General features: G+C 66.4%; 115 protein-coding genes, 2 tRNA genes and 1 riboswitch (2 of these 118 cut by a window edge). Of the genes, 25 read left to right on the plus strand and 92 right to left on the minus strand.

The genetic code is table 11. The features are described 5' to 3' along the window. From HFL01S_RS08845 to HFL01S_RS08865, 5 genes are all read right to left on the minus strand, one after another. Positions 1-1,678, minus strand: partial view of a 2-oxoglutarate dehydrogenase E1 component gene (locus HFL01S_RS08845; RefSeq protein ID WP_066257510.1) — the 5' portion only. The gene continues 1,199 nt to the left of window position 1, outside the view; the window shows 1,678 of its 2,877 coding nt (coding positions 1-1,678); its start codon is at positions 1,676-1,678; its stop codon lies beyond the left edge, outside the window. A 242-nt stretch (positions 1,679-1,920) separates the two neighbouring features. Beyond that, positions 1,921-2,295, minus strand: coding sequence for an ArsR/SmtB family transcription factor (locus HFL01S_RS08850; RefSeq protein ID WP_066257512.1), 375 nt, complete (start codon positions 2,293-2,295; stop codon positions 1,921-1,923). A gap of 128 nt (positions 2,296-2,423) precedes the next feature. Further along, entirely contained in the window at positions 2,424-4,325 is a 1,902-nt protein-coding gene (locus tag HFL01S_RS08855; RefSeq protein WP_066257513.1) for a propionate--CoA ligase, read from the minus strand. A 107-nt stretch (positions 4,326-4,432) separates the two neighbouring features. Then, positions 4,433-5,029, minus strand: coding sequence for an isochorismatase family protein (locus HFL01S_RS08860; protein WP_066257516.1), 597 nt, complete (start codon positions 5,027-5,029; stop codon positions 4,433-4,435). Positions 5,030-5,102: 73 nt separating this feature from the next. After that, positions 5,103-5,894: a TetR/AcrR family transcriptional regulator gene (locus HFL01S_RS08865; RefSeq protein ID WP_066257518.1), complete on the minus strand. Its 792-nt coding sequence runs from the start codon at positions 5,892-5,894 to the stop codon at positions 5,103-5,105. A 270-nt stretch (positions 5,895-6,164) separates the two neighbouring features. Between HFL01S_RS08865 and HFL01S_RS08870 the strand changes: the two genes are divergently transcribed. Further along, positions 6,165-6,725, plus strand: coding sequence for a C40 family peptidase (locus HFL01S_RS08870; RefSeq protein WP_084383175.1), 561 nt, complete (start codon positions 6,165-6,167; stop codon positions 6,723-6,725). Positions 6,726-6,818: 93 nt separating this feature from the next. Here HFL01S_RS08870 and HFL01S_RS08875 read toward each other — a convergent pair whose 3' ends face one another. The 8 genes from HFL01S_RS08875 to aceE all read right to left on the minus strand — a co-directional run bounded on the left by HFL01S_RS08875 (position 6,819) and on the right by aceE (position 20,887). Continuing rightward, a complete protein-coding gene (locus HFL01S_RS08875; protein ID WP_066257739.1) occupies positions 6,819-7,667 on the minus strand; it encodes a 2OG-Fe(II) oxygenase in 849 nt (282 codons plus the stop codon). A gap of 121 nt (positions 7,668-7,788) precedes the next feature. After that, positions 7,789-9,930 (minus strand): PAS domain S-box protein, encoded by a 2,142-nt coding sequence (locus HFL01S_RS08880; RefSeq protein ID WP_066257520.1) that lies wholly within the window; start codon positions 9,928-9,930, stop codon positions 7,789-7,791. A gap of 139 nt (positions 9,931-10,069) precedes the next feature. After that, positions 10,070-11,743 (minus strand): glycoside hydrolase family 140 protein, encoded by a 1,674-nt coding sequence (locus HFL01S_RS08885; RefSeq protein WP_066257522.1) that lies wholly within the window; start codon positions 11,741-11,743, stop codon positions 10,070-10,072. Then, the gene (locus HFL01S_RS08890; protein WP_066257523.1) at positions 11,740-12,903 is read right to left on the minus strand and encodes a rhamnan synthesis F family protein; all 1,164 of its coding nucleotides are present in this window, start codon (positions 12,901-12,903) and stop codon (positions 11,740-11,742) included. The genes HFL01S_RS08885 and HFL01S_RS08890 overlap by 4 nt, the downstream gene beginning before the upstream one ends. Positions 12,904-12,918: 15 nt before the next feature. Continuing rightward, on the minus strand, positions 12,919-14,409 hold the full coding sequence (locus HFL01S_RS08895; protein ID WP_157538813.1) for an oligosaccharide flippase family protein: 1,491 nt from the start codon (positions 14,407-14,409) through the stop codon (positions 12,919-12,921). A gap of 268 nt (positions 14,410-14,677) precedes the next feature. Then, positions 14,678-16,501 carry a dihydrolipoyl dehydrogenase gene (gene lpdA / locus HFL01S_RS08900; protein ID WP_066257526.1) on the minus strand — a complete coding sequence of 608 codons (1,824 nt, stop codon included), beginning with the start codon at positions 16,499-16,501 and terminating at the stop codon, positions 14,678-14,680. Positions 16,502-16,513: 12 nt separating this feature from the next. After that, complete coding sequence (aceF, locus tag HFL01S_RS08905) at positions 16,514-18,166, minus strand: dihydrolipoyllysine-residue acetyltransferase (RefSeq protein ID WP_066257528.1); 1,653 nt, start codon at positions 18,164-18,166, stop codon at positions 16,514-16,516. An 18-nt stretch (positions 18,167-18,184) separates the two neighbouring features. Next, the gene (gene aceE / locus HFL01S_RS08910) at positions 18,185-20,887 is read right to left on the minus strand and encodes a pyruvate dehydrogenase (acetyl-transferring), homodimeric type (RefSeq protein WP_066257529.1); all 2,703 of its coding nucleotides are present in this window, start codon (positions 20,885-20,887) and stop codon (positions 18,185-18,187) included. A 206-nt stretch (positions 20,888-21,093) separates the two neighbouring features. Between aceE and HFL01S_RS08915 the strand changes: the two genes are divergently transcribed. From HFL01S_RS08915 to folD, 3 genes are all read left to right on the plus strand, one after another. Next, entirely contained in the window at positions 21,094-23,652 is a 2,559-nt protein-coding gene (locus HFL01S_RS08915) for a PAS domain-containing sensor histidine kinase (RefSeq protein WP_066257530.1), read from the plus strand. Then, on the plus strand, positions 23,649-24,275 hold the full coding sequence (locus HFL01S_RS08920) for a response regulator transcription factor (protein WP_066257532.1): 627 nt from the start codon (positions 23,649-23,651) through the stop codon (positions 24,273-24,275). The genes HFL01S_RS08915 and HFL01S_RS08920 overlap by 4 nt, the downstream gene beginning before the upstream one ends. 72 nt (positions 24,276-24,347) lie before the next feature. Beyond that, positions 24,348-25,199, plus strand: coding sequence for a bifunctional methylenetetrahydrofolate dehydrogenase/methenyltetrahydrofolate cyclohydrolase FolD (gene folD, locus HFL01S_RS08925; RefSeq protein WP_066257535.1), 852 nt, complete (start codon positions 24,348-24,350; stop codon positions 25,197-25,199). A gap of 13 nt (positions 25,200-25,212) precedes the next feature. Here the strand turns inward: folD and HFL01S_RS08930 are convergent, their stop codons facing one another. The 24 genes from HFL01S_RS08930 to rpsB form a co-directional block, all read right to left on the minus strand. Further along, positions 25,213-26,649 carry a hypothetical protein gene (locus HFL01S_RS08930; protein ID WP_157538814.1) on the minus strand — a complete coding sequence of 479 codons (1,437 nt, stop codon included), beginning with the start codon at positions 26,647-26,649 and terminating at the stop codon, positions 25,213-25,215. Continuing rightward, positions 26,646-27,119 (minus strand): DUF4149 domain-containing protein, encoded by a 474-nt coding sequence (locus tag HFL01S_RS08935; protein WP_066257538.1) that lies wholly within the window; start codon positions 27,117-27,119, stop codon positions 26,646-26,648. The genes HFL01S_RS08930 and HFL01S_RS08935 overlap by 4 nt, the downstream gene beginning before the upstream one ends. A gap of 10 nt (positions 27,120-27,129) precedes the next feature. Further along, positions 27,130-27,603: a transcription elongation factor GreA gene (gene greA / locus HFL01S_RS08940; protein WP_066257540.1), complete on the minus strand. Its 474-nt coding sequence runs from the start codon at positions 27,601-27,603 to the stop codon at positions 27,130-27,132. A 114-nt stretch (positions 27,604-27,717) separates the two neighbouring features. Next, complete coding sequence (locus HFL01S_RS08945) at positions 27,718-28,446, minus strand: alpha/beta fold hydrolase (RefSeq protein WP_066257543.1); 729 nt, start codon at positions 28,444-28,446, stop codon at positions 27,718-27,720. Between the two features lie 131 nt (positions 28,447-28,577). Continuing rightward, positions 28,578-29,552: a helix-turn-helix domain-containing protein gene (locus HFL01S_RS08950; RefSeq protein WP_066257544.1), complete on the minus strand. Its 975-nt coding sequence runs from the start codon at positions 29,550-29,552 to the stop codon at positions 28,578-28,580. Positions 29,553-29,602: 50 nt separating this feature from the next. Next, the gene (gene carB / locus HFL01S_RS08955; protein WP_066257545.1) at positions 29,603-32,887 is read right to left on the minus strand and encodes a carbamoyl-phosphate synthase large subunit; all 3,285 of its coding nucleotides are present in this window, start codon (positions 32,885-32,887) and stop codon (positions 29,603-29,605) included. A gap of 34 nt (positions 32,888-32,921) precedes the next feature. Then, complete coding sequence (locus HFL01S_RS08960) at positions 32,922-33,284, minus strand: hypothetical protein (RefSeq protein ID WP_066257547.1); 363 nt, start codon at positions 33,282-33,284, stop codon at positions 32,922-32,924. 23 nt (positions 33,285-33,307) lie between these two features. Beyond that, entirely contained in the window at positions 33,308-34,462 is a 1,155-nt protein-coding gene (gene carA / locus HFL01S_RS08965) for a glutamine-hydrolyzing carbamoyl-phosphate synthase small subunit (protein ID WP_245644765.1), read from the minus strand. A 178-nt stretch (positions 34,463-34,640) separates the two neighbouring features. Further along, positions 34,641-35,420: a TrmH family RNA methyltransferase gene (locus HFL01S_RS08970; protein WP_066257551.1), complete on the minus strand. Its 780-nt coding sequence runs from the start codon at positions 35,418-35,420 to the stop codon at positions 34,641-34,643. Next, a complete protein-coding gene (gene rnhB, locus HFL01S_RS08975) occupies positions 35,417-36,046 on the minus strand; it encodes a ribonuclease HII (protein WP_066257554.1) in 630 nt (209 codons plus the stop codon). The genes HFL01S_RS08970 and rnhB overlap by 4 nt, the downstream gene beginning before the upstream one ends. Next, the gene (gene lpxB / locus HFL01S_RS08980) at positions 36,018-37,157 is read right to left on the minus strand and encodes a lipid-A-disaccharide synthase (RefSeq protein ID WP_174525235.1); all 1,140 of its coding nucleotides are present in this window, start codon (positions 37,155-37,157) and stop codon (positions 36,018-36,020) included. Before lpxB ends, rnhB begins: the two co-directional genes overlap by 29 nt. A 16-nt stretch (positions 37,158-37,173) precedes the next feature. Further along, complete coding sequence (gene lpxA, locus HFL01S_RS08985) at positions 37,174-37,962, minus strand: acyl-ACP--UDP-N-acetylglucosamine O-acyltransferase (protein ID WP_066257556.1); 789 nt, start codon at positions 37,960-37,962, stop codon at positions 37,174-37,176. 19 nt (positions 37,963-37,981) lie between these two features. Continuing rightward, positions 37,982-38,419 carry a 3-hydroxyacyl-ACP dehydratase FabZ gene (fabZ, locus tag HFL01S_RS08990; protein ID WP_066257558.1) on the minus strand — a complete coding sequence of 146 codons (438 nt, stop codon included), beginning with the start codon at positions 38,417-38,419 and terminating at the stop codon, positions 37,982-37,984. A gap of 15 nt (positions 38,420-38,434) precedes the next feature. Next, the gene (gene lpxD / locus HFL01S_RS08995; protein ID WP_066257560.1) at positions 38,435-39,475 is read right to left on the minus strand and encodes a UDP-3-O-(3-hydroxymyristoyl)glucosamine N-acyltransferase; all 1,041 of its coding nucleotides are present in this window, start codon (positions 39,473-39,475) and stop codon (positions 38,435-38,437) included. A gap of 8 nt (positions 39,476-39,483) precedes the next feature. Beyond that, positions 39,484-40,002: an OmpH/Skp family outer membrane protein gene (locus HFL01S_RS09000; protein WP_066257562.1), complete on the minus strand. Its 519-nt coding sequence runs from the start codon at positions 40,000-40,002 to the stop codon at positions 39,484-39,486. After that, positions 40,002-42,302 carry an outer membrane protein assembly factor BamA gene (gene bamA / locus HFL01S_RS09005; protein WP_066257564.1) on the minus strand — a complete coding sequence of 767 codons (2,301 nt, stop codon included), beginning with the start codon at positions 42,300-42,302 and terminating at the stop codon, positions 40,002-40,004. The genes HFL01S_RS09000 and bamA overlap by 1 nt, the downstream gene beginning before the upstream one ends. 14 nt (positions 42,303-42,316) lie before the next feature. Then, complete coding sequence (gene rseP / locus HFL01S_RS09010) at positions 42,317-43,681, minus strand: RIP metalloprotease RseP (RefSeq protein WP_066257566.1); 1,365 nt, start codon at positions 43,679-43,681, stop codon at positions 42,317-42,319. Between the two features lie 67 nt (positions 43,682-43,748). Next, entirely contained in the window at positions 43,749-44,936 is a 1,188-nt protein-coding gene (ispC, locus tag HFL01S_RS09015; protein WP_066257568.1) for a 1-deoxy-D-xylulose-5-phosphate reductoisomerase, read from the minus strand. After that, positions 44,933-45,775, minus strand: coding sequence for a phosphatidate cytidylyltransferase (locus HFL01S_RS09020; protein ID WP_066257570.1), 843 nt, complete (start codon positions 45,773-45,775; stop codon positions 44,933-44,935). The genes ispC and HFL01S_RS09020 overlap by 4 nt, the downstream gene beginning before the upstream one ends. Then, positions 45,768-46,535 carry a polyprenyl diphosphate synthase gene (uppS, locus tag HFL01S_RS09025; RefSeq protein ID WP_066257572.1) on the minus strand — a complete coding sequence of 256 codons (768 nt, stop codon included), beginning with the start codon at positions 46,533-46,535 and terminating at the stop codon, positions 45,768-45,770. The genes HFL01S_RS09020 and uppS overlap by 8 nt, the downstream gene beginning before the upstream one ends. Before the next feature lie 46 nt (positions 46,536-46,581). Next, a complete protein-coding gene (gene frr, locus HFL01S_RS09030) occupies positions 46,582-47,142 on the minus strand; it encodes a ribosome recycling factor (RefSeq protein ID WP_066257574.1) in 561 nt (186 codons plus the stop codon). Between the two features lie 42 nt (positions 47,143-47,184). Then, positions 47,185-47,895 (minus strand): UMP kinase, encoded by a 711-nt coding sequence (gene pyrH, locus HFL01S_RS09035; protein WP_066257576.1) that lies wholly within the window; start codon positions 47,893-47,895, stop codon positions 47,185-47,187. A 168-nt stretch (positions 47,896-48,063) separates the two neighbouring features. Next, positions 48,064-48,957, minus strand: a complete 894-nt coding sequence (tsf, locus tag HFL01S_RS09040) for a translation elongation factor Ts (protein WP_066257577.1) — start codon at positions 48,955-48,957, stop codon at positions 48,064-48,066. A gap of 110 nt (positions 48,958-49,067) precedes the next feature. Further along, on the minus strand, positions 49,068-49,823 hold the full coding sequence (rpsB, locus tag HFL01S_RS09045; RefSeq protein ID WP_066257578.1) for a 30S ribosomal protein S2: 756 nt from the start codon (positions 49,821-49,823) through the stop codon (positions 49,068-49,070). A 293-nt stretch (positions 49,824-50,116) separates the two neighbouring features. Between rpsB and HFL01S_RS09050 the strand changes: the two genes are divergently transcribed. Continuing rightward, positions 50,117-51,337 carry an NAD(P)/FAD-dependent oxidoreductase gene (locus tag HFL01S_RS09050; protein ID WP_169802323.1) on the plus strand — a complete coding sequence of 407 codons (1,221 nt, stop codon included), beginning with the start codon at positions 50,117-50,119 and terminating at the stop codon, positions 51,335-51,337. Between the two features lie 94 nt (positions 51,338-51,431). After that, complete coding sequence (locus HFL01S_RS09055) at positions 51,432-52,982, plus strand: bifunctional ADP-dependent NAD(P)H-hydrate dehydratase/NAD(P)H-hydrate epimerase (RefSeq protein WP_066257582.1); 1,551 nt, start codon at positions 51,432-51,434, stop codon at positions 52,980-52,982. Positions 52,983-52,991: 9 nt separating this feature from the next. On the opposite strand, the gene HFL01S_RS09060 is transcribed toward HFL01S_RS09055, so the two are convergent. Continuing rightward, positions 52,992-53,546, minus strand: coding sequence for a YggT family protein (locus HFL01S_RS09060; protein WP_245644766.1), 555 nt, complete (start codon positions 53,544-53,546; stop codon positions 52,992-52,994). Then, the gene (rnr, locus tag HFL01S_RS09065; protein WP_066257587.1) at positions 53,546-55,819 is read right to left on the minus strand and encodes a ribonuclease R; all 2,274 of its coding nucleotides are present in this window, start codon (positions 55,817-55,819) and stop codon (positions 53,546-53,548) included. The genes HFL01S_RS09060 and rnr overlap by 1 nt, the downstream gene beginning before the upstream one ends. Positions 55,820-55,868: 49 nt before the next feature. On the opposite strand from rnr, the gene HFL01S_RS09070 reads away from it, so the two are divergent. Both HFL01S_RS09070 and HFL01S_RS09075 read left to right on the plus strand, forming a co-directional pair. After that, positions 55,869-55,953 (plus strand) — tRNA-Leu (locus tag HFL01S_RS09070). Between the two features lie 114 nt (positions 55,954-56,067). Then, positions 56,068-56,152, plus strand: a tRNA-Leu gene (locus tag HFL01S_RS09075). Between the two features lie 51 nt (positions 56,153-56,203). Here HFL01S_RS09075 and rimO read toward each other — a convergent pair. After that, positions 56,204-57,589, minus strand: coding sequence for a 30S ribosomal protein S12 methylthiotransferase RimO (gene rimO, locus HFL01S_RS09080; protein WP_066257589.1), 1,386 nt, complete (start codon positions 57,587-57,589; stop codon positions 56,204-56,206). Positions 57,590-57,619: 30 nt separating this feature from the next. After that, entirely contained in the window at positions 57,620-58,162 is a 543-nt protein-coding gene (gene phaR / locus HFL01S_RS09085) for a polyhydroxyalkanoate synthesis repressor PhaR (protein WP_066257591.1), read from the minus strand. A gap of 463 nt (positions 58,163-58,625) precedes the next feature. Between phaR and HFL01S_RS09090 the strand changes: the two genes are divergently transcribed. Continuing rightward, entirely contained in the window at positions 58,626-58,868 is a 243-nt protein-coding gene (locus HFL01S_RS09090; RefSeq protein WP_157538816.1) for a hypothetical protein, read from the plus strand. A gap of 73 nt (positions 58,869-58,941) precedes the next feature. On the opposite strand, the gene HFL01S_RS09095 is transcribed toward HFL01S_RS09090, so the two are convergent. The 15 genes from HFL01S_RS09095 to nifH all read right to left on the minus strand — a co-directional run bounded on the left by HFL01S_RS09095 (position 58,942) and on the right by nifH (position 70,035). Then, on the minus strand, positions 58,942-59,343 hold the full coding sequence (locus tag HFL01S_RS09095) for a nitrogen fixation protein NifQ (protein ID WP_066257595.1): 402 nt from the start codon (positions 59,341-59,343) through the stop codon (positions 58,942-58,944). Positions 59,344-59,353: 10 nt separating this feature from the next. Further along, positions 59,354-59,659, minus strand: coding sequence for a ferredoxin III, nif-specific (gene fdxB / locus HFL01S_RS09100; protein WP_066257601.1), 306 nt, complete (start codon positions 59,657-59,659; stop codon positions 59,354-59,356). Between the two features lie 14 nt (positions 59,660-59,673). Beyond that, on the minus strand, positions 59,674-59,871 hold the full coding sequence (locus tag HFL01S_RS09105) for a CCE_0567 family metalloprotein (protein ID WP_066257602.1): 198 nt from the start codon (positions 59,869-59,871) through the stop codon (positions 59,674-59,676). Positions 59,872-59,883: 12 nt separating this feature from the next. Next, positions 59,884-60,372, minus strand: a complete 489-nt coding sequence (locus tag HFL01S_RS09110; protein ID WP_066257605.1) for a NifX-associated nitrogen fixation protein — start codon at positions 60,370-60,372, stop codon at positions 59,884-59,886. Continuing rightward, positions 60,365-60,778, minus strand: coding sequence for a nitrogen fixation protein NifX (nifX, locus tag HFL01S_RS09115; RefSeq protein WP_066257607.1), 414 nt, complete (start codon positions 60,776-60,778; stop codon positions 60,365-60,367). The genes HFL01S_RS09110 and nifX overlap by 8 nt, the downstream gene beginning before the upstream one ends. 14 nt (positions 60,779-60,792) lie before the next feature. Next, complete coding sequence (nifN, locus tag HFL01S_RS09120) at positions 60,793-62,193, minus strand: nitrogenase iron-molybdenum cofactor biosynthesis protein NifN (protein WP_066257609.1); 1,401 nt, start codon at positions 62,191-62,193, stop codon at positions 60,793-60,795. Positions 62,194-62,209: 16 nt separating this feature from the next. Next, positions 62,210-63,703, minus strand: a complete 1,494-nt coding sequence (gene nifE, locus HFL01S_RS09125) for a nitrogenase iron-molybdenum cofactor biosynthesis protein NifE (RefSeq protein ID WP_066257610.1) — start codon at positions 63,701-63,703, stop codon at positions 62,210-62,212. Between the two features lie 136 nt (positions 63,704-63,839). Then, positions 63,840-64,319: a ferritin-like domain-containing protein gene (locus HFL01S_RS09130; RefSeq protein WP_066257612.1), complete on the minus strand. Its 480-nt coding sequence runs from the start codon at positions 64,317-64,319 to the stop codon at positions 63,840-63,842. Positions 64,320-64,331: 12 nt separating this feature from the next. Beyond that, complete coding sequence (locus HFL01S_RS09135) at positions 64,332-64,688, minus strand: hypothetical protein (RefSeq protein WP_066257615.1); 357 nt, start codon at positions 64,686-64,688, stop codon at positions 64,332-64,334. 11 nt (positions 64,689-64,699) lie between these two features. After that, entirely contained in the window at positions 64,700-65,185 is a 486-nt protein-coding gene (locus HFL01S_RS09140; protein WP_066257618.1) for a hypothetical protein, read from the minus strand. A gap of 10 nt (positions 65,186-65,195) precedes the next feature. Then, positions 65,196-65,513, minus strand: coding sequence for a hypothetical protein (locus HFL01S_RS09145; RefSeq protein ID WP_066257620.1), 318 nt, complete (start codon positions 65,511-65,513; stop codon positions 65,196-65,198). A 2-nt stretch (positions 65,514-65,515) separates the two neighbouring features. After that, a complete protein-coding gene (locus HFL01S_RS09150) occupies positions 65,516-65,833 on the minus strand; it encodes a 2Fe-2S iron-sulfur cluster-binding protein (protein WP_245644767.1) in 318 nt (105 codons plus the stop codon). A gap of 173 nt (positions 65,834-66,006) precedes the next feature. Beyond that, positions 66,007-67,566 carry a nitrogenase molybdenum-iron protein subunit beta gene (nifK, locus tag HFL01S_RS09155; protein WP_066257623.1) on the minus strand — a complete coding sequence of 520 codons (1,560 nt, stop codon included), beginning with the start codon at positions 67,564-67,566 and terminating at the stop codon, positions 66,007-66,009. A 36-nt stretch (positions 67,567-67,602) separates the two neighbouring features. Beyond that, positions 67,603-69,066, minus strand: a complete 1,464-nt coding sequence (nifD, locus tag HFL01S_RS09160; RefSeq protein ID WP_066257625.1) for a nitrogenase molybdenum-iron protein alpha chain — start codon at positions 69,064-69,066, stop codon at positions 67,603-67,605. Between the two features lie 87 nt (positions 69,067-69,153). Beyond that, positions 69,154-70,035 carry a nitrogenase iron protein gene (nifH, locus tag HFL01S_RS09165; protein WP_066257627.1) on the minus strand — a complete coding sequence of 294 codons (882 nt, stop codon included), beginning with the start codon at positions 70,033-70,035 and terminating at the stop codon, positions 69,154-69,156. A gap of 422 nt (positions 70,036-70,457) precedes the next feature. On the opposite strand from nifH, the gene HFL01S_RS09170 reads away from it, so the two are divergent. From HFL01S_RS09170 to HFL01S_RS09240, 15 genes are all read left to right on the plus strand, one after another. Continuing rightward, a complete protein-coding gene (locus HFL01S_RS09170; RefSeq protein WP_066257629.1) occupies positions 70,458-71,066 on the plus strand; it encodes a hypothetical protein in 609 nt (202 codons plus the stop codon). Positions 71,067-71,069: 3 nt separating this feature from the next. After that, positions 71,070-71,915, plus strand: a complete 846-nt coding sequence (locus tag HFL01S_RS09175) for an NAD(+)--dinitrogen-reductase ADP-D-ribosyltransferase (RefSeq protein ID WP_066257631.1) — start codon at positions 71,070-71,072, stop codon at positions 71,913-71,915. Then, positions 71,908-72,864, plus strand: coding sequence for an ADP-ribosyl-[dinitrogen reductase] hydrolase (gene draG, locus HFL01S_RS09180; RefSeq protein ID WP_066257633.1), 957 nt, complete (start codon positions 71,908-71,910; stop codon positions 72,862-72,864). The genes HFL01S_RS09175 and draG overlap by 8 nt, the downstream gene beginning before the upstream one ends. A gap of 12 nt (positions 72,865-72,876) precedes the next feature. Next, a complete protein-coding gene (locus tag HFL01S_RS09185; RefSeq protein ID WP_066257743.1) occupies positions 72,877-73,125 on the plus strand; it encodes an FmdB family zinc ribbon protein in 249 nt (82 codons plus the stop codon). 115 nt (positions 73,126-73,240) lie between these two features. Continuing rightward, positions 73,241-73,481: riboswitch (cobalamin riboswitch) on the plus strand. 232 nt (positions 73,482-73,713) lie between these two features. After that, positions 73,714-74,391, plus strand: coding sequence for an energy-coupling factor ABC transporter permease (locus tag HFL01S_RS09190; protein ID WP_066257636.1), 678 nt, complete (start codon positions 73,714-73,716; stop codon positions 74,389-74,391). Between the two features lie 13 nt (positions 74,392-74,404). Beyond that, positions 74,405-75,187 carry a precorrin-4 C(11)-methyltransferase gene (gene cobM, locus HFL01S_RS09195; RefSeq protein WP_066257638.1) on the plus strand — a complete coding sequence of 261 codons (783 nt, stop codon included), beginning with the start codon at positions 74,405-74,407 and terminating at the stop codon, positions 75,185-75,187. Then, the gene (locus tag HFL01S_RS09200; protein ID WP_066257640.1) at positions 75,184-76,092 is read left to right on the plus strand and encodes a sirohydrochlorin chelatase; all 909 of its coding nucleotides are present in this window, start codon (positions 75,184-75,186) and stop codon (positions 76,090-76,092) included. Before cobM ends, HFL01S_RS09200 begins: the two co-directional genes overlap by 4 nt. Next, the gene (locus HFL01S_RS09205) at positions 76,089-76,769 is read left to right on the plus strand and encodes a precorrin-8X methylmutase (RefSeq protein ID WP_066257642.1); all 681 of its coding nucleotides are present in this window, start codon (positions 76,089-76,091) and stop codon (positions 76,767-76,769) included. Before HFL01S_RS09200 ends, HFL01S_RS09205 begins: the two co-directional genes overlap by 4 nt. Before the next feature lie 2 nt (positions 76,770-76,771). Then, positions 76,772-77,971, plus strand: coding sequence for a cobalt-precorrin-5B (C(1))-methyltransferase (locus HFL01S_RS09210; protein WP_066257644.1), 1,200 nt, complete (start codon positions 76,772-76,774; stop codon positions 77,969-77,971). Continuing rightward, complete coding sequence (locus tag HFL01S_RS09215; RefSeq protein ID WP_066257648.1) at positions 77,968-79,323, plus strand: bifunctional cobalt-precorrin-7 (C(5))-methyltransferase/cobalt-precorrin-6B (C(15))-methyltransferase; 1,356 nt, start codon at positions 77,968-77,970, stop codon at positions 79,321-79,323. Before HFL01S_RS09210 ends, HFL01S_RS09215 begins: the two co-directional genes overlap by 4 nt. After that, positions 79,316-80,122: a precorrin-2 C(20)-methyltransferase gene (gene cobI / locus HFL01S_RS09220; RefSeq protein ID WP_066257650.1), complete on the plus strand. Its 807-nt coding sequence runs from the start codon at positions 79,316-79,318 to the stop codon at positions 80,120-80,122. Before HFL01S_RS09215 ends, cobI begins: the two co-directional genes overlap by 8 nt. Continuing rightward, entirely contained in the window at positions 80,119-80,901 is a 783-nt protein-coding gene (locus tag HFL01S_RS09225) for a cobalamin biosynthesis central domain-containing protein (protein ID WP_066257655.1), read from the plus strand. The genes cobI and HFL01S_RS09225 overlap by 4 nt, the downstream gene beginning before the upstream one ends. Beyond that, positions 80,898-82,022, plus strand: coding sequence for a 5,6-dimethylbenzimidazole synthase (gene bluB / locus HFL01S_RS24625; protein ID WP_084383177.1), 1,125 nt, complete (start codon positions 80,898-80,900; stop codon positions 82,020-82,022). The genes HFL01S_RS09225 and bluB overlap by 4 nt, the downstream gene beginning before the upstream one ends. Positions 82,023-82,064: 42 nt before the next feature. Continuing rightward, positions 82,065-83,084, plus strand: a complete 1,020-nt coding sequence (gene cobJ, locus HFL01S_RS09235; protein ID WP_084383178.1) for a precorrin-3B C(17)-methyltransferase — start codon at positions 82,065-82,067, stop codon at positions 83,082-83,084. After that, the gene (locus HFL01S_RS09240; RefSeq protein WP_066257659.1) at positions 83,081-83,467 is read left to right on the plus strand and encodes a (2Fe-2S) ferredoxin domain-containing protein; all 387 of its coding nucleotides are present in this window, start codon (positions 83,081-83,083) and stop codon (positions 83,465-83,467) included. The genes cobJ and HFL01S_RS09240 overlap by 4 nt, the downstream gene beginning before the upstream one ends. On the opposite strand, the gene HFL01S_RS09245 is transcribed toward HFL01S_RS09240, so the two are convergent. The 18 genes from HFL01S_RS09245 to HFL01S_RS09330 all read right to left on the minus strand — a co-directional run bounded on the left by HFL01S_RS09245 (position 83,421) and on the right by HFL01S_RS09330 (position 99,775). Beyond that, positions 83,421-84,143, minus strand: a complete 723-nt coding sequence (locus tag HFL01S_RS09245; RefSeq protein ID WP_066257661.1) for a GntR family transcriptional regulator — start codon at positions 84,141-84,143, stop codon at positions 83,421-83,423. The two genes, HFL01S_RS09240 and HFL01S_RS09245, sit on opposite strands and share 47 nt — an antisense overlap. Beyond that, the gene (locus HFL01S_RS09250; RefSeq protein WP_066257663.1) at positions 84,140-84,832 is read right to left on the minus strand and encodes a cysteine hydrolase family protein; all 693 of its coding nucleotides are present in this window, start codon (positions 84,830-84,832) and stop codon (positions 84,140-84,142) included. Before HFL01S_RS09250 ends, HFL01S_RS09245 begins: the two co-directional genes overlap by 4 nt. Positions 84,833-84,834: 2 nt before the next feature. Next, a complete protein-coding gene (locus tag HFL01S_RS09255) occupies positions 84,835-86,400 on the minus strand; it encodes an ABC transporter ATP-binding protein (protein ID WP_066257664.1) in 1,566 nt (521 codons plus the stop codon). Further along, positions 86,397-87,086, minus strand: coding sequence for a biuret amidohydrolase (gene biuH / locus HFL01S_RS09260; protein ID WP_066257666.1), 690 nt, complete (start codon positions 87,084-87,086; stop codon positions 86,397-86,399). Before biuH ends, HFL01S_RS09255 begins: the two co-directional genes overlap by 4 nt. A gap of 3 nt (positions 87,087-87,089) precedes the next feature. Then, a complete protein-coding gene (locus HFL01S_RS09265) occupies positions 87,090-88,133 on the minus strand; it encodes a formamidase (RefSeq protein ID WP_066257668.1) in 1,044 nt (347 codons plus the stop codon). A 10-nt stretch (positions 88,134-88,143) separates the two neighbouring features. Then, on the minus strand, positions 88,144-89,064 hold the full coding sequence (locus HFL01S_RS09270) for an ABC transporter permease (protein WP_066257673.1): 921 nt from the start codon (positions 89,062-89,064) through the stop codon (positions 88,144-88,146). Next, positions 89,061-90,131 (minus strand): ABC transporter permease, encoded by a 1,071-nt coding sequence (locus HFL01S_RS09275; protein WP_066257746.1) that lies wholly within the window; start codon positions 90,129-90,131, stop codon positions 89,061-89,063. The genes HFL01S_RS09270 and HFL01S_RS09275 overlap by 4 nt, the downstream gene beginning before the upstream one ends. A 13-nt stretch (positions 90,132-90,144) precedes the next feature. Then, the gene (locus HFL01S_RS09280; RefSeq protein WP_066257675.1) at positions 90,145-91,251 is read right to left on the minus strand and encodes a BMP family ABC transporter substrate-binding protein; all 1,107 of its coding nucleotides are present in this window, start codon (positions 91,249-91,251) and stop codon (positions 90,145-90,147) included. Positions 91,252-91,298: 47 nt separating this feature from the next. Next, entirely contained in the window at positions 91,299-91,673 is a 375-nt protein-coding gene (hpxZ, locus tag HFL01S_RS09285) for an oxalurate catabolism protein HpxZ (protein ID WP_066257677.1), read from the minus strand. Then, positions 91,670-93,073, minus strand: a complete 1,404-nt coding sequence (locus HFL01S_RS09290) for an AtzE family amidohydrolase (RefSeq protein ID WP_066257679.1) — start codon at positions 93,071-93,073, stop codon at positions 91,670-91,672. Before HFL01S_RS09290 ends, hpxZ begins: the two co-directional genes overlap by 4 nt. A gap of 8 nt (positions 93,074-93,081) precedes the next feature. Then, the gene (locus HFL01S_RS09295; protein ID WP_066257681.1) at positions 93,082-93,285 is read right to left on the minus strand and encodes a DUF4089 domain-containing protein; all 204 of its coding nucleotides are present in this window, start codon (positions 93,283-93,285) and stop codon (positions 93,082-93,084) included. Between the two features lie 74 nt (positions 93,286-93,359). Beyond that, positions 93,360-95,060: an allophanate hydrolase gene (gene atzF / locus HFL01S_RS09300; RefSeq protein WP_066257683.1), complete on the minus strand. Its 1,701-nt coding sequence runs from the start codon at positions 95,058-95,060 to the stop codon at positions 93,360-93,362. A 93-nt stretch (positions 95,061-95,153) separates the two neighbouring features. Further along, entirely contained in the window at positions 95,154-96,230 is a 1,077-nt protein-coding gene (modC, locus tag HFL01S_RS09305; RefSeq protein WP_066257685.1) for a molybdenum ABC transporter ATP-binding protein, read from the minus strand. Beyond that, entirely contained in the window at positions 96,227-96,898 is a 672-nt protein-coding gene (gene modB / locus HFL01S_RS09310) for a molybdate ABC transporter permease subunit (protein WP_066257687.1), read from the minus strand. The genes modC and modB overlap by 4 nt, the downstream gene beginning before the upstream one ends. Positions 96,899-96,908: 10 nt before the next feature. Continuing rightward, complete coding sequence (gene modD, locus HFL01S_RS09315; protein WP_066257747.1) at positions 96,909-97,736, minus strand: ModD protein; 828 nt, start codon at positions 97,734-97,736, stop codon at positions 96,909-96,911. Positions 97,737-97,753: 17 nt separating this feature from the next. Beyond that, positions 97,754-98,512: a molybdate ABC transporter substrate-binding protein gene (gene modA / locus HFL01S_RS09320; RefSeq protein ID WP_066257689.1), complete on the minus strand. Its 759-nt coding sequence runs from the start codon at positions 98,510-98,512 to the stop codon at positions 97,754-97,756. 28 nt (positions 98,513-98,540) lie between these two features. Then, positions 98,541-98,927, minus strand: coding sequence for a NifB/NifX family molybdenum-iron cluster-binding protein (locus HFL01S_RS26020; protein ID WP_066257691.1), 387 nt, complete (start codon positions 98,925-98,927; stop codon positions 98,541-98,543). 23 nt (positions 98,928-98,950) lie between these two features. Further along, positions 98,951-99,775 carry a TOBE domain-containing protein gene (locus HFL01S_RS09330; protein WP_066257693.1) on the minus strand — a complete coding sequence of 275 codons (825 nt, stop codon included), beginning with the start codon at positions 99,773-99,775 and terminating at the stop codon, positions 98,951-98,953. Between the two features lie 140 nt (positions 99,776-99,915). On the opposite strand from HFL01S_RS09330, the gene HFL01S_RS09335 reads away from it, so the two are divergent. After that, positions 99,916-100,344: a TOBE domain-containing protein gene (locus tag HFL01S_RS09335; RefSeq protein WP_066257695.1), complete on the plus strand. Its 429-nt coding sequence runs from the start codon at positions 99,916-99,918 to the stop codon at positions 100,342-100,344. Positions 100,345-100,361: 17 nt separating this feature from the next. On the opposite strand, the gene HFL01S_RS09340 is transcribed toward HFL01S_RS09335, so the two are convergent. From HFL01S_RS09340 to nifB, 18 genes are all read right to left on the minus strand, one after another. Beyond that, complete coding sequence (locus HFL01S_RS09340) at positions 100,362-100,604, minus strand: hypothetical protein (protein ID WP_066257697.1); 243 nt, start codon at positions 100,602-100,604, stop codon at positions 100,362-100,364. Beyond that, the gene (locus HFL01S_RS09345; protein ID WP_157538817.1) at positions 100,601-100,993 is read right to left on the minus strand and encodes a hypothetical protein; all 393 of its coding nucleotides are present in this window, start codon (positions 100,991-100,993) and stop codon (positions 100,601-100,603) included. Before HFL01S_RS09345 ends, HFL01S_RS09340 begins: the two co-directional genes overlap by 4 nt. A gap of 144 nt (positions 100,994-101,137) precedes the next feature. Further along, the gene (locus HFL01S_RS09350) at positions 101,138-101,506 is read right to left on the minus strand and encodes a hypothetical protein (RefSeq protein WP_066257699.1); all 369 of its coding nucleotides are present in this window, start codon (positions 101,504-101,506) and stop codon (positions 101,138-101,140) included. Then, the gene (locus HFL01S_RS09355; RefSeq protein WP_066257702.1) at positions 101,503-103,089 is read right to left on the minus strand and encodes a flavin monoamine oxidase family protein; all 1,587 of its coding nucleotides are present in this window, start codon (positions 103,087-103,089) and stop codon (positions 101,503-101,505) included. The genes HFL01S_RS09350 and HFL01S_RS09355 overlap by 4 nt, the downstream gene beginning before the upstream one ends. 7 nt (positions 103,090-103,096) lie before the next feature. Next, entirely contained in the window at positions 103,097-103,393 is a 297-nt protein-coding gene (locus HFL01S_RS09360; protein WP_066257704.1) for a 2Fe-2S iron-sulfur cluster-binding protein, read from the minus strand. A gap of 45 nt (positions 103,394-103,438) precedes the next feature. Next, on the minus strand, positions 103,439-104,293 hold the full coding sequence (locus tag HFL01S_RS09365) for an SIR2 family NAD-dependent protein deacylase (protein WP_066257706.1): 855 nt from the start codon (positions 104,291-104,293) through the stop codon (positions 103,439-103,441). A gap of 12 nt (positions 104,294-104,305) precedes the next feature. Then, positions 104,306-105,469, minus strand: coding sequence for a DegT/DnrJ/EryC1/StrS family aminotransferase (locus HFL01S_RS09370; RefSeq protein ID WP_066257708.1), 1,164 nt, complete (start codon positions 105,467-105,469; stop codon positions 104,306-104,308). Between the two features lie 11 nt (positions 105,470-105,480). Beyond that, a complete protein-coding gene (locus tag HFL01S_RS09375) occupies positions 105,481-105,741 on the minus strand; it encodes a hypothetical protein (protein ID WP_066257710.1) in 261 nt (86 codons plus the stop codon). A gap of 20 nt (positions 105,742-105,761) precedes the next feature. Beyond that, a complete protein-coding gene (gene nifT / locus HFL01S_RS09380) occupies positions 105,762-105,983 on the minus strand; it encodes a putative nitrogen fixation protein NifT (RefSeq protein WP_066257712.1) in 222 nt (73 codons plus the stop codon). 41 nt (positions 105,984-106,024) lie between these two features. Next, the gene (locus HFL01S_RS09385) at positions 106,025-107,170 is read right to left on the minus strand and encodes a cysteine desulfurase family protein (RefSeq protein ID WP_066257715.1); all 1,146 of its coding nucleotides are present in this window, start codon (positions 107,168-107,170) and stop codon (positions 106,025-106,027) included. Beyond that, positions 107,167-107,523, minus strand: coding sequence for a DUF3024 domain-containing protein (locus tag HFL01S_RS09390; RefSeq protein ID WP_066257717.1), 357 nt, complete (start codon positions 107,521-107,523; stop codon positions 107,167-107,169). Before HFL01S_RS09390 ends, HFL01S_RS09385 begins: the two co-directional genes overlap by 4 nt. After that, complete coding sequence (locus HFL01S_RS09395) at positions 107,520-107,828, minus strand: nitrogen fixation protein NifZ (RefSeq protein WP_084383179.1); 309 nt, start codon at positions 107,826-107,828, stop codon at positions 107,520-107,522. The genes HFL01S_RS09390 and HFL01S_RS09395 overlap by 4 nt, the downstream gene beginning before the upstream one ends. After that, on the minus strand, positions 107,825-108,205 hold the full coding sequence (locus tag HFL01S_RS09400) for a nitrogen fixation protein NifZ (RefSeq protein ID WP_066257721.1): 381 nt from the start codon (positions 108,203-108,205) through the stop codon (positions 107,825-107,827). Before HFL01S_RS09400 ends, HFL01S_RS09395 begins: the two co-directional genes overlap by 4 nt. Next, positions 108,198-109,022, minus strand: coding sequence for a 4Fe4S-binding leucine-rich repeat protein (locus HFL01S_RS09405; protein ID WP_066257723.1), 825 nt, complete (start codon positions 109,020-109,022; stop codon positions 108,198-108,200). The genes HFL01S_RS09400 and HFL01S_RS09405 overlap by 8 nt, the downstream gene beginning before the upstream one ends. A 1-nt stretch (position 109,023) precedes the next feature. After that, positions 109,024-109,599, minus strand: coding sequence for a hypothetical protein (locus tag HFL01S_RS09410; protein WP_066257724.1), 576 nt, complete (start codon positions 109,597-109,599; stop codon positions 109,024-109,026). A 25-nt stretch (positions 109,600-109,624) separates the two neighbouring features. Further along, positions 109,625-110,029, minus strand: a complete 405-nt coding sequence (locus HFL01S_RS09415) for a HesB/IscA family protein (protein ID WP_066257725.1) — start codon at positions 110,027-110,029, stop codon at positions 109,625-109,627. 2 nt (positions 110,030-110,031) lie between these two features. After that, positions 110,032-110,226: a 4Fe-4S binding protein gene (locus HFL01S_RS09420; RefSeq protein ID WP_066257726.1), complete on the minus strand. Its 195-nt coding sequence runs from the start codon at positions 110,224-110,226 to the stop codon at positions 110,032-110,034. 63 nt (positions 110,227-110,289) lie between these two features. Further along, positions 110,290-110,536 carry the end of a nitrogenase cofactor biosynthesis protein NifB gene (gene nifB, locus HFL01S_RS09425; RefSeq protein WP_066257728.1) on the minus strand. It continues 1,349 nt past the right edge of the window, so the window shows 247 of its 1,596 coding nt (coding positions 1,350-1,596); its start codon lies beyond the right edge, outside the window; the stop codon is at positions 110,290-110,292.

A 110,536-nucleotide genomic window follows, 5' to 3' on the forward strand; every position in this document is an offset into this window, starting at 1 on the left:
TCGCGGTGTCGGCCTGGTCGGTCCACTTCTTGCCCAGGAACGGCGACCAGTCGACCGAGTACTTGCTCTTGAAGTTGGTCAGCACCGGGTCGACCGTGTGCTTGCCGGCATCCATGGCGGCACGGTAAGCCTTGACCATGTCGTCACCGAGGGACTCACCCAGACCTTGCGCCGCCAGCTTGTCGGCGTACAGCTTGCGGGTGCCTGGGTGCTGGGCGATCTTCTTGTACATCAGCGGCTGGGTCAGGCTCGGGGTGTCCTGCTCGTTGTGGCCCAGCTTGCGGAAGCAGATGATGTCGACGACCACGTCCTTGCGGAAGGTCATGCGGTACTCCAGCGCCAGCTGGGTGGCCAGCACGACCGCTTCCGGATCGTCACCATTGACGTGCAGCACCGGCGACTCGACACCCTTGACGATGCCTGTGCAGTACAGCGTGGAACGCAGATCGCGCGGGTCAGACGTGGTGAAACCGATCTGGTTGTTGATGATCAGGTGCACCGTGCCGCCCGTGGTGTAACCGCGAGTCGCAGCCAGCGCCAGGGTCTCCTGGTTCACGCCCTGACCGGCAAAGGCGGCGTCACCGTGCACCAGCACCGGCAGCACCTGCTTGCCCAGCGGATCGCCTCGGCGGTCCATGCGGGCGCGCACCGAGCCCTCGACCACCGGGTTGACGATTTCCAAGTGCGAGGGGTTGAAGGCCAGCGACAGGTGGACCGGCCCGCCGGGGGTGGTCACATCGGAACTGAAGCCCTGGTGGTACTTCACGTCACCGGCCGGCAATTCTTCGGGCGCGGTGTGATCGAACTCTGCGAACAGATCCTTGGGCATCTTGCCCAGGGTGTTGACCAGCACGTTCAGGCGACCACGGTGGGCCATGCCGATCACGATTTCCTGCACGCCCAGGGCACCAGCCTGCTGGATCAGCTCGTCCATGGCGGCAATGAAGCTCTCGCCACCTTCGAGCGAGAAGCGCTTCTGGCCCACGTACTTGGTGTGGAGGAAGCGCTCCAGACCTTCGGACGCCGTCAGGCGGTCGAGGATGTGTTTTTTCTTTTCAGCGTTGAACGAGGGCTTTGAGCGGATCGACTCCAGTTTTTCCTGCCACCAGCGCTTTTGCGCCTGGTCGCTGATGAACATGTACTCCGCACCGACGCTGCTGCAGTAGGTTTCGCGCAGCGCGTTGATGAGGTCGCGCAAGGACATGACTTCCTTGCCGAAATAGGTGTTGCTCGTGTTGAAGACGGTCTCGAAATCCGCGTCGGTGAAACCGTAGAACGACGGATCGAGCTCGGGAATGTGTTCGCGCTCGGTGCGCTTGAGCGGATCTAGGTCGGCCCAGCGGCAACCACCGTTGCGGTAGGCGGCAATGAGCTGCTGCACCGCCACGCGCTTGCGACCCAGGTCGGAGTCGGCGCCAGCGGCCATGACCACCTTGGTGCCGCCTTGCTTGGCGCGCTCGGCAAATGCGTTGATGACGGGCTGATGGGGAACGTCGCGTGCGTCGGTTCCATCAACGGCAGGAACGTGCTGCAGGGCATCGAAATAGCCACGCCAGTTGTCTGGCACGCTGCCCGGGTTCTCCAGGTATTTTTCGTACATCTCTTCGACGTAAGGGGCGTTGCCCCCGAAGAGATACGAGTTGCCCTTGTAGGCAACGTAGACGTTCGTCTCGCTCATTGATCCGCTGACCTCCGTTTCCCTCTGGGAAACATTAGCTGGTTAAAACAACCTTCCGCGACACGGCTGAACCGGTTGGCGGATGCGACAGTGACTTTGGAAGGACCTGACTGCAGCCTGAGATTGTGCCACCGCGAGCACCTGCCGGCAAATGAAATGCCGGGGATGTTCGCAGCAGTTCAGGAAAACGGCACGCAGTGTTGCTTGCCGGTGAAGAAAGCGCCGTGTTTTAAACGCGGGCTTCAGGAGCCCACACGCGGTGACAGCCGCTCGGACGCCGGCACAGCGCTGGGCTCGTCCATCTCGATGGCGATCTGGGTGCACACCGTGCGGCACAGGGTCACCGCCTTCTCGCTCTGAACCCGGTAGATCACCTGCGTGCCCTCCTTGCGCTTGGCCAGGACGCCGGCGCGGTACAGCAGATTCAGGTGCTGGGACAGGTTGGGCTGAGTGGTCTGGATTTCCTGCAACAACTGCGAAACCGATTTTTCCTTGTCGCAGAGCGCGCTGAGGATGCGCAACCGCATCGGAGTGGCCAGCACACCGAACAATTCGGCCGCCAGTTCGAACACCCGGACTTTCTCGATTTGGGCATCCGCCCCGATCATTTGTTCCATGGCTTTCCGCGAGGTTGTCAATATAAGCATTCATGATACTGACAAGCCCCATCAAACCCAATGCCCGCATACACCAGGGGGTTCAAAAAAACAGCGCCCTGAGGCGCCGTCTATCAGCCGCGCAGCTCTCAGACCTGCATGTCCTTGATCTGCTGCAGGGCAGCCGGGTCGTCCATCGTGGTCAGATCTCCCGGATCACGCCCTTCGCATACCGCCTGAATCGCGCGACGCAGCAGCTTGCCGCTGCGAGTCTTGGGCGGCACGCCTACGAAGCGCACGCGGGCCGGACGCGCTACCGCCCCGAGCTGCTCGTCCACCAGCTTCATGACCTCACCCTCAAGCTTGAGCAGTGCCGTCTCGTCACCCAGCAGCGCGGCGTCCTTAAGAACGGCGAACGCCATTGCCACCTGACCTTTGAGCTGGTCGGCAACACCCACCACCGCCACCTCGGCGATCTTCGGGTGGCTGGAGATGCTCTCTTCGATCTCACGGGTGCCCAGACGGTGGCCGGCGACGTTGATCACATCATCGGTGCGGCCTAGGATGAAGTAGTAGCCATCCTTGTCGCGGATGCCCCAGTCGAAGGTGCTGTAGACCTGCCGCCCCGGTACGCTGGACCAGTAGGTCTTGACGAAGCGCGCGTCGTCGCCCCAAATGGTCTGCATGCAGCCCGGGGGCAGCGGCCCCTCAACCGCAACCACACCCTTGACGTCACCGCCCTGCAGCTCTTCGCCGGTCTGGTCGTCCAGCAGCTTGACGTTGTAGCCATAGACCGCCTTGCCGGGCGAACCGAACTTGCTCGGCGCCGTCTCGACGCCGTTGCAGATCGCCAAGATAGGCCAGCCGGTTTCGGTCTGCCAGTAGTTGTCGACGATGGGCTTGCCCAGCTCGTCGGAAATCCACTTGGCGGTCGGCTCGTCCAGTGGCTCGCCAGCCAGGAACAGTGCCTTGAGCGACGACAAGTCGTACTTCTTGATGAAGGACGAGTCGTACTTCTTGAGCACGCGCACCGCCGTCGGTGCACTGAACATCACCGATACCTTGTACTTTTCGACCAGGCTCCACCAGACGCCAGCGTCCGGGCGGATCGGCAGACCTTCGTACATGATGGTCGCCATGCCGCCGATCAGGGGGCCGTAGATGATGTAACTGTGGCCGACCACCCAGCCGATGTCGCTAGTGGAGAAATAGGTCTCGCCGGGCTCACCCATATAGATATGCTTCATGGACGCGGCCAGGGCCACGGTGTAGCCGCCGGTGTCGCGCTGCACACCCTTGGGCTTGCCGGTGGTGCCACTGGTGTAGAGGGTGTAGCTCGGGTGCGTGGCGTCGACCCATTCGCAGGGCACGATGACATCCATCACCTTGGCGCGCTCGGTCGCATAGTCGACGTCGCGCCCCTCAACTGCCGACAACGCTGCCAGACCCCGGTTGACCATCACGACCTTGCCCGGCTTGTGCGACGACAGCCGGATGGCCTCGTCCAGCAGCGGCTTGTATTCCACCACCTTGCCGCCGCGCGAGCCGGCATCGGCACTCACAATGGCCACCGGCGAGGCGTCCTCGATGCGGCTGGCCAGGGAGTGGCTGGCGAAGCCGCCGAACACGACCGAGTGGATCGCACCAATGCGCACGCAGGCCAGCATGGCAAACGCAGCCTCGGGAATCATGGGCATGTAGATCAGCACCCGGTCACCCTTCTTGACGCCCTGCGCCTGGAGGATCGCGGCCATGCGCTGCACCTCGGTGTGCAGCTCCCGGAAGCTGTAGGTCTTTTCGATGCCAGTCTCGGTCGACACGAAGATCAGCGCGTTCTGGTCCGGCCGGTCCTTGAGGTGGCGATCGACCGCGTTGTGGCAGAGGTTGGTCAGGCCACCCTCGAACCAGCGCGCGAACGGCGGGTTGTCGTAGTTGCAGACCCGATCAAACGGTTTGTGCCAATCCACCAGCTGCGCCTGCTCGGCCCAGAAAGCGTCGCGGTCGGTGATCGAGCGCTGATGAAAGGCCTCAAAGCCCTGCGGGTTGCCCATATGAGTCTCCTGGGTGGTGGATCAAACTGAATTCATAATTATGAATCTGAGACTTTCTGGAGTCTGACAAGACGATGGCAGGCCCCTGCGCCCGCCATCTTTCAACCTTATTTGATCAGCGCCTGAATCTCGCGGAAATCCGGGCGGTCGGCCGAACGCAACCACTCGAACAACACCATCTCGGTGGTCACGAGCTCACACCCCGTGCCCGCCAGCCGGTCGAAGGCCGCATCCCGGTTGCGCTCGGTGCGCGAGGCGCAGGCATCGGTGACCACCCACACATCCACTTCCTCCTCCACCAGATCCAGCGCCGTCTGGAGCAGGCAGACATGAGCCTCACATCCCGCCAGCACCACGGTGTTCCGCGGATGGGCCGCGGCAGCCGGCTTCTGCAGATGCTTGGGAAGGCTGCGGGCGTTACCACCCTTGGCCGCAGGGCGCAGGCATTCCAGCAGACCATCGGGAACGGCGCTGAAGTGCATCTTGGAAATCGTGCGCTGACAGAGGTCGCGCAGGCCCGGATCGTTCGGTCCCAGCTTGGAGGGGTTCTGCTCGGTTCCCCACACGGGCACACGCAGGCGCCGGGCCGCCTGGGCCAGCCGGCGCGCATTGACCAACACCGACTCGCGCTCCGGCAACGCCGCCATCAGGCGCTCCTGGTAGTCGACCAGAACGAGTTGGGAATCGGAAGCTTCGAGCAGCATGAAAAAATCCTGAGACTGTTCGTGCGGACTGCACAAACCGAGTGGGCGATTGTGACAAACAGGCGCAGCGCGGTCACGCAGAGAAGAGATCGCCCTGCCCCGCTTCATCCGCCTCCTGCTGCGTAGCGGCCAAGGCCAGATCCATCCATCGCTGGAGGCTCTGGACAAAACGCGACTCCATCAGCGCCCGCCCCTCTCCCCGCTTGGGGCCTTGCAGCACCAGCAGTCCCAGCCCGTAGGCCAGCACCTCGTCGTGCAACTGCTGGGCAGTATCTGGCGCCAGCCCACAGGCCTGGAGGGTCTCCAGGCAGGGCTGCAGCGCTTCCGCCAGGCGCGCCAACAACACCGAAGCCGATCCACCCGCCTCGCCCGCAGCGTCCTGAAGACCGTGTCCGCCGTGCAAAACCAGCTCCAACCGTTGGGTGTCGCCCGCCAGCCAGGCCCACCAAGCCACCGAGCGCTCGATAAACAAGGTTCGCGCCTGCACCGCCTGCACCGACGACACCGGACCGCCGTCCCTGCGTGGCCGGGCGGTGCGCTCACCGCGCGGTGCCTTGATGCCGGACACCAGATCCGCCAACTCCTGCACGACGCGTTGCTGCAGCGCAGACAGGATTGCCTCCCGTCCCGGGAAGTAGGCGTAAAGCGCCCCGGCGGTGTAGCCAGCACACTGTGCCAACTGCCGCATGTTGAAGCCCTGTCCGCCAGACTCCTGCCACAGCGCCCATGCCACATCCAGCAACTGTTGCCGCCGCTCATCACCAAAACGCTGCTGCCGCGCCTGGCGATCGGCCATGCGCTGCTGCTGCTGGCGAAGCTGTTCGGGCGTCAGGACCGGGGTGATTGCATCAAATTTGACGGACATGGCTGGGCGATATATTTCTCTGCAGATTGTTTGATTATATGAACGCAGTTCATTTTTATAAACACAGATGCATCAACTGCTGATGTTTTAGTAGGGCGAAATCATTCCAGTGGCTTGACGATTGGTTTTTTGGGTGAACACCAAGTGAGTCACCACGCCGGATTACCCAACGTCGCTTGGACCGTAGTTGTCGAAAAATTCAACAGAATCAAAGAGCTTGGTAACAAACCTCGCTTGACTTCGAAGCAAGGCTTCGCGTAAGCTGCGCCGATGCGTGTTATTTTTGTCGCTGCTCTTCTCATGGGATGTGCCTTGTGCCAGGCCGCCCCGAGCGACCAAGAGCCCGACGAGATGGTGCGAATGCTGGAGGAGCGCGGTGTGATGGCCCGACTGGGTTCACAGCTCCAACAGGCCAGAAGCGACATGGGAGAACGCGCATCCGATCTGGTGGTGCGCGCCATGGGGTTCCTGGGTGTGCCCTACCGCTATGGCGGCAACAGCGTGGACACCGGCTTCGACTGCAGCGGTCTCGTCCGGGCGGTCTATGAACAATCCTTCGGCAAGATCCTTCCCCGCCGGGCCGACCAGCAGGCCGCTGCCACGGAGGTCATTGACCGCAGCGACCTCAAGCCCGGCGACCTGGTCTTCTTCAACACCATGAGACGCGCGTTCAGCCATGTCGGCATCTACCTGGGCGAAGGCAAGTTCATCCACGCCCCACGCGCCGGAGGTGCGGTGCGTGTGGAAGACATGCGTGTGGCTTACTGGCAGACCCGGTTCAATGGTGCACGCCGGGTGCCACTGAGCAGTCCGGACGCCGCCAGTCCCTGATCCGGTTGTGGCTGGTGCCACACCACCTGCAGCGGGGACAGATCAGTAGAAAGGGCGCCACGAGGGCGCCCTTTCTACTGGAATTCTGGCCGCTCAGCCCCGCTTCTGGATCGTGCGCTTGAAGTAGCGCTCGCGCACGCGGCGCGCCGTGCGCCAGAGCACCGGAGGCGCGAAATCCTGGCCCAGGCGCCACATCACGCCGGAGAAGCTCTCCTCCGGCCGCGACTTGAAGATCGTGGTGTGGATGCCGTCCGCTTCGCCTTTCGGACGCCCGTTGGTGTAGTAATAGAGCGCCAGGGACTTGCGGGTCATGTCTTCCGGACAGTTCAGGGGATCTGGATGACCGTGGAAGGAGTCGCTGGTGGTGGTGAAGATCGCCAGGCGGTTGAACACCGGCAGGATCTTGTCGCCGCAGAACTTGGTGTCCTTGTCCCACAGCTCGAGGTAGCCACCGTACTCCTCTTTCCAGTCCTTGTTCAGGTACAGCAGGACGTTGATGCGGCGATCCAGGAAGGTGCTGTCGTGCTTGTTGAAGTCGGCGTGCAGCTTCAGCAGGCCTCCGCGACGGATCTGGTGCAGGCCGCCCCCGCGCAACAGCGGGTCGGGAATCAGATTGTCGATGCCGGTGAGTTTCTCGAGGAATTGCAGGAACGGGATCGAGTGGAACTGGTAGAACAGCTGACGGGTCACAGGGCCGAACTGGGTTTCGTCCGCGCACACCAGCTTGATCTCGGTCTGGCGGTTGTAGTTGTGCCAGTCGATATCGGCGGGCTTCGGAAACTCCGCCAGCACGGCCTCGGCCACATCCGGTGGCAGAAAGTTGTCCAGGTGGATGTGGGGGAAAGGATCGCCATTGGCGTACCGATCCGCGTTATCCGCAGCCAGTTGAAGGTACTTGGGATCGTCAAACACAAAACGATCGCTCAGATCCACGGTGGACATGTCCATGCGCTCCTCGGGAAGGGGTCGGGTCAATCCGACAAACCCATCGATGCTAGGTTGCAAGACTTAAGGTGCGTTTAAGTCTTCAGTTGCCTGGACCTGCCGCATCTTTGTTCAGATATCAAACTGGGGATGTGGGCACCTGCGGCAGCGCAATGCAGAACGTGGCGAGCTCACCGCCGTGGCGGTGCACGATGCGCTGCACCGTCGCCAGACCGATGCCGATGCCGGGAAACTGGTCATCCCGGTGCAGCCGCTGGAACGGTTGGAACAGGCGGTTCGCGTGGGCCATGTCGAAGCCCGCACCGTTGTCCGAGACGCAGATGCCATGCAGCCCATTGAGGTCCCCCGCATACACACGGATCTCTGGGTCCGGCGTTGAGCCGGTGTACTTCCAGGCGTTGTCCAGCAGATTGGTCATCACCGAGGCCAGCATGCGTTCGTCACCGGTGACCTCCAACCCGTCCTCGACAAAGGTGCGCACCTGCCGACCGGACTCATCGGCCAGCTGTGTCAGTCGCTGGCGGGCCAGCGCGGAGAGATCCACCCGGTCGTGGCGCAGCTCCCCACGGCTGCTTTTTGACAGCGCCAGGATGCCTTCGATCAGCTGGCCCATGCGCGCGGCTGACTGGTGAATCCGATCCAGATAGACCTTGGCCTGGTCGGGCAGGGTCCCTCCAAAATCCTCCTGCAGTGCCTGCGAGTAGCCGCTGAGCGCCCGCAATGGCGCGCGCAGGTCGTGGGAGACCGCATAGGCGAAGGTCTCCAGTTCCCGGTTGGCGGCGCTGAGTTCGGCGGTGCGCTCGGAGACGCGGACCTCCAGCGTGGTGTTCATCTCCCGCAGCGTGGCTTCGGCCGACTTGAGCGCGTCGATGTCGGTGTGGGTGCCCAGCATGCGCAGCGGCCTGCCGTCCGCGGACCGCTGCTCGATCTGTCCCAGGGACAGAATCCACTTCCAGCGCCCGTCCTGGGTGCGCAGGCGGAACTCGACGCGGAACGCCTCCTGGCGACCCGCGAGGTAGTCCTCCAGCAAGCGGAGAATGCGGGCCTGGTCATCGGGGTGGAGCCGTTCGCGCAACGATGCAAGGGACTCCCGGAAATCCGCGGGGTCGTAGCCGAGCATGGCTGCGTACTCAGGACTTACGGTGGCTTCACCGGTGTCCAGGTTGAGGTCGTACAACCCCTGACTGGCTGCAGCCAGGGCCAGGCGCAGCCGTTCCTCGCTGTCGTGCAGGGCCATCTCCGTGGCCCGCCGGCCACTGATGTCGAGAAAGGTCACCGCGCAGAGGCCCTCGCCCGCCCGAAACGCGGACACCGATAAGAAAGTGCCCAGCCGCTCGGACCCCTGCTCGAACTGCCGCGGTTCGCCCGTCAGGGCCACCCGGCCGTAGGTGCCGATCCAGTCCGCTTCGTCGTCCTCGATACCCGGCAGAACCTGCGTCAGCCGTTGCCCCGTGACCTGTGCCAGGTCCAGACCCGTGACTTCGGCCAGATGCCGGTTGGCGGCGAGAATCACCAGATCAACCGGTCTGCCCTGCCCGTCCTGCACCAGTTCGAACAGCACAAAGCCTGTGTTCATGTTCTCGAACAGCGAGCGGTAGCGGGCCTCGGACTCGATCAGCCGCTGCTTGGCCTGTGTGCGTTCGGTGATGTCGCGTGAGATGCCGAAGGTGCCCCGGATGTGTCCCTGCGCATCGCGCAGCGGTCCCTTGGTGGCCAGAAACACCCTCGATCCCTCTGCCGTGTCGAGGCGCTCCTCGTTGGTCTCCACGCGGCCTGACGCCAGCACCCGCCGGTCGATGGCCCGGATCAGGTCCGCCTGTTCGACCGGGAAAGCAGCCCCGTCATCCTGGCCAAGCAAGGCGCTGGCAGGACGCCCCATGTAGCGGGACGCAGCGTCGTTGACCAGGAGATAGCGGCCCTGCTCGTCCTTGGCGAAGATGGCGTCGCTGGAGCTCTGGGCAATCGCGGTCAGCAGCTCCAGGGCCTGGGCCTTTTCTTCGGCCTGTGCCTTTTCCCGCCGATGGGAAGCGTTCAGCCGCCCGACCAGCCGACGGACCAGCACATACAGCAGCAGGGTGGTGACCAGGACGAAGAGCCAGCCTTTGAGCATGCTGGCCTGCACGAGGGAATCAGGGTCGTGCCACAGCAGGCCCATGGCGCGGTCCGAAAGCAGAATCCAGAGACCCGCAAACGCGGCATACACCAGCGCCACCCGCAGAGCACCCTGCGCCAGGTTGATTCGTTCGTTGGATGTGTTCACTGGAATCCGGGTCGATGAAGCCGCCACGACAAGCTCGGGCGAACTTACCCGTCCGGGCCCCGGCTTACAACCCGGCGGCGCAAAGAACGCGAAAAAAGACCGTTCGCCCGATGTGATCCGAAGGCCCGATGCTGGCGCGTCAGGCCAACGCGTCGCTGACAGGCTGCACCAGCAACAGCCAGTCGCTGTCGCCGGCCGCGTTCCTGGCCGGCGGCGTCACATGCAGCCGGCCACCCCGCAGATCGAGGCGCAAGGGGTGCGCCTCGAAGTTGGTCGGATCGACCCAGCAACCTTTGAGCGGCGCTGTCAGCCGGTGGACGCCGAGCGCGAAGCCTTTGCTATCGACCGTGTAGGCGAGCAAGGTGGAGCGGGCTTCTGCCACTCCCACGGCGATGGGAGCTGGCGACGTGGGCCGCCAGCCGAGCTTCAGAAGCAGCCTCTGCAGGCGCCTGCTGCGCGGCAGGAAGGACTGGCGCCCCTCGGCTGGCGGCAGTGGCACGAAGTCGTGCCATGGCAGGGTAGCGAGAAAAGACCGGGCCAGGCCGATCTGGCGGGCGCCGGGCAACTGCATCGCCTGCGACCACGGCAGGTTCCCCCAGCAGGACCCGGAGGGCGACGGGCCGAACGGCCGCTGCTCCGTGTTGACCTGCCAGATCCCGTTGGCGCCATAGGTGTGCCCGGCCAGGCCGCTGTTGAGCGCGTGCGCCCAGAACGCCTCGCGCACGTCGCGGGCTGTGACGGTGGGGTTGATGTCCAGCGCCTCGTACCGGGACTCTCCGCTGATCACCGGCATGACCGGTCCCGCGCTCCAGCCCTCCTGCGCGCGCCGCGCGTGGTGCAGCGTGGGCTGCCCGTGACCGGTCTGCTGCATCTCGAAGTCGAGCAACCCCGCATCCGCGACCGATTCGCGGGCGCTCGTGATCGGGTGCGTGGAGATCATGCGGCCGAAAGCATTGAGGCGGCGCATCTCGCGGATCACCTCGGTCCATTCGGTGCGCAGCCGGGCCCGGGAGGCGTCCTTCTGCAGGTGTCCCTCCAGATACCACGGCATGGTCTGCTCGCCGGCAGCCACCCACACCACGGGCAGCGCCCCCCAACGCGCGATCAGGTGGCGCCAGTGCCGCTGCATGTTCTCCAAGCCGATCATGGGCAGGTAGTAGCCCCAGGCGCCCAGAATGCACGGCACCAGACCTTGCTCGACCAGGTGAAACACCCGCTGGTCCGCCTCGTCGAAAAAGGCCGGGTTGATCCCGCTCAGGTCGGTCTCCCAGCTGAAGCCACTGGCGCTGCGACCCCGTTCGTCGAACAGCGGCATGTCCGGGTGCAGACCGGCGACGAGCTGGATCAGGTTGAACCCACACTCCTTGCGGTTGCGCGCCAGCGCCTGGAAATCATCCGGCCGGGAGAGGCGTCCGCACAGCCCCATCCACCAGGTGTCGCCCAGCCAGAAGAACGGCGTGCCGTCGGCGTGGCAGAAGTGCCGCCGGTCCTCGGCGACCCGGATGCCACCGTGCCGGTAGAGCGGGTTGTCACCGCGGTAGGCCGTGACCTCCACCGCACCGACCTGGCCATGCAGACCCGCATTGCCCGCGTCGCTGCAGCGGGTGGTGAAGCTGTGGATGCCCGCCTCGGCACTGGCGTAGCGGACACACCAGGTGTCCCCGCCACCCCAGAAAGCTGGCACCTCGACCACACGCTGGCTGGGCGAGACGAACACCACATCCAGCAGCAGATCCCTGAACGGCTCATCGTAGGAGACGCTCGACTGGAAGCGGATCTCGACCGCTTTGTTCTGATGTGTGCGAAGCGTCATGCCTTGCTCCCGCCTGCCAGCTTTCGGGCTTCTTCGAGCATGGACGCATCGCCGTAGCGCTCAATCAGAGACACCGTGATCTGCGCCGTGGGCCTGCTCAGCCACATCGGCGACTTCTTCAGAAAGCCGAAGCCCTGTTCGGGCAATGACCAGTGCGGCAAGGCATAGGCCGGCCCGGTGGCGATGGTGGCCCAGAGAATGAAGCGGCGCAGCGTTGCAGCATCGACCGGTGCAGCCGACGGACCGATCAGGGCCCGCTGTTCTTCGCGCAGCGCGGTGTCCTCGGGGATCACCAGGTTCACAGCCAGTTCGCGCAACTGGTCGGCGTCCATGCGTTCCAAGTGCTGATCGAACCGGGTGAGGTCCAGTGTCTGGGCATGGCGGTAGCCGCGATCAATGACCCAGCGGCTCAGACCGACCTCGCCGCGGCGGATGGTCTCCAGCTTGTCGGCTGTGAGCGTCAGGCCCTGCCAGAATTTGCGAAAGCCCGGGTCCTTCAGGATGCGCGCGCCGAACAGCAGAGCGAACGAGCAGTAGTGCAGATGCGGCGCGCCCTCATCCGGCACCCAGGGCCGGCCGCGGCCGGGGTCTGCCAGATAGTCCAGCCAGCCGTCGTTGGAGACCGCGCCCGCCAAGTCCACATCCAGCCGCTCGGCCTGCGCCAGCCAGTCTGCCGAGGCTGGCACCGGGAACCAGGCGGAATCGTTGACCAGCGACAGCTGATCGAGGTCCGGCAGCTGGTCAAGGGCCATCAGCACGCCCTCGCGGTAGGCGCCAAAGTCGTAGCCATAGTTGGGCCGCTCCACCAGCAGCCAGCACAGGGGCTGCAGACGTTCGCGCTCCTGCAGCGTGAGCGGCAAGTTGCTGACCACCAGCGGCGCAAAGCCCTTGCGCGCCAGGTAGGCCAGCGAGCCCAGGTGGGAGTCCTGCAGTCCGAGGCGCGGGTACATGACATACACCGCGCAGTGCCGGGTGGCCTCCAGGGCCCCTTCGGTGATGAGCACCTGGCGCCTGAGCCAATGGTCGTGCCACAGATTGCCGAACCAGAGGTTGACGAGCAGGCCCGGTATCCGCCGTACACGCCCCCAGCGCCAGACCAGATGGTCCCGCAGGCGGGTGAGCCAGCGGCCGGCGGACTGCGCGCGCAAATCGGTCCCCATGCTGCGTCGGACGGCTCAGGACACCGAGCGCCGGAGCATGGGCAGCACCAAGCGGTGGCCCAGCGGCGCGAACACCGCCACTTCCACCAGCCCCAGCAGCAGCAGACGCACGAACGGGTGCTGGCCCGCCACCCAGGGCAGGTGGTGCACGAACCACCATCCGAGGCCCGAGGCGCCGAGCATCAGCAACAGCAGCAGACCTTCCATCCGCAGGTTGCGCAGACCCAGCTTCCAGCCCAGGTACTGGCTCGTGGCCCCGGTGACCACCTCGGCGCTCAGCACGGCCAGCACGGCTGTCTCGATGGAGTAGTCGAACTGGAGGTAGACCCCGAGGAACGCCAGGAACGAGAGCACCTTGACCGCGCTCACCATGGCGATCCATTGCGGCTTGCCCATGGCCATGAAGGCCGCGCCGTAGATGCCACTGAGACTGCTGAACCAGACCCCCATGGCCAGCAGCGGCAGAAAGTCGCCCCCCTTGACGTAGCGGTCGTCGTAGGCCAGATCGAAAAAGCTGCTGGCCCCGGTCACCAGCAGGACCACCAGAAACGTCACCACCAGCATCAGTGGCACGCGGGTGCGCCGGAAGGCCTCCTGCAAGGGCACCCCGTGCTCCAGCATGCGCGAGTACCAGGGGAACACGATGGAGGACTGCAGCGTCCCCACCAGCACCGCCACCATCAGCGACAGGCTGGTGGCGATGGAATAGACGCCCACCTCCGCCAGCGGGAAGATGGCCGCCAGCAGCACGCGGTCGATCTGAAGCGCCAGGAACGAGATCAGCGTACTCAGGAACACCCACTTGCCGAAACCGAAGATCGCCTTCACCGAGTCCCGATCAAGCCGGAACCGGTCGGTCATGCCCGACAACATCGCGTACGACAGCCAGACCCGCAGGCCACTGCTGACCACCCCGGCGATGGCCAGCGCGTACACCGAACGCAGGTACCAGGCCAGCCCCACCATCAGCACCGCGTTCAGCACCTGCACCAGAATCTCGATCTTGGTCATGCCGGCGATGTCCATCCGCCGCGCTGCGGTGAGCATGCGCGAGGACTGGAAGCCGTCGGCGATGGCGCCGAAGGCCACCAGCGGAATCAGCCAGACCAGCTCGCGGGCCATCGGGTCGTTGGCGCCATAGATGTGCGCCATCGGCCAGGCCAGCGCCACGGCACAGGTGAACAGCACCAGGCCCCGCATGACCTGCAGCGTCCACGCCGTCTGCAGGAACACCGGTTCGTCGCCGCGGGGGTTCTGCACCACGCTGGGCTTGAGCCCGATGTCGGAGAACATCGCCAGGCCCTGCATCACCGCCGACACCAGGGCCATCAGGGCAAAGGCTTCTTCAAACAGCAGCGCGGCCAGGGCGATGTTCGATACGAGCCGCAGAATCTGCCCGCCACCAAACGCAAAAACGATCCAGATCGTCCCGGTCTTCGCGCGGGCGGAGATGTGGGCCATCGAGGGCTGGCCGGTCTCTGCAACAGGTGTCACTGAGTCGGTCACGCAGCACTCCCCGGCGCCACGTCTTGGGCAGCTTGCAATCGCACCATTGGATACATCACGGTTGGTTCTGGTGCTCGGGCAGGCACCCTGTTGCGCAGGCGAATGAAAAAGTTCAAACGCGCGAGGCAAATTATCGCGAAGATTTCCCCCCGGCCCCGACCGCACGAGTCGCCCGCAACAAAACGCCCTCCGGAACACAGGGTCCCGGAGGGCGAATCGATTGGATTTTTCGACCAACCGCCAGGCTTCTGACGGTGGCCGACAAGGCTTACTTCTTCGACGGCGGCAGGTCAGTACACGACCCGTGCGCCACCTCCGCCGCCATGCCGATGCTCTCGCCCAGCGTGGGGTGCGGATGGATGGTCTTGCCGATGTCCACCGCGTCCGCGCCCATCTCGATGGCCAGCGCGATCTCGCCGATCATGTCGCCGGCGTGGGTGCCCACGATGCCGCCGCCCAGGATCTTGCCGTGGCCATGGGCCTCTGGCGAATCGTCGAACAGCAGCTTGGTGAAGCCTTCGTCGCGGCCGTTGGCGATGGCGCGGCCCGAGGCCGTCCAGGGGAACAGGCCCTTCTTGACCTTGATGCCCTGCGCCTTGGCCTGGTCCTCGGTCAGGCCCACCCAGGCCACCTCGGGGTCGGTGTAGGCCACGCTGGGGATCACGCGGGCGTTGAAGGCGGCCGAGGCCAGGTCCTTGTTGCCCTGCAGTTCACCGGCGATGACTTCCGCCGCCACGTGCGCCTCGTGCACCGCCTTGTGCGCCAGCATGGGCTGGCCCACGATGTCTCCGATGGCGAAGATGTGCGGCACGTTGGTGCGCATCTGGATGTCGACGTTGATGAAACCTCGGTCGGTCACGGCCACGCCGGCCTTGTCGGCGGCGATCTTCTTGCCGTTGGGCGTGCGGCCCACGGCCTGCAGCACCAGGTCGTAGGTGCCTTCGCTCTTGGTGCCGTCCAGCCCCTCGAACTGCACCTTGATGCCTTCGGGCGTGGCCGTGGCGCCCACGGTCTTGGTCTTCAACATGATGTTGTCGAAGCGGCCCTTGTTCATCTTCTCCCAGACCTTGACCAGGTCGCGGTCGGCGCCCTGCATCAGGCCGTCCAGCATCTCGACCACGTCCAGGCGGGCGCCCAGCGTGCTGTACACCGTGCCCATCTCCAGGCCGATGATGCCGCCGCCGACGATCAGCATCTTCTTGGGCACGCCCTTGAGCGCCAGTGCGCCGGTCGAGTCCACGATGCGATCGTCCTGCGGGAAGAACGGCAGGCGCACGGCCTGCGAGCCGGCGGCGATGATGCACTTCTTGAAGGCCACGACCTTCTTGGTGCCGGTCTTGTCCTGGCCCGTGCCGGTGGTCTCTTCCACTTCGACGTGGTTGGGGCCGACGAAGGCGCCGTAGCCACGCACGATGGTGACCTTGCGCATCTTGGCCATCGCCGCCAGGCCGCCGGTCAGCTTGCCGATGACCTTTTCCTTGTGGGCGCGCAGCTTGTCCACGCTCACGGTGGGCTTGCCGAACTCCACGCCCAGGTCGCCCAGGTGAGAGACCTCGTCCATGACCGCCGCCACGTGCAGCAAGGCCTTGGAGGGGATGCAGCCCACGTTCAGGCAGACGCCGCCCAGCTGGGCGTAGCGCTCGACGATCACGACCTTCAGGCCCAGATCGGCTGCGCGGAAGGCGGCCGAGTAGCCGCCAGGGCCGGCGCCCAGCACCAGAACGTCGCATTCGATGTCGGCCGAGCCGCCGAAGCTGGCAGCGGTCGGGGCCACCACCGGGGCAGCGGCCGGGGCCGCAGTGGGTGCGGCGGCAGGCGCAGGTCCCGCCACCGGCGCGGGAGCCGCCGCAGCACCCTCCGCTTCCAGCACCAGCACCACCGAGCCTTCCTTGACCTTGTCGCCCAGCTTGACCTTGAGCTCCTTGACCACGCCGGCGTGCGACGAAGGAATCTCCATCGAGGCCTTGTCGGACTCGACGGTGATGAGGCTCTGCTCGGCCTTGACGGTGTCGCCTGGCTTGACCAGCAGTTCGATGACCGCGACCTCGTCGAAGTCGCCGATGTCAGGAACCTTGATGTCCATGAGTGCCATGTTCCGGTTCCTTTACAGCAGCACGCGACGGAAGTCGCCGAGGATCTGGCCGAGGTACGCATTGAAGCGCGCCGCCGCAGCGCCGTCGATCACGCGGTGGTCCCAGGTCAGCGACAGCGGCAGCATCAAGCGCGGCACGAAAGCCTTGCCGTCCCACACCGGTTCCATCTGGCTCTTACAGACGCCCAGGATGGCGACTTCGGGCGCGTTGATGATGGGCGTGAAGTAACGGCCACCGATGCCACCCAGGCTGGAGATGGTGAAGGTGGCACCGGACATGTCGGCCGGGCCGAGCTTGCCGTCGCGGGCCTTCTTGGCCAGCTCACCCATTTCCTGGCTGATCTGCAGCACGCCCTTCTTGTCGGCATCCTTGATGACGGGCACGACCAGGCCGTTGGGTGTGTCGGCTGCAAAACCGATGTGGTAGTACTGCTTGTAGACCAGCGAATCGCCGTCCAGCGAGCTGTTGAACTCGGGGAACTTCTTGAGCGCGGCGACCGACGCCTTGATCAGGAAGGCCAGCATCGTGACCTTGACACCGCTCTTCTCGTTCTCCTTGTTGGTGGACACGCGGAAGGCTTCGAGGTCGGTGATGTCGGCGTCGTCGTGGTTGGTGACGGCCGGGATCATCACGGCGTTGCGCAGCAGGTTGGCGCCGCTGATCTTCTTGATGCGGCCCAGTTCCTTGCGCTCGATGGGGCCGAACTTGGCGAAGTCCACCTTCGGCCAGGGGATCAGGCCCAGCTCGGAACCACCACCGCCGGCGGATGCCGGGGCCTTGGCGGCCTGCGCCTTGGTCTGCACCGCTCCGGCCATGACCGACTTGGTGAACGACTGGATGTCGTCGGCCGTGATGCGGCCTTTCAGGCCCGAGCCCTTGACCTCGTCCAGCGGCACACCCAGTTCGCGGGCGAACTTGCGCACCGAAGGCGACGCGTGCGGCAGACCCAGTGCGGGCGTGCCGGTGGGGTTGTGGGCCGGAGCCGCTGTGGGGGCCGAGGCGACGGCCGCGGCGACCGGAGCCGCCACAGCCGCTGCGGGTGCAGCCACCGGAGCGGCAGCCGGTGCCGATGCAGCGGCGCCCGCAGCGCCTTCGAGGATCGCCAGCAGGTCACCAATGTTGACCTTGTCGCCGACCTTCACCTTGAGTTCCTTGAGCACGCCGGCGTGCGACGAGGGGATCTCCATCGATGCCTTGTCGGACTCGACCGTGATCAGGCTCTGCTCGACCTTGATGGTGTCGCCGGGCTTGACGAACACCTCGATGACCGCGACATCCTTGAAGTCGCCGATGTCGGGGACATGCACCTCCACCGGACCGGCGGCTGCGGGTGCCGCGGCCGGGGCGGCCACAGGAGCAGCCGCAACCGGTGCGGGCGCTGCAGCAGCGGGGGCTGCAGCAGCCGGTGCTGGCGCAGCGGCCTCACCGGCGGCTTCCACCACCAGCACCACAGAACCTTCCTTGACCTTGTCGCCCAGCGCCACGCGCATTTCTTTCACCACGCCAGCGGTGCTGGACGGGATTTCCATAGAGGCCTTGTCGCTCTCGACCGTGATCAGCGACTGCTCGGCCTTGACCGCGTCGCCCACCTTGACCAGCAGTTCGATGACCGCCACTTCGTCGAAGTCGCCGATGTCCGGGACTTTCACTTCTACCAGTGCCATGTTCTTGTCTCCGGATGTTTACGCGTAGAGCGGGTTGACCTTGTCCGTCTTGATACCGTACTTCTTGATCGCCTCGGCCACCTTGGCCAGCGGCAGCTTGCCCTCGTCGGCCAGCGCGCGCAGGGCGGCGACGACGATGTAGTGGCGGTTGATCTCGAAGTGCTCGCGCAGCTTGCTGCGGAAATCGCTGCGACCGAAGCCATCGGTGCCCAGCACCTTGTATTCGCGGCCCTTGGGGATGAAGGGACGGATCTGCTCGGCATAGTTCTTCATGTAGTCGGTCGAGGCGACCACCGGGCCGGCGTGCTTGGCCAGCTGTTGCGCCACAAAGGGCACGCGCTGGGCTTCGGTCGGGTGCAGCAGGTTGAAGCGCTCGCAGTCCTGGCCGTCGCGGGTCAGTTCGTTGAAGCTCGGGCAGCTCCACACATCGGCCTGCACGCCCCAGTCGGTGGCCAGCAGGGCCTGGGCGGCGATGGACTCGCGCAGGATGGTGCCGGAGCCCAGCAGCTGCACGCGCTTGTCGCCTTCGGCGCCCGGCTTGCACAGGTACATGCCCTTGATGATCTGCTCTTCCGTGCCGGCGGTCAGGCCGGGCATGGCGTAGTTCTCGTTGAGCAGCGTCAGGTAATAGAAGACGTTGTCCTGCTTCTCCACCATGCGCTTGAGGCCGTGGTGCAGGATCACGCCGACTTCGTGCGCGAAGGTCGGGTCGTAGCTGACGCAGTTCGGGATGGTGCCGGCCAGGATGTGGCTGTGGCCATCTTCGTGCTGCAGGCCTTCGCCGTTCAGGGTCGTGCGACCCGAGGTGCCGCCCAGCAGGAAGCCGCGCGCCTGCATGTCGCCGGCCGCCCAGGCCAGGTCGCCGATGCGCTGGAAGCCGAACATCGAGTAGTACACGTAGAACGGCACCATGATGCGGTTGGACGTGCTGTACGAGGTAGCCGCCGCGATCCAGCTGCTCATGCCGCCGGCTTCGTTGATGCCTTCCTGCAGGATCTGGCCGGCCTTGTCTTCCTTGTAGTACATGACCTGGTCTTTATCCACCGGGGTGTACTGCTGGCCTGCCGGGTTGTAGATGCCAACCTGGCGGAACAGGCCTTCCATGCCGAAGGTGCGGGCCTCGTCCACCAGGATGGGCACCACGCGCGGGCCCAGAGCCTGGTCGCGCAGCAGCTGCGTCAGGAAGCGCACATAGGCTTGCGTCGTGGAGATTTCACGGCCTTCGGCCGTCGGCTCCAGCACGGCTTTGAAGGTTTCCAGCGCGGGCACGGTGAAACTCTCGTCCGCCTTGGTGCGGCGCTTGGGCAGGTAACCACCCAGGGCCTTGCGGCGCTCGTGCAGGTACTGCATTTCCGGCGTGTCGTCGGCCGGCTTGTAGAACGGGATCTTGGGCAGCTCGCTGTCCGGGATCGGCAGGTTGAAGCGGTCGCGGAAGATCTTGATGTCTTCGTCGGTCAGCTTCTTGGTCTGGTGGACCGTGTTCTTGCCTTCCCCGGCCTTGCCCATGCCAAAGCCCTTGACCGTCTTGATCAGCAGCACGGTCGGCTGGCCCTTGTGGTTCACCGCCTTGTGGTACGCGGCATAGACCTTTTGCGGGTCATGGCCGCCGCGGCGCAGGTTCCAGATGTCGTCGTCGCTCATGTGCGAGACGAGTTCCAGTGCCTTCGGATCGCGACCGAAGAAGTGCTTGCGCACGTAGGCACCGTCGTTGGCTTTGAACGCCTGGTAGTCGCCATCCAGCGTCTCCATCATGATCTTGCGCAGGGCGCCGTCCTTGTCGCGCGCCAGCAGCGGGTCCCAGTTGGAACCCCACAGCAGCTTGATCACGTTCCAGCCGGAACCACGGAACTCGCCTTCGAGTTCCTGGATGATCTTGCCGTTGCCGCGCACCGGACCATCCAGGCGCTGCAGGTTGCAGTTCACCACGAAGATCAGGTTGTCCAGGTTCTCGCGCGCGGCCAGGCTGATGGCGCCCAGCGACTCGACCTCGTCCATTTCGCCGTCGCCGCAGAACACCCAGACCTTGCGGTTCTCGGTGTTGGCGATGCCGCGGGCGTGCAGGTACTTCAGGAAGCGCGCCTGGTAGATCGCCATCAGCGGGCCCAGGCCCATCGACACGGTCGGGAACTGCCAGAACTCGGGCATCAGCTTGGGGTGCGGGTAGCTCGACAGACCTTTGCCATCCACTTCCTGGCGGAAGTGCAGCAGCTGCTCTTCGGTCAGGCGGCCTTCCAGGTAGGCGCGGGCGTAGACGCCGGGCGACACGTGACCCTGGATGTACAGGCAGTCGCCGCCGTGGTTTTCGGACTCGGCGTGCCAGAAGTGGTTGAAGCCGGCGCCGAACATATGGGCCAGCGAAGCGAAGGAGCCGATGTGGCCGCCCAGGTCACCGCCGTCATCGGGGTTGTGGCGGTTGGCCTTGACCACCATGGCCATGGCGTTCCAGCGCATGTAGGCGCGCAGGCGTTCTTCGATCTCTATATTGCCGGGGCAGCGGGCCTCTTCGGTGGCCTCGATGGTGTTCACATAGCCCGTGTTGGCCGAGAACGGCATGTCGATGCTGTTCTGCCGGGCTTCTTCCAGCAGCTGTTCCAGCAGGAAGTGGGCGCGCTCGGGGCCCTCTTTTTCAATGACGGCGGCCAGCGCCTCCATCCATTCGCGGGTTTCCTGGGAATCAATGTCCCCGGCACCACGGTTGTTTTGAGCGTCTGACGCTGCCATGTGCTTGTCTCCTGAAAGGGTGTGAACGGACTGACGGAGTGCGCCCCCGCAGTGTCGCGGATTTTTCCACAGAACTGCGGTCATTTCAATATATGCTTGTTGATTTCTTTATGCGAAATCATGAGATGCGAATTCTGTAGCGTTTTCCGCGCCCACCATCCGGCCCGCCACCTGTACTCCGGGGCCTCACCCGTACACTCGACCGAATGATTCCCGCCCCTGAACAACCGACTGCCACCCCGCCCGGCGGCACCCCGCTGGACTGGTGGCGCCGCTGGTGGCGCCGTCTCCCACCCTCGCGCCAGGACCGCTTCGCCACGCTGGCGCCGCTGCTGTCCGTGCTGCTGTTTCTGTCGGCCATCGCGGTGGCCATCACCTACCTGCGCTACGAGGAACTGGAGCGCGAACAGGAGGCCGTGACGCGCGACGTCGAGTATGCGCAACAGCGCATCCGGCTGCGACTGCTCGAACGCCAGGAACAACTCATGCGTCTGGCCCGAGAGGTCGACAACAAGGAGATCAGCGCCGACGAATTCGAGTTCCAGGCCGAGACGCTCATCAGCCAGTTCCCGGAGCTGCAGGCGATCAGCTGGATCGACGCGCGCCGCACAGTCCAGGCCAGCCACGCCTCCCCCAGTGCACCGCTGAACCTGCTGCGCCCCAAAGGCAGCACGATTGCAGCAGCCGAAGGCGATGGCTCTTTCGAGCTGGCGCGCGACCTGCGCCAGCCGATCTATTCGAGACCGCTCGGTGAGGACGCCCGCCAGTCCACCCTGATGCTGCAGGTGCCGCTCACGGAGCAGGGCCGTTTTTCGGGCACCGTTATGGGCGAGTACTCCATCGACGGACTGATGCGCTTTGGCATGCCGCCGGAGATCATGGCCCGCTACGCCGTGGCCTTGATGGACGACCGCGGGCGCGTGCTCGCGGGCAACCTGCAGTCGCCGAGCACGGTGCTGCGGCTGTTGCCCTGGTCGTCGCAGCCGCTGGAGCACGAGGTACCGGTTTCGCCGGTGGGCAATGGCCTGATCCTCAAGGCCCAGGGCTACCGTACTTCGCAGGACATCGTGGGCAGCGGCTTCTTCTGGGTCATCGGCGCGCTGTCGGCGCTCACGGTGTGGATGCTGCTGGGCACCTGGCGCCACACGCGCCGCCGGGTGCAGGCGCAGCAGGCCCTGATGTCCGAGACCAACTTCCGCCGCGCCATGGAAAACTCCATGCTCACCGGCATGCGGGCGCTGGACATGCAGGGCCGCATCACCTATGTCAACCCCGCGTTCTGCTCAATGACGGGCTGGACCGAAAGCGAGCTGGTCGGCCGCACCGCTCCCTTCCCTTACTGGCCAGAGGACGACCACGAGCAACTGGCGGCGCGGCTGGAGGACGAGCTCAACGGCCGGTCCACGCCCGGTGGTTTCGAGGTGCGTGTGCAGCGCCGCGACGGCAGCATCTTCGACGCCCGCATGTACGTCTCGCCCCTGATCGATCCGAGAGGACACCAGACCGGCTGGATGACCTCGATGACCGACATCACCGAGCCCAAGCGCATCCGCGAAGAGCTTTCTGCGTCCTACGAACGCTTCACCACCGTGCTCGAGTCGCTGGACTCCGCGGTGTCCGTGGCGCCGCTGGGCAGCGACGAAATGCTGTTTGCCAACAAGATGTACCGGCTCTGGTTCGGCACCCGCGGCCAGGGCCACCGCCAGCTGGTGGACCTGGCCGGCAACCAGCCCACCCCCAGCCCGGACAACGGCGACGCGGTGGACGCCTTTGCCGGCATGCCGACCGACACGCTGACCGATGCGGGCGCGGAGAACGCCGAGGTGTTCGTCGAGGAGCTGGACCGGTGGCTGGAGGTTCGCACGCGCTACCTGACCTGGGTCGACGGCCGGCTGGCCCAAATGGTGATTGCCAGCGACATCACCCCGCGCCGCAACGCGGAAGAACAGGCCGCACGCCAGGCCGAACGCGCACAGACCGCCAGCCGCCTGATCACCATGGGCGAGATGGCGTCGAGCGTGGCGCACGAACTCAACCAGCCGCTCACGGCCATCAGCAACTACTGCAACGGCATGATCTCGCGCGTCAAAGAGCAGCGGATCAACGAGGAAGACCTTCTGGCCGCGCTGGAGAAGACCGCCAGACAAGCCCAGCGCGCGGGCCAGATCATCCAGCGCATCCGCGCCTTCGTGAAACGCAGCGAACCCAACCCCATGCCCTCGGACGTGGCGCAGATGGTGAGCAACGCGATCGAACTGGCCGACATCGAACTGCGCCGCCACCAGGTCCGTCTCTCGCCCTATGTTGCGGCGCGTTTGCCGAGCCTGATGGTCGATCCGATCCTGATCGAACAGGTGCTGATCAATTTGCTGAAGAACGCGGGCGAGGCGATTGCGCAGGCAGGCCGCCCGCCCGGCGAGCGCTACATCGAGCTGCGCGTCGGTCCGCGCCGGCTCGACGACCAGGAAGTGGTGGAGTTCTCGGTGCGCGATTCCGGCAACGGCGTGCCAGCGGAAATGATCGAGCGCATCTACGAGGCGTTCTACAGCACCAAGAGCGAAGGCATGGGCATCGGCCTCAAGCTGTGTCGCAGCATCGTCGAGTCGCACCACGGCAGGATGCAGGTGCAGAACATCTACAATGGAGATGAAGTGGTGGGTTGCTGCTTCAGTTTCTGGATACCCGTTCAGTCCCGACTGACACAGGAACCGGAACCGGGGCCATCCGCCGCGACGTCGTTGACGGACACCGAAAGAGCGAGATGAGTTTGATTCCCAAAAAAGGCACCGTCTATGTCGTCGATGACGACGAGGCCGTTCGTGACTCCCTGCAATGGTTGCTCGAAGGCAAGGACTACCGGGTCCGCTGTTTTGAATCTGCCGAAGCCTTCCTCAGCCGCTATGACGCGCGCGAAGTGGCTTGCCTGATCGCAGACATCCGCATGGGTGGCATGACCGGCATGGAGCTGCAGGAAAAGCTGATCGAACGCCAGTCCCCCCTGCCCATCGTCTTCATCACCGGTCACGGAGACGTGCCGATGGCGGTGGAATCCATGAAGCGGGGTGCGCTGGACTTCATCCAGAAACCCTTCAAGGAAGACCAGCTGGTGCTGCTGGTCGAGCGTATGCTGGAAACCGCGAAGGAGGCTTTCGCCACCCACCAGCAGGCCGCCAGCCGCGACGCCCTGCTCTCCAAGCTCACGGGCCGCGAAGCCCAGGTGCTGGAGCGCATCGTCGCAGGCCGCCTGAACAAGCAGATCGCCGACGACCTGGGCATCAGCATCAAGACTGTCGAAGCGCACCGCGCCAACATCATGGAAAAGCTGGGTGCCAACACCGTGGCCGATCTGCTCAAGATCGCCCTGGGCCAGACACCTGCCAAAGCCTGATCCTCAACACCCTGCGCCAACGCCCGCCCCTCCCGGCGGGCGTTTCCATTTCCCCTCCTCCTCCCTACGACCATGACCGCCCAACTCATCGACGGCAACGCCCTCTCCAAACAGCTCCGCACCGATGTGGCTGCACGCGTGACCGCACTAAAGGCCAAAGGGGTGACGCCGGGTCTGGCCGTCATCCTGGTCGGCGACAACCCTGCCAGCCAGGTCTATGTGCGCAACAAGGTCAAGGCCTGCGAGGACACCGGCATGCACTCGGTGCTGGAGACCTGGCCGGCCACCATGACCGAGGCCGAGCTGCTCGCCCGCGTGGACGCGATGAACAACGACGCCAGCATCCACGGCATCCTGGTGCAGTTGCCTCTGCCGGCTCACATGAACGCCCAGCGCGTGATTGAGGCGATCTCGCCCGAGAAGGATGTGGACGGTTTTCACATCGCCAGCGCTGGCGCCCTCATGACCGGCCTGCCCGGCTTCTGGCCCTGCACGCCCTACGGCTGCATGAAGATGCTGGAAAGCATCGGCTACGAGCTCAAGGGAAAACACGCGGTCGTCATCGGGCGCAGCAACATCGTGGGCAAGCCCATGGCGATGATGCTGTTGCAGCAGAACGCCACCGTCACCATCTGCCACAGCGCCACCAAAGACCTCAAGGCCATGACGCTGCAGGCCGACGTGATCGTCGCCGCTGTGGGCAAGCGCAATGTGCTGACCGCCGACATGGTCAAACCCGGTGCCGTGGTGCTGGACGTGGGCATGAACCGCAACGACGAAGGCAAGCTCTGCGGTGACGTGGACTTTGCGGGCGTGAAAGAAGTGGCGGGCTGGATCACCCCGGTGCCCGGCGGTGTCGGCCCCATGACCATCACCATGCTCATGGTCAACACCCTGGAATCGGCCGAGCGGCGCACCGCCTGAACGCCGCCCGGCTTCAGCGCAGCAGTTCGCAGGGCTGCGGGTAGAGCCGCAGCAGGTGCTCCGACGGCGCACCAGGGGCGAGCGGCCCCAGCCGATGCTGCTCCATCAGATCCCATTGCGCCTGCCGCCCCAGCCAGCCGGGCTGGAACTGGGCCCGTGCATCCAGCGCCTGCAACCGGGCATCCGCCGCCGCAACGCCACCGCCGGCGCGGTACTGTTCCAGCCAGCACAGCTTCATGCCCGCGTAGTAGCGGCCCAGCAGGTACGCCTCGCGCGTCTCCGGCAGCACGCGCGCGGCGAACAGGAGCAGCAGCACCAGCAACAGCGGTCCCAGCCGCTCGCGGTGCCGGAACAGCAGCAGGTACACCGCCAGCAGGCCGGGCAGCAGCAGGGCCGTGTAGCGTGAAGCCATCGCGGCACCGACACCCAGCTGCGCGCGCCCGTAGGCGGTGAGCAAGGCGAAGACGAGGCTGCAACCGATCAGCACCACACACACCTGCCACAGGGTGCGTTCGTCATCCCGCTCAACGGCCGGGCGGCTGAGATGCCGCACGCCCCACAAGCACGCAACAACCCAGGCCGCCAGCAGCAAGGCGCCTGCGGGGTAGAGCACCCAGGGCGAGGGTCGCTGCAGCATGAGCAGGAAGTGGCTCAGCATGGCGGCCATGAAACGCAGGTAGTCGGTGGGGTCCGGCCGCATCACCTGAAAGCCGTCGGCCGACACCACGAACTGATACCGGTGAAGAAACGCCAGCAGCGTGAGCACCCCTGCCGCCAGCACAACCACCGCCCGCGGCCGCTGTGCTCCGTCGCCGCGCCAGACGTCGATCAAGGCCACCAGCATCAGCGCGGGCAAGGCAGTGAGACCAAACCCGGTGAAGCCCAGGCACACCACCAGTGCGATCAGCGCCAGGTGGTTCAGGAGGCTAGGCGCCGCCAGCCACACGTTGAGCAGCAGCATCAGGAGCAGCAGCGGGAAGATGCTGTGCGACGCGTTGGGCGCGACGACCAGGGTCTCGAAGGTGCACACCCCCCAGAACGCCAGCAGCAGCACGGCGTCCCAGAGCGACCACGGCGCCGGCAGCAGGCGCCGCCGCAAGCGCAGCGCCAGCAGGCCGGCCACCAGCTGCACACACGCGGTCCAGAGACTGTCCCAACGCACGTTCCAGTCGCTGAAGTGGTAGGCCGGCAGCACCAGGGAGAAGTTCAGCCCCTGCCGGTGGGGACCGTGCTGCCAGATGAAGGCGATGGCCGCATCGCTCCACTGGAAGCCGTTGTAGAGACGGGTCAGCAATGCCCACTGGTCGGAGAAGGGCACATTCACCGCCAGCAGCCAGGCGAGCCCCAGCAGCCGCACAGCCAGCAGTGCCGCGACCACGGCCAGCAGCCCGGCGACCATCGGCGGAGGCAGCGCCGTCAGCCGCTGGGCCAGACGCCGCAGGGCATTCATGCCGGGGACGCCGACCGCCTGGGTGCGGCCAGGCGCCACAACACCGACCCTGCGCACAGCCACTGCCCCAGCACCAGCACCGAGCCCAGGCTGTGCCACAGGCGCAGGTCACCGCCGGTCGCGCGCGCGGTCACGATCTTCCTCGCCACACCAAATTCCTGTGTCATCGCCAGCAGCACGGCCAGTGCCACCAGGGCCATGGTGAACAGCAGAGCGCGGAGATCCGACAGCGCCTGCGGCGACGGATCGGTGGACAGCGATGCGCGCTGGCGCCGCAGCATCAGCATCAGGGCCGTGCCCAGCACGAGCCCGATCCAGCACTGGAAAGAAAAGAGCTGTGCCGCCACCGGACCGGCCACCGCCGGACTGCCCAGCTTGGCGAACAGGGTCGGCACCGCCACGAAACTCAGCCCCGTGTTGCCACCCCACCAGAGGGCGGCCATGAGGATAGACAGGCGCTGCAGCGGCATGCGGACCGGTTCAGACGTAGCGCACCGCCACGATCTCGAAGCGGCGCGTGCCGCCGGGGGTCTGCACCTCGGCGGTGTCGCCCTCTTCCTTGCCGATCAGCGCCCGCGCGATCGGGCTGCTGATGTTGACCAGCCCCTGCTTGAGGTCGGCCTCGTCTTCACCCACGATCTGGTAGGTCATCTCGTTGCCGCTGTCCTCGTCCGACAGCTCGACCGTCGAGCCGAACACCACGCGGCCGCCGGCGTCCAGCGTCGAGGGATCAATGACCTGCGCCGCCGAGAGCTTGCCTTCGATCTCGGCGATCCGTCCTTCGATGAAACCCTGGCGCTCCTTCGCCGCGTCGTAGTCGGCGTTTTCGCTCAGGTCACCCTGCGCACGAGCTTCGGCAATGGCCTGGATCACGCCCGGGCGTTCCACGGTCTTGAGCTTGTGCAGCTCGGACTTGAGCATTTCAGCGCCGCGCTTGGTGATGGGATAGGTCATTTTCAAACTCCGGGATCGGCAAAAAGCAAACCGCCGATCGTTTCCGGTCGGCGGCAATGGCCCGGATTATGCAACGAAACCCGGGCCCTCACGCCCGGGAAACCCTGGTTGTGCTCAGTCGCGGCCAGCCTGCTCGATGGCGTCGGCCAGTCGTTTCGGATCGGTGAAACACAGCTCGTGACTGCCACTGCACTCCACCAGCCGGAACAGACCGAGCCGTTCGGACAGCCGGGGGTGCCAGGGCAGGCTGTGCGGCAATGCGGTGTCCTGCTGGCAGTTGATATAGCTCTTGCCCAGGTTCATCGCCGCCAGCGGTGTCGACAGCTTCGCCGGGTCGGTGAAGGTCTTGTAGGGGTGGGGGTTGAGCAGACCGTAGGCCTTCTCGGCCAGCGCTGCGTCGGCGTCGTTGATGAAGGCCTCGCGCCAGATCGGGTACGGGAGCATCACTGAACCATTGTTCGCGGCAGCAATGCTGTCGAACAAAGCCACGTAGTGCGGTGGCACCAGGTCGTTGAGGCACTCGCCGTCCAGCGGTACGAAGGCGTTCCAGTAGACCAGGCGGCGGATGCGCTGCGCCGCCTGGTCGGCGGCGTGGCTGATCACCATGCCGCCGTAGCTGTGGCCCATCAGGCGCACATCCTGCAGGTCGTGCTGGTGCAGGAAATCCACCAGGGACGCCACCGCATCGGCCAGGCCGGTGGCGCTGCGGTCGTCGCCAGGGCGGTTGCCGGCCAGGGTCGGACAAAACACGGTGTGCCCCTTGGCGCGCAGGTGCTGGGCGACGGGCTCCATCAGCTCGCCGGTGTGCCAGGCGCCGTGGACAAGAACATAGGTATCGGCCATGAAGGTCTCCTCTATTGGGTGGCAGGGGATGGTGGCCAGCGGCCACGCCACCATCACTCTAGAAACCCATGCCGAATCGCGCTGGCCGCTTTGCGCCAGCCGGGTCGCCGGGTTGCGCCAGCCCCGCGGCGTCAGTGACCGCGCCGTTCCCGCACCCAGCGCTGGGGCGTCACCCCCATCATCCGCTGGAAGTCGCGGCCGAAATGAGAAGCGTCGGCGTAGCCGCAGCGCCACCCCACCTCGGCCATGTTCAGCCCGGCCAGCCGGGGCTGCGCGAGCAGTTCACAGGCATGGGCGATGCGCACCTGGCGCCAGCGCCCCATCACCGTCTCACCATCCGCCGTGAACGCCCGGTGCAGGCTGCGCACCGACACCTGCAGCTGCGCCGCAAGCTCGTCGGCGCGCCAGCCGGGCTCTCCACGGCGCTCCCGCATCAGGGCCACGGCGCGCTCGCGCAGGTCACCGGCGCCGGCTGTGTTGCGATGCGCCACCGGCTCCATTGACGCCGCGAGCAAGGCGCCGAACTGGGCCTCCAGCCAGTCGGGCGCCATTTCAAGCGCCAGTTCGGGCTGGCGCCCCAGTTGCAGGCTCAGCGCCGACAGCATGGCGCCCCAGCCCTGCCCACGGTGCGCCACGCGCGCATGGGACACGTCCACGGTCCGCAGCCACTGCCCGACCCAGGCGCGCGGCATCTGCACCGACAGACAGATGACCGAGTGAGGGAAGTGCAGCTCGTAGGGTTGGGCGGCGTCCACCAGCACCGCGTCGCCAGGGCGCAGCTGCAACACGCTCCCGCCCTGCTTCACCAGCCAGGGCTGCTCGATCTGCGTGATCAGGTAGAACGGCTGGTCCTTGCTTTTTGCGATGGCCGCGGGCGTCCTGTACACGTCCTGGGTGGAGGCCTGCACCCGGTTGACCGCCAACCGCTGCAGCGGCAGGTGCACAAGCCGTCCGTCGAAGTGGTCCGCGGCCGAGGAGCTGCAGTCCATCTCAAGGAACGCTTCGCAGATCGCACCCACCCAGTAATCCAGACGCTCGCGCGGCCGGGCCTGCGCGGTGGTCCATTCGCGCAGGCGGATGTCAGGGGCTGAAAACACAGCGGGCATGGCCACAATCTAGTGACCATGCCCGCGGGGGACAAGGGGACTTACGCGAATCAGGCTGTCAGCTGCGCGTGCATCTCCTGGACCGAAATCACGCGCAGGCTGTCCATGTGCCGCATGCCTTCCACCGCGGCTTCCGCGCCGGAGATGGTGGTGAAGGTGGTCACACGGGCCAGCAGTGCCGAGGTGCGGATGGCTCGCGAATCGGCGATCGCGTTGCGGCGCTCCTCAACCGTGTTGATCACCAGGGCGATTTCGCCGTTCTTGATCATGTCCACGATGTGCGGACGGCCCTCGGTGACCTTGTTGACCGTCTGCACCGGAATGCCGGCCGCGCCGATGGCCGCCGCCGTGCCCCGCGTGGCCACCAGCTCGAAACCGAGCGCGACCAGCTGACGCGCCACTTCCACAGCACGCGGCTTGTCGCCGTTCTTCACGGTCAGGAACACCTTGCCCGAGCGTGGCAGCTTGGTGCCAGCGCCCAGCTGGCTCTTGACGAAGGCCTCGCCGAAGGTCTTGCCCACGCCCATGACCTCGCCGGTGGACTTCATCTCGGGGCCGAGGATGGTGTCCACGCCCGGGAACTTCACGAACGGGAACACGGCCTCCTTCACGCTGAAGTACGGCGGTGTGACCTCGGCACCGATGCCCTGCTGGTCCAGCGTCTGGCCGGCCATGCAGCGCGCCGCCACCTTGGCCAGCTGGATGCCCGTGGCCTTGGACACGAACGGCACCGTGCGCGAGGCGCGCGGGTTCACTTCGAGCACGAAGATCACGTCGGTCTTGACGCCGTTCTCTTCCTTTTCCTGGATCGCGAACTGCACGTTCATCAGACCCACCACGTTCAGGCCTTCGGCCATCGCCGCGGTCTGGCGCTTGAGCTCGTCGATGGTGGCCTTGGACAGGTAGTACGGCGGCAGCGAGCAAGCCGAGTCACCCGAGTGCACACCGGCCTGTTCGATGTGCTCCATCACACCGCCGATGAACACGCGGCCGGCGCTGTCGCGCACGGCGTCCACGTCGCACTCGATGGCATCGTTCAGGAAGCGGTCCAGCAGCACCGGCGAGTCGTTGCTCACCTTCACCGCCTCGCGCATGTAGCGCTCGAGGTCGCGCTGCTCGTGCACGATCTCCATCGCGCGACCGCCCAGCACATAGCTGGGGCGCACCACCAGCGGGTAACCCAGCGCCGATGCCTTCTCCAGCGCTTCCGGCTCGGCGCGCGCGGTGGCGTTGGGCGGCTGGCGCAGGCCCAGGTCGTGCAGCAGCTTCTGGAAGCGCTCACGGTCCTCGGCCGCGTCGATCATGTCGGGCGTGGTACCGATGATGGGCACGCCGTTGGCTTCCAGGCCGAGCGCGAGCTTCAGCGGCGTCTGGCCACCGTACTGCACGATCACGCCGACCGGCTTTTCCTTGTCGACGATTTCCAGCACGTCTTCCAGCGTCAGTGGCTCGAAGTACAGGCGGTCGCTGGTGTCGTAGTCGGTGGACACGGTTTCCGGGTTGCAGTTGACCATGATGGTCTCGTACCCGTCTTCGCGCATGGCCAGCGCGGCGTGCACGCAGCAGTAGTCGAACTCGATGCCCTGGCCGATGCGGTTCGGACCACCGCCCAGCACCATGATCTTTTTCTTGTCGGTCGGCTCGGCTTCGCACTCGCCGTCGCCATGGCCTTCGTAGGTGGAGTACAGGTAGGCGGTGTCGGTGGCGAACTCGGCCGCGCAGGTGTCCACGCGCTTGTAGACCGGGCGCACGTTCAGCGCTTTGCGGCGTTCGCGCACGGCGGTGTCGGTGGTGGCCAGCAGCTTGGCCAGGCGGCGGTCGGAGAAGCCCTTCTTCTTCAGGCCGCGCAGCGTGTCGGCGTCCAGGCTGGCCAGCGCGCCCTCGCCCTTCTCGGCCACCAGCTGGTCCATGGCCATTTCGAGCTTGATGATTTCCTCGATCTGGATCAGGAACCATTTGTCGATCTTGGTGAATTGGTGCACCTCGTCAAGCGACCAGCCGGCCGCGAAGGCATCGCCCACGTACCAGATGCGCTCGGGGCCGGGTTCGCCCAGCTCGCGCTCCAGCGTCTCGCGGTCCTGCGTCTTCTCGTTCATGCCATCAACGCCGACCTCCAGACCGCGCAGCGCTTTCTGGAACGACTCCTGGAAGGTGCGGCCCATGGCCATCACCTCGCCCACCGACTTCATCTGGGTGGTCAGGCGGCTGTCGGCGGTCGGGAACTTCTCGAAGGCGAAACGCGGGATCTTCGTGACCACGTAGTCGATCGAGGGCTCGAACGACGCGGGCGTGGCGCCACCGGTTATCTCGTTGCGCAGCTCGTCCAGCGTGTAGCCTACGGCCAGCTTGGCCGCGACCTTGGCGATCGGGAAGCCGGTGGCCTTGGAAGCCAGCGCCGAGGAGCGCGAGACGCGTGGGTTCATTTCGATCACCACCATGCGGCCATCGGCCGGGTTGATGGAGAACTGCACGTTGGAACCGCCGGTGTCCACGCCGATCTCGCGCAGCACGGCCAGCGAGGCGTTGCGCAGGATCTGGTACTCCTTGTCGGTCAGCGTCTGGGCCGGCGCCACGGTGATCGAGTCACCGGTGTGCACACCCATCGGGTCCAGGTTCTCGATAGAGCAGACGATGATGCAGTTGTCCGCCTTGTCGCGCACCACTTCCATCTCGTACTCTTTCCAGCCGAGCAACGATTCTTCGATCAGCAGTTCGTTGGTCGGCGAAGCTTCCAGGCCGCGCTTGCAGATGGTCTCGAACTCTTCCGGATTGTAGGCGATGCCACCACCGGTGCCACCCAGCGTGAAGCTGGGGCGGATCACGGTCGGGAAACCGGTCATCTTCTGCACCGCCCAGGCCTCTTCCATGCTGTGGGCGATGCCCGAACGCGCGGAGCCCAGACCGATCTTGGTCATGGCGTCCTTGAACTTCAAACGGTCTTCGGCCTTGTCGATGGCCTCGGGCGTGGCACCGATCAGCTCCACGCCATACCGCGCCAGCACGCCATTGCGCCACAGGTCCAGCGCGCAGTTCAGCGCAGTCTGGCCGCCCATGGTCGGCAGGATGGCGAAGCCGCCCGGGGTCTGGGGCCGTTCCTTGGCGATGATCTTCTCGACCGTCTGCCAGGTGATGGGCTCGATGTAGGTGACGTCCGCCGTGGCCGGGTCCGTCATGATGGTGGCCGGGTTGCTGTTGATCAGCACGACCCGGTAGCCCTCTTCGCGCAGGGCCTTGCAGGCCTGCACGCCCGAGTAGTCGAACTCGCAGGCCTGGCCGATGATGATCGGGCCGGCTCCGATGATGAGGACGGTCTGGATGTCTGTTCTTTTCGGCATGGGTTCGCTTGTGTGTCTAGGCGGCAGGTCGGGCTCAGGCCTGGCGCTGGGTTTCCAGTTTGTTCAGCAAGGCCTGCACGCGTTCGGCAGGCACGTTCTTCTGCATCAGCTGCAGCAGGCCGTCGCCTTCGATGATCGGGCGCAGCACCTCGACCTCTGCGGGATAGAACAAGGCGTCCCATGCAGCCATTTCGGTGTTGAAGGTCTCGTCGTCCCAGGTCTTGCCCTTGGCGATCAGCGTGACCAGCGGCGATGCCTTGTTCTCGATGAAGGCCTTGCGGTAGGGCTTCTGCGCCCAGCGCTGGGCGAACCACTCCTTGTGCGGCGACTCCAGACCCAGCATGCGCTTGGCGATGGCCTTCTCGATCGCGAAAACCGGGAAACTGAAGAGCTTCATGGGTGGTTCCTTGTGGTGCGTGCTCAGGCCTTGGCCTGCATCAGGCCGATAAAGCGGTCGAACAGGTAGCCGATGTCGTGGGGACCAGGCGAGGCTTCCGGGTGACCCTGGAAGCAGAACGCAGGCTTGTCGGTGCGGGCCAGGCCCTGCAGCGTGCCGTCGAACAGGCTCACGTGCGTGGCGCGCAGATTGGCCGGCAGGCTCTTCTCATCCACCGCGAAGCCGTGGTTCTGGCTGGTGATGGAGACGCGACCACTGTCCAGGTCTTTGACCGGGTGGTTGGCGCCGTGGTGGCCGAACTTCATCTTGAAGGTTTTCGCACCCGAGGCCAGCGCCATGATCTGGTGACCCAGGCAGATGCCGAAGGTCGGCGTACCGGTCTCGATCAGTTCCTTGGCGGCGGCGATGGCGTAGTCGCACGGCTCCGGGTCGCCGGGGCCATTGGACAGGAAGATGCCGTCGGGCTGGTGCTTGAGCACCTCGGCGGCCGGCGTCTGCGCCGGCACCACCGTGACCTTGCAGCCGCGCTCAGCCAGCATGCGCAGGATGTTCTTCTTCACCCCGAAGTCATAGGCGACCACGTGGAACTTCGGTGCGGTCTGCTCGCCGTAACCGCTGCCGAGCTTCCACTCGGACTGTGTCCAGGGGTACGACTCGGTGGCAGAGACGACCTTGGCGAGATCCTGCCCCGCCATGTTCGGCGCGGCCTGGGCGGCGGCAATTGCCTGCGCACGGTGCCCGTCGGTGATCGCCTCACCAGCCGGCAGGGCCAGGATGCAGCCGTTCTGGGCACCGTGGGTGCGCAGCCGGCGGGTCAGCGCGCGGGTATCCAGCTCGGCGATGGCCACAGTGCCTTCGCGCTGCAGGTACTGGGACAGCGTCTCTTCAGAACGGAAGTTGGACGCCAGAAGGGGCAGGTCTTTGATGATCAGGCCAGCGGCGTGGATGCGGTCGGCTTCCACGTCCTCACGGTTCACGCCGGTGTTGCCGATGTGGGGGTATGTGAGGGTGACGATTTGCTGGCAGTAGCTCGGATCGGTGAGGATTTCCTGGTAGCCGGTGATCGAGGTGTTGAACACCACCTCGCCGGTCGTCTGACCGGTGGCCCCGATGGAAACCCCCGTAAAGACCGTGCCGTCGGCGAGCGCAAGAAGGGCTTTCGGATGGACGGGAAGCACGGTTTTCTCCAGAGGTTTTTCGGACGCACCCGCGCCCGCCATGGGGCACAACCGGGGAGATTCGCGCCCGCTCCCGCATCGTCGCAGGGGATCGCGATAGCGGGCTTGGGACGGGGAACCTGGGCAGGAAGCCGGGGCGGACGCAGCGAGATGCGTCGATTGCGGGTAAACCCCGGAATTATAGCGGCAGGGTCCTGGCCGCCGCGCTCGCGTGCAGGCAGATCGCTGCCGCAGCGGCCACGTTCAGCGATTCCTCGCCCCCGGGCTGGGTGATGCGAACCGAGCGGCTGGCCATGGCCTCCAGTTCGGGGCGCACGCCCTGCCCCTCATGCCCCATGACCCAGGCACAAGGCCAGGGCAGCTCGGCGCGGTGCAGGAACTCCCCCCGGTGGGAGCTGGTGACCAACATGGGCACGGCAAGCGCCCCGAGCTCGTCGAGTTCCAGCCCCTCGACCAGACGGAGTGCGAAATGCGCCCCCATGCCCGCCCGCAAAACCTTGGGCGACCACAGGCCGGCGGTGCCCTTGAGCGCCAGCACCTGGCCAAACCCCATCGCAGCGGCGCTGCGCAGGATGGAGCCGACGTTGCCGGCGTCCTGCAGGCGGTCCAGCACCACCGTCGAAGCCGACGGGTCTGGTGCCGGGCGTGTCGGAAGATCCCATAGGAAGCCCATGCCGGCCGGGGACTCCAGTCCGCTTACACCCGCCATCAACGACTCTGAAACCAAGACCCGGTGCTCGCAGGCTTCCCGCAAGGCGTCGGCAGCATCAGACCAGCCGCGCTCCGTGAACACCGCGGTGGTCGGACGCTGCCCCCGGGCCAGCATGGCCCGGCACAGGTGATCACCCTCCAGCCAGACCTGCCCCTGTTTGCGATAGGCCGTGCTGTCCTGGGACAGCAGACGCAGGCGCTTGAGCAAGGGATTGTCCCGCGAGGTGATCAGAATGGGTTCGTTCATGCGCCATGCTCCTGCATCGCCTGGGCCACCGGTGCAAACGAGCGCCGGTGTTCCGGCAGCGGACCGTATTCGCGCAGCGCCGCCAGGTGCTGCGCCGTACCGTAGCCCTTGTGGCGGTCAAACCCGTAGAGCGGGTGCTGCGCGTGAAGCTCGTCGAGCATGCGGTCGCGCGTGACCTTGGCCAGGATGGAGGCCGCGGAAATGGCTTGCACCAGCGCGTCGCCAGACACGATCGCCTCGGCCACCACATCCAGCACCGGCAAGCGGTTGCCGTCCACCAGCACCTTCGCCGGCTTCAGCCGCAAGCCCTTGACCGCGCGCTGCATGGCCAGCATCGTGGCCTGCAGGATGTTGAGCCGGTCGATCTCCTCCACGGTCGCGAGCGCCACGCTGCAACACAGCGCTTTGGCCCTGATCTCGTCGAACAGCTTTTCGCGGCGCAGCGCGGTCAGCTTCTTGGAGTCGGCCAGCCCTTTGATCGGCTTGTGGTCGTCCAGGATCACCGCGGCCGCCACCACCGGCCCGGCCAGAGGGCCACGACCCGCCTCGTCCACACCCGCAACCAGCCCGGGAACGTCCCAGGCGAGGCTGGCCTGCTCAGCCCGCAAGAACTTTTTCGATCGCATCGGTGGCCAGGCGTGCCGTGTCACGCTGCAACAGGTGGTGCAGTTGGGTGAAGCGCTCCTCCAGAGCCGCCACACGCTGGGGAGAATCCAGCCAGGCGAGCGTGGCATCGGCCAGCGCCGCCGGCGTTGCAGCGTCCTGCAGCAGTTCGGGAACCACGAACTCGCTGCTCAGGATGTTGGGCAGCCCCACCCAGGGTTGGAGCTGCTTGCGGCGCATGATGATCCACGACAGCCAGTGCATGTTGTAGGCGATCACCATGGGCCGCTTGAACAGCGCCGCCTCCAGCGTGGCCGTGCCCGAAGCGATCAGCGTCACGTCGCACGCAGCCAGCACCTCATGTGAACGCCCTTGGACGATCAGCACATCCTGAAGACCTGCGTCCCGTGCGTGGGCCTCGATGACTTCACGCAATGCGGGGACCGCAGGCACCACGAAGCGCAGCCCCGGACGGCGCGACCGCATCAGCACCGCCGCATCGAAGAATCGGCGGGCCAGGTACTGCACCTCCGAGCGCCGGCTGCCAGGAAGAATGGCCACGACCGGCCCCTCGCCTTCGATGCCCAACGAACGTCTTGCAGCCAGACGATCCGGGACCAAAGGAATCACCCCGGCAATCGGGTGGCCCACGTAGGTGGCGGCAATTCCGTGGCGAGCGAGCAGTTCTGGCTCGAACGGGAAGATGCACAATACGTGGTCGGCGCTGCGACGGATCTTTTCCACACGCTCCGGACGCCAGGCCCAGATCGACGGGCAGATGAAATGCACCGTCTTCACGCCCTCCGAACGGAGGCTGCTCTCGAGATCGAGGTTGAAATCGGGTGCATCGACGCCGATGAAGGCATCGGGCCGCTCCTGCAACAGGCGCTGCCGGAGTTGTGTGCGAATGCCCGCAATCTCGCGGTAGTGGCGCAGCACCTCGACGTAGCCTCGCACGGCCAGCTTGTCACTGGGCCACCAGGCCTCAAAGCCGTGCTTTGCCATGGCCGCGCCACCGATGCCGACAGCCGACAGATCAGGCCAGCGGCCCTTGAGCCCTTGCAGAAGCAGACCTGCGAGCAAATCGCCCGACGTTTCGCCGGCGACCAGCGCGACACGGCGGGACGCATTCATGACAGGTGATGAGAAATCAGCGCGCAATGCCGCGCGTTGCCGCAGACAGGAAGCGGCTCATCAAGGCCACATCCTCCGCCGCTTCGGGCATCTCGGTTGCCAGCGCATCAATGCCGGCACGTGCAGCATCGAGCGTGAGGCCCTGCCGGTAGAGCAGCCTGTGCATCTGCTTGATCGCCGAGATCCGCGCTGCGGAAAAGTCGCGCCGTTTGAGTCCAACAGTGTTCAGCCCACGCACCGCCAGCGGGTTGCCGTCCACCAGCATGTACGGGGGCACATCCTGCGAGACCGCGCTGGCGAAACCGATCATCGCGTGAGCACCCACCGAGACGAACTGGTGAATACCGGTAAGCCCGCCCACCGTCACCCAGTCGGCCAGCAACACGTGTCCTGCCAGGGTGGTGTTGTTCGCCAACGTGGTGTGGTTGGCCAAATGGCAGTCGTGCGCAATGTGGGTGTAGGCCATGATCCAGTTGTGATCACCCACCGTAGTCCGCCCCCCCGCGCCGGGCACGCCCAGGTTGAACGTACAGAACTCGCGGATCGTGTTGTGGTTGCCGATGATCAGCTCGGTGGGCTCACCCGCGTACTTCTTGTCCTGCGGCACCGCACCAATCGAGTTGAACTGGAAGATGCGGTTGTGCGCCCCGATGGTGGTGCGACCCTCGATCACGCAGTGCGCGCCAATCGACGTTCCAGCGCCGATCTTCACATGGGGCCCGATGATGGTGTACGGACCGACCGAAACCGAGTGGTCGAGCTCCGCAGAAGGGTCCACCAGCGCAGTGGGATGAATCTGCGTCACGTCAGCAGCCCCCCAGCACTCAGGACACCGTGCGCATGGTGCACATCAACTCGGCCTCGCAGACCACGTCGTCGCCCACGCGGGTCACGCCCTTGAACTTGTAGATGCCCGCGCGCACGCGGTCCAGCTCGATGTCCATCACCAACTGGTCACCGGGTTCGACGGGACGCTTGAAGCGGGCGCCGTCGATGCCAGCAAAGTAATAGACGGTGTTGTCGTCCATCGTCACGCCAGCAGTGTCGAACGCCAGCAGCGCGGCCGCCTGGGCCATGGCCTCCAGCATGAGCACACCGGGCATAACCGGACGGTTCGGAAAGTGACCACCGAAGAACGGCTCGTTGATGGTGACATTCTTCAGCGCCTTGATGCGCTTGCCTTTTTCAATTTCCAGCACACGGTCCACCAGCAGGAACGGGTAACGGTGAGGCAGTTGCTTGCGGATCTCGTGGATGTCCATTGTCATGATGCTCAGCTATTTGGTGTGATCGTTGTCGGTGCGTTGCTCGAGGGCACGGACGCGTTCGCGCAGGCGGCCCAACTGCTTGAGCGAGGCAGCGTTCTTTTCCCAGGCCGCATTGTCGTCGATGGGAAACATGCCGGTGTACAGCCCCGGCTGATGGATCGACCGGGTCACCACCGTCGCGGCCGAGATGTTCACCCGGTCTGCAAGCGTCAGATGGCCCAGCACGATGGCGCCACCGCCGACCGAACAATGTGCGCCAATCGTGGCCGTACCCGCCACGCCGACGCAACCCGCCATCGCCGTGTGATCGCCGATGCGCACGTTGTGACCGATCTGTATCAGGTTGTCGAGCTTGACGCCATTGCCGATGACCGTGTCGTCCAGCGCGCCCCGGTCGATACAGGTGTTGGCGCCGATTTCAACCTCATCCCCGATACGGACGGCCCCCAGCTGCTCAATCTTGACCCACTCCCCTTGATGGGGTGCGAACCCAAAGCCGTCGGCACCAATGACCACACCAGGGTGAAGAATGCAGCGTTGACCCACCACGCAACGGTCGCCGACGCTCACCTGGGCGTAGAGCAGAGTTCCCTCTCCAATCGCCGCATCTCTGCCCACGATGCAATGCGGCCCGATCCGCGCACCGTCGCCAATCCTCGCACCGGGGCCTACGACGGCGAATGGACCGATCGACACGCGGTCTCCGATGACTGCAGATGGGTGGATGCGCGCACCTGGGTCGACCCGGGGCTCCTCTGCAGGCTCGTGCTGCGCTTTCCACCATTGGGTCAGGCGCGCAAAGTACAGGTACGGATCTTCACAGACGATGCAGGTCCCTCGCGAACTGGCTGCATCTTTCAGGCTGGCAGGAACGATCAAGGCGCCCGCCTCTGTTGTCTGGATCTGGACCGCGTAGCGCGCTTGCGCAACGAATGAAAGCTCGTCCGCCCGGGCTGTTGCGAGCGGCGCCAGCCGGGCAATTTGCAGGCTGGCGTTCCCGACGAGCTCTCCACCCAGGGCGCCGACGATGTCGCCGAGCGACCGGGACATGACAGGCCTTACTTGGTGTTGTTCAAGCCACTGAGCACCTTGTCGGTGATGTCGTGCTTGGGGTTGATGTAGACCGCCTCCTGAAGGATGAGGTCGTACTTTTCGGTTTCAGCCACCTGCTTGATCACCCGGTTGGCTTTTTCAAGCAACTGCTGAACTTCTTCGTTCTTGCGCATGGTGACGTCCTCCTGAAACTCCCGCTGCTTGCGCTGGAAGTCACGGTCCTGATCCACCAGTTGTCGCTGGCGGGTCACCCGCTGTGCTTCCGGGAGAGTGGGCGCGTCGCGCTCAAGTTTTTCGGACGCAGCCTTGAGCTGTGCAGCCAGCCCCTGCAGATCCTTCTCGCGTCGGGAGAATTCCTGCTCCAGCTTGGTCTGCGACGCCTTCGCCATGTTGGCCTCACGCAGAATGCGCTCGGTGTTGACGAAACCCACCCGAAAATCCTGGGCTGCAACCGTGAAGGTCACGCAGGTGGCTGCGAGAAAAACGGCCAGGTGACGGGCAAAGCCGCGCTGCAAGGTCTTCATCAAAAGGATGTTCCGATCTGAAACTGGAATTTTTGGATTCTATCGCCGGAGAACTTGCGCACCGGATTGGCGAGCGCGAAACGCAAGGGGCCGACCGGAGAGATCCAGCTCAGACCAACGCCCACCGAAGAGCGCATCTTGCTGAAGTCGACACTTTCCGACTCACCATAGACGTTGCCAGCGTCCACGAAGGCAAACCAGCGCAATGTGCGGTCGTTGCCAGCTCCAGGGAAAGGAGCAATGAACTCTGCATTGAAGACGATATTGCGAGCACCGCCGATGTTGACGGTTTCGCCCGTCGTCGATCCGATGACCGCGGAAGTCGGGCCGAGCGTTCCCTGCTCAAAGCCGCGAACCGAGCCAAGGCCACCACCGTAAAAGTTGCGCAGCACCGGGAACGGCTTGCCACCAAGCCCCTTGCCGACACCGAGTTCGGTGTTGAAAGCAAAGGTGTACTGGCGCGTAATGGGCAGATATTGCTGGAATTGGTAGGTCAGCTTGGCATACCGCCGGTCGCCACCCAAACCGAATTCGGAATTGAGCCGCTGCAGTCGCCCCTCCGTTGGCACAAGCGCGCTGTCCCTGTTGTCGCGGGCCCAGCCGATGGTGGCTGGCAGATAGGTCCCGCTCTGGCCTCGATAGGCCTCGGGCAGTTGGTCCCCCTCCTTCACCTTGACCCGCTCAGCGCCGGCTCCGAAGAACACAGTGTCGGTTTCGGTGAAAGGCACGCCAAACCGCACGCCCACACCTGGTGTGGCGATCTCGTAGTCCCCACCCTGCGCGTCATAGGGGCGCGTGGTCTTGTAGTACAGATCGAAAGTCCGGGAAACACCATCCTGGGTGAAGTACGGATTTGTGGTGCTAAGAACGAACTGGCGGTTGTAAGAACTGGTGTTGAGATCCAGCCCGAGGTAGTTGCCAGTACCAAAGACGTTTTCCTGTTTGATACTGGCAATCAGCGACAGCTTGTCGGCCTGCGAATAGCCCGCACCGATGGACAGGTTGCCCGTGGGCTTCTCGGCCACGGTAACCGTGATGTCCACCTGGTCGTTGGTGCCAGGCACCGGCTCGGTCTCGATACCCACTTCGGTGAAGAAACCCAGCCGGTCGATGCGGTCGCGCGAGAGCCGGATGCGATCACTGTCATACCAGGCCGACTCGAACTGCCGGAACTCGCGGCGGATGATTTCGTCACGGGTCCGGTTGTTGCCTTCGACATTGATCCGGCGGACGTATACCCGGCGCGACGGCTGAGCCCTCAGCGCGAACGCCACCCGGTTGTTGACACGATCAATCAGAGGAGCCGCTTCCACCTGTGCAAACGCGTACCCGAATGCCCCGAAGTAGTCCGTGAATGCCTTGACGGTACGCGCCACATCCTCAGCGTTGTAGGCCTCACCGGCGCGAATGCTCACGAGTGACTTGAACTCCTGCTCCTTGCCAAGGTACTCGCCCTCGAGCGCGACAGAAGACACAACGAAGCGATTCCCTTCGCTGATGTTGATAGTGACCGACATGTCCTGCTTGTCAGGAGAGATGGCCACCTGGGTGGACTCGACCTTGAACTCAAGGTAGCCACGCGCGAGGTAGTAAGAGCGCAGGGCTTCCAAATCGGCATTGAGCTTGGCCCGGGAGTAGCGATCGGCCTTGGTGTACCAGCTCATCCAGCCACCCGTGTCCAGATCGAACAGGTCACGCAAGGTCGACTCGGAGAACGCCTGGTTGCCGACGATACGGATGTCCTTGATCTTCGCTACCTCACCTTCCACCACATTGAAGTTGAGGTTGACCCGGTTGCGCTCGCCCGGGGTCACGGTGGTCACCACTTGGGCAGCGTACATGCTGCGGTTGATGTATTGACGCTTGAGTTCCTGCTCGGCGCGGTCGGCCAGCGCCTTGTCAAACGGCCTGCCTTCGGCGAGCCCCACCTCGCGCAGAGCCTTCTTGAGCACCTCCGCATCAAACTCCTTGATGCCAGTGAAGCTCACATCGGCCACCGACGGGCGCTCCTCCACGATCACAACGAGAACATCCCCGTTGATCTGCAGCCGGACATCGGAGAAAAGACCCAGACCAAAAAGAGCACGGATGGCGGAAGACCCTTTGTCATCGGTGTACTGGTCGCCGATACGGAACGGCAAGGAGGCAAACACGGTGCCCGGCTCGACGCGCTGCAGCCCCTCGACCCGGATGTCCTTGACAGTGAATGGGTCCACCGCCCAAGCGGGCAAGGCCATCAACAAGGAAGTGGCGATGGCGGACAGTTTGAGCCCACGCAGGCTGGAGGCAAATGGTTTCATGAGAGAGAGATCGTTCAGCCCACGAGACGGGTGATATCGTTGAAGAGGGCAACGCACATGAGGGCCAGCAACACAGCCACTCCTCCTCGCTGCAGACGTTCCAACCAGACATCGGACACTCCGCGGCCGGTCACACCCTCCCAAAGATAATACATCAGGTGCCCCCCATCGAGGACCGGCAGCGGAAGCAGATTCAGGACCCCCAGGCTGACGCTGATCAGGGCCAAAAACACTATGTAGGACGTGAGCCCCATGCTGGCCGATTTGCCTGCGTAGTCCGCGATGGTCAGCGGGCCGCTGATGTTCTTGAGGGAGGCCTCTCCGATCAGCATCCTGCCCATCATCTTCAGCGTCAACCAGGACACCTCCCAGGTGCGCTGAACGCCCAGCCACAGCCCCTCCAGAACGCCGTGGCGCACCGTCGTCATCGCTGGCGCAGAGCCGACGTACGCGCCGATGCGACCGATCCAGGCCTCACCCGATTTCTCTGGCTTGGGTTCCACGGTCAGGCTTAGCACGCCGCCGTCACGGGACACGTCCCACATCTGGCGTACTGTCTGCCCCTCAGCATTGACGCTGTTGCGGATTCTCTGTCGCAGCGCACCGCCATCGGACACCGCCTTGCCATCGACGCGCAACACACGGTCCCCCGCCCTCAACCCGGCAGCCTCCGCAGCACCGCCAGGCATGATGTCCCCCATCACCGGATCGGTCCATGGGGACAGGATGCCAATGCGCCTGAACAGCGTGGCGTCGGCCTCCTTGACGTCGATCTGGCTGAGCGGCAGCGTCAGCTCGCGCGCAGCGCCACCCTCCTCACGGGACACCAGCAGCTGCATGTCCTGATTAGACAACGCCGCCTGCGTCAGGCGCCAACGGAGGTCCTCGAACGACCTCACGGGCGACGCTTCGTCACCGTTCACGTAAGCGCTTTGCACCCACTCCCCGCCAACGAGTCCAGCCCTTTCCGCCAATGAACCAGCCACGGGTGAAGCAAGCACCGGCTTGGGCTCCTCCACACCGCTCCAGTTAACCACTGCATACAACACCACGGCGAGCAGCAGATTCGCTGCCGGTCCGGCCGCGACGATGGCCGCGCGCGACCGCAGCGGCTGTGTGTTGAACGCAAGATGACGTTCCGCCGGATCCACCGGTGCCTCGCGCTCGTCCAACATCCGCACATACCCGCCCAACGGCAGGGCACACAACACAAACTCGGTAGGACTGCCAGGCCGTTGCCAGCGCAGCAGCGGCTTTCCGAACCCCACAGCGAAGCGAAGTACCTTGACTCCGCAGGCCACAGCCACCCGGTAGTGGCCGTACTCGTGTACGGCGATCAGCAGGCCCAGGGCCACGACAAAGGCAATCAATGTGGTCATAGGTCCCTCGAAGTATCAAATCGGCAGCACACCACAGCCCGGGCCAGCATGGCCAAGCAGCACAGGCTCAGCCGCAGCAGCGATCCACGCAGGCCGAGGCCATCGCTCGCGCTTGCTCGTCCAGCGCCAGCAAAGCTTCCAGACCATTGGCATTGGAGGGCGACAGCGCCTCCAAAGTTGCACGATTGACCACGTGAATGTGGTCGAAGCGCAGCCGCCTTTCCAGGAAGGCGGCCACCGCCACCTCGTTCGCAGCGTTAAGTACCGCGGTGGTTCCAGGAGGCCCGTCAAGAGCCTCCCAAGCCAGGCGCAGGCCGGGGAACCTCAGGTCGTCGGGCTTTTCGAAGGTCAGGGCAGTCAATGCTGAAAAATCCAGCGCCTTTGCACCAGACTCCATGCGCTCAGGCCACGACAGACCGTAGGCGATTGGAACCCGCATATCGGGTGCCCCCAGCTGTGCCACCACCGAACGGTCATGGAACTGAACCATCGAATGCACCACGCTCTGAGGATGAATCACCACCTCGATCTGAGACGGTTTCACACCGAACAGATACCTTGCCTCGATGACCTCCAGCGCCTTGTTCATCATGGTGGCGGAATCGACCGAAATCTTGCGTCCCATCACCCAGTTCGGATGGGCACAGGCTTCTTCCGGCGTCACCGAATGCATGGTGGACGGATCGCGCTGTCTGAAAGGGCCGCCCGATGCAGTCAGCAAGATCTTCTCCACACGCCCGGGCCATGTAGAAGGGTCTTCGGGCAAGGACTGAAAAACCGCCGAATGCTCGCTGTCGATTGGCAGCAACCGGCCGCCCCCCTGCGCCACCGCCTCCATGAACCATTCGCCACCCACGACCAGCGATTCCTTGTTGGCCAGCAGAAGCTTCTTGCCAGCCCTTGCCGCAGCGACACTTGGTTCGAGGCCGGCAGCTCCAACGATGGCCGCCATCACGGCATGAACCTGCGGGTCGGCACTGACCTCGCAAAGGGCACGGGGGCCCGACAACACCTGAACCTTCAGACCTTCGGCTTTCACCCGGTCCGCCAGCACCCGGGCATGCTCCGGGCTGGCCATCACGGCGTACTCGGGACGATGCACCTTGCATTGCTCGAGCATGGACTCGACCTGCGTCGCTGCCGTGAGGGCAAACACCCGGAACCTCTCAGGGTGGCGGGCGATGACGTCCAGGGTGTTGGTACCGATTGATCCGGTCGACCCGAGGATGGTGATGTTCTGCGCAGACACAATCATCTCTCCAGCAGATGGGCAAACAGCATGGCTACAGGCAACACGGGCAACAAGGCATCCACCCGGTCAAGCACCCCACCATGCCCGGGCAGCAACTGGCTCGAATCCTTCATGCCCGCACCGCGCTTGACCAATGACTCCAGAAGGTCGCCCACCACACTGGCCGCGGTCAGAAGAAGGAGTGCCGGGACGACCCAGCCCGGCCCCGCCTGCCACAAACGACTGAAAAGACTGGGCGCATCCGACGGATAGCGTTGATCAAACCAAAGCCAGAACAGCGCCAGCAGGAATACTCCGAGAAGCCCGCTGAACACCCCTTCCCAGCTCTTGCCAGGACTCAGGGTCGGCGCGAGTTTGCGGCGACCGAACGTCCTTCCGCCGGCATAGGCGGCGATGTCCGCTGCCCACACAAGAGTCAAGACCGAAAGCAGGAACACCAGCCCCGTTTGCCGGGCCTGCACGAGCGCCAGCCATGCACACGCGAGAACCACAAGACCACCCGTCAACCGCAAAGTCATCGGCCACTGCTGCCAACCGACCACCCCGCGCCTCAGCATCCAGACCGACAGCAAGAGCCACAGTCCGACAGCCACCCACCAGATGGCAGGCCAAGAGCGGTCGAGCCCTCCCCACGACCAGAAGAGAAGCAACAGTCCACCCAGCCCTGCGCCGACCAGCAACGCCGCAGGCCCTGGCACGCCATTCATGCGAGCCCATTCCCAGCCAGCAGCGGAGACCATCACCACCGCCAAGGCGGCAAACGGAACAACCGAAGCATGGAACATGGCCGGCAACACCACAGCCAGGAGCGCCAGAGCGGTGATGATGCGTTGCTTAAGCATGCGAGCCGCTGGCCGCTGCCATCGGGCTGGACGGACTCACCTGCTCGGAGGTCAATCCGAAACGGCGCTCTCGCCCTGCATAGTCCTGGAAGGCCCGATCCAGTTCGGCGGCATCGAAATCCGGCCACAGACAGGGTGTAAAAAACAACTCGGAATACGCGCACTGCCAGAGCAGGAAGTTGCTGATGCGCATCTCACCACCGGTGCGGATCAGCAGGTCTGGATCGCCCACGTGGGCCAGCGCGGTTGTTTGACACAACCCCGCTTCCGTGATGTCCCTGCCTTGGGCCAACAGCTGCTTCGCTGCGTTCACGATGTCCCAGCGGCCGCCATAGTTGAAGCACACATTGAGCACCATGCGCTCGTTGTGGGCAGTCGTTTGCTCTGCCTTGCGAAGGCCTTGCAGAAGGCGCGGAGACAGTCCAGAGGAGTCACCAGGGAAATGGAGCCTCACTCCATTCTTGTCGAGCTTGGGCACTTCACGTGAGAGAGCCAGCACCAAGAGATCCATCAGTCCAGAAACCTCTTCAGGGGGACGGTTCCAGTTCTCGGACGAGAAAGCGAACACCGTCAGCACTTGGACCTGGCGCTCAAGGCAAGCCCTGACTGTCCGGCGCAGCGCATCCACCCCTTGCTTGTGCCCCGCCACTCTGGGCAAAAGGCGCTTCTTTGCCCAGCGGCCGTTGCCATCCATGACGATGGCCACATGCCGCGGCACGCCTATGGCATTCGGCGCGCCGGTCAGGGGAATTGAAGACATCGGCAAGCGAACCTGGTGTGGGAAAGAGAACGAAAGCGGGGACGAATCAGACTGCCAGGATGTCCTGCTCCTTGGATGCGACGATCCGGTCAATCTCCCCAATCATCCGGTCGGTCAGCTTCTGGATGTCATCCTGGGCACGGCGCTCGTCGTCTTCCGACACCAGTTTGTCCTTCAGCAATTTCTTGACATGCTCGTTGGCATCACGGCGCAGGTTGCGGACAGCCACTTTCGCAGCCTCGCCCTCGCCTTTGACAACTTTGGTCAGTTCCTTGCGGCGCTCTTCCGTCATAGGTGGCATCGGCACGCGGATCAGGTCGCCCTGACTGGCCGGATTCAAGCCCAGATCCGACTCACGGATGGCCTTCTCGATCTTGGCGCCCATACCCTTCTCCCAGGGAGCCACCCCGATGGTTCGGGCATCCAGCAGGGTCAGGTTGGCCACCTGCGACAACGGCACCATGGAGCCGTAGTAGTCGACATGCACGGTATCCAGGATCTGCGGGTTGGGACGACCAGTGCGCACCTTGGAAAGGCTGCCTTTCAGCGCCTCCAGCGACTGGTTCATTTTGTGTTCGGCGTTCTGACGGATCTCGGCGATGCTCATGAATGCTCCTATGGAAGACAGGTTCTCTGTACCAAGCGTCGGTCAGACGTGGACGAGTGTTCCTTCGTCCCCGCCCAGCACCACATTGCGCAGTGCCCCGGGCTTGAAAATTGAAAACACCTTGACTGGCAGCTTCTGGTCTCGACAGAGGGCAAAGGCCGTCGCATCCATCACCTGAAGGTTTTTTGCCATGGCCTCGTCAAACGTCAACGACGCATAGCGGGTGGCCTTGGGGTCCTTGTTGGGATCGGCGGTGTACACACCATCAACCTTGGTGGCCTTGAGCACGATTTCCGCACCGATCTCGGCACCGCGCAAGGCCGCGGCGGTATCGGTCGTGAAAAACGGGTTTCCAGTGCCTGCGGCAAAGACCACCACCTTGCCTTCTTCGAGGTACTGCAGCGCCTTGGGCCGAACGTACGGCTCCACCACCTGCTCGATGGCGATCGCCGACATCACACGAGCCACCAACCCAGCCTTGTCCATGGTGTCCGCCAGCGCCAGCGAGTTCATCACCGTGGCAAGCATGCCCATGTAATCGGCCGTGGCCCGATCCATTCCGACAGATCCACCAGCCACACCGCGGAAGATGTTCCCCCCCCCGATCACGATGGCCACCTGCACACCCAGACGGGTCACTTCGGCAATCTCCTCGACCATGCGGACAATGGTTGCACGGTTGATGCCAAACGCATCGTCGCCCATCAGGGCTTCACCGGAGAGTTTCAGAAGAATGCGCTGGTAGGACGGCATGGGGAATTCCTGTGTGTCGGTTCTTGTTGTGTGTGCAACCGGCAAGTGTAGCGAGGAGCCGTGGGCGATTCGAGGCTCAGCGCCACCGGAGACCGGAAAATTCGGCTACCAGATATGACAACGGGCCTTGCGGCCCGTTGTCATGATCGGCAGGGTACTGCGACGGGTTCAGGCACCTTTGGCCGCTGCAACTTGGGCGGCGACCTCCGCAGCGAAATCATCAACCTTCTTCTCGATGCCTTCACCCACCACATACAGGGTAAAGCCCTTGACAGCGGTGTTTGCGGTCTTCAGGTACGCACCAACAGTCTGCTTGCCGTCGGCTGCCTTCACGAAAACCTGGTCGAAGAGCGAGACTTCCTTGAGGTACTTCTGAACCGAGCCCTCTACCATCTTGGCGGCGATGTCGGCGGGCTTGCCGGATTCGGCCGCCTTCGCAGCAGCCACAGAGCGCTCGCGTTCGATCAGATCGGCCGGCACATCGGCTGAGGTCAGCGAAACCGGCTTCATGGCGGCCACGTGCATGGCGACATCCTTGGCAGCGGTGGCGTCACCTTCAAACTCAACCACCACACCGATGCGGGTGCCGTGCAGGTAGGAAGCCAGCTGACCACCGTTGGCCCAGCGCTTGAAACGGCGGAAAGACATGTTTTCGCCGATCTTGCCAATCAGACCCTTGCGCACCTCCTCCAGTGTGGGTCCGAAGCCATCCTGCTCGTAGGCCAGCGCCCCCAGCGCATCGATGTCGGCGGGGTTGTGCTCAGCCACCAGCTTGGCGGCAGCGCTGGCCAAGGCCAGGAAACTGTCGTTCTTGGTCACGAAGTCTGTTTCACAGTTGACTTCAATCAGAGCGCCGGTGTTGCCATTGATGGCAGCGGCGACCACGCCTTCGGCGGTCACGCGGCTGGCGGCCTTGCCAGCCTTGGTACCCAACTTGACGCGCAGCAGCTCCTCAGCCTTGGCCATGTCGCCATCGGCTTCGGTCAAAGCCTTCTTGCACTCCATCATGGGTGCATCGGTCTTGGCACGCAGTTCTGCGACCATGCTTGCGGTAATTGCCATTTCAGTTCTCCGTTGTACGGGCCCGCCGAGCGGACCCACACTGTTCATTGATCGGTTTTGCTTATGAAAAAGGGGCTACTGGAGCCCCTCGTTCGCACAGGCTGCGAGACTCAGGCAGCAGCGTCTTCCTTGACTTCCACGAACTCGTCACCGCCCTCGGCAGAGACGGCCTTGACCACCTCGTTCACTGCGTTGGCACGACCTTCGAGGATGGCGTCGGCGATGCCGCGGGCATACAGAGCCACAGCACGGGCCGAGTCATCGTTGCCGGGGATCACGTAGTCGATGCCGACGGGCGAGTGGTTGGTGTCCACCACACCGACCAGCGGGATGCCCAGCTTCTGCGCTTCGGAAACAGCGATCTTGTGGAAGCCCACGTCGATGATGAAGATGGCATCAGGCAACGCGGTCATATCCTGGATGCCGCCGATGTCCTTTTCCAGCTTTTCCATTTCGCGAGCGAACATGAGCTGCTCTTTCTTACTCATGCTGTCCAGGCCCGCCTCTTTCTGGGCCTGCATGTCCTTCAGACGCTTGATCGAAGTCTTGACCGTCTTGAAGTTGGTCAGCATGCCGCCCAGCCAGCGCTGGTCAACAAAGGGCACGCCAGCGCGACGGGCTTCCTGAGCGACGATGTCGCGCGAAGTGCGCTTGGTGCCCACCATCAGGATGGTGCCGCGATTGGCGGAGAGCTGCTTCACGAACTTGGCAGCTTCTTCGAACATCGGCAACGTCTTTTCGAGGTTGACGATGTGAATCTTGTTGCGACGGCCGAAGATGAACGGGGCCATCTTGGGGTTCCAGAAGCGGGTTTGGTGGCCGAAGTGGACACCGGCTTCCAGCATTTCGCGCATGGAGATCGACATGATGTATTCCAGAGGTTGGGTCTAAAATCCAGCCCCGATTGCTTCGTCTCCGACCACACAAGGCCTTGAAACAGCGAAGCAACACCTGGTTGGGCTGGCTTGGGATTTGCTTGGCACCAGCGCTCCAGAAATGGAACACCAGCAGCAAAGCCTGTCGATTATAGCAGCACCACTTCTGGCGCATGTCGACCGTCGACCCTACCGCCTTACCCGACTCCTCGCCCCTGAATATTCATGCACCGTGTTGATCGCTCCTGCCCGCCCTCCTTCCGCCACTTCTGCGGGAGCTGCGATTGAAGCTGGCCGTGCTGGGTGCAGGCGTGGTCGGAGTCACCACGGCCTTCGAACTGGCCCAGGACGGGCACTCGGTCACCGTTTTTGAACGGCGCCAGACGGCGGCAGAAGAAGCCAGCTTCTCCCCGGGCGGCTTGCTCGCGCCAGAATGGACGGCCGCGTGCGCCGCCCTGGCGTGGGAACAGGCAAACGAGCGCCAACACTCTTGGTGGTCGAAGCTGTTAGGCAAACGGTCGCCGATTGCCCACAATCCAGGCCCGGCCCTTCTGGCCATGGCCTGCCACTCGCTGGAACGACTCTCGCAGCTGTCAGAACGGTTGATGCCGTCCTTCGGAGAACAGCAGGGCCTGATGACCGTGTGGAAGGATCCTTCAGGACACCCGGTGGCGGCCCGATTGCAAAACCTCCTCGCGGACTTCGGCAGCAAGTCGCATCTGACCGATGCGGAACAGGCCAGACACCTTGAGGCGGCACTGAACCCCGACACCACGCTCGCAGGTTCGCTCGTCGTTCCCGAAACGTGGTCTGCGAACTGCCGCCAGTTCGTTTTGCAACTCAAGTCCCATGCCCAGCAGGCAGGCTGCCGCTTTCGGTTCGCCACCGAGGTTCTGGGCGTTCAGCAAACGCCTGGCCAGCGTGGCGTCCGTGTGCTGTGCAGCCAACAAGAGGCTCACAGCGAGCTGTTCGATGGCGTTGTGCTGTGCACGGGTCAAGCGACGCTCGGGCTCTTGAAACCATACGGACTGGCCCTTTCGTTGGAAACCCGGGTTGCGCATGCGGTGTCAGGACTCATCCGTGAGCCCCTGGATGCGCCCTCGGCGACAGTCCACGACCTCCAGCAGGGCATCACGATCGCCCGCACGGGACAGTGGGTTCGTGCAGTTGGACCAGCCCTCCAGGCTTCGCGACTGCCAAGGGCCGAAGCCGCGTTCAAACCGCTGTACGACTCTCTCAGCAACTGGTTTCCAGGGGCACTTAGGACGGGCGTCTCGGGTGCCGTGCAGGAGTGGAGTGGCACAGTGACAACTACGCCCGACGCCCTGCCGTTGCTCGGACCCACCAGCGTACCGGACATCTGGATCAACGCGGGACACGGCATGCACGGCTGGCTGTTGGCGTGCGGCTGCGCCAAGGTACTTGCGGACCAGTTGTCTGGCCGACCACCCGAAATCGACATCACACCATTCCTGGCGCAAAGAAGCCTGCCCGCGGTTGCTTGACGGACTTGCCGTGCCGCCCCACCATGGGCCCAACGCACCGCCAAGGAGCCCGGAAACACGCCATGCAGACGCCCCGCTTCATCAACGAACAACCATGACTCAAGTGCGGCGCATCGGGATCTTCTGCAACGAGCCCCTGCACGACAGCGCAGCCACGCATTTGCTGGAACGCACGATGACGGCGTCCCTGCCGGCACATGAACTGATGGCCCGTGCAGGAAGAAGTGTGGCTGACCTTGCCATGGCCCTGACCCCCCACGCCCGTCGAATCTGGATCGCCTGCGGTCCGGGCAACAATGGAGGGGATGGTCTGGTGGCAGCCCGCCAACTGTTTCTTCACGCCAAAGGCCGCCATGGCCGACCGGAAGTGGTCGCCACGCTCACCGGCGACCCAGGTCGACTGCCACCGGATGCCGCTCACGCCCTGAGCCAGGCACTGGAAAGCGGCATGTCGCTGGCACCTTCGCCGCCGCATGACTTTGACCTTGCCATTGATGCCCTGCTGGGCATCGGAACAGTTCGCCGTCCCTCTGGAGAAATGGCGAGCTACCTGAGCCACATGCACCGATCCAGCGCCACGGTGCTGAGTGTCGATGTGCCCAGCGGTCTCCTGGCCGACACTGGAGAGTACCTGGGGCCCGCTGCGGCGGTGCCGAATGCCCCCCGGCACACGCTGTCTCTGCTGACCCTCAAGCCTGGCCTGTTCACCGCCGCAGGTCGCGATCAGACGGGAACAGTCTGGCTGGACACCCTGAGAGCAACCGCCATCGACGACCCGACACCGACCGCGATTCTTCACGGCGCAACCATGGCGCGTCCGAGCCGCGCGCATGCAGCGCACAAGGGAAGCAATGGAGACGTGGTCGTGGTCGGCGGTCAGGGTGTCGCACCCTCCGGAGCGGGCATGACCGGAGCAGCCATCCTCGCCGCACGGGCGGCACTTCACGCTGGCGCAGGCCGGGTCTATGTCGGGCTTCTTACCCATGAGGCGCAGCCCACCTCCTGGGATCCGCAATGTCCCGAGCTCATGTTCAGACGAACAGACACCCTGCTCGCCGATGAGGCACTGCTGCAACAGGCCACCGTGGTGTGTGGCTGTGGTGGCGGCCAGGCGATTGCCGGACACCTCCCCCGCATCCTGTCCTCTTGCCCGTCCCTGGTCCTGGATGCAGACGCACTGAACGCCATTGCCGGAGATGAAACGCTGCGCCGACTGGTGGCCGAGCGCCATGGGCGGAACTGGGTCACTGCGGTCACCCCCCACCCGCTTGAAGCAGCGCGCCTGCTGGCGACCACCACAGCGTCGGTCATGAAGGACCGCCTCGGCGCTGCTCGCATGCTCAGCGAACAGCTGAATGTGATCGCTGTGCTCAAAGGATCGGGAACGGTGATTCATGCGCCCGGCGAAACACCACGAATCAACGCCAGCGGCAATCCTGCGCTGTCCACCGCGGGCACAGGTGACGTCCTGGCCGGCTGGATGGGAGCCTCACTGGCGAACTCCACCAGCCGATCAGCGCCTCCGTATGAGGCGGTCTTTGAGGCCGTGTCCGGTCATGGCAGGATGGCAGACCATTGGGTGGCGGACAACGACCAGACGCTCACGGCCAGCCGCCTGGCCAAGAGCATCCGAGGAGCGCGCTGAACTGGCGCATCACCCCAGCAGGATCAGACCGATCTGCAACAGGACGATGAGCACCAGGACGGACAAGTCCACCCCACCGATCTGCGGCACCACCCTCCGGATGGGGCGCAGCAGCGGTGAGCAAAGCCGGTCCAGCGTACCCATCACCGGCGCCCCTGGCTGTACCCAAGAAAGCACCGCGTACATCAGCAACAGGAAGATGAGCCCCTGAAGCAGCACCCGGACTAGCAAATAAAACGCCAAACCCGGAATGGCAACCAAAGGCCCGGCCACACCGACGGATGAAGGCGCCAGTGCCGCACCGAGCATCAGACGCAAACCGCCATAGGCAATAGCCAGCAGCACCGCGGCCAGCAGGCTGCCCCAGTCGATCGGACTCTGGGCCATAGAGCGCGGCAGAATTTTGCGCACCGGCCCCACCAGCCAATGAGTGAGCGCCATGGCGAACCGTCCGGGCTGAGCCGACATGTTGATCCGAAGATGATTCATCCAGGCCCGCAGGAGCGCCGCTGCGATGAGCAGAAAAAAAACCGTCTCCAAAACGAAAAAAAGAGCGGCGACCATCAGCGACGCCCCTTCCGCGTCTTGCCCGAACCGCCACGTGCGGCACCTCTGGTCTCCTTGCGGCCAACGCCCTTGGAAGTTGCCCCCTTGCTGGACCCGGAGGATCCACGAGACGCCTCCTTGCCCTGCGCCCGTTCGTCACGCTCGCGCAGACGCCTTCCCCCGCCTTGATCCGACGCGCCCTCTCCGCCAGTCTTGTCGCGCATGGCCCGCAGCACGGCATCGTCGTTGCCCGACACAAGCCGGAAGTCGATGCGGCGCCCGTCCAGGTCGACCCGGCTCACCTGAACCTGCACTCTGGACCCCAGGGCGTACCGGATGCCGGTGCGCTCGCCCCGGAGCTCCTGCCGTGCCTCGTCGAAGCGGAAGTACTCTCCGCCCAGTTCGGTGATGTGCACCAGCCCTTCCACATACATCGCATCGAGCGTCACGAACAGTCCGAAGCTGGTGACCGAGGTCACGACGCCACTGAACTCCTCACCCAGATGCTCGCGCATGTACTTGCACTTGAGCCACGCCTCCACATCACGACTGGCTTCATCGGCACGTCGCTCGTTGGCACTGCAGTGCAAGCCGGCGGCTTGCCAGGCCAGCAGATCGGCCGAGGGCTTCTTCACTGGCTCGCCAGCCACAGGTGGGCGGGCTCGGCTGGCCAGGCGCTTGCTCAGCTTGGCGTGTGCTTCCCCAGGCGTTGGCAAGGCGGGCAACTGATATTTCTGCTTGGTCAGGATGGCCTTGATGACCCGGTGGACCAGCAGATCGGGGTAGCGCCGGATCGGACTGGTGAAGTGGGTATAGGCATCGAACGCGAGACCGAAATGCCCCTGATTCATCGGCGTATAGATCGCCTGCGACATGGAGCGCAGCAGCATGCTGTGGATCTGCTGGGCCTCCGGCCGATCCTTGGTCGCCTCGGCGATCTGCTGGAACTCGGACGGGTGGGGGTTGTCGCTGATGGACTGCGAAACACCCATGGCCTTGAGGTAGTTGCGCAAGGTCTCCTGCTTCTCGGGCGTCGGTCCTTCATGCACACGGAACAGGCCTGCGTGCTTGCTCTGACCAATGAAGTCGGCGGAACACACATTGGCCGCCAGCATGGATTCTTCGATCAGCTTGTGGGCGTCGTTGCGGGTGCGCGGCACGATCCTCTCGATGCGGCCGGACTCATCGCACACGATCTGCGTTTCCACCGTCTCGAAGTCGACCGCCCCCCGCTTGTTGCGGGCCGCGACCAGCGCCCGGTACACGTCATGCAGATTCAGCAGGTGCGGAACCAGTGCCTTGCGGTTCTGCGCCTCGGGGCCCCGCGTGTTCTGCAGGATCGCAGCCACTTCGGTGTAGGTGAAGCGCGCATGGCTGTGCATCACTGCCGGATAGAACTGGTAGGCATGCACCTCGCCCTTGGCATTGACCAGCATGTCACAGACCATGCACAGGCGGTCCACATCAGGGTTCAGAGAACACAGTCCGTTGGAAAGCTTCTCCGGCAGCATCGGGATCACCCGACGAGGGAAATAGACCGAGGTGGCCCGGTCGTACGCGTCAACGTCGATCGGCGCGCCGGTCTTCACATAGTTACTCACATCGGCAATGGCCACCAGCAGACGCCAACCCCTGCCCCGCCCCACCTTGGCTGGCTCGCAGTACACCGCATCGTCAAAGTCCCGCGCATCTTCGCCGTCGATGGTCACAAGGGCCACATCGCGCAGATCGACCCGATGCTTCAGGTCTGCCGACCGGACCTTGTCGGGCAGTGCCCGGGCCTCTGCAAGTGCCGAGTCCGAGAACTCGTGAGGCACACCGTACTTGCGCACCGCGATCTCGATCTCCATCCCGGGGTCATCGATCTCGCCAAGCACCTCCTTGACACGGCCGACAGGCTGTCCATACAGGGCCGGAGGCTCGGTCAGTTCGACCACCACCACCTGCCCGGTCTTGGCCGACCCGGTGGCCCCCTTGGGAATCAGGACGTCCTGGCCATAGCGCTTGTCCTCCGGGGCGACAAGCCACACGCCACTCTCTTGCAGCAGGCGACCAATGATGGGCGCAGCTGGGCGTTCGATGATCTCGGTGACGCGCCCCTCAGGACGCCCCTTGCGATCCAGCCGCACGATGCGGGCCTTCACCCGGTCCTTGTGCAGCACCGCCCTCATTTCGTTGGAAGGAAGATAGATGTCGGGCTGTCCGTCATCACGGATCACAAAGCCATGTCCGTCACGATGACCGGAGACGACACCTTCGAATTCGGCCAGAAGATTGTTTTTTTCGTTCAAGATTATGAGTTCTGTTTTTTTACTGCTATACTAGCTGTCTTCCTGAGATGCCCAGGTGGCGGAATTGGTAGACGCACTAGTTTCAGGTACTAGCGCCGAGAGGCGTGGAGGTTCGAGTCCTCTCTTGGGCACCAATCATAAGGGCTTGCAAACGAAGAGTTTGCAAGCCCTTTTCTTTTTTATCTGGACCGCAAACAGTACAGCCAAAACGCGCTGAGCCGCAGGCTATAATGCGTGCTTCCTGAGATGCCCAGGAGGCGGAATTGGTAGACGCACTAGTTTCAGGTACTAGCGCTGAGAGGCGTGGAGGTTCGAGTCCTCTCTTGGGCACCAAACACAAGGGCTTGCAAACAGTTCGTTTGCAAGCCCTTTCTATTTCCCGCATCAAATCGGCTGAGCCACGAGGTCGTGACCGTCCGCTGCAACGATGCGCGCGCGAGTGAACTCCCCCACCTTGAGCGTCTTGCTGATCTTCTCTGGTGGCAGCAGTCGCACCACCCCGTCAATCTCCGGTGCATCCGCGTAACTGCGGCCGACACCACCCTTCTTACCCAAGCCGGGCGCCGAATCCACCAGCACCTGCATGGTCGCGCCCACACGGGAGCGCAGTTTGTCAGCGGACACCGCCTCCGCGACCTCCATGAAGCGCGCGCGGCGCTCTTCCCGCACCGCATCCGCAACAGGATCGGAAAGTGCGTTGGCTGCGGCCCCCTCCACCGGCGAGTACGCGAAGCAACCCGCTCGATCAATGCGCGCTTCGACCAGGAAGTCGAGCAGATGCTGAAACTCAGCCTCCGTCTCCCCGGGAAATCCTGCGATGAAGGTGCTGCGCACCACGATCTCAGGGCAGATCTCGCGCCAGCGGGCAATACGTTCCAGATTTCTTTCCCCACTGGCGGGGCGCCTCATCCGCTTGAGCACATCGGGATGGCTGTGCTGCAACGGCACATCCAGATACGGCAGGATCAGCCCCTCGGCCATAAGCGGAATCACGTCGTCTACGTGGGGATATGGGTACACGTAGTGCAGACGCACCCATGCGCCAAATCCTCTTGCAAGCTCGCCAAGCGTGCGAACCAGATCGAGCATCTTGGTTTTCACTGGCTTGCCATCCCAGAAACCAGTCCGGTACTGCACATCGACACCATAAGCCGATGTGTCCTGACTGACCACCAACAGTTCCTTGACTCCGGCCTCAAACAATTTGCGCGCTTCTGTCAGCACATCACCCACCGGGCGACTGACCAGATCACCTCGCATCGACGGAATGATGCAGAAGGTACAGCGGTGGTTGCAGCCTTCGCTGATCTTCAGGTAGGCGTAGTGGCGCGGTGTGAGTTTGATGCCTTGGGGTGGCACCAGATCAACAAACGGATCGTGCGGCTTGGGAAGGTGCCTGTGCACTGCCTCCATCACCTCATGAGTGGCGTGAGGGCCGGTCACCGCCAGCACGCTCGGGTGCATCTGCTGCACCAGGTTGCCACCTCCGTCACCTTCGCGCGCCCCCAGGCAGCCAGTGACGATGACCTTGCCGTTCTCAGCCAAGGCCTCCCCGATGGTGTCCAGGCTCTCCTTGACGGCATCGTCGATGAAGCCACAGGTGTTGACGATGACGATGTCGGCACCGGCAAAGGTCTTGGACGTCTGGTAGCCCTCAGCGCTGAGTTGCGTGAGGATCAGCTCGGAGTCCGTGAGGGCCTTGGGGCAACCCAGGCTCACGAACCCCACTTTGGGCGCCGAAGCGCCGATGGAAACAGGGGATTCACTCATCCCCGGATTGTCTCAGACCGGCCGACCGGGTCAGCGCTTGAGGCCAAAAGCGGCCAGCATCTGCTCGCTGTTCTTCTGCATCTGCTCCTGCATCTGCGTGAACGCGCTGCGAGACTGCTCCAGATACGTCCCCATCATGCCCTGCATCATGGGAGACTGGACATTCATGAACTGCTTCCAGACCTCTGGATTGAGGCCCTTGGACTGTTCTGCCATTTTGGCTTGCAGGTCCATGAATATCTGGACGTTCTTTTCCAGATAGGCGCCCATGAAGTCCTGCATGGCATGTCCGTAAAAACGGATGATGTTGGCGAGCACCTGCTCGGTGAAGATCGGCACGCCAGCTGTTTCCTCTTCCAGGATGATCTGCAGCAGGATGCTGCGGGTCAGATCCTCGTTGGTCTTGGCATCGCGCACCACAAAATGCTCGTTGTCCATCACCAGAGACTTGACCTCTGCAAGCGTGATGTATGACGACGTATCGGTGTCGTAGAGGCGTCGATTGGGGTATTTTTTGATGACCCGCACCGCCTCCGGAGAGGAGCCATGGGCATCGGCCTTGCTTTTTTGCACTACAGGACCTTCACGTGAAGACGGAGAGCCTCCGCACTATGGAGACTGCTGTTGCGCCGGATTCTAGGAAGTCCCCCCTGTGCTGCCAGATGGGTTTTCCCTGTGCGCATCGCAGATGATGCCATGCTGGAAGGCTGTCGGACAAAGAAAAAGGGCCTGACGAAATGTCCGGCCCTTGTCGTTTCAGAGATGTTTGGTAGGCGCGATTGGACTCGAACCAACGCCCCCCACCATGTCAAGGTGGGAAACAAGGACTCTCTGGGACGTCCTAGGACACAGGTGTATCTATGAAAACGCCCTTGCTTTGTTCCAGGAAGTTCGCTCAAGCACGGGAAGGGTTTTCGTACTTTTTCCGTACTTGATCTGTACACAAATGTCACCTTGGGGGACTTGGACCTTTTGCTCAAGCAGCTGGAGGCCGTGATGCCACTGGCTCCAGACAGCCAAACAGGTCGACCGCAGCGTGGCGGAGGTGACCCAGCGCGCGAAAGAGACTCAGATTCAGGTGATGCAGGAAACTGCGCAGGAGCTGTTCAAAAAGGAGTTTCACCCGCTGGTGAATCAGGTGATCGCTCGGCTGGAACACCTCGCGCGACTGGCCCAGCCACGCCCCAACCCCTGGATGCCGCGGCTGACGCACGGCGCGGCGTTCGTGACTGGCGCCGCGCTGACCTGGCTGGTCGTGGTGATGATCTGGGTCAGATGAAGGTTGCTGTTGCAAAGCAGGTAGGCCGACCCGTCTCCAAGGCTATCCGACTTCAAACACGCGTTCTACGGGTTCAGTTCAGTTCCTGTCCATAGCAAGTCACGTAATCGGAACAGTCATTGCAGGTCGGCGACTTGCAGATCAGGATGTCCTCCTTCATGCACAGCTGCCGGTACAGGAACTTCTTCCAGCGCATGTTCCCGCTGTTGAGCTCGACCAGCGCAGGGAACCAGCGACGCATCAGTGTCGTCAGCGCCTCGCGAGACGGCAGCCCCAGGTCCTGCCAGAGGTGCCCGTCGCCCAAGCTGGCGCAAGCGATCAGCCACGCCAGGTGGTAGCGGTCGGCCTTGCTGCCAACTGAAACATCCGCATGTTCCAGCAGCAAGGCCATCAGGTCATCGATCTCGTCGTTGCGCAAGCGCATGCGCGCTTCGAGCCCGGACCAGTCCAGGCGGGGAGCAACCGGGGCCAGCATGATGTGCTCCTCAGGCGTTGGCCGGCGCGTGCGTGTAGCACTTCTTGGGGCAGATGCGCGAGCAGGCGGTGCAGCCGATGCACAGCTCCTGGTGCGCGATCGTCATGACCTTCTTTTCGTATTCGTCGTCGTCATCGCCGTCGAGATCAACGCTGATGCGCTCGCCCTCGTCGGTCAGACCGACCAGCTCCAGCACGCCGCGCGGGCAGACCTTGAAACAGCGGCCGCAGCCGATGCACTTCTCTTCGTCCAGCGACGCGACAAAGGTCGGCGTCCAGGTCGCGCCGCTGGGCATGGTGACGGAAAATGCGCTCATGGTGGTGCTCCGGATCAGGCGGCCGCTGCCGCTGCTTTCCGCGCTTCTATCAGCGCGGCGTGGGTGTCGTGGCAGCGCTGCGCGACCGAGAGGATGTTTTCCCAGTTGGTGGGCAGTTCTTCGGACAGGTCGTGCAGGTCCATCTTGGCCTGCGTGGCCTGGGCGTTGAGCTTCTTCAGGCGCAGCTTGAGTTCGTCGGCGGTCTCGCTCATGGGGTTCTCCGTTCAGGCGCCGTAGTTCGCGACGTCGGGGTAGGTGCGGATCATGGTCACGGCTTCGGTCAGGAACTTGCCGCCGGCGTCGGCCAGCTTGGCCAGGGAGGGGAAGCCGAAGCGGTGCACGTCGCGCAGCTGCTTGTTGACCACCACCAGGCGGCCGGCGATCAGCACCATGCGTCCGAAACCTTCGTGGCTCATCTTCATCATGGGCGAGACCATCTGGCCGGTCTCGCGCTCGATCGCCACGGCGATGGCGTTGTAGAAGATCTCCAGGTGCCACAGGGTCTCGGGGTCCGGGTCGCCCATGATGGGAATGGCGCGCCGCTCCTCGGGCGTGAGGATGAAGGGCTTGAGGATCTTCAGATCGCTCTTGCCTTCCCACTGGCCGTGGGTGTCCTGCGCGCGCATCTGCTTGACCAGCTGCTGCACGAAGGGGGTGGCCAGCATGGCCTCGTCGCTGGGGGCGTCGGTCTCGGGGGTGGCGGTTTCAGCCATGGGTCACCTCGTCGTCTTCAAAGTCAAAGGAAGGGGCGGCGTCGCGCTGAAGCGCCTTGCGCAGCCAGGGGGGCGGTGTGCCTTGCAGCACCACCTGCAGCTTTTCCAGGATCTCGGCGATCGGCTTGGGCTGCGGCACCTTGATCGGGTGGATCTTGGATGCGACCACGCGCGCCGCGCCGGAGCCACCGATGGCGGCCACGTACAGGATCGCGCAGTCGTGGATCGCATCGAGCTTGGGCGCGAGCTTGTCCTCGTCACCGTCTTCCTGCAGCTTGTCGCCGAAGTCGAAGCTCTGCACAAACGCATAACCCTCGGGCGACATCTCGTAGACCAGAATGTGCTTGGCCCAGCCGAAGTGCGCGTTGACGCTCTCCTTGTCCTGGGTGGCGAAGGCGATCTTCATGGTGGACTCCTGGGTCAGGCACTGGCCTCGGCCAATGGGTTGGGGGGTGTCGCTTGGGTCGGGCCACTGCGTGCCATGGCGGCGCGGCGCGCTTCAGGCGTGAGCGGCCAGTCTTCCGCGTGGTGGTGCGGAATCTGTTCGATCATGAGGTTGGCGATCTCGAAAATCAGGGCCATGGTCCCGCGGTAGCCGACCTGCACGCGGTGCGCGTTGCCGACGCGGTCGAACACCGGAAAGCCCATGCGCAGCAGCGGCTTGCCCAGGTGCTGCGCGGCCTGTCGACCGTGGGCGTGGGTGACGATCAGGTTGCAGTCTTTCGCGCCGAGCTCCAGATCCTCCAGGTCACCGAGCAACACCTTTTCGGCCGGCAGCAGCGCGTGCGAGGCGGATTGCGTGGTGCTGATGCAGCAACTCAGTTCGGCGCCCATCTCGTGCAGCAGCGCGCCGATGGCCAGCAGCAGGTCGGGCTCGGCGCCGATGGCCACGGTCATGCCACCGGTGTAGAAGTGGCCGTCGAGCATGGCGTCCAGCAGCTGGCTGCGCTGGCGACGGTACTTGGCTGGCACGGGTCGGCCGCTGTGCTGAGACAGCCGCATCAGGAACCGGTCGTTGGCCTCAATGCCGGTCAGGCGCTCGAAAATCTCGAACGGCGCACCACTGATCGCCTGCAGCGCCTCGGCACCTTCGCGGGTCTGCTCGCCAATACCGAGGGTCCAGGACGAGGCGCCGGCGGCGCGGATCTCTTCGAGCGTCGTACCACCCAGCGTGGTGCCGCGCCAATCGGGCGGAATGTGGCCGTCCAGCGAGCCCGAGATGTCGGGCAGCACGATGGCTTTCAGGCCGAAGGATTCGATGATCTCGCGCAGTTCGTCGATGTCGCCGGGCGAGAGGTGGCTGCCCGGCAGCAGCGTGACCTGGTCCTTCGCGGTGGGCAGCGGCTTGACCAGCGACTTCACGATGCCGGTGATCGCATGCTTGAACCCGTCTTCGAAAGCGCCGACGTAGTCGGGCGTCGAGACATAGATGATTTCGGTGTCGGCCAGCTCGGGGTGCTTCTGCCGGGCGAGCGCGAGGAAGCCGTTGACGTCATCTCCCTTGGTCTCGGTCAGGCCGGTCGAGCAGATCGCGATCAGCTTCGGGGCTGCGCGCTTGCGGATGTTCAACAGCGCCGCCTCGATGTTCTCGTAGCCACCCATGATGGTGGTGACCTCGTTCATCGCCGTGGTCTGCAGCGGAATCGCTTCCTTGAAATGCCGCACCAGCAGCACCAGACCAAAAGACGTGCAGCCCTGCGAGCCGTGCATCACCGGCATGCAGCTGTCCAGCCCGAGAAAAGCCAGGCTCGCGCCCAGCGGCTGGCTCATCTTGAGCGGGTTGACGGTGCAGGCTTTCCTGGATTCGACGACGCTGGCCATGGTGTGCTCCGTGTGCTCAGACCGGGACTTCTTCGGGCTCGAGGCCCATGGCGTGTGCCGCGACCGCGCTCAGGTGTGCGGTGGAGCCACCGGACCCGACCATCGGCAGCGTTTCGCCGTCGTCGCCCCAGGGCGCGGCGATGCGCACGCGCTGCCAGACCGGGTTGGACAGCGCGCGGTCGATCTGGTGCACCAGTTCGACCATGCCTTCGTAGCCGGCGTAGGCGTGGTGGCGCTCCTGGTTGATGTCCAGCCAGGGCATGCGAGCCTTGAGCGCCACGAACTGCGAGCGGCCGCCGCTGAGCATGATGTCGGCGCGCGCGTCCTTGAGCATCGCGTACATCTCGCGCGGCGTCATGTCGTCGATCATGTGGGCGTCGGCGCCCTCGCCCATGATCTCCTTGATCTTTTCCTTGTCTTCCTTGGTGCTCTTCTTGACGCTGGTGCCGACGATTTCCATGCCGCCTTCCTGCAGCGCCGCCACCACCGACCACGACTTCACGCCGCCGGTGATCAGCAGCACGCGCTTGCCGGCCAGGCGCGCCTTGTACTCGGCGATGCGCTTGTAGGCGCGCGCCTCTTCGACCTCGATCAGGCGCTCGGTGCGATCCATCAGCTCGGCGTCCGCGCCTTGCTTCACCAGCAGCTTCGCGATCTGGCGCAGCGTCTCGCTCATGTCGCTGATGCCGTAGAACGAGCCTTCGAAATACGGAATTCCCCAGCGCTGCTCCATCTTGGTCGCGATGTTGATCATCGACTTGGAGCAGACCATCATGTTGGCCTTGGCGCGGTGGGCCGAGGCGATTTCGCGGTACTTGCCGTCGCCACTGATGCACGAGAGGATGCGGATGCCCAGCGCGTCCAGCAGCGGCTTGATCTGCCAGAGCTCGCCGACCAGGTTGTACTCGCCGATGATGTTGATGTCGTACGGCGTCGTGAACTCGGGTTCGACCGTGCCGATCACGTAATCGAGGATGGCTTCGGCGCCCAGCTTGTTGCCCAGGTTCTTGGGACCGGCAAAGCCCGGCGCATTGACCGGGATCACCGGCTTGCCGAACTTCTCGGCGGCGCGCTGGCACACCGCTTCGATGTCGTCGCCGGTCAGCGCGGTGACGCAGGTCTGGTAGACGAAGACCGCGGGCGGATCGTACTTCTCGATGATTTCGCGGATCGACTTGAACAGGCGCTTTTCGCCGCCGTAGATCACGTCGAGTTCGCTGATGTCGGTGGTGAAACCGGTGCGGTAGATCTGTGAGTGCGAGGACGCGCTGTGGCGGTTGTCCCAGCTGTTGCCCTCGCAGGCGATCGGTCCGTGCACCAGGTGGGCCACATCAGCCACCGGCTGCAGCGCGATCTTGGCCCCATCGAAGGCGCAACCACCGGCCGCTGCGCCGGGAGAGAGCTGCTTGGTGCAGCCCTTCTTGCGTTCCTTCTCGCTCTTGCCCTGGTTGATGTCGCAGCCGGGCTCCTCGAACACTTCAGCGATCTTGGCCTTCAGCGATACCGACATGGCGAGCTCCTGTCAACGTGGGTGCAGGACTCTTTGCAGGTTTGATGCCAGGTGTTTTGGGCCGGTTTTGGCCGGATTCAGGGGGTGCTGTGAAGGGTTTGAAGCAATCGCGACGGGTGGTTTGCGACAGAACCCGTCACAGGTCGGTCGGGAGCGGTTTTCCCTCGCGGTGCAGCTCGATCCAGCGCTTGAGCTCCGCGACGTGCCCTGCCTCCTCTTCCGAGAACTCCTTCGCAAACGCGCGGATTTCGGGGTCGGAGGTGGTGTTCATGACGTCGCTGTAGTAGTCCAGCCCGGCCTGCTCGGCCTCTAGCGCGACCTCCAGCGCCTGTTCGCGCCCCAGCAGCGGGTCGGCGGCCCAGATCGCCGCCGCTTCGGGGCTTTCGATGTCGGGCCAGCAGAACTCGGCCGCGCCCATGTCGGGCAACTGGCGAAAGCCCGCGCGCTCGCGGGCATCGGCCAGGTGCAACAGCGAGTAGTCGGCCAGCTGGCGGAACAGGCGCCCCACCTCCTTGTTGCCCTGCGCGTGCATGGCGTCGGCGAGCTGTCCGAAACGCAGCGCCGCCTCCTGCTCGATCTGGATGGCGTGGGCCAGGAATTCTTCGACGGTGTCCATGGTGTGCTTTCTTCAGTAGTCGATACCGAACCACAGCGGTTCGCGCTTGCGCAGGTCGGCGATCAGTTCCAGCGTGGCCGGCACCAGCGCGCGCACGCCGTACCAGACCGCCTCGCGGCGCGGCTGCCCACCCGATGCCAGCAGGTGGTGCAGCTGCCCCCAGCCTTGCCAGTCCACCCGGTGCAGGCGATGGTGCAGCCCGGGCGCCAGGTGGGCCAGGGTCTGCGACATCACCAGCAGCTGCGACTCGACCACGTGCAGCGTCGCCTCGCTGGCAAACAGCTCATCTTCGCTCTGCATCTCTGCCAGCAGCTTGAGGACCGTCTCGCCCGCGATCCGCACGATGTCGCACTGCATGCGGTGCAGCATGGGCGTTCCCCCTACAGGTTGTCGGCCAGCACTTCGAGCGCCAGCAGTTGCTGGTGCAGCGCGTGGCGCGCGCGCCAGCGTTCGGGTGCGCCCAGCCACGCATCGCCGTCCTCAGTGGCCAGCACCGCCTCCTGGTCGCTCCAGTAGATGCGGCATTCGCCGGGCCGCGCTGTCAGGGCCGCCAGCAAAGCGGCGCGCTCATCCACCGGCTCGGGGCTGAGCACGCCGCGCCCCAGCAGGTGGTCGGCGCGGTAGAGCGTCGTGTCCCAGCCGAACTGGTCACCGAGGTCGCAGACCGAGGGAAACGCAGCGCGAGCGTCAGCGTCCACACTCTCGTGTCCCAGCGCATCCAGCAGCGCGCGCGGTGTCACCTCGTCGTGGATTTCCCAGGCCTCCAGCGGATCGCGTGCCGCCACCTTGCGGGCCAGGTCGCCCAGGTGGTAAGCGAACCAGGCCACAGGTTCTCCCGACGGCGGACACTCGATCACGTAGATCATGGTGGCGCGCTCATTCCACGCCTTCGGCCACGGCCTTGGCCCACAGGACACGCCGCAGGCGCTGCGAGATGGCGGTCGGGCTGGTGTCGAGTTCACGCTGCTCGGCCGTCATCGCCCCCTGGGCGATCGCAGCCTCCTCGTGGGTCAGCGGCAGGCGGCCGGCCATGTGCGTTGCGCCGGGCACCGCCGCCAGGATGGCCTGCCGGTTGGGGTGCTCGAACAGCGGCACCAGCGTGTCGGCTTCCTTGAGACCCGCCAGACATACCCAGCCGTCGATCACCTCGACCGAACGGCCGTCCTGCGTGGTCTTGACCAGCGTGCCCGCCATGGTCAGAACTCCACCAGGATGTCTTCGCTGCGCACGACGAACTGACACGCCAGGCGCCAGGGCGGCGGCAGGTCCTTCGTCTCGGCGTCCTCGATCTGCTTCGGCGTGATCTTGCCGGCAAAACGCAGCACGGTCTTTTCCTTCTCAGTCAGCGCGACGCCGATCGGCGCCTTGTCCGACAACACCGTCACCTTGAGCTGACAGGAACCGCACTCTCCGTTCTCGCACTCGAAATCCAGCGGCACGTTGTTCGCCTTCGCCACCGCCAGCAAAGTCCGCGTATCGCCCGCCACCGCATAGACCGTCAGGTCCTTCTTCATGCGCGGCGAACTGAATGTCACATTGGCCATAAGAGCCTCACTGAATGAAATGACCGGAGGCCGCAGCGACCCTGGCGAGCGTGGGGAAGCCCAACCAAGGCCGCCGCGGAACCGGCTTTGCCGGGCCGCCAGCGGCGCCCCCTGGGGGGTGACGCGAAGCGGCGCGGGGGGGGTCAACGAATAATGTCGTACGAATAGTCCGTCTTGCCCGGCACGATGGTGTTCGCATCCAGGGTCTCGAAGAACTCGTCCAGCAGGTTCACCAGCACGCGCATGCCGCCTTCGTAACCCCAGGTCGGGAAGCGGTGGTAGTGGTGGCGATCGAAGATCGGGAACACCATGCGCACCAGCGGCGTGCCGGTGTCGCGCTCCAGGTACTTGCCGTAGGTGTTGCCGATCAGGAAGTCCACCGGCTCCGTGAACAGCAGCGAGCGCATGTGCCACAGGTCGCGCTTGGGGTAAACCTTGCAGCCGGCGCCGTAGGGCGAGCTGTCGAACAGCTTCTGCACCTTGGCGGCCCAGGTTTCGGTGCCGTTGGTGGCCAGCACGTGTGCAGGCTCGGCGCCCAGCTCCAGCAGGAACTGCGCGTAACCGATCATCTGGTCCGGGTCACCGTACAGCGCGTAGCGCTTGCCGTGCAGGTGGGCCTGGCTGTCGGCCATGGCATCCACCAGCAGACCGCGCTCGAGCTCCAGCTCGGCCGGGATCGGCTTGCCGGTCAGGCGGCTGATGGCCATCAGAAACTCGTCGGTACCGGCCACGCCCACCGGGGCGTTGAGCACCACCACTTCCTGGCCCTTCTCGGTGATGTACTTGCTGGTCTTCTCGCAGCAGTACTCCTGGAACACGATGGTGGCCTTGGCGTGCAGGCCTGCGACCACCTCTTCCTTGGTGGTGCCGCCTTCGTACATGCGGAACTCGCCGTCGGTCGGGGTGCTCCACGAGCCCGAGGGGTCGCACAGCACGTTCACCTTGACGCCGAAAAGGCTGAAGATGCGGCGCATTTCCTTCATGTTGCCGACGACGAACCCGTCGAAGCCGGCGATGAAGTTGATGCTGTCGTCGGGCACGCGCTCCAGCTTCTCGGTGGTGCCGGCCTTGCCGTCCCAGAAGTGCTGCAGCACGCCCAGCAGCGCGTTGTCGTAGCCGGTGATGTGGCTGCCGACGAAGGCCGGGGTGTGGGCGAACGGCACGTCGAACTCGGCGGGCACGCTGCCCTTTTCCTTGGACGTCTTGATGAAGGCGTTCAGGTCGTCACCGATCACCTCGGCCATGCAGGTCGTGCTGACCGCGATCATGTCGGGCTTGTACAGGTTGTAGGCGTTGGCCAGGCCGTCGACCATGTTGTTCAGGCCACCGAACACCGCCGCGTCTTCCGTCATCGAGGAGCTGACGCAGGAGGTCGGTTCCTTGAAGTGGCGGGAGAAGTGCGAGCGGTAGTAGGCGACGCAGCCCTGCGAACCGTGCACGAAACTCAGGGTCTTGTGGAACCCGTTGGCGACGTAGACGGCGCCCAGCGGCTGACAGGCCTTGGCGGGGTTGACGGTCAGGGCTTCGCGGGCGAAGTTTTTCGCCTTGTAGTCCTCGGTCTTGGTCCATTCGATGATCTGACCGACCTTTTCGTCGCTGTGGTTGTATTCGAACTGTTCCTTCTTGTTCTTGAACAGTTCCTGGTACTCGGGCTCACGGAACAGCAGTTCGTGGTCGAGGATCTTGTCGGCTGATTGGGGCATGACGCTCTCCTTGGCAAGTCGGGGTGGTGTGCGGAATCAGGCGGCTTTTTTCCAGGGCGCCTTGGTCAGGCCCCAGATCGGCGAGCTGATGGCCATGTCCATGTCGCGCGCGAAGATCGCAAAGCCGTCGTAGCCGTGGTAAGGACCGCTGTAGTCCCAGCTGTGCATCTGGCGGAAAGGCACGCCCATCTTCTGGAAGACGTACTTTTCCTTGATGCCGGAGCCGATCAGGTCGGGCTTGATCTTGTCGACGAAGTGCTCGAACTCGTAGCCGGTCACGTCGTCATAGATCAGCGTGCTGTCCTTGATGTAGTGGGTGGTGCGCTGGTAGTCGTCGTTGTGGCCGAACTCATAGCCGGTGCCGACCACTTCCATGCCCAGGTCCTCGTAGGCGCCGATCACGTGGCGCGGACGCAGGCCACCCACATACAGCATCACCTTCTTGCCCTGCAGGCGCGGCTTGTACTTGTCGATCACCGCTTGCATCAGCGGCTTGTACTTGGCGATCACCTCTTCGGTCTTGGCCTTGATGGCGTCGTCGAAGTGGCTGGCGATCTCGCGCAGGCTCTTCTCGATCTGGGTCGGGCCGAAGAAGTTGTACTCGCACCATGGGATGCCGTACTTCTCTTCCATGTGTCGGCTGATGTAGTTCATCGAGCGGTAGCAGTGCAGCACGTTGAGCTTGGCCTTGGGGGTGTTTTCCAGCTCGGCAATCGTGCCGTCGCCGGACCACTGGGCGATCACGCGCAGGCCCATCTCTTCGAGCAGGATACGCGAGGACCAGGCATCACCACCGATGTTGTAGTCGCCGATGATGGCCACGTCGTACGGGGTCGAGACAAAGTCGGGGCGCTTGTTCGGGTCGGTCTTGTCGAACACCCAGTCGCGGATCGCGTCGTTGGCCAGGTGGTGGCCCAGCGACTGGCTGACGCCGCGGAAACCTTCGCAGCGCACGGGCACGATGGTCTTGCCTTCGTACTCCTTGCTCTTCTTCTTGGACACGGCTTCGATGTCGTCGCCGATCAGGCCGATCGGGCATTCCGACTGGATCGAGATGCCTTTGTTCAGCGGGAACAGGTCCTGGATCTCGTCGATGATCTTGTCGAGCTTCTTGTCGCCGCCAAAGACGATGTCCTTCTCCTGGAAGTCGGAGGTGAACTGCATCGTCACGAACGTGTCCACACCGGTCATGCCGATGTAGTAGTTGCGGCGGGCGGCCCAGCTGTACTGGCCGCATCCCACGGGGCCGTGGGAGATGTGGATCATGTCCTTGATGGGGCCCCAGACCACGCCCTTGGAACCGGCGTAGGCGCAGCCGCGGATCGTCATCACGCCCGGCAGGGACTTGATGTTGGACTTCACGCCGCAATCGGGCTTGCCCTCTTCGTACGTGCTCAGGTGTTTGGCGCGGCGCTTGGCCATCTTTTCGGGATAGGCCTTCAGCACCTCATCGATCAGGGCCTTGTTGGCGGCCTTGCGCTCTTCAACGGTGGCGGTCATGGGAACACTCCAGTGGATGGTGGATGGCTCGGGTGGCCCGCGATCCGGAGCGCCGCAGTGGCGCACCGGATGCGGTCACTGAGGCGATCAGGCGGCCAGTTCGGCGGCCGTCTTGCCGACTTCGGTTTCGTCGACGGTCTTCATGATCCCGTGCTCCATCAGCAGGTCTTCCAGCTGGTCCATGGTGATGGGGGTGGGGATGGTGCCGTTGCCGGCGTTGCCGTGGACCTTCTGGGCCAGGGTGCGGTATTCCTGGGCCTGTTTGGACTCGGGCGCGTACTCCAGCACGGTCATGCGGCGCAGTTCCGCGTGCTGCACGATGTTGTCGCGCGGCACGAAGTGGATCAGGCGCGAACCCAGCATCTTGGACAGCGAGTCGGCCAGTTCCAGTTCCTTGTCGGTCTGGCGCTCGTTGCACACCAGGCCGCCCAGACGCACGCCACCCGAGTTGGCGTACTTCAGGATGCCCTTGGAGATGTTGTTGGCCGCGTACATGGCCATCATCTCGCCCGACATCACGATGTAGATTTCCTGCGCCTTGTTTTCGCGGATGGGCATGGCGAAGCCGCCGCACACCACGTCACCCAGCACGTCGTAGGACACGTAGTCCACGCCTTCGTAGGCGCCGTTTTCTTCCAGGAAGTTGATCGAGGTGATCACGCCTCGGCCGGCGCAGCCCACGCCTGGCTCCGGGCCACCGGATTCCACGCAACGGATGTCGCGGTAACCGATCTTCATGACGTCCTCGAGCTCCAGGTCCTCCACCGAGCCGGCTTCGGCGGCCAGCGAGAGGATGGTGTCCTGGGCCTTGGCGTGCAGGATCAGGCGGGTCGAGTCGGCTTTGGGGTCGCAGCCGACGATGAGGATCTTCTGGCCCATCTCGGCCAGGGCCGCGAGGGTGTTTTGCGAAGTGGTCGATTTGCCGATGCCACCTTTGCCGTAGAAGGCGATTTGACGAAGCTTAGCCATGTCAGTACTCCAAGAAAGGAAGGGTTGAAACCAAGGTTGCGATACACCGCGACCAGGTCAGCCTGACGTGCCTATAGGTTTTCTTATCGGATCACGCATCGGCCGGACTTGTGTCCGCGCAGCCACTCCTCTGCACCTTCCGTGCCATGCCTTTCCAACCCCGGGTCGACACATCTCAAGTGCTTGTTTCTCCGAGGGAAATCGGTGTTTTCGGGGGCCCGCAGCGGCGTCAAAAGTCTTTGTTCCGAATCCGACAAAGCGCAGAACCGGCGTCGCAAACGACACGCCTGCCAACCGCCACGCCGGCCGCTTGTGTCGGGTTTGCTGCGCCTTCTCAAGTGCGCGAGGGATGCAAGGGGCTGGTACGTTCATTGCAGACAGACGTGGTGAGTCTTTCCCCTTCCCCAACCACAGGAACCGCCATGACCACGCTGACCGCGCCCGCCGCCATCGACGACACCGCCTTCGCCCGCCTCGAAAAAGAAGGCCGCATGCTCAACCCGGTGCTCAAGGCGCCGACCCACGTCGAAGGCCGTTTCGGTTTCCGTGGCGAACTGGCGCTGCGCTTTGCCGACAAGATGGCCGACGAGGCGCGCCCGCCCGAGCTCAAGTGCGACCAGGTGATGGCCGTGGCCCGCGCCGGCGAGTCGCACCTGCCCTTCTTCTGCGGCTGGCTGCTGTCCTTCGCCTCGCTCAAGGACGTGGCCGAGGTGCTGGGCGACACGCTCAGCGCCGGCGGCAAGTACTTCCTGTTCTGCGACAACATGGACATCTCGAAGAAGTACCAGGTGCCGTACAAGGGCGCGATGTTCTACGTGCTGCCCATCCTGGAGAACACGGTCTACAACGAGATGCTCGAACTGCTCTACCTGGAGAAGGGCGACCTCAAGAAGAAGGACACCGCCGGCAAGCTCGACGCCGTGGCCGACGCCGCGATGAAGTACGGCGTCACCTTCGACACCATCACCTACGACGAAGGCCTGGCGCTCATGGGCCCGGTGCGCAACGTCAACGAGAACCGGCCGGTCTGAGCGGTGGATGATGAACCGGTCCAGCCCCACCGCTGGTACAGCACCAACCTGGTCGGCGTGCCGACCCGGGTGCTGGCCGGCACCGCGTTCAACGCGCACCCGGTTCCCCTGTCCATCGCGGGCACGCGCGAAGCGCACCCCGGCCTGTTCGGCCTGCTGGACCGCTGCAGCGCCCTGAGCGACGCGTCGGAGGTGTTCGTGCACTACCTGGACATCGCCTTCGGCCTGCGCCCCCCGGCCGCGCACGAGGCCGCGGCGCTGGGTCCGGCCGAACGCTGCCGCTGGCGCAGCAGCTGGCGCAAGCTGCTGCAGGCCTGGGGCATGGACAACGCCAGCCCGGCCGGCGCCGTGCTCAAGGGCTGGGTCGAAAGCCGCTTCGGCCTGGTGCCCACGCACCACCGCCAGCCGCTGCAGCGCTATCCTTCGCCAGGCTGGATCACCTACCTCGAAGAGAAAACCTCCAGCCGCTTGCACAACAACAACGTCCACCAGCAGCTGGACCTGTTGTTCGAGTTCTGCCAATGGGCGCTGCAGCGCTTCGGCCTGCCCGGCCATGCGGCGGCGGGAGCGTCCCATGTGCGGCTGTGGCGCGGCAGCACCCGCTGCGACGAACAGCTGGTGGCCGGCACCCTGCAAAACCGCCACTGCACGGTACGGCTGAACAACCTGGTGTCGTTCAGCCTGTCGGCCGAAGACGCGGGCTGCTTCGGCGACTGGGTGTTCGAGGTGCAGGTGCCCGCCAGCAAGCTGCTGGTGTTCCCCGGCCTGCTGACCGGGCAGGTGCTGCAGGGCGAACAGGAAGTGCTCGCCCTGGGCGGCGACTACGACGTGGTGGCGCGGTATGGCTGACGCCCGCACACCCCACTTCCACGCCCGCTTCGACAAGGCGCTGGGCGCCTACCTGGGCCTGGCCATCGGCGACGCGCTCGGCGCCACGGTCGAATTCATGCGCCCGCGCGAGATCCTGCTGGCCTACGGCACCCACCGCGACATCGTCGGTGGCGGCTGGCTCAAGCTCGCGCGCGGCCAGGTCACCGACGACACCACCATGAGCCTGGCGCTGGGTGATGCGCTGTTGCAGGGCGGTGCCGGCGGCATCGCGCGCCTGCGCGACCAGGCCGACGAGGCCTTGGTGCGCTGCATCGGCGAGGCCTATGTGGCGTGGTGGCGCAGCGGGCCGGTGGACTGCGGCAACACCTGCCGCCGCGGCATCCTGCGCTTTCTGCACCAGGGCAGCCTCAGCGGCCCGCCCAACGACGGCGACGGCGGCAACGGCGCCGCCATGCGCAACCTGCCCGCCGTGCTGGCAACGCTGGGAGACCGCGCGGCCTTCGAGCGCCTGTCGCTAGCGCAGGCCCGTCTGACGCACCACCACCCGCTGTCGGACGCCGCCACGCTGGGCCTGGGCCGCCTGCTGCGCGGCCTGCTGGCGGGCGACGACCATGCCGCGCTGTGCCATCGCATAGACCAATGGGTGGCCGAAGAGCCGACCTTTCGCCACACGCCCTACCGCGGACGCGCCACCGCCTACGTGGTGGACACGGTGCAGACCGTGCTGCACTTCGTGTCGGAGCACGACGACTTTGAAGATGCCGTGGTCGCCACCGTCAACCTGGGCGACGACGCCGACACCACCGGCGCCCTCGTCGGCATGCTCGCCGGCGCGCGCTGCGGCGCGGCCCGGCTGCCCTGGCGCTGGCTCAGCCGCCTGCAGCCAGACACCGTGCGCGCCATCACCGACCAGACCAGCGGCCTGCTGGCGCTGGCCGACCAGCTGGCCCATCCTGTGACCGGCTGAATGGAGACCACCATGCCGCTGTTTGACTACCACTGCACAGCCTGCCACGCCGACTTCGAGCTGCTGGTGCGCGCCGGCACCGTGCCCACCTGCCCGCACTGCGCCAGCACCGAGCTGGACAAGTGCGTCTCGCGCATCGCCCCGGCCGGCAAGATCGAGGCTATCCGCATGTCCAACCGGCGCGCGGCCGACGCGGCCGGCCACTTCAACCACTACAGCCCATCCGAACGCGCGCGGCTGCTCAAGGGCAAGAGCGTCTGACACGGGCAACGGAGTGACCGGTTGGGTGCGGCCGAGATCGACGGCCCTGCGGACGGGAACTCCTCCTTCACCAAGCAAGCAGGCCTCTCAACGCCATCAAGCCATTTAGTCGGATATAGAATCAAAAGCTGTTGGTGCTCGCGATGCTGTTCAGGCATCGCAGTTCAACGGGAAGCAGGAGGGCGAGTCCCATACGGACGAACCTAACCTGCGCTGCCCCCGCAACGGTAAGCAGACGGGTGGCCCAAGGCATTGCCAAGGCCCCCATTTCTCAAAATTTCGCCACTGGGTCACACCGGGAAGGCTTTGAGAAACGTTCTGTCAGCCCGGATACCGGCCAACAAGGAGGCTGCGCCCCAAAGCGCAGCCGCATTACCCAAACACCGTCGGGGAAGGCGGTGAGGGGTCTTCGCCGGTGTCCTTCATGTCGTCCTTTCGCATGTTTTTGCGAGTCTGTGCCAGCGCCTGTGCGTGCGCTCGCCGGGGGCTGTCCGTTCGCCGACGGAACCAGTCCTCGCCTCTCCCTTGGGTCTTTGCCGACTTTCCAACCGCGTTGAGTCCAACGCATCCAACCCAAGGAGTCACTTCATGCACATCGAACCAGGTCTGGTGGACGGGGCCAAGCTCGCCCTGAGCGTCGCCACAGCGGCCGCCTGCATCGGCTACACGGCCAAGCTGTCGGCCGACACGATCAGAAAGGACGGCGCAACCGCCCTGCTGCTGCGGACCCTGCTGGCCACGGCGCTGGTGTTCTGCTTCTTCGAGGTGCTGCCGCACCACCCGGTGGGCGTGTCCGAGGTCCACCTGATTCTGGGCACCACGCTGATGCTGCTGTTCGGCGCGGCGCCTGCGGCCATCGGGCTGGCCGGCGGCTTGCTGGTCCAGGGCATGTTCTTCGCGCCCTTCGATCTGCCGCAGTACGGCATGAACGTGACCACACTGCTGGTGCCGCTGTTCGCCACCGCGGCGCTGGCGCGGCGCGTGATTCCCGACCAGATGGCCTATGTGGACCTGCGCTACAGCCAGGCCCTGAAGCTGTCCCTGGCCTACCAGGGCGGCATCGTGCTGTGGGTGGGCTTCTGGGCGCTCTACGGGCGCGGACTGGGCGTCGACAACCTGGTGAGCATCGGCAGCTTCGGCGCCGCCTACATGAGCGTGGTGCTGGCCGAGCCGCTGATCGACCTGGCCGTCCTGGCCCTGGCCAAGACCCTGCGCGGTCTGCAGGGCAGCGCCGTGGTGGAACGCCGCCTGCACCAGGCCGCCTGACCGCGCACGCACCATGGGTGTCGGAACGGTCTGGTTTGTGGGTGCGGGGCCGGGCGATCCGGAACTGATCACCGTCAAGGGGCGCGACCTGATTGTGCGCGCCGGGGCAATCCTGTTCGCCGGTTCGCTGGTGAACGAGGCGGCCACCCGGTGGGCGCCACCAGGTTGCGTCATCGCCGACAGCAAGGACATGACGCTGGAGCAGATGTCGGCCTGGCTGATCGCGAACGCCGCGCGCTGCGACACCGTGGTGCGCCTGCAGACCGGCGACCCGGCGCTCTATGGCGCCCTCATCGAGCTGGTGCAGCCGCTGGACGCCGCGGGTGTGCCGGTGGCGGTGGTGCCGGGCGTGTCCTCGGCCATGGCCTCGGCGGCCGCGGCGGTCGAGAGCTTCACCCTGCCCGAGGTCACGCAGACCACCATCTTCACCCGGGTCGAGGGGCGCACGCCCATGCCCGACGGCGAGGACCTGGCCGCCCTGGCGGCCCACCGCTGCACGCTGTGCATCTTCCTGTCCATCACGCTGCTGCACAAGGTCGAGGCCGGCCTGCGCGAGGCCGGCTGGCCGGAGGATGCGCCGGTGCTGGTGGTGCACAAGGCCAGCTGGCCGGGCGAAGAGCGCATCGTGCGCGGCACGCTCGCCACCATCAAACAACAGTGCCGCGAGGCCGGCATCGTCAGCCAGGCCATGGTGATCGCCAGCCCCACGCTGGGCGCGCGCCAGTGGCCCGAGCTGATCAGGTCCCGGCTCTACGACCCCAGCTTCACCCACCGTTTCAGGAAAGCCACGACATGAATCACACCACGATCCTGCTGGTGGGCCACGGCTCACGCGAGGACTCCGGCAACCAGGAAATCCGCGACTTCGTCGACCAGTGGCGCGCGCGCCAGCCGGCCTGGCGCATCGAGGTCTGCTTCATCGAATTCGCCGCGCCGTCCCTGCACGACGGGCTGCTGGCGGCGGCGCACAGCGCGCGCCGTGTGCTGGTGCTGCCGCTGATCCTGAACGCCGCCGGCCACGCCAAGATGGAGATTCCCGAGGCGATCGAACACGCCCGCGCACACGCGCCCGGCACCGAGTTCCTCTACGGTCCGCACCTGGGCGCCTGCGACCCCATCCTCGCCATCCTCAAGCGCCGCCTGCGCCAGGCCATGGCCGAGCTGGACATGCCCGACCCCACCACCACCGGCGTGGTGCTGCTGGGCCGGGGCTCGTCGGACCGCGGCGCCAACGGCGACATGGCCCGGATGGCGCGCTGGCTGCAGGAAGAAAGCGACCACGAACTGGTGGACCTGGCCTTCACCGGCATCACCTTTCCGCGGCTCGAACGCGTGGTTCAGCGCCAGGTGCTGATCGGCCTGCGCCAGGTGGTGGTGCTGCCCTACTACCTCTACACCGGCACGCTGATGCAGCGCATCCACCGCCAGGTCGACCATCTGCGGGCGCAGTACCCGCAGGTGCGCTTTGCCTGCGGCACGCACTTCGGTTTCGAGAAAGAAATCTTCGAACTGGTGGAGCAGCGCGTGCACGACCTGCTGGCCGGTGTGCCCGACAGCCGGCTGCCCTGCGACGGCTGCAGCTACCGCGAGATCGCCCACGACCTGGGGCACGGCCATTCGCACGAGCACACGCACGCGCCTGTGCATGTGCATGTGCACGCCAACGCCCCCGCCCATGCGCACGAGGGCGCCTCGGCATGAGCACGGTCAACACCGTCACCGAGCAGCTCACCGCCGCCGGCCAGGCGATCGAACACGACAGCTTCGCCATCATCGACGCCGAGGCCGGCGCGCACGCCTACACGGCCGGGCAGTGGCCGATCGTGCGCCGCATGATCCACGCCAACGCCGACTTCGAGTTCAACGGCCTGACCGCCTTCCACCCCGACGCGGTGCCGGCGGGCATGGCCGCGGTGCTGCGCGGTGGCACGCCCGTGGTGGCCGACGTGGAGATGATCTGCTCGGGCCTGTCCCGGCCGCGCCTGGCGCACTTCGGCATGGCCACACACCAGTTCATCAGCGATGCCGACGTGATCTCCCAGGCGCAGGCCGACAACACCACCCGCGCCGTGCAGGCCATGCGCAAGGCGCACCGCCTGGGCCTGCTGCAGGGCGCCATCGTCGGCATCGGCAACGCGCCCACCGCGCTGATCGAGCTGGTGCGGTTGATCGTGGAGGACGGCGTGCGCCCCGCCCTGGTGGTCGGCATGCCGGTGGGCTTTGTGTCGGCGGCGGAGTCCAAGGACCTGATGGCGCAGATCACTGACGTGCCGTGGATCGTCATCCGCGGTCGCAAGGGCGGTTCCACCCTGGTGGTCGCCGCCCTGCACGCGCTGCTGGCGCTGGCCGAGGCGCGGCAACGCGCAGAAAGCGCCTGACGATGGACGACGCCACCCCGCGCGGCACCCGCACCGGTTTCACCACCGGTGCCTGTGCGGCCGCGGCCGCCCGGGCCGCCGCAGAGGGGCTGGAAACCGGGCAGGTGCCTGACGCGATGGAGAGCCTGCTGCCCAACGGCCAGCGCGTGCGTTTTGCCGTGCACGACGGGCGCTGCGATGCGCACAGCGCCCACGCCATGGTGGTGAAGTTTGCGGGCGACGACCCGGACTGCACCGACGGCGCCCACCTCACGGTGGACCTGCGGCGGCTGCCCGGCCGCGCGGGCGAGATCACGTTCGTGGCCGGCGACGGCGTGGGCACGGTGACGCTGCCCGGCCTGGGCCTGGCGGTGGGCGGCCCGGCCATCAACCCGGTGCCGCGCCAGAACATCGCCGACAACCTGCACGAGGCCGCACCGCGGCTGCTGGCGCAGCACGGCCTGGAGGTGACCGTGAGCGTGCCGGGCGGCCAGGAGATGGCCAAGAAGACCACCAACGCCCGGCTGGGCATCCTGGGCGGCATCAGCATCCTGGGCACCACCGGCATCGTCAAACCCTACTCCACCGCCGCCTGGCGGGCCAGCGTGGTGCAGGGCATCCAGGTTGCGGCCACGCTGGACCATGGCGTGGTGGCGCTGACCACCGGCGGCCGCACCGAGACCTTTGCCATGCAGACGCTGCGCGCCGAGCGGCCCGGCCTGCCCGCCGCCTGCTTCGTGCAGATGGGCGACTTCCTGCGCTACGCGCTCGACGAGGTGGTGGCCCAGGGCCTGCCCGAGGTGGTGCTGGGCGTGATGGTGGGCAAGCTGACCAAGATCGCGCAGGGCGAGACCATCACCCACGCCAACCGCAACGTGGTGGACACCGACCTGGTGGCCGAGATCGCCCGGCAGATCGGCGCCACGGCCGAGGACTGCGCCGCCATCGCCGCCGCCGAGACCGCGCGCTTCGGCGCCGAGCTGATGGTCGAGCGCGGCCTGGGTCCGGCCTTCCACCAGGCGCTGGCGCAGCGCGCCATCGACACCCTGACCGCCCCCACGCGCTACGGCCACGCCTTCGCGCTGCGCGTGCTGGTGTGCAACTTCAGCGGCCAGCCGGTGGCCGATGTGCGCTCGGCCCCCGCCGAGGCACGGCCCCGCCCCGCCACCGCCGGCCGCACCGGCATCAGCCACACCCACCACTCCGACTTCGATACCGAATGAACGACCTGCCCTCCCACGATCCCAACCGCTGCCGCGTGATCGGCGTGCTCGACGACGGCGTGGCCAGCCTCGGCGCCACCGCGCTGGCCCACCTGCGCGCGGCCGACGTGGTGATCGGAGGCGCGCGCACGCTGGCGCTGTTCCGGCACACGCTCAAGGCCCGCGCCGTCACCCACGACCTGACCGGCCAGCTGAAGGCGGTGCCCAGCTGGGTGCGCGCCGCGCGCGAGGCTAACCAGGCCTGCGTGGTGCTGGCCACCGGCGACCCGCTGTGCCACGGCATCGCGCCCTACCTGGCCCAGCACCTGTGCCTGGAGGCGCTGGAGATCCTGCCCAACCTGTCCACGCTGCAACTGGCCTGCGCCCGCGTGGGCCTGGCCTGGCAGGACGCGCGCATCGTCTCCGTGCACGCCGCCGATGCCGGCGAGTGGCAGCGCGGCGCCCCGCCCACGCACGGCCTGTACGCGCTGGCCCAGGCCCTGCGCGCCGAGCAGCGCCTGCTGCTGCTGACCAGCCCGGCGAACAGCCCCGACCGCATCGCCCGCCTGCTGCTGGCCGAAGGCCTGGGCAGCGACTTCCACATGGCCGTGGCCGAACACCTGCTGCAGCCCGACGAGCGGGTGCATGCGCAACTCAGCCCAGCCGAGGCGGCCCGCATGCGCTTTGCCGAGCTGAACGTGGTGCTGCTGTGGCGCGCAGGGACGCGGCCGCAGCCGGTGTGCTTCGGCCTGGCCGACAGCGCCTTCGAGCAGCGCCAGCCCGAGAAGGGCCTGATCACCAAGCAGGAGGTGCGCGCCGTCAGCCTGGCGCGGCTGCAGCTGCGCACCGACAGCGTGGTCTGGGACATCGGCGCCGGCAGCGGCTCGGTGGGGCTGGAGGCCGCCCGCCTGTGCCCGCAGGGCCACGTGTTCGCCATCGAGAAGAACGAGGCCGACCACGCCATCGCCCGGCGCAACCACGCAGCCTTCGGCGTCAGCAACTACAGCCTCCACCTGGGCAAGGCGCCCGAGGGCCCGGACACCTGGCCCGACCCCGACGCGGTGTTCATCGGCGGCTCCGGCGGCGAGCTGGCCGGGCTGATCGCCCAGGTGTTGCGGCGCCTGCGGCCGCAGGGCCGGCTGGTGATGAACTTCGTGACCCTGGAGAACCTGGCCACCGCCACCCAGGCCCTGCAGCAGCTGAACGCCGACTGGGACGTGCTGCAGCTGCAGGCCGCGCGCAGCCGCCCCATCCTCCACATGCACCGCATGGCCGCCGAGAACCCGGTGTGGCTGGTGTGCGCCGGCGTGGGCCCCATGGGCCACGGCGAACACGGGCCGGTGGTGGCGGCGGAGGAGGCGGCGCATGGCTGACGTCACGCCTTCCACCGCCCCGCGCATGGGTACCCTGCACGGCATCTCGCTGGGCCCGGGCGACCCCGGCCTGATCACCCGCACGGCCTGGGCCGCGCTGGAGCGCCGCGACGCCATCTGGGTCTACCCGGTGCGCAGCGGCAAGACGCCCAGCTATGCGCTGGACATCGTGATGCGCGCCGGGCTGCCGCTGCCCGAGACCCACACACCGCTGCTGTTCCCGATGACGCACGACGGCGAGAAACTGGCGCGCGCCTGGCTGAAGGCTGCACAGACCGTGCTGCCCTGGCTGCAGACCGGGCGCGACGTGCTGTTCCTGGTCGAGGGCGATGCCTCCACCTACGCCACCTTCGGCCACCTGGCGCGCACCCTGCGCGGGCTGGACGAGCGGGTGCCGGTGCGCACCATCGCAGGCGTCAATTCGTTCACCGCTGCCTGTGCGGATGTGGGCGAACCGTTCGCCGAGCAGGACGACACCGTGGCCATCGTGCCGGCGGCCTACGGCGTGGGCGCGGTCGACCGGCTGCTGCCCGACTTCGACACCCTGGTGCTGATGAAGATCAAGCCGCTGATCGAGGACCTGCTGGACTGGCTGGAGGCGCGCGGCCTGCTGGCTGGCGCGCACTTCGTCGAACGCGTTGGCGCGCTGGACGAGCGGCGCCTCTCGGGCCCCGCGCTGCTCGCGCTGCGCGGCACCAAGGTCAGCTACCTCTCGCTGCTGATCGTGAAGAACCCCCACCGCGTGCGCGGCGAGCGCATCAAGGGCTGTCTCAAGAAAACCCCGGAACCGGCTGCATGAACCCCGACCATCCCCATCTTCTTCCCCGCTTCGTGCTCGTCGCCATCACCAAACACGGCGCCGCGCAGGCCGCCACCCTGGCACGTGCGCTGCCCGCGGCCAGCGTCTGCGTGGCCGCCCGGTTTGCCGACGCCTGCGCCGGCCTGCCCAACCCGGTGCTCGCCTACGACGGCCCGTTCAAGGACCAGATCGGCAGCCTGTTCGAGCAGTTCGACCAGATCGTGTTCTTCGTCTCGCTCGGCGCGGTGGTGCGGCTGATCGCGCCGCACCTGAAGAACAAGGACGAGGACCCCGGCGTGCTGGTGGTGGACGACGCCGGCCAGTTCGCCATCCCCGTGCTCTCGGGCCATGTGGGCGGCGCCAACGCCATGGCCGAGACCGTGGCCGCGCTGCTGGGCGCCACGGCGGTGCTCACCACCGCCTCGGACGTGGGCAGGACCATCCCGGTCGACATCCTGGGCCGCGAACTGGGCTGGCAGGTCGAGGCGCCCAAGCTCAACATCACCCGCGTCTCCGCCGCCGTGGTCAACGAAGAACCGGTGGCCCTGGTGCAGGAGGCCGGCAGCCCGCATTGGTGGACCCGCCCCACCCCGCTGCCGCCGAACATCCACCGCCACGCGCGGCTGGAGGACGTGGACCTGGCCCGCTACCGCGCGGTGTTGTGGATCACCCACCGCCCGGTCGACGACGCGCTGTGGGAAACCCTGCACGAACGGCTGGTGGTGTACCGCCCGCCGCTGCCTGCCGGCCCCGGCGCTACCACCGGGGTGGCGGCATGACGGTGGCCCTGGGCATCGGCTGCGACCGTGGCACCCCTCTGGCCACGCTGGAGCGCGCGGTCGACGAGGCCCTGGCCGCGGTCGGCCTGGACCGCCGGCAGGTGAGCGGCGTGGGCAGCATCACGCTCAAGGCCGACGAGCCCGCGCTGCTGGCCCTGGCGGCGCAGGCCGGCTGGCCGCTGCACTTCTACCCCGGCGCACAACTGGCCGAGGTCGCAGTGCCGAACCCGTCCGAAACCGTGCGCCGCCACACCGGCACCCCCTCGGTCTCCGAAGCCGCAGCGCTGCTCGCCGCAGGCACCACCGATGCCTCCGCCCTGTGCGTCGAGAAGCACCGGCTGCGCGGCGACGATGGGCGCAATGCCACTGTGTCCGTGGCGCGCGTGATGCCCCGAACGGCCATCCCGCCTTGTGTCGCCAACACCGACCCCAACCGCCGCTTCACGGTCGCCGAGCGCGAGGCGGTGCAGTCGCTGATGCAGGTACGGCGCGACATGCGCCACTTCAGCGCCGGTGCGCAGATCGCCGACGACGTCAGGGCGCGCCTGCAGTCGGCGCTGCTCGCCGCGCCGTCGGTGGGGCTGATGCAGCCCCTGCGGGTGCTGCGCATCACCGCCCCGGCGCTGCGCGACCAACTGGCCGTCGCCGTGGACGAGGAGCGGATGCGCACCGCCCAGGCCATGGGGTCGCGCGCGGCCGAGTTCCTGGCGCTGAAGGTGGAAGGGGTGCGCGAGTGCGCTGAACTGTGGGCGCTGGTACTGGCGCCAGACGACGGCACGCTGTTCGGTCGCCGCACGCTGGCGAGCGAAATGGCGTGGTGCTCGGCGGGCGCCGCCGTGCAGAACCTCTGGTTGGCCGCGCGCGCCGAACACCTGGGTCTCGGATGGGTGTCGCTGTTCGAACCCGGCGACTTGCACACGCTGCTGGCGCTGCCCGCGGGCGTCGTGCCGCTGGGCCTGCTGTGCATCGGTCCGGTGGATCGCTTCTACGAAACACCCCTGCTCATCGAGCAACAGTGGCGCCAGGCACGTCCGGCGCCGGCCCTGTTCACCGAGAACACCTGGGCCCCGTCCTGGAACACCGACACCAGCGCCACCACCGAACAACCGCTGCATGGCTGACCGCGGCCTTGCCATTGAACCCCGCCCGTCCCAAGGAACGACATGACCACCGACACCCCCGTCACTGCCCCGCACAACGCAGTCACCACCGGCCGCATCAGCCTGGTGGGCATCGGCCCCGGCCACACCGACCACATGACCGCCCGCGCGCGCGCCGCCATCGCCGAGGCCGACGTGGTGGTGGGCTACGTCACCTACATCAAGCTGGTGGCCGACCTGCTGGACGGCAAGGAAGTCGTGCGCAAGGGCATGACCGAAGAGCTGGACCGCGCCGTGCACGCGCTGGCCGCGGCCCGCGCCGGCAAGAAGGTGGCGCTGATCTCGTCGGGCGACGCCGGCGTCTACGGCATGGCCGGCCCGACCTACGAGGTGCTGTTCCAGGCCGGCTGGACGCCGGAGGACCATGTGGCGGTGGAGATCGTGCCCGGCGCGTCGGCCATCAACGCCTGCGCCGCCCTGGTCGGCGCGCCGCTGACGCACGACTTCTGCTCCATCTCGCTGTCCGATCTGCTGACGCCCTGGCCGGTGATCGCTCGGCGCCTGGACGCTGCCGCCGCGGCCGACTTCGTGGTCGCGCTCTACAACCCCAAGAGCGGGCGCCGCACGCGCCAGATCGTCGAGGCGCAGCGCCTGCTACTGCGGCACCGCCGGGCGGACACGCCGGTGGCTATCGTCAAGAGCGCCTACCGGCGCCGCCAGCACATCGTCCACACCACGCTGGACCAGATGGCCGAACAGGAGATCGGCATGCTCAGCACCGTGCTCATCGGCAACAGCAGCACCTTCCTGCGCTCGGGCCTGATGGTCACCCCGCGCGGCTATGCCAACAAGTACGACTCGGACCAGGGGTTCGAGACCCGCGACGGCGAGAAGGCCGGCCGCTCACTCTCCAGCGGCCTGCTGGGGTGGATCGAGGGGCTGCGGGCCGACCATGCGTCCGGCGCGGACCTGACCGAACTCGCCGACCGCCACCGCCTGCCCGTGGACTACATCGAACAGGTGCTGGCAGCACCCGAGTCGCCCGAACCGCCCGACACCACCACCGAGGAAACCGAGCAATGAGCACCACGGAAAAACCCCGCATCGGCGACTACCGCCGGCACCTGCTGGTCTGCACCGGCGCACGCTGCACGCAGGACGGCGCAGCGCAGGAGCTGTTCGACAGCCTGGGCGAGAAGTTCAAGGCCGCCGGGCTGCACGAGGGCGCGCTGCGCGTCAAGCGCAGCCGCGTGAGCTGTTTTGCGGCCTGCAAGGGTGGCCCCATCCTGTGCGTGCAGCCCGACGGCACCTGGTACCACGGCGTGACCCCCGACAACATGGACCGCATCATCGGGCAGCACCTCGTGGGGGGACAGGTGGTAAGCGATCTGGTGTTCCACCAGGGACCGGGGGTTCTTGCTATCCACCCACCGCCTGGCGCGCCAGAAACACCTGGTGCAGCGTGATCTTGCGCACCTCCACCTGGCTGGACTGGATGTGCGAGCGCAGCAGCAGCTCGGCGCGGTCGGCCTTGCGCGCAAGGACGGCGCGCAGGATCTTGGCGTGTTCGTCGTAGGTCGCGTCGATGCGCATCTGCTTTAGAAAGTCGAGCCGCCGGATGATGCGGATGCGCTCGGTCACCTCGTGGTGCACGCGCGCCATCTCCGGGTTGCCCGCGGCCTGCACCAGGGTTTCGTGGAAGGCCTCGTCCCAGGCAGCCACCTGGGCGGCGTCGCTGCTGCGCTCGCCCGCCGGCACCAGCCAGCGCTCCTTCAGGGCTTCCAGCAAGGGCGACGACTCGGCCGACGCCTGCTGGCACAGGCGCTGCGCGGCCGCGGTTTCCAGCACCATGCGCAAATCGTAGAGCTGGTCGAACCGGTCGAAGTCGAACGGCAGCACACGCCAGCCGCTGCGGAACATCACCTCCACCAGACCCTCCTGCTGAAGGCGGAACAGGGCCTGGCGCACCGGCGTGCGCGAGACCGCCAGGCGGTTGCAGATGTCGTGTTCGCTGAAGCGGTCGCCCGGCACCAGCCGGAAGTCGGCGATGTCGCGCTTGAGCTGCGCATAAACCTCTTCGGCGCGAGAAGGCTGCGAAGAGACAGGGTCAATGGGGTGGACGGTTGCCGGGGTGTTGCTCACGGAGAAACTCTAGCAGCGTCGTCGGCTGCAGGCTTGATGGCGGTCAACACGGCGGCCGAAGGCGCCGTCCAGCCCACGATGCCGCCCTGGGCGCGCAGCATCTCCAGCGTGGCCGTCTTGAAGTGGGGGAAGTAGCTCTCGGTGCAGTCTTCCAGCAGCAGGCCGTCGTAGCCGCGGTCGTTGGCCTCGCGCATGCTGGTCTGCACACAGACCTCGGTGGTCACGCCCATGAACAGCAGGTGGCTGATGCCGTGGTCCTGCAGGATCTCGTGCAGCCCGGTGGCATAGAACGCGCCCTTGCCCGGCTTGTCGATCACGATTTCGCCGTCCACCGGGGCCAGCTCGGGAATGATCTGGTTGCCCGGCTCGCCCGCCACCAGGATGCGGCCCATCGGCCCCAGGTCGCCAATGCGCAGCGCCGGGTTGCCGCGCTCGCGCTTGGCCGGCGGGCAGTCCGAGAGGTCGGGCCGGTGCGCCTCGCGCGTGTGCACGACCAGGCCACCGGCAGCGCGCCAGGCCTGCAGCACGGCCTGGCAGGCCGGCACGATGGCCGAGAGCAGCGACACGTCGTTGCCCAGCGTTTCACCAAAGCCGCCGGGCTCGATGAAGTCGCGTTGCATGTCGATGATCACCAGCGCGGTGTGCGCCAGATCGAACGCGTAGGGAAAGGGTTGGGCGGGAATCTGCATGGTCAATGTCCTCCGCCCATGTGGGCACCGATGGCATGGCGGTCGGCGCTTGCGGCCGGTGTCTCGAACACGATGCGGCCCTCGCTCATCACCACGATGCGGTCGGCCAGCTCCAGCAGCTCGTCCAGGTCTTCGCTGATCAGCAGCACCGCGCCGCCCTGGTTGCGCACGCCGCGCAGCCGGGTGTGGATTTCCTTGACCGCCGCGAAGTCCAGGCCGAACACCGGGTTGGCCGCGATCAGCACGTTGATGTCGCCGTGCAGCTCGCGCGCCAGCACCGCGCGCTGCACGTTGCCACCCGAGAGGCTGCGGATCGGCGCGTCCTCGCCCTGTGTCTTGATGCCGTAGCCGGCGATCCATTCGCGTGCGCGGCTGCGCCACTGGCCAAAGCGCAGGCGGCCCCCGCTGCACAGCGGTGCCCGGTCGAAGTCGCGCAGCGCCATGTTTTCGGCCACCGACAGGTCACCCACGCAGGCGTTGCGCAGTGGCTCCTCAGGCAGGCTGCGCACCTTCAGGCGGTGGTTTTCCTCGCGCCGGGCGGTGTAGGGCTGGCCCTGCACCGACACCGTGCCCGCCGAGCGGGGGCGCTGGCCCACCAGGGCCTCCACCAGTTCGCGCTGGCCGTTGCCCGACACGCCGGCCACACCCAGGATCTCGCCGCGGGCCACGGCCAGGCTCAGGTCCTGCACGGCCAGCGTCCCACGGTCGCCCATCACCTGCAGGCCTTGCACCGCCAGCGACACCTCGCCGCTGGCCGGGGCTTCGTTTCGGGGCGCCGGTTCGACGCCGTCCGTGCCCTCGGCACCGCCGCCCACCATGGCCTGCGCCAGCAGCGCCGGCGTGGTGTCGGCCACGGCGCAGTGGTGCACCGCCTGGCCGCGGCGCAGCACCGTCACGTCGTCGGCGTAGGCCATCACCTCGCGGAACTTGTGCGTGATGATCAGCACCGTGCACTGCCCGCTGCGCGCGAATTCGCGCACATGGCCCAGCACCTCGTCGGCCTCCTGCGGCGTGAGCACCGAGGTGGGTTCGTCCAGGATCAGCAGCCGCGGTTTCAGGTAGAGCTGCTTGAGCAGTTCCAGCTTCTGCTTCTCGCCAGCAGCCAGTTCCTGCGGGCGCGCGTCCAGGTCGAGCTGGAACGGCGTGGTTTTGAGGAACTGCGCCAGCTCGGCGCGCTGGCGTTTCCAGTCGATGACGCCCGGCGTCTGGCCACCGGCCAGCAGCAGGTTCTCGGCCACCGTCATGCCGGGCGCCAGCGTGAAGTGCTGGTAGACCATGCCGATGCCCAGCGCGCGGGCCACCACCGGGTTGGGGATGGCCTGCTCGCGACCGTCGATCAGGATGCTGCCCGAGGTGGGCCGCTGGAAGCCGGCCACGCACTTGACCAGCGTGCTCTTGCCGGCGCCGTTCTCGCCCAGCAGCGCGTGCACGGTGCCCGGGGCAACCTTCATGCTCACGCCCTGCAGCGCCTGGAAGCTGCCAAAGCGCATGCCCATGTCATAGGTGTCCAGCGCCAGCGCGCCGGTGGACGGCGGCAGACCGCCGATGGGAACGTCGTCTGCGCTCATGCCAGCGCCTCCAGCACAGCGGTTGATGGGGCGTGCGCGCCGAACACGCCGCCCTGCATGGTGATCATCTTCAGCGCGGCCTCGTGGTTGCCGCGGTCGGTGGCGGCGGTGCAGTCCGACAGCAGCAGGCATTCGAAGCCCCGGTCGTTGGCGTCGCGCATGGTGGTGTGCACGCACACATCGGTGGTGATGCCGGCGAGCAGCAGGTTGCTGATGCCGCGCGTGCGCAGCAGCAGTTCCAGGTCGGTGGCGTAGAACGAGCCTTTGCCCGGCTTGTCGATCACCACCTCGCCCGGCAGCGGCGCGAGTTCAGGAATGATCTCCCAGCCCGGTTCGCCCCGCACCAGGATGCGCCCGCAGGGCCCGTCGTCGCCGATGCCCACGCCGTTGGTGCCGATCTGGCGCGAGCGCCAGCGCTTGTTGGCCGGCAGGTCGGAGAGATCGGGCCGATGGCCTTCGCGGGTGTGGATCACGGTGTAGCCGGCGCCGCGCATCGCGGCCATCAGCGTCTGCAGCGGCGCAATGGGTGCGCGCGTGAGCGAGATGTCGTAGCCCATCTGGTCCACATAGCCGCCGATGCCGCAGAAGTCGGTCTGCATGTCGATGACGATCAGGGCGGTGTTCTCGGGCCGCAGGTCGCCGTTGTAGGGCCAGGCGTAGGGGTTGGCGTCGATGAAGCGTTCCATGGTTCAGGCCACCTTCTTCAGGGTGACCACCGCCGCATCCGGCACCAGAGGGTGCGGCTCCGGGCCTTGGTACGAGCGTGTGGGCGCATCGAACCCGCAGGGCGTGCCGTCGGTCACGTCCACCTTCCAGGGCAGCTGGTAGGTGCCGGCGGCCATGTCGTGCATGTAGGTGTAGGGGCAGTCTTGCGCCCCGCCCTTCACCGCCACGTAGCCGCGGTGGTAGAGCTGGTAGATGTTGTTCTCCACACCCCAGCCCTGGCGCGCCTCGCGCACCAGGTCGGGCCGCAGTTCGGCGGTGATGATTTCGTCGACCCGCCCGCCGCCTTCGGCGATCACCGTGCCGTCGAAGCTGCAGAACATGCCCTCGCCCATGGAATCGAACGTGCCGTCGCTGCCGCACAGGCACACGCTGGCGGTGATGGCCAGGTTCTGGAAGGCGTTGGCCTGGTTGGTGATCTTCCAGGCGTGGCGGATGGGCGCGGTGTAGCCGGCGGTGCGCAGGATGATCTCTGCGCCCTTGTAGGCCGCCTCGCGCGCCATCTCGGGGAACATGCCGTCGTGGCAGATGATCAGCGAGAGCTTGCTGCCATTCGGGCCGTCGCACACCGGCACGCCCAGGTTGCCGGGTTCCCAGGGCTCCACCGGCACCCAGGGGTGCAGCTTGCGGTAGTAGAGGCGGATGGCGCCGGTGTCGTCGATGATGAGGCCGCTGTTGTACGGGTTGCCGCCGGGGTTGGCCTCCATGATGGAGAAGCAGCCCCAGATGCGGTGGTCCACGCAGGCCTGCTTGAAGGCCGCCACCTCCGGGCCGTCGAGCGAGACCATCAGCTCGGGCGCCGTGCTCATGGACAGGCCGTGCAGCGCGTATTCCGGGAACACCACCAGGTCCATAGTGCCCTGGTTGCGCCGCGCCTTGCCCACCAGCTCGCAGATGCGCCGGGTCTGCGCCGCCAGCTGCGCAGGCGTCTCGACCACCGGCAATTGCAGCTGCACCAGGCCCACGACCACGCCGTGCTTCGATTTGTTGAGACCGCCGAGTCCGCTCATGGTGTTTCTCCTAGCGTGTTGAGGACAGTTCGCCCGGGCTGCCCGGCACCACCACACCGGGTCGGCAGGTGAGCACCAGGATCAGCAGCGTGAGCACATAGGGAACGATGTTGAAGAGGTGGTAGCCCCAGCCGATGCCGACCGACTGCAGCGCCGGGCCGATGGCGCCGGCGCCGCCGAACAGCAGGGCCGCACCCACGCAGCGCAGCGGGCTCCAGCGCGCGAAGATCACCAGCGCCACGGCGATCAGGCCCTGCCCGCTGGAGATGCCTTCGTTCCAGCTGCCGGGGTAGAACAGCGTGAGCGAGGCGCCGCCGAGGCCAGCGATCAGGCCGCCCGCCGCGGTGGCAGCGATGCGGATGCCCGAGACCGAATAGCCCAGCGCGCGCGTGGCGTTGGCCGAGTCGCCGGCCAGGCGCACCAGCAGGCCCAGGCGCGTGTTGGCAAAGGCCCACCACATGACCACCGCCAGCAACAGCCCCAGCGGCAGCAGCGCATTGACTTCCAGCGCCGAGCGCACGGCGGGCGAGTCGCTCCAGCCACCCAGCGACAGCGCGAGCAGTTGCGGCGCCTGCGGCTGGATCAGCGGCTTGCCGAGGTAGAAGGCCAGGCCCATGCCGAGCAGCATCAGCGCGATGCCGGTGGCCACATCGTTGACCCGCGGCAGCGAGCACAGCAGGCCGTGCAGCGTGGCCAGCAGCGCGCCTGCCACGGCCCCGGCCATCACACCCACCCAGGGCGAGCCGCTCAGGTACGAAGCCCCGAAAGCCGTCATGGCCGAAAGCACCAGCACGCCTTCGAGGCCCAGGTTGATGCGGCCCGACTTTTCGGTCAGACACTCGCCCAGGCTCACGAACAGGAAGGGCACGCCCACGCGCAGTGCGCCGCCGACGATGCCGGAGAGGAAGATGATCAACTGGTCTGCGGTCATGCCTTCTCTCCTTGTGGCGCCGGCCCATCCGACGGGACGCGGGCAAGCTTGGCGAACCAGGCTTTCCAGTCGGTGTCGCGCAGCGCTTCGCTGGCCAGGATCAGCACGAAGGCAATGCCCTGCAGCAGCAGCACCGAGGCGTCGGGCAGGCCCAGGCGGCGCTGCAGCAGGCTGCCGGCGGCCCCGAAGCCACCGAACAGGATGGCCACCGGGATCACCGCCACCGGGTGGTGCCGCGCCATGAACGACACCAGGATGCCGGCGTAGCCGTAGCCCGCGATCAGCGCGGCGTTGGCGCTGGTGTGCACGGCGGCGACCTCGATGGCACCGGCCAGCCCACCGGCCGCCCCGCCGAGCGCGCAGGCCAGCACCACCAGCCGCGTGGCGGGCAGGCCCACCAGCTGGGCTGCGCGCGGGTTGCCGCCGACCACGCGCACCGCAAAACCCGAGGGCGTGAGGCGCAGCCACAGGCCTGCGACCAGGCACACCACCACCCCGATCACCAGGCCCCAGTGCACGTCGGAGCCGGCGATGGTGCCGATGAGCAGGCCCTCGTCGAGTGCGGGCGTCGAAGGCTTGTTGAGGCTGGCGGGGTCGCGCAGCGGCCCCTCCACCAGGTGCTTGAACAGACCGATGGCCACGTAGGCCAGCAGCAGGCTGCTGATGGCTTCGTTGATGCCCCGGTACTGGCGCAGCCAGCCAGCCAGCGCCACCCACAGCGCACCCGCGAGCGCGCCGGCCAGGCACACCACCACCGTGCCGGCGACGCTGGTGGGCAGCGGCACCGACTGCGCCAGCGCGGCGCAGGCCAGGCCACCCAGCACCAGCGCGCCCTCGCCGCCGATCACCACCAGACCGGCGCGCGCCGGGATGGCCACGCACAGCGCCGTCAGCATCAGCGGCGCGGCGCGCTGCAGCGTGTTCTGCCACGAGTACCAGTCGCCGAAGGCCCCCTTGAACAGCAGCACCCAGACCTCGACCGGGCTCACCCCCGCGAACGAGACGATGAGGCCGAACAGCAGCAGGGCCAAGCCGATGGCGCCGACGGGAAGGAGAACGTTGCGCATGGCCACGGAACCTTCAGACGGAACCGTTCACACCTTCGACCAGGTAGTTCATCTTCTCCAGCTCCAGGTCGGTCTGCTTGAACGCCTTGCCCGCCGGGATGATGGTGGCGCCCTTGTTGTCCTTGAGCGGGCCCTTGAAGATGTCGAAGCTGCCGGCCATCATCTGTGCCTTCACGCCGTCGGCCTGCTTCTTGGCCGCATCGGTGACCGCAGGGCCGTAGGCCGACATCTTCACGAAGCCGTCCTTGAGCCCGCCGCGCACGAAGTTGGGGTGCGGCTTGCCGCTGCGCGCCGCCTCGATGAAGGCGGTGTAGGCGGTGAGCCAGTTCCATTCGGCACCGGTGAGGTAGGCTTGGGGCGCGAGCTTGGCCTGGCTGGCGTGGTAGCCGCAGACCATCTTGCCGCGCTTGGCGGCGGTCTCCACGATCACCTTGGGGCCGTCCACGTGCATGGTGAACACGTCCACGCCCTGGTCGGCCAGGCTGTTGGTGGCCTCGGCCTCCTTGACCGGCATCGACCAGTCGCCGGTGAAGATCACGCTGCAGGTGATCTTCGGGTCGACCGAGCGCGCGCCCATAGTGAAGGCGTTGATGTTGCGCAGCACCTGCGGGATCGGCTTGGCGGCGATGAAGCCGATCTTCTTGCTCTTGCTCATGTGCCCGGCGATGACGCCGTTGAGGTACTGGCACTCGTCGATGTAGCCGAAGAAGCTGGCCGTGTTCTTGGGGTGCTTGCCTTCGGTCCACATGCCGCCGCAGTGAGCGAAGCGCACATCGGGGAACTTGGCGGCCACCGCCAGCATGTGCGGGTCGAAGTAGCCGAAGGATGTGGGGAAGACCAGGCTCGCGCCGTCCTGCGCGATCATGCCGGTCATCGTGCGCTGCACGGTGGCGGTCTCGGGCACGTTCTCCTCTTCCACCACCATCACGCCCGGCATCTTCTTGAGCATGGCCGCGGCTTCGGCCTGGGCCTGGTTGTAGCCGTAGTCGTCGCGCGGGCCCACGTAGATCACACCCACGGTGATGGGTTTCTGCGCGAAGGCGAAGGGGCTGCTGGCCGCCGCGCCGAGCGCGGCCAGGGTCTTGATCGAATCGCGGCGACTGGAGATGAAGTGGCTCATGGAAAGGCTCCTGGTGGGGTGGTTGGGCGGGAAATGGGATGAAGGGTTCAGGTGAGCAGGCTCACGTGGGCGGCGACCACGCGCCAGCCGTCGGCCGTGCGCAGCCAGGTCTGGCTCTGCCGGCCGGTGCGGTCACTGCCGGTGCGGAAGAACTCGGTATTGGCGGTGGCGAAGTCGCGGCCGTAGGTGGTGATGACGGTCTTGCCCAGCGTGCGCGCCAGCCCGGCCGAGGGGCGGCTGGCGCGGAAGGCGCGAATGGCGTCGTAGCCGTAGAGGTTTTCAGTGGCGCCGTAGCGCAGCGTGTGCGGGCTGTCCCAGAACAGTTCGTCGAGCACGGCCACGTCGTTGCTCACCAGCGCGGCTTCGTAGCGCTCGAACACAGCCGTCACTTCGGCCAACACATCGGGCTCATTGATGATCACAGGGAGGTCTCCTTCACACGGGCCACGCCCGACTGCGCCAACGTCCAGCCGGCGCGCAGCGCCAGGTCTTCGCGCCAGGGTGCGGCGATGAGTTGCACACCGATGGGCAGGCCGCCGGTTCCGCCAGGCCACAGGGGCGCGGCCACCACCGGGCAGCCGGAGAACGACACCGGCTGCGTGAGCAGCCCGATGGAAGGACGGCACGGCAAGCGCTGGCCGTTGATGTGAATCCATTCGCTGCCGATGGCGGGCGCGGCCACCGGGGTGGCGGGTGCGATCAGCACGTCCCAGTCGCGGAACAGGGCGTTGACCTTGTCGCGGTAGGCGCGGCGGAAGCGCTGCGCGCGCACGTACCAGGCCGCCGGTTGCAGCGCGCCCGAGATGAGGCGGTCCACCGACAGCGGCTCGTGTTCATTGGCCCGCGTGCGCAGGGTCTCCAGGTGCAGCTGCCCGCCCTCGCTGGCGCTGACGATGAAGGCCGCTGCACGCGCAGCGGCCGCGTCGGGCCATTCGATGCCGTGCTGCACCGAGGTGTGGGCACCCAGCGCGTCGGCCGCCAGGGCCACGGCCTCGCGCGCGGCCGGTGTGGCCATCGCGTCGAAGTAACCACCGAGCACGCCCACGCGCAAGCCCTCCACCCCCTGGGCTAGTGAGCCGGTGGTGGGCTGCACCGCCGTCGCGAAGCAGCCCGGGTCCAGCGGGTCGGGGCCTTGCAGCGCGTCGTAGGCCAGGGCCAGGCCGGGCAGATCGTCGGCGAAGGGGCCGAGGTGGTCGATGCTGTGCACGAAGGGGAAGCTGCCGCGCCGCGAGAGCCGCCCGAAGGTGGGCTTGAGGCCCCAGATGCCGCAGAACGACGAGGGCACACGGATCGAGCCGTTGGTGTCCGACCCCAGCGTGAGCGGCACCTGGCCCGCGGCCACCGCCGCGCCCGAACCGCCTGAGGACCCGCCGGCCGTGCAGTCCAGCTTGTGCGGGTTTCGGGTGGGGCCGTAGTGCGTGTTTTCGGTCGTGAAGCCGTAGGCGAACTCGTCCATGTTGAGCGAGCCCACCAGCACCGCGCCGGCGGCCTGCAGGCGCTGCACCAGCACTGCGTCGTCGGCGGCGGACGGGTTGGTCCGGTTGACCCTGGAGCCGGCCAGCGTCACCTCGCCGGCGATGTCGAACAGGTTCTTCACCGCGAACGGCACACCGGCCAGTGGTCCCAGCGGTTCGCCGCGCGCGCGCCGGGCGTCCACCTGTTCCGCCTGGGCGCGGGCGGCGTCGAAGCGCGTGCCGGTGAAGGCGTTGATGCGGTCCTCGGTGGCCTCGATGCGGGCGATGCAGGCCTCCAGCACATCGGCGGCACTGCGCTCGCCGCTGGCGACGGCCTGCACGGTCTGTGAAAGTGAAAGCGTGGACATGGCGCGGCTCACCGAGCGGGGTGGAACGGCGCCGGGCAGAACAGCTCGGCAGGCTCGTCGTGCGGGTCCAGCGGGATCTCCTCCAGCGTGGCCGCCAGCCCGGCCGTGCGCTGCAGGTGCACCGCCACACGCGCGATCTGCTCGCCGTCCAGCGGCAAGCCCACCACCACCGCGGCGGCCTGCACATAGGCCAGGGTCTGGGCGTCGGTCATCGCCCTGCTCCACGCTGCAAGCTGGCCGGTCTTTCTCTCCACTGGTGTTGCGTCATGTCGAGACTCCTGCGGGTTCAGGGAAAAGCGATCTGGGTCGGCGAGGTGGAGGCCAGGTACGCGCGCCAGCCACCCAGGTGGGTGATGTCGGCCGCGCCCTGCAGCGCCAGGGGCTCGCACAGGAAGCCTTGCACGCTGCCGCCATCGGCCAGCTGCAGGCTGCCGATGGACAGCGGCGCGGGCACGAGCGCGACAAAGCCTCCGTATTCGGAGAGCGGCATCTCCCACACCTCGATCTCGATGCGCCCGCCCTCCCCTGGTGCCACGCGCAGCAGACCCGGCTTGGGCGGCGTGGTGTCGGGCAGCGCGTAGAGGCGGTAGACCGGCGCGGTGTGGGTGCGGCTGACCAGCGTGGCACCGCGCTCGGTGAGCTGGCCATTGAGCGGCATGCCGGAGAGGTGGGCCCCGACCACGGCGACGCGCACCCGCGGCGGCGCGGCCTGGGTCAGGCCCGCGATGGGCTGCGGCTCGGGCAGCGGCCGGCCGGTGGCGCCCTGGGTCAGACCGGTGGCGTGGTGGTAGCGCTGGCCCAGCTCGGCCAGCTGCCAGTCGCTGCCACAGCGGCCGATCAGGGTGATGCCGAAAGGTAGCCCATCGGGGCGGAAGCTGCTGGGCACCGACAGCGCCGCGTAGTCCAGCAGGTTGACGAAGTTGGTGTAGGCGCCGAGCTGGCGGTTGAGCACCACCGGATCGGCGAGCATCGCTTCGATGGTGGGGTGTGTGGGCGCGGTCGGCACCACCATCAGGTCGATGCCACGCCACAGCGGCTCGGCCTGCTGGGCCAGGGCCGCCAGGCGGGTCTGTGCCGCCACCAGATCCGCCGCACTGTAGTTTCGGCCGGCGCCCACGATGCTGCGCACTGGCTCCATCACTTCGGCCTCGTGCGCGTCGAAGAAACCGCGGATGGCTTCGTAACGCTGGGCCACCAGCGCGCTGCCGTAGAGCATGTCGGCGCATGCGGTGAACACGCCGAAGTCGACGGCCACGGCCTCGCCGCCCAGGTCCTTCAGGCGCTGAACCGCCTCGTCAAAAGCCGCGCGCGCCGCCTCGTCACCAAAGAACTCGGGCGCGGCCGGCAGACCGAAGCGAAAGCGCGAACCGAAAGGCGCGCTGGCCAGATGCAGCGTGCGCGAATACGGGTCTGCCGCGTCGTGCCCCAGCGCGGCGGCCAGCACCTGCGCAGCGCGCGCCACGGTGGTGGCGAAGATGGACACGCAGTCCACCGCCTGCGCAGCGGGCACCACGCCCTTGGCGCTGATGAGCCCGCGCGAGGGCTTGAGCCCCACGATGTTGTTCAACCCCGCCGGCACACGGCCCGAGCCGGCGGTGTCGGTGCCCAATGCGAAGTCCACCTGGCCAGTGGCCACCACATAGGCAGACCCCGAGCTGGAACCGCCCGACACATACAGCGGGTTGATGGCGCTGGGCACCGCGCCATACGGCGAGCGCGTGCCGTTCAGGCCGCAGGCGAACTGGTCGAGGTTGGTCTTGCCATGCAGCGACGCACCAGCATCGAGCAGCCTCTGCACCACCGTGGCATGGGCGGTGGCGGTGTAGGCAAACGCCGGGCAGGCGGCGGTGGTGGGCCAGCCGGCCACGTCGATGTTGTCCTTGACCGCGAAGCTCAGCCCGCCCAAAGCCCCGGCAGCCACCGTAGGCTGAACGGGCTGGGTCGCCCGGTAAAGCCAGGCAGCGGATGGGTCGCGGTCTTGCACCATATTGATTCATTCCATCTTGGATACAAGTTGTGATGCAATATGGATGCCATGGTGCGAAAGAACCAGTTCTCCCCTTGGGGAGCGGCGACCTGATCAGCCGATCAAAGCCACCGCCTTGATCTGCGCCCACACCGACTGACCGGGCTGCAGGTTCAGTGCGGCGGCCGAACGCCGCGTCAGCCGCGCGAGCAATGACGAAGAACCGCGGCCTACCTTCAGGCGGCACAGCGCCAGCGCCGGGTGGCTCTCGTCGCCCAGCGCATCTACCACCACCGGCAGGCTGTTGAGCAGGCTGGTGTCGGCCGACGGGGACAGCGCCAGACTCACGTCGCGCGCCAGGATGCGGATACGCACCGACGTGCCCTTGTCGTGCCCCCCGTCGCGCACCCACAGGCAGCCGCCCGGGAAGGCGATGCGCGCCAGGTGCCACTGCACATCGCGCTCCACCACCACGCCGTCGAGCACCACGCCCGCGTCCTCGCCCAGGCGGATGGGCAGGTCCACGCGCGAGAGCACTTCGGCCAGCGGGCCGGCGGCCACCGCACGGCCCGCTTCCATGGCGACGATGTGGTGGGCCAGCCGCGCCACCTCGTCGGGCGCGTGGCTCACATAGACCACGGGGATGTCCAGCTCGTGCGTGAGCCGCTCCAGGTAGGGCATCAGCTCTTGCTTGCGCGCCAGGTCCAGCGCGGCCATGGGCTCGTCCATCAGCAGCAGCTGCGGACCGGTGAGCAGCGCGCGCGCGATGGCAATGCGCTGGCGCTCGCCGCCCGACAGGCCGTCGGTGCGCCGCTGCAGCAGGTGACCGATGCCCAGCAGTTCGATGGCGCGTTCGCGCGCCACGCGCTGCCCGGCGTCGCCCGCACGGCGGCGGCCGTAGTCCAGGTTGGCCTGCACGCTCAGGTGCGCGAACAGCGCCGGCTCCTGGAACACGTAGCCCAGCGGTCGGCGGTGCGTGGGCAGGCTGGTGGCGCCGTCCTGCCAGACGGCGCCGTTGACCACGCAGCGCCCGCCCTGCGCGGCGTTCAGCCCGGCGATGCAGCGCAGCAGCGTGGACTTGCCGCAGCCCGAGGGACCGAACAGCGCGGTGACGCCCTGGCCGGGCAGCTGCAGATCCACGTCGAGCGTGAAGCCGGGGAAGTCCTGGCGGAAGCGGATGTCCAGGGTCATGTGCGGCGCTTTCCCTGCAGGCTGTTGAGCGCCAGCAGCACCGCGAACGAAAACACCAGCATGCCGCCGGCCAGCCAGTGGGCGTTGGTGTAGTCCATCGCCTCCACGTGGTTGTAGATGGCCATGGACAGCACCTGCGTCTGGCCCGGGATGTTGCCGCCGATCATGAGCACCACGCCGAATTCGCCCACGGTGTGCGCAAAGCCCAGCACCGTGGCGGTGAGCAGCCCCGGCCGCGCCAGCGGCAGCGCGACGGTGAAGAACGCGTCCCACGGCGAGGCGCGCAAGGTGGCAGCCGCTTCCATGGGTGCGCGACCGATTGCGGCAAAGGCCTGCTGCAGCGGCTGCACCACGAAGGGCATGGAGTACAGGCACGAAGCCACGACCAGCCCCGCAAAGGTGAAGGGCAGCAGGCCCAGGCCCAGCGCCTGCGTGAGCCGGCCGACCGGGCCGTTTGGCCCCATGAGCACCAGCAGGTAGAAGCCCAGCACGGCGGGGGGCAGTACCAGCGGCAGCGTCACCACCGAACCGATCAGGCCTTTGAGAGGCGAGCGCGTGCGCGCCAGCCACCAGGCCACGGGTGTGCCGAGCAACAGCAGCAGCACGGTCGTGAGTGCCGCCAGCTGGACGGTGAGCCAGACGGCGGCGAGGTCCTGGGGCGACAGCATTGGCGGCTCCTCAGCGGCGGATGAAGTCCACCTGCACGTCGCGCGGCGGCGCGGTGAACGGGGCGGAGGTGACCAGCAGGTCGGCACCCGCGGCCACGTAGGCGGCGGCGTTGTCGGCCCGCACGCCACCGGCGGCGGCCAGCAGGGGCCGGTCGGGCAGTGCGCCGATGGCGGCGCGGCATTCGCCCAAGGCAGCGGGGCTGAACTTCTCCAGCTGCAGCACGTCGGCACCGGCTTGCGCCCAGAGCTGCGCCTCGGCCACGTCGCTGACCTCGACCACGATCTTCTTCTCGGGCTGGTTGCGGTGCAGCCGCGCCACCGTCAGCACGGGTGCTTCGTCCAGGAACAGCCGGTGCTCGGCGAACACCAGCAGCGTTTCGGACAGGCCGAGCCGGTGCATCACCGCGCCGCCGGCCTTGACCGCTTTCACCGACAGCGCCTTGGTGCCCGGCACGTTCTTGCGCGTGCAGGCCACGGCCACACCGCCGGCCTGCGCCACGATGGCCGCCGCAACCGTGCTGATGCCGCTGGCCCATTCGACCAGGGTCTGCGCGGTCTTCCAGGCGCGGTGCAACTGCGCAGCTGTGCCTTCGGCCACCAGCAGGCGCTCGCCCGCGTCCAGCGCGCTGCCCGAGTCCACCCGCCAGATGGTCCGGGCACCCGCGAGTTCGAACAGGCGCGCGGCCTCTTCCACGCCGCAGACCACCATGGCCCCGCGCGCGCTGCAGTCCAGCCGGGCGGCGGCTGTGCCGATGACCAGGCTCTCGGTCGTCAGGTCGCCGCAGGGCGCGTCATCCTGCAGCAGGCGGTACAGCTCCTCGTCGCCCAGGGTCGGCATGTCGCTCACCCGGTCCGTCACTTCGCCAGTTCGTAGCCGTAGGACTTGATCACCGCCTGTGCCTTGGCGCTTTGCAGGTACTTGAGCAAGGCCACCGGGCCGGGCTTGCCCTGGCCGGCATTCAGCAGCACCGCGTCCTGGCGGATGGTGGTGTACATATCGGCCGGCACGATCCAGGCCGAGCCTTCGATCTTGCCGTCCTTGAGCACCTGCGACAGCGCCACAAAGCCCAGCTGCGCGTTGCCGCTGGCCACGAACTGGTAGGCCTGCGCGATGGTTTCGCCGGTCACCAGCTTGGGCGTGAGCGCGTCGTACACACCGAGCTTCTTCATGGCCTCCACCCCTGCAGCGCCATAGGGCGCGAGCTTGGGGTCGGCGATGGCGATGCGCTCGAAGGCAGCGCCCTTGAGCACGGCGCCCTTGTCGTCCACCACCCCCGGCTTGGCCGACCACAGCACCAGCTTGCCGATGGCGTAGCTGTAAGGGCTGCCGGCCACGGCGGCGTTTTCCTTCACCAGTTTGATCGGGGTTTCGTCATCGGCGGCCAGCAGCACCTCGAAGGGTGCGCCGTTTTTGATCTGCGCGTAGAACTTGCCGGTTGAGCCGAACGAGGCCACGAGCTTGTGCCCGGTCTCTTTCTCGAACTCGGGCGCGATCTTGTTGAAGGGCGCGGTGAAGTTGGCGGCCACGGCCACCGGCACCTCGTCGGCGCGCGCGGCCGTGGTGGCCAGCAGCAGGCCAGAGAAAAGGGAAGCAACAAGGGTCTTGGGGGTCATGGCAGCACTCCTGTGGATGAAAGAAAACTCAATGGCGGGAAAACAGGTCGCGCACCTTGCACAGCGCGGTGGTGACGTCGAAGCGGGTGTCGGGCAGGGCCTCGCCGGCCAGCACCTTCTGCAGCGCGGCGCGCGGGTCGGTCTCGCCGGTCAGCAGCACCTCGGCGCCCCAGCCCTTCATGTGGCGCAGGAAGCCGTCGCCCGCGCTGCCGGCGATCAGCATCTGCACACCGTGCAGCGGGTGCGGACCGTGGTCCTTGAAGTGGTGCGGCAGCTGTTCTTTGCTGAGCGCGATGCGCTGCGGTTCGGGCAGCGGCGCGTCGGGCCGGCAATCGAACAGCAGCCATTCGCGGGTCTGGCCGGCGTGGCCGCTGACCTGGGTCCAGTCCTTGTGGGTGGCGATGGCGACTTTGATGAGGTGCTTTCAAACAAGAGGGATCAGTCGGTGGCGACCAGGAACACGCTGGAGGCCTTGAAGATGGCGGTCACCGGCTGGCCTTCGGCCAGGCCCAGGCGCTGCACGCTCTGGTCGGTGACCACGGCGGTCAGCACGTGGTGGCTGCCCGGCAGGGCCAGGGTCACCTCGGTGTTGACCGGGCCGTGGTGGATCTGCAGCACCTCGCCGCGGAAGCGGTTGCGTGCCGAGACCCGCGTGTCGTCGCTGCCCACCAGGAGCACGATGGACGAGGCCTTGACGAAAGCCAGCACGTCGCGGCCTTCGGCCAGGCCCAGGTTCTGCACCGATTCGTTGGTGACGATGGCGGCCAGCGCCAGCGACGGGCCCAGGCGCAGCGTGACCTCGCTTTCCACCGGGCCGGAGCGGATGGCGACGATCGGACCGCCGAACTGGTTGCGCGCACTGGTCTTCATGGACAGCTTCCTCAGCACCTGCCGGAACTCGGCGACATCGGGGGCCCCGGCCTGGGTGAGCCGTTCGGTCAGGCGCGCCAGCGCGGCCTGCGACTCCTGCTCCAGCGCGCGGTAGAAGGCGATCAGGCGGCGGCCGTAGTCGGTCAGCTCGGTGCCACCGCCGTGGCGTCCGCCGGTCACGCGCAGCACCAGCGGCTCGGACGCGACGTTGTTCATGTCGTCCACCGCGTCCCACGCGGCCTTGTAGGCCATGGGAACGGCCTTGGCCGCCTGCAGGATGGAGCCGTGCCGGGCAATCGCCTCCAACAGGCGGATGCGCTTGTCGCCCAGGAAGCTGCCCAGGTCGGTGTCGATGACCAGCCGGCCGGTGAGCACGGGAGATGCGGTGCTCATGCGGCGCGCCTCCGGGCTGTCAGCAGGCTGACGCAGCGCGCCCAAGTGCTGCGCTGTGCTTGAAACCACCGAACGCCTTCGAACAGACTGCCGTCCATCACCACTTCGGGCGTCCAGCCCAGCATGAAAGGAAGCTCCCCATGGCCGTCAGCGCACGCAATGTATTCAAGGGTTCGGTCGCGTCCATCCAGGAAGGCCCGATCCACGCCGAAGTGGTGGTCACCACCGCCGGCGGCGACAGCATCGTGGCCACGCTCACCGGCACCAGCGTCAAGGCCCTGGGCCTGAAGGTGGGCAGCGCGGCCGTGGCGGTGGTCAAGGCACCGTCGGTCATCCTCATGAGCGGCACGCCCGAGTACCGCTTCAGCGCGCGCAACCAGATCAGCGGCACGGTCAGCAGCATCCACGCGGGCGCCATCAACAGCCAGGTCACGCTCACGCTGACCGGCGGCTCCAAGGTCGATGCCATCGTCACCAACGAAGCCGTCTCGGCGCTGGGCCTCAAGCCCGGCGAACCGGCGGTGGCCCTCTTCAAGGCGGGTCAGGTCGTGGTCGGCGTGCCGGTCTGAGCGCATCGCGTTCTCACTCAGCGGCAACCGCCGAACGCCGGGTGCCGCACCTGGCGCAGCACCCATTCGTAGGGGTAACGCGGTGCGCGGTCGGTGGGCTGCGCGCTCATGCACAGCGACCAGCGTTCGGCCCAGCTCCAGCAGGCCTTGCGTTCGTGATCGGAGAGGTCGGAGCCGTCGAGCGATCGCATGAAGGCGAACAGCCAGGCCTGGCGGTCCAGTGCGCTGGCCCGCAGGTAGTCGGGCAGGTCGGCGTTCATCGCGGCATCCCCCGGCTCAGCGACAGCTGCGGCACCGCCGCGACCGAACAGCCTTCCTGCACGACCTTGCGGCTGGTGATCCAGCGCCGGTCGGGCAGGCGCCAGGCGGTCACCGTCTCGATGCGGACCGGCGCCTCGTAGAAGAACTCGTCGTCGTCCGAACGCAGCGCGGTCTGCACATGGCGGAAAGCGCAGAAGCAGGCCTGGCCCTGCGCGTCCAGGCCCAGGCTGCGGTCGGCCACGATGAGGTGGTCCTGCGCGATGTCGAAGCGCACCGGCGGCACCACCACGCCGATGAGATCCGGCGGCAGTTCTGCCGTCCAGGCCACACGCCGGGGACGCTGGCCGTGGCAGGCGCTGTGTTCCGCTCTGTACAACGTATGGAACATGACAGGCTCCTTTGAACATCGGGTTGGTCTTTGTATGGATGGCTACACAACGGTCCGCCGGTTTGGGTCTCGTTGTGTGCTTAGCTACACAACGCGGTGTTTTCGGCGGCGATGCAGGGTGCTTTGCAAAGGGCGGGCCAGCCCTCAGACCGAGGTCATTGAGAAGAGTTGAGGCTGACTCTGGCGGTACACGCGCAGCCACAGCAGCGTGGCCGGCACGACCGAGTGGATGGCGAACCAGATCGCCTCATCGAGGTCTTCGCCGGTCTCGGCCTGCAGCCGCAGCGCGAGCAGGCGCCAGCCTTCCCAGTAGAGCTCGGGCATGTCTTCCCGCACCGAGGGCGGCACACCGATGGCCCCGCGGGCCAGCACACGCAGGTGGCGCAGCAGCTCGGCGCGGGTCAGGCGCGAGCGGCGCAGGTCGGCCTCGTCCAGGCCTTCGGCCAGCGTGGCCACGTCCAGCCCGGTCTGTTCGATCAGGTTGAGCAGGGCACTGGAGGCGATGCGGTTCATGCACGCTCCCGTTCGGCCGGCGCGGCGACCAGGCGCGCGTTGAGTTCCAGCGCGAACTCGCGCCAGGCAGCGGCGAGATCGCGCGTGATGGTGCGCAGAAGTTCGGTGTCGGGCCGGTGGTCCTGCGGGAAGTTGGACAGTGCGCACGAGGTGGCGTTGTGCGCCAGCGCGTCGTCCAGCAGCGCCTTGTTCCAGCCGTCGAAGGCCTTGAGCAGTGCGGGCGTCAGCGAGTGGCGACCCTGCTTGGTGTGCGCACTGCCGGCCCACGGCGCGAAGGCGTCGAGCTGGGCCAGCGCCTCGCTGTAGGTCTGGTCGGCCGCGGCGAGCAGCGCGCGCTGCGTGAGCTGCTCGTTCTGCTGGGCCGACAGCAGACGCACCAGCTGCTGCCTGTAGCGGCCGCCCGCCAGGGCGCGCAAGCGCTGCACGCCGCTGCTGAACTCCGCGACGGCGCTCGTCGGATCGCTGGTCTGCGCAACGGCCGTTGCCGGGGCCAGTAGCGCATGCGCGAGGCGGTCGGCAGACGCCAGCGCGCCTTCCATGTGGCCGGCGCCGTGGGTGGCGGTTTCGGTGCCGCCGAACCACAGGCGCCCGCCCCAGTGGCAGCGGCGCAGCAGCGGGTCGGCCTGCGGCCAGGCGGGTGGTTCGGCCCGGTCGGCGTCGCTGCAGGTCCAGCGCTCCTGCGCCCAGTCCTGCAACATGAGCTGCCCGGCCTGCGCCTCGATGCCGTAGAGCTGCGCCAGCTGGCTTTCCACCAGCAGCGGCAGGCCGACCCGGAAGTGTTCGCGCTGCGACGCGTCGAGCGCCACGAAACCGCCGAGCGCACCCGCAGGTCCGCGGCTTTGGTCAAACACCTCGCCCAGCACCGCCTGTGGGTGCCGCACAAAGGCGTTGCCCGAATGGCCGGCCGCGCGCCAGAACGGGGTGGCGAACGACACCAGCGCCTTGGCCTGCGCCGCCATCCAGGTGGGCGTGTCTTTCAATGCTTCGTCCAGCGCGGCCGACAAGGGCGGGTCGAAGGCGATGCGCTCCTGCACCAGCCGCGGCGGCAGCGCCAGCACCACGCGGCGTGCGCGCAAGGCCGGGCCGCCGCTGCGCAGCAGCTCGACGGATTCGCCGTGGTCGCGCAGGCCGATCAGCGCCGAGCCGGTGAGCACGCTGCCCCCGGGCAAGGCGGCCAACAGCACCTCGACCAGCGACGCACTGCCGCCCGCGATGCGGTGCGCGCCGGCGTGTACGCCACCGGCTTCCATGCGCCGCTCTGGCTGCCGGTTGGGGTCGACCAGCCAGAGCGCATCACCAGGGTCGTGTTGCGGCACGCTCTCCAGCCCGAGTGACCGGAGCAGCGCCACCATGTGCGGCTCGGTCTCCGGCCAGAACCACGAGGGGCCCAGGTCCAGCGGCTGGCCGGTGGTTGCGCAGGTCTGCGTCAGCACGCGGCCGCCGATGCGCTCACGCGCTTCGAGCAGACACACGCGCTGCCCGCGTGCAGTCAGCCGGTGTGCCAGCGCCAGCCCACAAAGGCCAGCCCCGACGATCACCACGTCCCACACCGTGGCGGGGCGCAGGACGTGCACCTCGGCCATGGGGCGCTCAGACAAACGTCAACAACTCGACCGTGACCGGCTCTTCACCCAGCACGGCCTGGCAGGCCAGGCGCGACTTGGAGCCGATGCCCACCAGCGTGTCGAGCTTTTCGTTTTCCTGCTTCTGGATGCGCGAGATGCTCTTGCGACCTTCGGTCACAAAGATGTGGCAGGAGCCGCAACTGGCGTTGCCGCCGCACTTCTGGGCGATGCTCTCGCCCGCGGCGAGCAGGGCTTTCATGATGGTCGTGCCGGCGGCGACGTCGTAGGTCTTGCCAGAGGGGAGAACGGTCAGTGTGGTCATGGTTTTCTCTGAGGTTCGTGGGACAACAAAGGGATGGAGCAAATCTCAGGCGGCCTCGGTCTGCAGCGCGTCGGTGAGCTGGGCCGCGAAGTCGGCCAGCGACATGGGAATGCGGGTGATGCCCTGCTCTTCGAGGAAGCGCGCCTCCATGCGCGTGGGTTCGTCGGGCAGCACGGCCCAGTGGGCGTCGCTGGAGCGCTTCATGATCTGGCGCGCGAAGCTGCGGGTGAGCTGGTCGTCGAAGCGGCAGCCCAGGAACAGGAAGCCCCTGCCCTTGCGCCGCTCCTGCACCACCGCGGGAATGGGGGTCTGGATGTCGATCTCGGTCAGCACCTCGACGTAGTCGCTGTCGGAGACGAGGTAGTTGCTGGCCGGGCTGCGGCCTCCGATGGGGCGGTAGAGCAGCGGCGTCGCGTCGTTGGCCGGCATGTCGGCCACATGGCCTTCGGCGTCGTAGTCGGCCGTCCACTGTCCGAAATGTTCGGACTGCGACAGGCCCTGCAGCTGGTGCCAGCCGCCCTGCGGCCGCGCGGCCTTGAGCGCGGCGAGCATGGTGTCGTCGTACCAGGTGTCCACCCACAGCGTGGCGCCGCTGGCGGCCAGCGCACGGTGCAGCGGCGACGGCGTGGGCACGCTGGCATAGGCCTCGTCCATGATCATCACCACCGACTTGCGGTGCTTGAAGTTCTCGATGAACTGCGCGGCCTGCGTGAGCTTGGCGCGGATCTTGTGCGGCACGCTGACCTTGGCGGTCATCACCGCCACCAGGGCGCCTGGCGTCGCGGGCACGGCCACGTCGTCGCACAGCGACAGCATGCCGGAGCCCAGGTAGGGGATGACGCGGCCGGCGTCGAGCTGGCGGGCGATGTCGGCGATCAGGCCATCGGTGGGGTCGGACATGGAGGTGCTCCTTCAGAGGTAAATGGCTGCGCCAGCGCCCACATTCGTGGCGGTGTCCTTGAGCGTCTTGACGATGTACTTGACCTGGTCGGCGTCCAGGCCGGCGTGCAGGGGCAGCGCCAGCGCTCGTGCGCCGATGCGGTCGGTGTCGGGCAGTGCGCCGCGCCGCTGACCCACCGCGCCGGCCGCGTTCATGTAGAAGAACTGCTGGTGCAACGGGTGGCTGTAGGCCGCGGTCTCGACGCCACAGGACTTCATGTCGTCGATCATCTGGGCGCGCGCGCTGGCGGTGAACCGGTGGCCCAGGTGCACCACGTACAGCATCCAGTGCACCTCGTCCACGTCCTCGGCCAGGTAGGGCGGCTTGACGCCTTCGAAGCTCTGCATCTCGGCGTGGTACCAGGCCTCGACCCGTTTGCGCTGCAGCAGCCGCTCGTCGAGGTCGCTCAGTTGCGCCAGGCCCAGCGCGGCGGTCAGCTCGCTCATGCCGGCCTGCAGCGGCACGCGCGAACCGATGGAGACCGAGGCGCGGTCGGACAGGCGGCGCTGGCGCAGGTAGCGCAGCTCGATGGCCAGCGCCTCGTCGTCGGTCAGCAGCATGCCGCCCTCCCCCGTGCACAGGGCCGAGGGCATGGAGAAGTCGAACACCGACACGTCGCCGAAGCTGCCGACGTTGCGGCCCAGGTAGCGCGAGCCCAGCGCTTCGGTGCTGTCTTCGATCAGCTTGAGGCCGTGCGCGTCCGCCAGTTCGCGCAGCGGCTTCCAGGCGGCCGGGTGGCCGTTGGTGTTGCCGGCGAGGATGGCCTTGGTGGCGGGCGTGATCTTGAGCGCCGCTTTCTCGGGGCTCAGGCAGCCGCTCCAGTAGTTGATGTCGGCGAACACCGGCGTCGCGCCCGCCAGCGTGATCGCCTGCGCCACCTGGTGCCAGGTGTGCGAGGCGCAGACCACCTCGTCGCCCGGGCCGATGCCCATCGCCCGCAGGGTGATCCAGGTGCCCAGCGTGCCGCTGCCCACCGCCACCGCGTGCCGGCGGCCGACCCACTGCGCAAAGGCCTGCTCGAAGGATTCGAGCATCGGCCCGTCGCCCCAGCGGCCCGATTCGAGCACCGCCTCGACCAGCGACACACCCTGCCCGCTGATGGAGGACTCACACAGCGCAATGGTCTCGATGTCCATGGCGGCCCCGGTCAGTGTTGGGTGAGGATGAGGGCAGACGCCTCGTCGGCGCTCTGCGTCACGTGCCAGCAGTGGCCGTCGGTGGCGGCGAGGTAGACGTTGCGGTGGCCCAGACGCAGCGCCGGGGTCTCGTCGCGCATGTCCATCTCGTCCACCACGATGGCGCGCACGCCGGGGTAGCGGCCGCGCAGGATGGTGGCGGCGTCGCGGATGGTCGGCGCATAGCCCACCACCTCGCGCGCGGAATCCAGTTGTTCGCCAGACAGGCCCATGGTGTTGCTCCTTGGAAAGATCAGTCTTCTTCGTTCGTGGCCAGCTTGCGAGCCTCGACCGTGATCGGCAGCGGCGTGTCGGCCGCCATCGCCGGCAGGTCCAGCTGCCAGCCGTTGGCCAGGGTCACCAGGCCGCCCCACATGCCGGGGTTGACCATCGAGACGATGGGTTCCTCCAGATCCTTCTTGGGCACATAGGCGCTGAGCACGCCCTTGCTGTCTTTGCGGATCATCACTTTCATCGTCGGCTCCAGTTGGGTGTGTTCGGGAATGCAGGAAAGGGTCAGGCGGCCACGGCCTCGGCCGCAGGCAAGAGAGAGCGCAGGGTCGGCAGCGCGGCGATCAAGGCATCCACGTCGGCGTCGGTCGTGGTGCGGCCCAGCGAGAGGCGCACCGCGCACAGCGCCTCGTCTTCGGGCACACCCATCGCGGTCAGCACGTGCGAGGGCGCGCTGCCCGATGACGAACAGGCCGCGCCCGACGAGGCGGCGAAGCCCAGGCGCTCCAGTCGGCCCAGCAGCACATCGGCCTCCCAGCGGCCCACGCGAAGCAAGCTCACGCCCGGCAGGCGCGGCACGCCGCGCGACCAGATCTGCACACGCGGCAGTTCGGCCACCAGCGCGGCTTCCAGCCGGTCGCGCAGCGCGGCCTGGCGCGCGGTTTCGGCGTTCAGGTCGCCCAGCGCTTCCAGCGCCGTGGCCAGGCCCACGATGGCCGGCAGGTTCTCGGTGCCGCCGCGCCGGCCGCGCTCCTGCGAACCCGGCATGGTCGGGCGGATCACCACGCCCTGGCGCAGCAGCAACCCGCCCACGCCCTTGGGGCCATTGAACTTGTGGGCCGAGAAGCTCACCGCGTCGGCGCCCCATTCGGCAAAGGTGAAGGGCCGTTTGCCAATCCACTGCGTCGCGTCCACGTGCAGCCTCGCCCCGGTGGCTGCGGCGAGCGCCGCCACCTCGGCCACCGGCATGACCGCCCCGGTCTCGTTGTTGGCCGCCATCAGCGAAACCACCGCCACGTCGGCGCCGATCAGTCGCGTGGCGGCGTCGATATCCAGCGTGCCGTCCCGCTGCACAGGCAGAAAGTCCACTGGCACACCCGCGTCCATCAACTCGCGCGCCAGCTTCAGGTGGCCCGCGTGCTCCACCGCGCTGAACACCACGCGCCGCCGGCCCTCGGGCGCCGCCGCCAGCAGGCCGCGCACCGCCAGGTGGTTGGCCTCGGTGGCACCGCTGGTGAAGATCACTTCGGCGGGCTTGCAGCCCAGCGCCTGCGCCACCACCGAACGCGCCCCCGCCAGCACCCGGCCCGCCGCCTGCCCCGGCCCGTGTTTGGACGAGGCGTTGGCCCAGCTGCCCGCCATCACCGCCGCCATGGCGTCGATCACGGCCTGCGATGGCGGCGTGGTCGCGTGGTGGTCGAGGTAGATCATGGCCAGAACCTCCGTTCGGCGTCGACGCACAGCGTGTCCAGCGCCTCGCCCAGCGAAAGGCCCTCGGCGTGGGCTTCCCACACACCCGCCGCGTGGTTGCGCGCCTGCAAGCGCCAGCGCCCGTCAGGGGACGGCGTCAGCAGGGCGATGTCGATCACCTCACCCTCGCGGTTCACGTTGCGCGAGCAGCACGGCGCCTCGATTCGGAAGCCCTCGCCCTCGTGCAGCACCACCGGCTGCACATAGCGGTAGCGCACCCGGTCCTTCAGCGCCCGCTCGATGAAGGGGCGCATGAAGCCGACGACCTGGGCGGCCGTCGGATCGGGCGGGGCCGTGCGGGCCGCGGCGTTCATCCCGCCGCCGCCTCCACGTCGGCGATCCAACCTGCTGGAACCGGTGCCAGTTCAATTTCGAGACAGCCCACCACGCAGCCCCCGAAGTCCACCAGGTACACCGGCTCGTTCACCTCGGTCGCGTGGCCAATGTTCACCACCTCGCCCACGTCGCCGCGGGCGGCCAGCAGCGCCTTGGGCTCGCGCTCGGGGTGGCTGCCGTCGTTGACCAGGTCGTCCAGCGCCACCACGCGCTGGCCCCAGGCGTAGACGGGCGTGCGCGGCTCCACAAAGGCGGCGGGGTCCATCGGCGTGGTGGTGTTCATGGCGTGGCTCCTGTGTCCTGGGGGTTGGCAAGGGGTTTTCCGGAACCGAGGCTGGCCAGCACGGTGGCCTTTTCGCCCAGCTGCGCCAGCACCTCGTCGGGCAGGTGGTCGAGCGTGCACAGCTCCTTGGCGCGCATGCCCACGCGGTGGCCGGTCTCGATGAAATCCACCGCGTAGATGTAGAACTGCTGCAGGAAGGTGTTGATGCTCACGACGTAGCCGATGTCGCCCTTGTTCACCAGCACCTCGCCGATGTCCTTGCCGTTGTAGGTGCCGTCGTTGCGGATCACCGAACGCGCGATCACGCGTTCGCCGAAAGCAAAACGCGGTGGTTCGGCCACCTCGATCACGTCGTCGTCGCGCACGATGTCAACCATGGTGATCCTCCTTCGGCACCGCCAGCCGGCTGCGCACCATCTGCCGGACTTCGCTGTCCGGGTCGTCCCGCATGGCCACCAGCACGGCCGGCACCGCGCGCCGCGCCACCTCCCAGCGCACACGCCAGTCGCGGTCGTCCACCATGCGGCCCAGCAGCGCCTCGGGCAGGCTCTCCGCCACCGCACGCCGCACCTCCGGCTCGGGGTCGTTCGCGAGGATGAAGAGCGCCGGCATCTGCAGCCGGCGCGCCACGATTTCGCGCACCGAGCGCTCCGGGTCGTAGGCCAGCGTCGTCAGCAGGGCCAGCGGCAGCCGCTGCGCGACGATCTCGCGCACGCCGTAGTCCGCGTCTTGTCGCATCGCCGCCAGCCGCGCCGGGTCGATGCGCTGCGCCACGCGCAGGCGCACCTCGCGGTGCGGGTCGTGCATCAGCCGCTCCAGCTGCGCGGGCGAGAGCCGCGCCGCCACCTGCAGCCGCACCGTCTCGTCGGGGTCGTTCATCAGCCCGCCCAGGCGGAACACGCTGGCGTGGCGCACGGCGATGGCGCGCACCTCGAAGTACGGGTGTTCGAGCTGCTGGTCGGCCAGCTCCGGGTGCCAGCGGAAAAAGCGGTCGATTCGGCGCGCGTAGGCGTCCTGCATGCAGGCGTGGCCCGGCTCGCAACCACGGCCGCCGTCGCTGGCGCGCAGGTCGATGTAGGCGCAGGCCTCGCAGTTCACCGCCCCACCCTGCCAGTCCATCGGCGGGATGTCGCCTTCGGGCGCGCGCGCCATCAGGCGTTGCGGTGCGGCCAGGAGCGCAGCGACGGCGGCCATGCTATTTCCCCAGCGGCGCCCAGCCGCGCACAGGGTAGTCCACCGGTCCGTCGACCAGCGAGGTGGTGTGGCCGGCCTCGTGCCGCGCCAGCACGTGCGAGAGCAGGCCACCGCCCAGGTGGTCTTTCGGGTCGAGGCGGCGCAGCTCGCCGAGCATCAGCCGCGCCTCGTCCAGATCGCCCAGGCGCAGATTCAGATACGCCAGGCCCTTGAGCGTGAACAGGTAGAAGCGCACCGCCGCGTCGCCGCGTGTGGTGTCGTCGTCTGGCGCCATATCGCCGAAGTCGGGGCCGAGCGCCGCGCGCGCAATCGCCAGCGCGTCTTCGCCCGCCGCCCTCGCCTGTGCCAGCGCATGGCCGTAGAAGTGGAAGCGGTAGATCGCGATCAGTGGCACCGGGTGTTTCGGCGCCAGCGCGCGGGCGCGTTCGAGCAGCGGCAGGGCCTGGTCGGGCTGGTCGCGCAGCGCGCCGGCCTGCGCGATCAGCGCCTCCACGTCGGGGACCAGGTGGCCGCCGATGACCGTGGCCGCGAAGGCCGCCGCGGCGGCTTCGAAGTCCCGGTCGGTGTCGGTGTTCACGGCGGCTCCCGATGGCGTGGGCGCGTCAGGAAGCGAGCGTGGCCGGACGGCCACCACGACCGATGGAGCCGACCGAGATGGTGGCCACCCCGGGGGGCGCGGCGTTCTCGGCGCTGCTGCAGCCGCAGGCGGCCTGGTTCGGGTTGATGAAGCTCAGGCCCGACGAAGTGGCGGTCTCGGTGAAGTCGATCGTCACGCCGTCCAGCAGCAACCGGCTTTCGGCCGCCAGGAACAGCTTCAGGCCCGAGACCTCGAAGGCCTGTTCGCCTTCCTTGGGCGCGGCCGCGGCGGCGAACTCGGAGCTGTAGCCCGAGCAGCCGCCCGGGCTGACCTGCAGGCTCAACCCGGCGCCCGCGGGCAGGCCCGAGAAACGCACGATGCGGCCGATGAATTTCTGCGCGGCCGGGGTCAGGGTGAAGTTGGCGGCCATGTTCAGACCTTCACGATGCAGCCGTCGACCGGGCAGACCGCCACGCACTGCGCCTCGTCGAAGTGGCCTTCGCACTCGGTGCACTTGGCCGGGTCGATGATGTAGGTGCCGCCCTTTTCGCGGATGGCGACGTTCGGGCACTCGGGCTCACAGGCGGAGCAGCCGGTGCAGGTGGAGGCGATGATCTTGTAGGCCATGGTGGTTCTCCTTCAGGGGATCAGGGGGTCGTGGGGAAACTCGGGGTTCGTTGACAACGCGGCTCAGGCCGCCGCGGCCAGGCCGGTGAAGGCGCCCTGGCGGATCTGCGCGTCGCCGCGGTCCTGGTGGGTGATCTCGCCGGCCGCAATGCGCTGGCGGTAGCCGCTGAACCAGTCCAGCGCGGCCTTCTCGATGAACTCGCCGCTGTACTGCTCCACCGGCTCGATGCCGGCAGCGCTGAGTTCGTCGCGCGGGCAGGCGCCGATCTTGGCGACCAGCACCGCATGGCAGTCGTTGATCGCCTTGACC

Origin of the sequence: Hydrogenophaga flava NBRC 102514, from assembly GCF_001571145.1 — a bacterium.
GTDB classification, from domain to species: Bacteria; Pseudomonadota; Gammaproteobacteria; order Burkholderiales; family Burkholderiaceae_C; genus Hydrogenophaga; species Hydrogenophaga flava.

What these genes read in the sequence shown, in the direction of transcription:
- HFL01S_RS08850 (WP_066257512.1), bottom strand. Translation starts at nt 2,295, where the DNA reads ATGGAACAAATGATCGGGGCGGATGCCCAAATCGAGAAAGTCCGGGTG.
- HFL01S_RS08855 (WP_066257513.1), bottom strand. Translation starts at nt 4,325, where the DNA reads ATGGGCAACCCGCAGGGCTTTGAGGCCTTTCATCAGCGCTCGATCACC.
- HFL01S_RS08860 (WP_066257516.1), bottom strand. Translation starts at nt 5,029, where the DNA reads ATGCTGCTCGAAGCTTCCGATTCCCAACTCGTTCTGGTCGACTACCAG.
- HFL01S_RS08865 (WP_066257518.1), bottom strand. Translation starts at nt 5,894, where the DNA reads ATGTCCGTCAAATTTGATGCAATCACCCCGGTCCTGACGCCCGAACAG.
- HFL01S_RS08870 (WP_084383175.1), top strand. Translation starts at nt 6,165, where the DNA reads ATGCGTGTTATTTTTGTCGCTGCTCTTCTCATGGGATGTGCCTTGTGC.
- HFL01S_RS08875 (WP_066257739.1), bottom strand. Translation starts at nt 7,667, where the DNA reads ATGTCCACCGTGGATCTGAGCGATCGTTTTGTGTTTGACGATCCCAAG.
- HFL01S_RS08885 (WP_066257522.1), bottom strand. Translation starts at nt 11,743, where the DNA reads ATGACGCTTCGCACACATCAGAACAAAGCGGTCGAGATCCGCTTCCAG.
- HFL01S_RS08890 (WP_066257523.1), bottom strand. Translation starts at nt 12,903, where the DNA reads ATGGGGACCGATTTGCGCGCGCAGTCCGCCGGCCGCTGGCTCACCCGC.
- lpdA (WP_066257526.1), bottom strand. Translation starts at nt 16,501, where the DNA reads ATGGCACTCATGGACATCAAGGTTCCTGACATCGGCGACTTCGACGAG.
- aceF (WP_066257528.1), bottom strand. Translation starts at nt 18,166, where the DNA reads ATGGCACTGGTAGAAGTGAAAGTCCCGGACATCGGCGACTTCGACGAA.
- aceE (WP_066257529.1), bottom strand. Translation starts at nt 20,887, where the DNA reads ATGGCAGCGTCAGACGCTCAAAACAACCGTGGTGCCGGGGACATTGAT.
- HFL01S_RS08915 (WP_066257530.1), top strand. Translation starts at nt 21,094, where the DNA reads ATGATTCCCGCCCCTGAACAACCGACTGCCACCCCGCCCGGCGGCACC.
- HFL01S_RS08920 (WP_066257532.1), top strand. Translation starts at nt 23,649, where the DNA reads ATGAGTTTGATTCCCAAAAAAGGCACCGTCTATGTCGTCGATGACGAC.
- folD (WP_066257535.1), top strand. Translation starts at nt 24,348, where the DNA reads ATGACCGCCCAACTCATCGACGGCAACGCCCTCTCCAAACAGCTCCGC.
- HFL01S_RS08930 (WP_157538814.1), bottom strand. Translation starts at nt 26,649, where the DNA reads ATGAATGCCCTGCGGCGTCTGGCCCAGCGGCTGACGGCGCTGCCTCCG.
- HFL01S_RS08935 (WP_066257538.1), bottom strand. Translation starts at nt 27,119, where the DNA reads ATGCCGCTGCAGCGCCTGTCTATCCTCATGGCCGCCCTCTGGTGGGGT.
- greA (WP_066257540.1), bottom strand. Translation starts at nt 27,603, where the DNA reads ATGACCTATCCCATCACCAAGCGCGGCGCTGAAATGCTCAAGTCCGAG.
- HFL01S_RS08945 (WP_066257543.1), bottom strand. Translation starts at nt 28,446, where the DNA reads ATGGCCGATACCTATGTTCTTGTCCACGGCGCCTGGCACACCGGCGAG.
- HFL01S_RS08950 (WP_066257544.1), bottom strand. Translation starts at nt 29,552, where the DNA reads ATGCCCGCTGTGTTTTCAGCCCCTGACATCCGCCTGCGCGAATGGACC.
- carB (WP_066257545.1), bottom strand. Translation starts at nt 32,887, where the DNA reads ATGCCGAAAAGAACAGACATCCAGACCGTCCTCATCATCGGAGCCGGC.
- HFL01S_RS08960 (WP_066257547.1), bottom strand. Translation starts at nt 33,284, where the DNA reads ATGAAGCTCTTCAGTTTCCCGGTTTTCGCGATCGAGAAGGCCATCGCC.
- HFL01S_RS08970 (WP_066257551.1), bottom strand. Translation starts at nt 35,420, where the DNA reads ATGAACGAACCCATTCTGATCACCTCGCGGGACAATCCCTTGCTCAAG.
- rnhB (WP_066257554.1), bottom strand. Translation starts at nt 36,046, where the DNA reads ATGCGATCGAAAAAGTTCTTGCGGGCTGAGCAGGCCAGCCTCGCCTGG.
- lpxB (WP_174525235.1), bottom strand. Translation starts at nt 37,157, where the DNA reads ATGAATGCGTCCCGCCGTGTCGCGCTGGTCGCCGGCGAAACGTCGGGC.
- fabZ (WP_066257558.1), bottom strand. Translation starts at nt 38,419, where the DNA reads ATGGACATCCACGAGATCCGCAAGCAACTGCCTCACCGTTACCCGTTC.
- lpxD (WP_066257560.1), bottom strand. Translation starts at nt 39,475, where the DNA reads ATGTCCCGGTCGCTCGGCGACATCGTCGGCGCCCTGGGTGGAGAGCTC.
- HFL01S_RS09000 (WP_066257562.1), bottom strand. Translation starts at nt 40,002, where the DNA reads ATGAAGACCTTGCAGCGCGGCTTTGCCCGTCACCTGGCCGTTTTTCTC.
- bamA (WP_066257564.1), bottom strand. Translation starts at nt 42,302, where the DNA reads ATGAAACCATTTGCCTCCAGCCTGCGTGGGCTCAAACTGTCCGCCATC.
- rseP (WP_066257566.1), bottom strand. Translation starts at nt 43,681, where the DNA reads ATGACCACATTGATTGCCTTTGTCGTGGCCCTGGGCCTGCTGATCGCC.
- ispC (WP_066257568.1), bottom strand. Translation starts at nt 44,936, where the DNA reads ATGATTGTGTCTGCGCAGAACATCACCATCCTCGGGTCGACCGGATCA.
- HFL01S_RS09020 (WP_066257570.1), bottom strand. Translation starts at nt 45,775, where the DNA reads ATGCTTAAGCAACGCATCATCACCGCTCTGGCGCTCCTGGCTGTGGTG.
- uppS (WP_066257572.1), bottom strand. Translation starts at nt 46,535, where the DNA reads ATGTCTTCAATTCCCCTGACCGGCGCGCCGAATGCCATAGGCGTGCCG.
- frr (WP_066257574.1), bottom strand. Translation starts at nt 47,142, where the DNA reads ATGAGCATCGCCGAGATCCGTCAGAACGCCGAACACAAAATGAACCAG.
- pyrH (WP_066257576.1), bottom strand. Translation starts at nt 47,895, where the DNA reads ATGCCGTCCTACCAGCGCATTCTTCTGAAACTCTCCGGTGAAGCCCTG.
- tsf (WP_066257577.1), bottom strand. Translation starts at nt 48,957, where the DNA reads ATGGCAATTACCGCAAGCATGGTCGCAGAACTGCGTGCCAAGACCGAT.
- rpsB (WP_066257578.1), bottom strand. Translation starts at nt 49,823, where the DNA reads ATGTCGATCTCCATGCGCGAAATGCTGGAAGCCGGTGTCCACTTCGGC.
- HFL01S_RS09055 (WP_066257582.1), top strand. Translation starts at nt 51,432, where the DNA reads ATGACTCAAGTGCGGCGCATCGGGATCTTCTGCAACGAGCCCCTGCAC.
- HFL01S_RS09060 (WP_245644766.1), bottom strand. Translation starts at nt 53,546, where the DNA reads ATGGTCGCCGCTCTTTTTTTCGTTTTGGAGACGGTTTTTTTTCTGCTC.
- rimO (WP_066257589.1), bottom strand. Translation starts at nt 57,589, where the DNA reads ATGAGTGAATCCCCTGTTTCCATCGGCGCTTCGGCGCCCAAAGTGGGG.
- HFL01S_RS09095 (WP_066257595.1), bottom strand. Translation starts at nt 59,343, where the DNA reads ATGCTGGCCCCGGTTGCTCCCCGCCTGGACTGGTCCGGGCTCGAAGCG.
- fdxB (WP_066257601.1), bottom strand. Translation starts at nt 59,659, where the DNA reads ATGAGCGCATTTTCCGTCACCATGCCCAGCGGCGCGACCTGGACGCCG.
- HFL01S_RS09105 (WP_066257602.1), bottom strand. Translation starts at nt 59,871, where the DNA reads ATGAGCGAGACCGCCGACGAACTCAAGCTGCGCCTGAAGAAGCTCAAC.
- HFL01S_RS09110 (WP_066257605.1), bottom strand. Translation starts at nt 60,372, where the DNA reads ATGGCTGAAACCGCCACCCCCGAGACCGACGCCCCCAGCGACGAGGCC.
- nifX (WP_066257607.1), bottom strand. Translation starts at nt 60,778, where the DNA reads ATGAAGATCGCCTTCGCCACCCAGGACAAGGAGAGCGTCAACGCGCAC.
- nifN (WP_066257609.1), bottom strand. Translation starts at nt 62,193, where the DNA reads ATGGCCAGCGTCGTCGAATCCAGGAAAGCCTGCACCGTCAACCCGCTC.
- nifE (WP_066257610.1), bottom strand. Translation starts at nt 63,703, where the DNA reads ATGTCGGTATCGCTGAAGGCCAAGATCGCTGAAGTGTTCGAGGAGCCC.
- HFL01S_RS09130 (WP_066257612.1), bottom strand. Translation starts at nt 64,319, where the DNA reads ATGGACACCGTCGAAGAATTCCTGGCCCACGCCATCCAGATCGAGCAG.
- HFL01S_RS09135 (WP_066257615.1), bottom strand. Translation starts at nt 64,688, where the DNA reads ATGCTGCACCGCATGCAGTGCGACATCGTGCGGATCGCGGGCGAGACG.
- HFL01S_RS09140 (WP_066257618.1), bottom strand. Translation starts at nt 65,185, where the DNA reads ATGATCTACGTGATCGAGTGTCCGCCGTCGGGAGAACCTGTGGCCTGG.
- HFL01S_RS09145 (WP_066257620.1), bottom strand. Translation starts at nt 65,513, where the DNA reads ATGGCGGGCACGCTGGTCAAGACCACGCAGGACGGCCGTTCGGTCGAG.
- HFL01S_RS09150 (WP_245644767.1), bottom strand. Translation starts at nt 65,833, where the DNA reads ATGAAGAAGGACCTGACGGTCTATGCGGTGGCGGGCGATACGCGGACT.
- nifK (WP_066257623.1), bottom strand. Translation starts at nt 67,566, where the DNA reads ATGCCCCAATCAGCCGACAAGATCCTCGACCACGAACTGCTGTTCCGT.
- nifD (WP_066257625.1), bottom strand. Translation starts at nt 69,066, where the DNA reads ATGACCGCCACCGTTGAAGAGCGCAAGGCCGCCAACAAGGCCCTGATC.
- nifH (WP_066257627.1), bottom strand. Translation starts at nt 70,035, where the DNA reads ATGGCTAAGCTTCGTCAAATCGCCTTCTACGGCAAAGGTGGCATCGGC.
- HFL01S_RS09170 (WP_066257629.1), top strand. Translation starts at nt 70,458, where the DNA reads ATGACCACGCTGACCGCGCCCGCCGCCATCGACGACACCGCCTTCGCC.
- draG (WP_066257633.1), top strand. Translation starts at nt 71,908, where the DNA reads ATGGCTGACGCCCGCACACCCCACTTCCACGCCCGCTTCGACAAGGCG.
- HFL01S_RS09185 (WP_066257743.1), top strand. Translation starts at nt 72,877, where the DNA reads ATGCCGCTGTTTGACTACCACTGCACAGCCTGCCACGCCGACTTCGAG.
- HFL01S_RS09190 (WP_066257636.1), top strand. Translation starts at nt 73,714, where the DNA reads ATGCACATCGAACCAGGTCTGGTGGACGGGGCCAAGCTCGCCCTGAGC.
- cobM (WP_066257638.1), top strand. Translation starts at nt 74,405, where the DNA reads ATGGGTGTCGGAACGGTCTGGTTTGTGGGTGCGGGGCCGGGCGATCCG.
- HFL01S_RS09200 (WP_066257640.1), top strand. Translation starts at nt 75,184, where the DNA reads ATGAATCACACCACGATCCTGCTGGTGGGCCACGGCTCACGCGAGGAC.
- HFL01S_RS09205 (WP_066257642.1), top strand. Translation starts at nt 76,089, where the DNA reads ATGAGCACGGTCAACACCGTCACCGAGCAGCTCACCGCCGCCGGCCAG.
- HFL01S_RS09210 (WP_066257644.1), top strand. Translation starts at nt 76,772, where the DNA reads ATGGACGACGCCACCCCGCGCGGCACCCGCACCGGTTTCACCACCGGT.
- HFL01S_RS09215 (WP_066257648.1), top strand. Translation starts at nt 77,968, where the DNA reads ATGAACGACCTGCCCTCCCACGATCCCAACCGCTGCCGCGTGATCGGC.
- cobI (WP_066257650.1), top strand. Translation starts at nt 79,316, where the DNA reads ATGGCTGACGTCACGCCTTCCACCGCCCCGCGCATGGGTACCCTGCAC.
- HFL01S_RS09225 (WP_066257655.1), top strand. Translation starts at nt 80,119, where the DNA reads ATGAACCCCGACCATCCCCATCTTCTTCCCCGCTTCGTGCTCGTCGCC.
- bluB (WP_084383177.1), top strand. Translation starts at nt 80,898, where the DNA reads ATGACGGTGGCCCTGGGCATCGGCTGCGACCGTGGCACCCCTCTGGCC.
- cobJ (WP_084383178.1), top strand. Translation starts at nt 82,065, where the DNA reads ATGACCACCGACACCCCCGTCACTGCCCCGCACAACGCAGTCACCACC.
- HFL01S_RS09240 (WP_066257659.1), top strand. Translation starts at nt 83,081, where the DNA reads ATGAGCACCACGGAAAAACCCCGCATCGGCGACTACCGCCGGCACCTG.
- HFL01S_RS09250 (WP_066257663.1), bottom strand. Translation starts at nt 84,832, where the DNA reads ATGCAGATTCCCGCCCAACCCTTTCCCTACGCGTTCGATCTGGCGCAC.
- HFL01S_RS09255 (WP_066257664.1), bottom strand. Translation starts at nt 86,400, where the DNA reads ATGAGCGCAGACGACGTTCCCATCGGCGGTCTGCCGCCGTCCACCGGC.
- biuH (WP_066257666.1), bottom strand. Translation starts at nt 87,086, where the DNA reads ATGGAACGCTTCATCGACGCCAACCCCTACGCCTGGCCCTACAACGGC.
- HFL01S_RS09265 (WP_066257668.1), bottom strand. Translation starts at nt 88,133, where the DNA reads ATGAGCGGACTCGGCGGTCTCAACAAATCGAAGCACGGCGTGGTCGTG.
- HFL01S_RS09270 (WP_066257673.1), bottom strand. Translation starts at nt 89,064, where the DNA reads ATGACCGCAGACCAGTTGATCATCTTCCTCTCCGGCATCGTCGGCGGC.
- HFL01S_RS09275 (WP_066257746.1), bottom strand. Translation starts at nt 90,131, where the DNA reads ATGCGCAACGTTCTCCTTCCCGTCGGCGCCATCGGCTTGGCCCTGCTG.
- HFL01S_RS09280 (WP_066257675.1), bottom strand. Translation starts at nt 91,251, where the DNA reads ATGAGCCACTTCATCTCCAGTCGCCGCGATTCGATCAAGACCCTGGCC.
- HFL01S_RS09290 (WP_066257679.1), bottom strand. Translation starts at nt 93,073, where the DNA reads ATGTCCACGCTTTCACTTTCACAGACCGTGCAGGCCGTCGCCAGCGGC.
- HFL01S_RS09295 (WP_066257681.1), bottom strand. Translation starts at nt 93,285, where the DNA reads ATGACCGACGCCCAGACCCTGGCCTATGTGCAGGCCGCCGCGGTGGTG.
- atzF (WP_066257683.1), bottom strand. Translation starts at nt 95,060, where the DNA reads ATGGTGCAAGACCGCGACCCATCCGCTGCCTGGCTTTACCGGGCGACC.
- modC (WP_066257685.1), bottom strand. Translation starts at nt 96,230, where the DNA reads ATGACCCTGGACATCCGCTTCCGCCAGGACTTCCCCGGCTTCACGCTC.
- modB (WP_066257687.1), bottom strand. Translation starts at nt 96,898, where the DNA reads ATGCTGTCGCCCCAGGACCTCGCCGCCGTCTGGCTCACCGTCCAGCTG.
- modD (WP_066257747.1), bottom strand. Translation starts at nt 97,736, where the DNA reads ATGCCGACCCTGGGCGACGAGGAGCTGTACCGCCTGCTGCAGGATGAC.
- modA (WP_066257689.1), bottom strand. Translation starts at nt 98,512, where the DNA reads ATGACCCCCAAGACCCTTGTTGCTTCCCTTTTCTCTGGCCTGCTGCTG.
- HFL01S_RS09330 (WP_066257693.1), bottom strand. Translation starts at nt 99,775, where the DNA reads ATGAGCACCGCATCTCCCGTGCTCACCGGCCGGCTGGTCATCGACACC.
- HFL01S_RS09335 (WP_066257695.1), top strand. Translation starts at nt 99,916, where the DNA reads ATGGCCGTCAGCGCACGCAATGTATTCAAGGGTTCGGTCGCGTCCATC.
- HFL01S_RS09340 (WP_066257697.1), bottom strand. Translation starts at nt 100,604, where the DNA reads ATGAACGCCGACCTGCCCGACTACCTGCGGGCCAGCGCACTGGACCGC.
- HFL01S_RS09345 (WP_157538817.1), bottom strand. Translation starts at nt 100,993, where the DNA reads ATGTTCCATACGTTGTACAGAGCGGAACACAGCGCCTGCCACGGCCAG.
- HFL01S_RS09350 (WP_066257699.1), bottom strand. Translation starts at nt 101,506, where the DNA reads ATGAACCGCATCGCCTCCAGTGCCCTGCTCAACCTGATCGAACAGACC.
- HFL01S_RS09355 (WP_066257702.1), bottom strand. Translation starts at nt 103,089, where the DNA reads ATGGCCGAGGTGCACGTCCTGCGCCCCGCCACGGTGTGGGACGTGGTG.
- HFL01S_RS09360 (WP_066257704.1), bottom strand. Translation starts at nt 103,393, where the DNA reads ATGACCACACTGACCGTTCTCCCCTCTGGCAAGACCTACGACGTCGCC.
- HFL01S_RS09365 (WP_066257706.1), bottom strand. Translation starts at nt 104,293, where the DNA reads ATGTCCGACCCCACCGATGGCCTGATCGCCGACATCGCCCGCCAGCTC.
- HFL01S_RS09370 (WP_066257708.1), bottom strand. Translation starts at nt 105,469, where the DNA reads ATGGACATCGAGACCATTGCGCTGTGTGAGTCCTCCATCAGCGGGCAG.
- HFL01S_RS09375 (WP_066257710.1), bottom strand. Translation starts at nt 105,741, where the DNA reads ATGGGCCTGTCTGGCGAACAACTGGATTCCGCGCGCGAGGTGGTGGGC.
- nifT (WP_066257712.1), bottom strand. Translation starts at nt 105,983, where the DNA reads ATGAAAGTGATGATCCGCAAAGACAGCAAGGGCGTGCTCAGCGCCTAT.
- HFL01S_RS09385 (WP_066257715.1), bottom strand. Translation starts at nt 107,170, where the DNA reads ATGATCTACCTCGACCACCACGCGACCACGCCGCCATCGCAGGCCGTG.
- HFL01S_RS09390 (WP_066257717.1), bottom strand. Translation starts at nt 107,523, where the DNA reads ATGAACGCCGCGGCCCGCACGGCCCCGCCCGATCCGACGGCCGCCCAG.
- HFL01S_RS09395 (WP_084383179.1), bottom strand. Translation starts at nt 107,828, where the DNA reads ATGAACACCACCACGCCGATGGACCCCGCCGCCTTTGTGGAGCCGCGC.
- HFL01S_RS09400 (WP_066257721.1), bottom strand. Translation starts at nt 108,205, where the DNA reads ATGGTTGACATCGTGCGCGACGACGACGTGATCGAGGTGGCCGAACCA.
- HFL01S_RS09405 (WP_066257723.1), bottom strand. Translation starts at nt 109,022, where the DNA reads ATGGCCGCCGTCGCTGCGCTCCTGGCCGCACCGCAACGCCTGATGGCG.
- HFL01S_RS09415 (WP_066257725.1), bottom strand. Translation starts at nt 110,029, where the DNA reads ATGGCCGCCAACTTCACCCTGACCCCGGCCGCGCAGAAATTCATCGGC.
- HFL01S_RS09420 (WP_066257726.1), bottom strand. Translation starts at nt 110,226, where the DNA reads ATGGCCTACAAGATCATCGCCTCCACCTGCACCGGCTGCTCCGCCTGT.